The sequence below is a fragment of the Kordiimonas sp. SCSIO 12603 genome (genome assembly GCF_024398035.1).
Classification (GTDB): Bacteria; Pseudomonadota; Alphaproteobacteria; order Sphingomonadales; family Kordiimonadaceae; genus Kordiimonas.
Genome location: NZ_CP073748.1, coordinates 2524481 through 2639823 on the forward strand (window position 1 = coordinate 2524481; position 115343 = coordinate 2639823).

The following is a 115343-nucleotide window of genomic DNA, read 5'->3' on the forward strand; positions in this document are numbered from 1 at the left end:
TTGCGTACTTCATGCTGGCTCTTGCCACAGAAGGAGCAATAAAGTGTATTCTTCGAATCATTGTTACTCAAGTCGGTCACTGCTTTAAAAATCTCACTTTCATTCTGTCGTCTTGCTTTACCAAGCTTTTTTATAAAAGCATAAAAGCGTTATCAGCACGTTAATTGAAACGACCTACGCTTTTGTATCTCTTGATACGTAAACTTCATCAATCAGACCAAATTCTTTGGCTTCATGCGGTTCCATAAAGTTGTCGCGGTCCAACGCTTTCTGGATAACATCAACAGATTGCCCTGTGTGTTCCGCATAAATCTTATTAAGGCGCTCACGAATATTCAAAATTTCACGCGCCTGAATTTCGATATCAACCGCTTGACCTTGCGCACCACCAGATGGTTGGTGAATCATAATTCGTGAATTTGGCAGTGCATAACGCATACCTTCTGAGCCTGCAGCAAGAAGCAGAGATCCCATTGAACACGCCTGCCCTATGCAAATCGTAGCAATCTTCGGCTTGATATATTGCATGGTATCATAAATAGCCAAACCGCTTGTCACGTGCCCGCCAGGAGAGTTGATATAAAAAGAAATATCTTTCTCAGGGTTTTCAGCTTCTAGAAACAGGAGCTGTGCAACAATAAGGCTGGAAACATGATCATTCACAGGCCCTGTGAGGAAGATAATACGTTCCTTCAAAAGGCGTGAATAAATATCAAACGATCGTTCACCGCGGTTTGTTTGCTCAACAACCATCGGCACCAAGTGGTTTGCGAACGGTTCCATAATATCGCTCATAAAGCGCTCCAATTAATAAACTCAAAAACTCTGCTAAAAATTAGACAGGCGTTGTTTGCCTAGCTGTAGCAAACACTTCTAACTGCGGGCAAGTAATATCCACCACACAGAACAGTTAGATAATGCATCATAAGCATATTTAAACAAAAAACATAAAAAAAAGGCGCCCTAATGGACGCCTTTCCAGAATATTCAAACTAAGACTACTCTTTGTCAGCTTTCTTAGCCGCAGCTTTCTTTGCTGGTGCCTTTTTTGCTGGCGCTTTCTTAGCAGCAGCTTTTTTCGGGGCAGCTTTTTTTGCTGGAGCTTTTTTCTTAGCCGGAGTTTTTTTCGCTTTAACTGGGTTTGCTTCTTCTTCGTCGATTTCGCGAACCGCAGCTTCAAGATCTTCACGAGAAACTGTTTTATCTGTGAGATCAGCTTGCTCAATTACAAAATCAACAACCTTCTCTTCGAAGATTGGAGCGCGAAGCTGTGCACGAGCTTCTTCATTCTTCTGGTAGAATTCAAATACTTGAGATTCTTGACCAGGGAAACGACGCGCTTCCTCAATAATCTTACGGTTAACTTCTTCCTGAGTAACCTGAACTTCGTTTTTAACACCGATTTCAGATAGAAGAAGACCAAGGCGAACACGGCGCTCTGCAATTGCGCGGAACTCAGCAGCTTCTGCTTCATCTTCCGGAGCATCTTTACCCTCGAAGTCCTCAGCTTTTGCTTCGCCAGACATAACAGCATCACGTTTGATCTGCTCCCAAATCTGAGCAAACTCAAGGTCAACCATGCCAGCTGGAACAGCAAAATCATAGCTATCAGCAAGGCTATCTAGAAGCTTACGCTTAAGGTGCGCACGTGTAAGTGAGTTATTATCTGCCTCAAGCTGACCTTTAAGCGCTTCTTTAAGACCATCCAGATCTTCAAGGCCAAGGTTCTTAGCAAGTTCATCATTTACTTCAGCTTCTGCAGGACGGCGAACCTCTTTCACATTCACAGTGAATTCAGCTTCTTTGCCAGCTAGATCTTTAGAGTGGTATTCAGCAGGGAACGTTACTTTAACGATCTTTTCTTCACCCGCTTTAGAACCAACTAGTTGGTCTTCAAAACCCGGGATGAACATACCAGAGCCAAGCTCAAGCTGGTGATCTTCAGCAGCACCACCATCAAACGCTTCGCCGTCGATACGACCAAGGTAATCGATAAGAACAGCATCACCTTCTTTAGATTTTGCGGTTTTAGCAGCTTTCTTGAAAGATTTCTGCTGACCAGCAATACGTTCTAGCGCTTCATCAAGGTCTTTGTCTGCTACTTCAGCAACCCAGCGCTCAAGTGCAGGTGCTTTAAAGTCTTCCACATTAACTTCAGGAAGGATTTCAACCTTTAGAGTGTACTCAAGATCAGTACCGTCTTTGTACTCATCCATATCTACTTCAGGACGAAGAGCTGGGCGGATTTCTTTTTCTTCGAACAGCTTTGCAGATGTTTCTTGCATAGCTTCAGAAATCACCTGACCTTGCGCGCGCTCACCGTACATCTTCTTAAGAAGAGAAAGAGGTGCTTTACCAGGGCGGAAGCCGTTTAGTTTTGCAGTAGCACGGAATTCATTCAGAACTGCGTCGAGTTTTTCATTAAGCTCGTTAACAGCTACTGTTACTTTATATTCGCGCTTCAGGCCTTCGTTTAGCAGTTCTTCGATCTGCATCTCGTCCACTCTCTATATTACGTTGTCTAACGTCGTTTCACCCAGTTCAAGGCTGCTCAAATTAAGCGCCACAAACCTTATTAAATGCGTTATCTGCACTTTGATGGTGCCAATTGGTGAAACGGCGAAAAAATACAAACTGTGTTTCAATTTAATTTCTTTGCACCGAGTTCGTCGGCTCGGATAAACCGTTACAAGGAAAAATTCAACAAAAAACGCCAAAACACAGCCAAAAGATAGAAGAAGACACCTCACCACTGTCTCAAAACTTACTCAGTTAGCTGAAATTTCGCTTTTGAATAATAGTTTTTCGAATTGACAATTAGGACAATTGCCCTAACCATACCCAAAATAGGACAATCATCCTAAAACATTCAAACGAGATCTATATGACTAAAGAAACCACGAGAGAAAGAATTATCACCGTTGCGGACAATCTTTTTTATGAACAAGGATTTGACCACACCTCTTTCGCGGACATCGCCGGTGAGATCTCTATTTCTCGCGGAAACTTTTATCATCATTTCAAAACCAAAGACCAGATTCTGGAAGCGGTTATCGAATTGCGACTTAAAAACACGCTAGCGATGATCAAAGAATGGGAAGCAGCATCTCCCTGCGCGAAAGAGCGAATAAAATCTTACATCACTATCCTTGATAGAAACAAAGATAAGATAGCAAAACATGGATGCCCTGTTGGTACGTTGACTTCCGAATTAGCCAAGCTCAGCCATGATGCTCAAGGTCTAGCCAACAAAATATTCTCACTGTTTGATGAATGGCTACAAATACAATTCAGAGATATAGGCCTTCACGACGAGGCTGCATTACTATCTCAACATGTTCTTGCCCGTAGCCAAGGTATCGCAACCTTATACAACACCTTCCAGAGCGATACATTCCTCAAGAAAGAAATATCGCTTCTGCTCGAATGGCTTGAAGAAACCTGCTCAACCACCACAGCAAATCATTAAGAGAACATCATGTATATTATCACTTTAAAATTCAGCGAAAATAAGAACCTAGCCTCAGAATATATGGCATCCCATAGAGATTGGATCGAAGAAGGTTTCAAGGAATATAATTTCCTTTTAGTGGGTAGTATAAAGCCCTCCCTTGGAGGCGTAATTATCACTCATAACACAACAAAAGACACGCTAGAGACCTTCGTTCAAAAAGATCCTTTTGTAATTCAAAATGTTGTCACTGCAGAGATACTGGAAGTATCCCCAACACGCACTGCAGATTCTCTTGCGTTTCTCGCTAAATCCTAGGAACTCCATATGTCCCAGATATTTAAAAGCCGTGATAACAGAATGCGCTGCGGTTGGTGTGCCGCAACAGATGATTATATACATTATCACGACACAGAATGGGGATACCCAGTCAGTGATGATATCAGACTATTTGAAAAGTTATGCCTTGAGGGATTTCAATCCGGGCTTAGCTGGCGAACGATCTTGAGCAAACGCGATAACTTCCGCAAGGCATTCGATGGTTTTGACTTTAACAAAATAGCATTATTCACAGAAGAAGATGTGAAGCGCCTACTTACTGACCAAGGTATTGTCCGTCACCGCGGTAAAATAGAAGCTACTATCAACAACGCAAAACGCGCAAAAGAAATGGTAGATGAATTTGGCTCTATCGCAGCCTACATTTGGAGATACGAACCTGATGCAAATTCCTTAGGCATACCTCAAACGGCCTCCACATCTGAAGAATCAATTACAATATCAAAAGACTTAAAGAAGCGTGGTTGGAAATTTGTTGGCCCTACAACGGTATACGCCTTCATGCAAGCTATGGGGCTTATCAACGACCATGCAGAGGGATGTGAGTTTAGGGAAAAAGCATTCGAGATAAGGAAAAACTTCAAAAAGCCAAAGTGATTTAGCGCTTACCATCTACTTCACCATGATCTTACTGATAATTGATATATATATATTTTCTGAAGATCATGGTGCGGGTGGAGGGACTTGAACCCCCACGTCCGAAGGACACCAGAACCTAAATCTGGCGCGTCTACCAATTTCGCCACACCCGCATACCAAACGATGATCAATGCCTTCGGATGCATATAAACAGATCATCTATATAATCTGACATATTTGCTTTTACTTACTTTCTTCAGATTACCCTGAAGTGGTTGGTGCGGGTGGAGGGACTTGAACCCCCACGTCCGAAGGACACCAGAACCTAAATCTGGCGCGTCTACCAATTTCGCCACACCCGCAAACCAAACAATGACCAATGCCTTCGGATGCATATAAACAGGTCATCTATGTAAGTAACAACAAACGTTGTCGTGCCGCGCTCGGCGGCTGTGAGGGGGCTTATAAGCAGCCCTTCAAAAGAGCACAAGTATTTTTTTTAATTATTTCGTAAAAAAGCATAGCTCTTTTCTTGAAACCGCAGAAAACCTTTAAGGTAGCGCAGCTGATAAATATTTAAGAAGATCAGAAGCAATCATACCGCGCCCGGCTTTATTAGCGGCCTCACCGTGAATCCACACCCCTGCTGCAGCTGCCTCGAAAGCAGGCATACCCTGCACCACAAGGCTGGAGATAATCCCCGAGAGCACATCTCCCGTACCCCCCACAGAAAGATAAGCCGGCGCATTTGATGTAATAGCCACACGTTCATCTGGCGCAGCAATAAGCGTTGAAACCCCTTTTAGAACAACAACTGCGTTAATCCTTTTAGCCGCAGCTCTTACTGCCGCTATTCTATCTACCGTAATATCCAGATCAGGGAACAACCGTGCAAATTCGCCATCGTGAGGGGTCAACACCTTCTGACAATCATAATCTGCCAATATTTCTGCTCGCCCCTGCAAGCTGGTAAGCGCATCTGCATCCAACACCATATGGCGTTCTTTTTCTCCTGCATGTTGGATAAGCTCGATAGTCTTCTCCCCCACACCTGCACCGGGACCTAAAAGAACAGTGGTTATTCTTGCGTCAGACATAACCCCAACAAAACCAAAAACAGAATCAAACCTACGCACCATTACATCTGTAAGCACGCTAGCTTGAATGGAGTAAGTCTCAGATGGTGCAGCTAGTGTAACAAGCCCTGCCCCGGCCCTCAACGCGCTAATACTAGCTAGCCGGGAAGCCCCCAAAGTAGGTTCTCTACCTCCCAGCACTAATAAATGACCACGGTCATATTTATGGGTTGCAGGCCCCATACACGGGTAACATGCGCTCCAGAGCCCTGGTTCGTTTGCAAAATGATTCGAATCGATTGAGTCGTAAACAGCTTTCCCAATGCCGATATCAGCTACATGAACGTTATCAACACCACCACATAAAAAACGGCCCGGGGCAATCATATGACCAGGTTTTTTACTTGAAAACGTTACAGTAGCATCCGCCGAGAAGCACAATCCAAACGGAATGCCATTTTCTGCATTCAACCCGCTTGGCACATCAATAGCAAACCGAAATGCATCAACTGTATTTGCAGTTTCGACAATATCAGCGACAGCACCTTCAAGTGGCCGATCCTGCCCTGTTCCGAATAATGCATCCACAATAACAGACGCTTTACTGCAATCCACGGAAGCTATTGAAATTGTTGGGCCTTCCCAACGCTTAAGGGCTACCGCAGCATCCCCCTTGAGATTAGTTTCGGCACACGAAAGAGCTACTTTTACCGGGTAACCCCAATCATCAAGATGCCGCGCGATAACAAAACCATCCCCGCCGTTATTGCCTGGACCACACAAAATGAGTATCTCGCCACCGGCCTCAATTGGGGTGCCAATATATTCTACTAGAATGTCAGCGGCAGCTCTACCTGCAGCTTCCATCAAGGACCAACCACTGGTACCATTTTGAATAGCCCATTCGTCAGCTTCTCGCGCTTCAGCTGGCGTTAATAAGATATGATCGTGTGGTGACTGTATCACTGTATTTGTTCCCCCTTGGAATCGGAGGCAGTGTACCAAAAGAAAAAAGCCCCGAAAGGGGCTTCTTAAAAAAAACTTTCAGAGTGGGGCGAGTAACCGGATTTGAACCGGCGGCCCCCAGAATCACAATCTGGTGCTCTAACCAACTGAGCTATACCCGCCACGTCTCTGAGAGTGGGCGCTTATGTATTCCCTACTCTCTTATTCGTCAAGCAAGAAATCACACCTTTTTTTATATTTTTTCATTTTTAGCAGAAACCTTGCGTGAGCGAAAGATTACAGTTTTTTGCTCACCCTGTAATCACCTGCACATTTTTTAGGCAATTAAATGCACAAACTTTCACAGTTCATTATTAAAAAAGCAGTGAATCAAGCCACATCTTATGCATATGATAGTTGGCACATTCCCTGCTAATGCATTCACCAAATCTGTTAATGGTAAGTAAAATGAAAAAAATCGAAGCTATTATTAAGCCATTCAAATTGGACGAAGTTAAAGAAGCTCTCCACGATATTGGCATTTCAGGCATCACAGTAATTGAAGCGAAGGGATTCGGACGCCAAAAAGGCCATACCGAATTATATCGCGGTGCTGAATATGTTGTGGATTTTGTCCCGAAAGTAAAAATCGAAGTTGTTATTGAAGATGATCAGGCTGAACGCGCTGTTGAGGCTATTAAAAATGCTGCCCACACAGGCCGTATTGGCGATGGCAAAATCTTCGTTAGCCACATCGAAGAAGCCATTCGCATCCGCACCGGCGAAACTGGTAACGATGCAATATAATTAGAACGCCCAAAGCTGTAATATAATTAATGTAAGGGAATAAAGCATGTCTAAGTACAGTAATTTAAGCAACGAAGAGTTTCTCGCTCTGGTAAAAGAAACAAATGCAGAGTGGGTTGATCTACGCTTTACCGACCCTAAAGGTAAATGGCAGCACCTCACTATGGATGCAGACGTTGTTGATGAAGATATGCTTGAAGAAGGCGTGATGTTTGATGGCTCTTCTATCGCTGGCTGGAAAGCGATTAACGAATCCGACATGATCCTAAAACCAGATCTTTCAGCGGTAACGCTTGATCCCTTCACAGCAGACGTAACAATCGTTGTATTCTGTGACATCGTAGAACCAGCAACAGGTCAAGGCTATGGTCGTGATCCACGCTCTACAGCAAAACGAGCTGAAGAATACCTCAAATTCACTGGTGTTGGCGACACAGCTTACTTTGGTTCTGAGCCAGAGTTCTTCGTATTTGATGATGTGAAATTCCGCGTTGGCTATAATGGTGCATCATACGAAATTGACGATGTTGAAGGCCCGTACAACTCCGCTCGTTCATATGATGAAGGCAACTATGGCCACCGTCCACGCGCTAAAGGTGGTTATTTCCCTGTAGCTCCAGTTGATAGCTGTGTTGATCTCCGGGGTGAAATGGTGAAGGTTCTCAAAGAAATGGGCCTTCAAATGGATAAGCACCACCATGAAGTTGCAGCCTCTCAACACGAGCTTGGCATGATGTTCTCTACACTCGTAGAAACTGCTGATAACGTTCAGATTTACAAATACGGCGTTCACCAGGTTGCTCACACATACGGTAAAACAGCGACCTTCATGCCTAAGCCTGTAGCTGAAGATAACGGTTCAGGTATGCACGTTCACCAATCAATCTGGAAAGATGGTGATCCTACATTTGCTGGTAATAGCTATGCTGATCTTTCTGAAACAGCCCTTTATTATATCGGCGGTATCATTAAGCACGCTAAAGCAATCAATGCTTTCACTAACCCAAGCACGAACAGCTACAAGCGTTTGGTGCCAGGCTTTGAAGCACCTGTACTTCTGGCGTACTCTGCACGTAACCGTTCGGCTTCTTGCCGTATTCCTTACGGCTCCAGCCCGAAAGCAAAACGCGTTGAAGTTCGCTTCCCTGATGCGACAGCAAATCCATACTATGCATTTGCAGCGATGATGATGGCCGGCCTGGACGGCATCCAGAACAAAATTCACCCAGGTGAAGCAATGGATAAAGACCTTTATGCCCTTCCACCAGAAGAGCTTAAAGGCGTTCCAACAGTTGCAAGCTCGCTTGATGAAGCGCTAAACGCGCTAGACGTAGACCGTGAGTTCCTTAAGAAAGGTGACGTTTTCACCGATGATCAGATCGACGCTTACATTGATCTGAAGCGTGAGGAAGTTGATCGCCTGAATCTCACACCACATCCTGTAGAGTTTGATATGTACTACAGTGCATAAACGATAAAAATTTCGCGATTAAGGCTCTGATTTCTATCAGGGCCTTATTTTTTTACATTCCGCTAACCATTTCTGGTGTTTACTTATTGATATCAGAAAAATATAAGCTCGTTGTTTGGGGGAACGAGTAGTTAAGAGCTGTTCCTTGTTAAGGCATATAATTGATGCAACTTGAGTATAACGCAGATCAAAAAGCGCTTCAGCCAGAATTGGTCGCAGCCAATATCAATCCAGAAAGCTTTCTGGCAACAGACTATCTGAACCATTTCAATGAAATTGTTATGCTACTAGAAATGATTCCTGATATGCCAGATATTGTGGAAGAAGCAGCTGAATGGGAACCAAAGAGCTACCCTCAGCACTTCGAAGATAGCGGTTTTCAGGCCAAACAACTTGCCATAAAAGCATTCGAGATCGCCCCTGCCCCAATTCGAAAAGCATTTGACCGGAATAAAACTGAGCTGGATCAATTGCTCAGTTCTACAATTGCAGGCCTTATGTCTTTGAACGTAATAGAGCGTGGCTTAGCACCAGCAGCAGCCGAACTTATCAGAACTCGCATTCAGCAAGCCCAAGACCTGCTATTGAAGCTTAATCAGGTGATTCACGGCAAACTTGATGAAGAAATCGAGTATGACGATACTATGCCGATTGAAGAGCATGATGCTGAAGAAGTTCAGTCACAGGCTGATATTGATAAGCTGTTCGATTAATCAAACAGACAAGAACACATAAAGGCTCTATTGCAGAGCCTTTACAAAACCTTCCTTTTCTCGAAGTACGGATAGAGACACAGTCTTAGTAAGTTCTGGGTAATCCTCTCTCGTTAAACTGATAAGCGGAAACTCACTCATGTCAACATCACTGATCCGCTTCACCACCCATACAGAAACACCACCTTCTGTCTCAAGATAGCGGTCGCCAACCTCAATATCGAACACCGACTTTGCCTGAAGAGCTGTATCAAAAGCCCTGCGTATTAGGCTAACTGGATGGAAACTATTCATGAATTGCCTTTCACGTTCGTTTTCTGCCCAACACACTAGCAGGAAAAGTGTTTAAATAAGGTTTACAGGATGCTGCTGAACTTCAAATTAACAGGCAACATACACCATATATATTACATCTATATAATAAAAATACAATATATAGACCTTCTTGACGTAACTGCCTAGCTAGTTTACCTCCTAGTTTAAGCATTAATTTTAGGGTGGGTTTATGAGCGATCTGTTTGAAGTACAGCAAACAAAAACAGACTATTCTGCTAAGGACATTGAAGTCCTTGAAGGTCTAGAACCGGTAAGACAAAGACCGGGCATGTATATTGGCGGTACAGACGAACGCGCACTCCATCACCTATTTGCTGAGATCCTCGATAACTCTATGGATGAAGCCGTTGCTGGCCATGCAAGCCGTATCAATGTAACGCTTCACGAGAATGGTTCCGTATCCATTGCTGATAATGGCCGCGGTATCCCAACAGACCCGCATCCCAAATATCCAGGTAAATCTGCTCTAGAGGTGATTCTAACCACCCTTCACTCAGGCGGTAAGTTTAATTCAGACGCCTATGCAACATCTGGCGGTCTGCACGGCGTAGGTATTTCTGTTGTGAACGCGCTCTCTTCTGAAATGAGCATTGAAGTAGCGCGAGACAAGAAACTTTGGAAACAAACATATTCTCGCGGTAAAACAACCTCTGGCCTAGAAGATATGGGTTCCGTGAGCAACCGCCGCGGCACAAAGATTAACTTCCTGCCGGATACAGAGATTTTCGGTGAAAAAGCCGCCCTTAAGCCTGCACGTATTTATAAGATGACACGCTCAAAGGCGTATCTGTTCCGGGGCGTTGAAATTAAATTCAAGTGTGATGCTGCACTGCTTCAAGAAGGCGATGAAACACCACAGGAAGCAACGTTGCATTTCCCCGGTGGTTTATCTGACTTCCTATCAGAAACACTGAAGAAGCGTTCATGTGTAACTGAAGAACCTTTTGCAGGCTTCGTTAAATTCCCTGATGAAGCGGGACAGGTAGAATGGGCCGTTCAGTGGCCAGAATTTGGTGATGGTTTCTCTAGCAGCTACTGTAACACCATTCCTACCCCTCAAGGCGGTACCCACGAAAACGGTATGCGCGGCGCTTTACTTAAGGGCCTTAAAGCTTACGCTGATATCGCAGGCCAGAAAAAAGCTGCACAGCTTACCTCTGAAGATATTACAGGCTCTTCATGTGGAATGCTTTCTGTTTTCATTCGCGATCCACAATTCCAAGGTCAAACAAAAGATAAGCTTTCAACACCAGATGCGCAGCGTTTAACAGAAAACGCTATTCGTGATGCTTTCGATAACTGGCTTGCAGAGAACCCTGATAGAGCCAATAGCTTGCTTACTTGGGCGTTAGAGCGCCTTGAAGAGCGCCTCCGCCGCAAGCAGGAACGCGAGATCAAACGTAAAACAGCTGTTGGCAAGCGCAAACTTCGCCTGCCGGGTAAACTTACGGATTGTTCAAGCGAAGATCCAGACGGTACAGAAATTTACATCGTGGAGGGTGATTCCGCGGGCGGTTCGGCAAAACAGGCACGTAACCGCAAAACACAGGCTATCCTTCCCATTCGTGGTAAAATTCTGAATGTTGCGAGCGCTACACGAGATAAGATCGCAGCCAATCAGGAAGTAAGAGACCTTATCCAGGCTTTAGGTTGCGGTACACGTGAACATTATGATGGTGATGCACTTCGCTATGAAAAAGTTATCATCATGACAGATGCGGACGTGGATGGTGCGCACATTGCTACACTTTTGATGACCTTCTTCTTCCAGGAAATGCCTGGCATGGTGAAAGAAGGTCGCCTATTCCTTGCTCAACCGCCGCTTTACCGCTTAGCTAAAGGCGGAAAAGTCCTTTATGCTCGTGATGACGAACATAAAGATGAACTGATGGCTTCTGAATTCAGCGGCAAAGGCAAGGTTGAGATCAGCCGATTTAAAGGTCTGGGTGAAATGCCACCTGCTCAGCTTAAGGAAACCACCATGGAAGTGAAAAATCGTACACTGCTGCGGGTAACGCTTCCTCCAGAATATGGCGAACGTGCTGATGTAAACCGTCTCGTTGATGATTTGATGGGTAAAAAACCAGAAAAACGCTTCGAATTCATACGTGACAACGCAGCTGACATCGATCAGCTAGATATTTAAACCAAAGGCAGCTATTCAGCTGCCTTTTTCATTAGCATTTCTTTGGCAGCCGGTGAAAACCGTGAAGTTAAGTCCTCTCTTGGAATAACGTCACCCTCAGCATTTCTGATGCCTTGATAAGGTATAGATATACCACTTCTTTTATCCAGCAGCTCAAGTGGCGGTCCACTTTCATGTGGCTCCCACTTGTCACCCCACTGCATCAATGCAACGAGCACAGGCTGCAGGTCCCAGCCCTTTTCTGTAAGAATATACTCACTGTACTTCGACCCATTTCTGTCCGGGATTTTTTTCATGATTCCGGCTTCCGTAAGGTCCTTCAGGCGGGCAGACAGGATATTCTTAGCGATACCCAAACTTTCCTGAAACTCGCGAAATCGCGTTTGTCCGTAAAAAGCATTACGTACAATCATAAATGACCACCAGTGTCCCACATGATCAAGCGTTCTAGCTACAGAACACGGCATTTCTGAAAAGGATGTGCGTTTCACACATTGCTCCACTATAACTGGTTGCATCATTAAACAAGAATCATTACGATCCATTTAGTTTCATTATAAAACCACACTGATCATACTTTGATCCATTGGTTTTATCAATGTGTAGCTTCAAATGACGCTACGTTACGCTTGGGGAATTAAAATGGTAGAAAAAATTGCCTTAATTATAGGCGCCGGCGATGCAATCGGTAGCGCAATAGTGAGAAAGTTTGCTGCTAAAGGCTTAACCGTATGCGCAGCCCGTAGAAACGGCGACAAACTCACCCCACTTATTCAAGAATTAAGTGAAGCTGGTATGAAAGCTCATGCCTTCAGTTGCGATGCTCGTAAGGAAGAAGAAATTACCAACCTCTTCAAACATATTGAAGAAAACATTGGTGAACTTGATGTAGTTATCTTCAATGTAGGTGCCAATGTACCGATGAGCATTCTTGAAACTGACAGTCGGAAGTTCTTTAAGATATGGGAAATGGCATGTTTTGCTGGTTTCCTGAGCGGCAGAGAAGCTGCACGCTACATGACCAAGCGCAAACAAGGAACGATTATCTTTACTGGTGCCACCGCCAGTATGCGTGGCGCTGCCGGTTTTGCAGCATTCGCAAGCGCTAAACACGGTCTTAGAGCGCTCGCCCAAAGCATGGCACGCGAACTTGGCCCTCAGAATATACATGTAGCGCATGTAGTTATTGATGCCGCAGTCGATACAAAATGGATACAAGGCTTCTTGCCGGACTATGCCGATAAGAAAGCAAATGAAGGTATCGTCGAACCATCTGATTTAGCTAAGAATTATATCCACCTATATGAGCAACCGAAAAATGCCTGGACGTTTGAACTGGATGTTCGGCCCTATATAGAAAAATGGTAAGGGAATTTAACATGACAGAACTTGATTTTTACTTTGATTTTGGTAGCCCAACAGCCTTTCTTGCATACAAGCGCCTTCAACAATTAAAAAAACAGTATGACCTGCACATCACATATAAGCCCATGCTTTTAGGTGGCGTCTTTAAAGCCACGGGAAATAGCTCTCCAGCCTTTATCCCTGCTAAAGGCCAGTATATGATGATGCATGACCTACCCCGGTTTCAGAAACGCTATGGTGTGAACTTTAAACACAACCCTCATTTTCCAATCAATACACTACCTTTGATGCGTGCAGCACTTGCGGCAGAACAACTTGGCTGCTTTGATAGCTTTATTGAAGCAACTTTCAATGCCATGTGGATTGATGAAAAAAATATGGGAGATCTGGAGGTAATTAGCTCCGTTCTTTCAGAAGCTGGCCTTGATACGGCGGCCATTTTTGAAGCATCACAGTCATCTGATGTTAAATCAGGTCTGATCAAAGCAACAGAAGAAGCTGTTGAACGCGGAGTGTTTGGTGCCCCAACCATGTTTATTGGTGATGAAATGTTCTTCGGACAAGACCGGCTGGATTTTGTAGAAGGTCACCTTAAATAGCGTTAATCAGGAATTACCGCTCTCTCTGAGTGGTAATTCGCACACCCTTTCCTTCTAAAACCTCACTTTTACCCCATATTTCGCACGAAATTGCTTTCATTGATTGACATTCGGATGCGGAAACCTATTCTGCCGCCAAACTGGTTTTGAGAAATGGTAGATTACATGGGTTTTGATCTCTTAGGATTAAGTGAACCAACTTTGGCAGCGGTTTCAGAAGCGGGCTATGATAAGCCTACTCCTATTCAGGCGCAGGCTATTCCGCAATGCCTGATGGGCCGTGATGTTCTAGGGATCGCTCAAACAGGTACAGGTAAAACTGCATCTTTCACTCTTCCAATGATTGATATCCTGACAGAAGGCCGCGCCCGCGCCCGTATGCCACGCTCTCTTATTCTTGAGCCTACCCGGGAATTAGCTGCTCAGGTAGCTGAGAGCTTTGAGAAATACGGTAAGAACCACAAACTATCCATGGCGCTTCTGATTGGTGGTGTAAACTTTGCTGATCAAGAAAAGGCACTAGACCGCGGTGTAGATGTTCTTATCGCAACACCAGGGCGTCTGCTTGATCACTTTGAACGCGGTAAACTGCTTCTTAACGGTATTGATATTCTCGTAATTGATGAAGCAGACCGTATGCTTGATATGGGCTTCATTCCTGACGTTGAGAAAATCTGCGAACGCATTACGAAGAAGCACCAAACACTATTTTTCTCAGCCACAATGGCAAAGCCAATCCAGAAACTTACAGACCGTTTCCTTGATGACCCTAAAAAGATTGAAGTCGCTCGTGCATCTTCAACTGCCCAAACCATCGAGCAATCCGTTGTAACAGTACATTACCGAGAAAAACGTAAAGCACTTCGCAAGCTGCTTAAGGAAGAGAATATCACTAACGGTATTATCTTTTGTAACCGCAAACGTGATGTGAAAGATGTATACGATTCACTGCACCGTCACGGCTTCAGCGTAGGCCAATTACATGGTGATATGGCACAAAGTGAGCGCCTGGAAGTTCTTCAAGGCTTTAAAGACAATAAAATTCAAACACTTGTAGCTTCTGATGTTGCGGCTCGTGGCCTTGATGTTGCTGATTTGAGCCACGTATTCAATTTTGATGTACCAAACCATGCTGAAGATTACGTACACCGTATTGGTCGTACGGGCCGTGCAGGTAAAAAAGGTAAAGCCATCACCTTCTCAACAGGCGGTAAGGACGACACTCGGTACCTTAAGGCGATCGAAGACCTAACAGGAAAGAAAATTCCTGATGGCGGTAAGATTGATCTTACACCGCCAAAACCAAAGCTTGCCTCAGACGATATGCCTAAAGAACCATTTGTTGGCTTTGGCCCAGCTACTCCTGCCTTTTTCCATACTGAAATAGCTGCATCTAAATAACATTTAGCTTGCCCATAAAGCATGTTGTTCTAGTTCATCTTTTCATAACGACATGCTCAGGTGGGAGGAACAAGCAAATGTCAAATTATGAAAATATCCTGTTTGATATCAGTGATGGCCTAGCAACGATCACATTAAATCGCCCTGACCGTCTGAATGCGTTAAGCAACGGTATGAAAGCAGATATGCTTGATGCCGTCCGTAAAATCGCTCTCCCTGATAGCGGCGTACGCGCCCTTCTGATCACAGGGAATGGTCGAGGTTTCTGCGCAGGAGCAGATTTGGCAGAGGGAGGGCTCGGCGCAGGCACAGCAGACCCTGGCGCCAACTTGATGGAAACCTACCACCCTCTTCTTCTAGAGCTCTCAGAACTTAATATACCTGTTGTTTCAGCTGTAAACGGTGTAGCCGCTGGTGCAGGTATGAGTATTGCTATTTCTGCAGATATCGTACTGGCCTCAACATCCGCATACTTCCTTCAAGCCTTTGTGAATATTGGCCTCGTACCAGATGCTGGCAGCACATATATTCTTCCTCGTCTCATTGGCAACGCAAAAGCTAAAGCAATGATGATGCTTGGGGAGAAAATCTCAGCTGAAACAGCACTTGAATGGGGTATGATTTATGATGTTGTCGAAGATGAAAAGCTAACTGACACTGCTTTCACTCTCGCTAGAAAGCTGGCATCAGGCCCGACACAGGCTCTCAACGGCATTAAACAGTTAATCAAAGGCAGCATGAACAACAGCTATGCAGAACAACTTCAAGCAGAAGCAATGACACAGCGCGCAGCTGGCAGAACAACAGACTGTGTTGAAGGTGTAACAGCCTTCCTTCAAAAACGCGAAGCGAACTTTACTGGCCGTTAAATTGCCACTTTTCCTGTTGACTAAAGGTCAGCTAGGTGCGACTAGCGTTTAGAACATATAGGAAACAAACGGGCATTTTAGTGAATAATCCTCTCGCTACAGTAGGCAGTATCATCTTAGGGGCGCTAGCTGAACTTGGTCGGCTAGCCTCATTTGCAGGCAACAGCATCAGCCATATCGTGCGCCCCCCAATTTATTGGCGCCTTATTGCCCAGCAAATGTGGCTAATTGGGTATAACAGCCTGCCCGTTGTGGGCTTGACAGCCCTTTTCACAGGTGCTGCACTCGCACAGCAAATTTATGTAGGCGGTAGCAGGTTTAATGCTGAATCTGTGGTACCCGGCGTTGTAGTGATCGCGATTGTACGAGAGCTTGGCCCTGTACTTGGTGGCTTAATGGTAGCTGGCCGAGTTTCAAGTGCTATGGCAGCTGAGCTCGGCACCATGCGTGTAACCGAGCAAATTGACGCTCTTGTCACCTTATCAACCGACCCATTCAAATATCTTATTGCCCCGCGCCTTCTGGCAGCAGTTATTACACTGCCAATTCTTGTTCTTATCGCGAACATCATCGGTGTTCTCGGTGGTTACTTGATCGGTACAGAACGTTTAGACCTTAACGCCGCAACTTATATTACAGTAACGGTTGATTTCCTTGAGCAAGCAGATGTCGTTTCTTCACTGGTGAAGGCTGCAGTTTTCGGCTTCTTCATTGCACTAATGGGCAGCTATCACGGCTATAACAGCAGAGGCGGCGCCCAAGGCGTTGGTAAAGCAACCACTAATGCTGTGGTCTCTGCCTTTATCGCTATCCTTCTAGCTAACCTCATCATCACAGTAATTGTGTTCGGAGGTGCTGCATAATGTCTTCCATGATCAAACTAGAAAATGTGAAAAAGTCATTTGGGAACAAGCACATTCTGCAAGGGATAAACCTTGAGGTTCAGAAGGGCCAATCGCTTGTTATCATTGGTGGTTCAGGTACTGGTAAGTCAGTAACGCTTAAATGCGTACTGGGTCTGCTGCAGCCGGATAGCGGCTCTATTTACGTTGACGGCAAAGAGACAACCTCTGCCAGTAATAGTGAACGTAAGAAGACCCTTCATAAATTTGGCATGCTTTTTCAGGGCGCGGCTCTCTTCGATAGCATCAAGGTATGGGAAAATGTTGCTTTCGGTCTTGTCCAAGGCAAGGGTCTCAACAAAAAAGATGCTAAAGAAATCGCAATTGAGAAACTACGCCGTGTTGGCCTCTCCCCTGATGTAGGCGAACTATCACCTGCAGAACTCTCAGGGGGCATGCAAAAACGTGTTGGTCTTGCCCGTGCTATTGCTACCGAGCCAGAAATCATCTTTTTTGATGAACCGACGACTGGTCTAGATCCTATTATGGCCGACGTTATCAATGATTTGATTGTTGAATGCGTGAAAGATCTTGGTGCCACCACCATGACTATTACCCATGATATGGCCAGTGCCCGCAAGATAGCAGACCGCATTGCAATGCTTTATAAAGGCGAGATCATCTGGGAAGGCAATAAAGAACAGATCGATAATTCCGGCAATGCATATGTTCAACAATTCATAACAGGCAGTGCACATGGTCCTATTGAAATGGAGCTTTTGAAACCATAATGGCTAAAGTTCTTAAATCATACGTATGCGGCAGTTGCGGTGCAGCTTACCGAAAATGGCAAGGTAAGTGCGATGAATGCAATGAATGGAATACCATTGAAGAAGAAAAAGCTGCAGTTTCAGGCGCACCTAAAGGCCTGAGCGGCAAAAAAGGCAGTCATGTAAACCTGGTTTCCCTTGATGAACCAATTGAAGAAGCCCCTCGCCTTCTCACTGGCATTAGCGAGCTTGATCGGGCCCTCGGTGGTGGCCTTGTGCCAGGTAGTGCCATTCTTATTGGTGGTGACCCAGGCATCGGTAAATCTACCCTGCTTTTGCAGGCTATGGGGGAGCTAGCCAATAAAGGTGAGGACTGCATCTATATCTCTGGTGAGGAAGCAACTGCGCAAGTACAGATGCGCGCAAATCGCCTTGGTCTTAAAGGAGCACCTCTTAAGTTGGGCTGTGAAACCAGCCTTAGGGATATCCTTACGACACTTGATGAAGGCAAGCCTCCCAAAGTAGTGGTAATCGATTCTATCCAGACCCTTTTCGCAGACCATGTAGAATCCGCCCCTGGTACCGTAAGTCAGGTACGCGTGTGCGCTCACGAACTCATTAGTTTCGCAAAACGCCGTGGTACAGTTGTGTTAATCGTAGGCCACGTAACAAAAGATGGCCAAATTGCAGGCCCACGTGTGCTTGAACATATGGTGGATACCGTTCTCTATTTTGAAGGTGATCGTGGCCACCAGTTCCGTATCCTTCGAGCAGTAAAGAACCGTTTTGGTGGCACCGATGAAATCGGCGTCTTTGAAATGACAGGCGGCGGCCTGAATGTGGTGACAAACCCATCAGCCCTATTCCTTGCTGATCATAATAGCCGTGAACCCGGTTCTGCCGTATTCGCGGGCATTGAGGGCTCACGCCCGGTTCTTGTGGAAATTCAGGCGCTCGTTGCTCGATCAAGTGCTGCCAATCCCCGCCGAGCGGTCGTTGGTTGGGACAGTGGTCGTTTGGCAATGGTGCTCGCTGTTCTTGATGCACGAGCAGGCTTAGGCCTTGCAGGCTGCGATGTATATCTAAACGTAGCCGGAGGCCTGAAGGTTACAGAGCCTGCTGCAGACGCCGCTGTTGCTGCAGCACTTATCTCCAGCCTCTCACAAGTTGCACTTCCCGAGGAAACTGTAGTCTTTGGCGAAATCGCCTTATCAGGCGATATTCGAGCTGTTTCACAAACAGAAGCGCGCCTCAAAGAATCAGCTAAACTAGGTTTTTCTCGTGCAATGTTGCCATCCAGCAAAAAAGCTGATGCAGATGCTATTCAGCAACAAGGCATGGCCCGTGTGGGAGACTTGGTTGCACACTTTTTCCCTGAAGGTATAGAATAAGACGAACAGGAGCATATTATGGAAGTTTCAAGCTTAACTGCTTTTGATGTCGGTGTTCTCGCGATTGTTGGCCTCTCTACAATTATGGCCTTTGGGCGCGGCTTTGCCACTGTTGCACTATCTTTTGCAGCATGGGCAGGAGCTCTACTTGCTACCATTTTTGGTACCCAACTTATTCTTCCCTACGCGTCTGAATATATCCAACCTAAGGAACTAGCTGATATTATCAGCTATGTTGGCGTTTTCTTTGTTAGCTTATTCGTTCTTAAGTTTTTAGGGAGCAGTATTGGTTCTGCGATCAAAGACAGCCCTGTTGGCTTCTTAGACCGTTCCCTTGGTGCACTTTTTGGGCTTCTTAGGGGTATGGTCATTGTTTCCATTCTCTATCTAGGTTTCATAAAAATCTTCCCAAATGAGGAGCAACCAGAATGGATGGAACAAGCTCGACTTAAACCTCTTGTGGCGTGGGGCGCTGAAATGCTCGAAGGTTATGCCGCCGAAGCACTTGGCAAAGATCCTAAAAAAGTAGGCGAAGATTATTTGGAAGCTGCAAGCGATGCGGTGGAAAGCCAGTTCATTGAAGAGGCTCGTGAAAGGCTTGCCAAAGAATACAAAGACTTAGACAGGGAAAAGCTTGATGAGCTTCTCAAAGATGTTGTCGAAGAGAAGAAGAAAAAAGACGGCTCAACGTAATATTTCTGCAAAAGTGCAAAATTGCATCTAGTCATTTCAAGCATCAGCGGATATACGGTGCGGGCGGCAAAGAGCCGCGGGTGAAGGTAACTGCAGGACTAATTTCATGGCGAATCAGCTCCCCCTTTCCACCAACCCGTTTGATGATGACAAGCTGCGGGAAGAATGCGGCGTCTTCGGTATCTACGGTACACCAGACGCTACGGCGCACTGTACTCTCGGGTTACACGCACTTCAACACAGAGGGCAGGAAGCTGCCGGCATTACCGCTTTGGATGGAGAAACTTTCCATACCAAGCGCGTTCTTGGTCATGTCGCTGATAATTTTACCAGTCAGGATGTGATCGATAGCTTACCGGGTAATGCCGCCATTGGTCACGTCCGTTATTCCACCACTGGTGATACAATTTTAAGAAACTGTCAGCCGCTCTTTGCAGAATTTGCATCGGGCGGTTTTGCTATTGCACACAATGGCAACCTGACAAACGCAACGCATCTCCGTAAATCGCTGGTGCAGCGCGGCTCCATTTTCCAGAGCACATCTGATACGGAAACAATCATTCACCTGATTGCGACCAGCAAGTTCAGAACTCTGATTGACCGTTTTGTGGATGCTATTGGCCAGATCGAGGGTGCCTACGCACTTGTCAGTCTTACAAAAGAAGGCCTGATTGGTTTCCGTGATCCACTTGGCGTTCGTCCTCTTGTGCTTGGTAAACTCGATAACTCATACATCATGTGCTCAGAGACCTGCGCGCTTGATATTATTGGTGCTGAATATGTACGCGATGTTGAACCAGGCGAGCTGATCATCATCACAGATGAAGGTCTATCAAGCCATAAACCATTTCCTGAAGAGAATGCTCGCCCTTGTATTTTTGAGCATGTTTATTTCTCTCGCCCGGATAGCCTGACTGACGGTATGAGCGTTTATGAAGCTCGTAAAAACATCGGTGCTGAACTAGCACGAGAATTCCCCGTTGATGCGGATATGGTTATACCTGTGCCGGACTCTGGTGTACCTGCTGCTATTGGATATGCGCAGGAAAGCTCTATCCCATTTGAACTTGGCATTATCCGGAACCATTATGTTGGCCGGACATTTATTGAACCAAGTGACCAGATCCGTCACCTCGGTGTAAAACTAAAACTCAATGCCAACAGTAACCAAATCAAAGGCAAGAAAATTGTCCTGATCGATGATTCTATCGTGCGCGGTACAACATCGATGAAAATCGTAACCATGATGCGTGAAGCCGGCGCTGCAGAAGTGCACATGCGTATTGCTTCTCCTCCAACAGCGCATAGCTGTTTCTACGGCGTTGATACGCCAGAGCGGAAAAAGCTCCTCGCTGCTCGTATGGACGTGGATGCGATGAAAGAGCACATTAAAGCTGATTCCCTTGCATTTGTGTCCATTGACGGGCTATACCGCGCAGTGAACCACAAAGAAGGCCGGAACAGCAAATGCCCGGCTTATTGTGATGCATGTTTTACAGGTGAGTATCCAACTTTCCTTACTGATCAAAATCAAAAAGATCAAAGCGAAGATCAGCTGGATATGATTGCCTCTACAGGATCGTAAAGAATGAGTAAAACTCTAGAAGGCCGCTTGGCACTTGTGACAGGCGCATCGCGCGGTATTGGCCGAGAAGTTGCTCTTGAACTCGCAAGACAAGGTGCTGATATCATCGCGATTGCTCGTAACCGTTCTCAGGGTGCCCTTGAAGAATTAGATGATGAAATTCAGGCAATGGGCCGTAATTGCACTATCGCCCCAATGGATATCCGTGATGGTGACGCCATTGACCGCTTAGGCGCGGCTATCTATGAGCGCTGGGGAAAATTAGACATCATGGTGGCTAATGCTGCCGTGCTTGGCCCTATTTCACCGATTGGCCATATTGGCATAAAAGACTGGGCAGAGCTTGTTGAAGTAAACATCACAAGTAATTTCCGCCTCATCCGTTCTATGGATCTTCTTCTCAAGAAGTCTGATGCAGGTCGTGCAATCTTCGTAACATCCGCGGCGGCAGGAAAGCACCGAGCTTACTGGGGCGGTTATGCTGCTACTAAAGCGGCGGTTGAAGAGCTTGCGCTAACATATGCAGCGGAATGCGGTATTACATCAATCCGTGCGAATGTTATTGACCCGGGGCCAATCCGTACACACATGCGCGCACTTGCCGTTCCAGGTGAAGACCCAAACACTCTTCCCACACCTGATCAGATTGCACCACTCTTTGCGGAGCTAGCCTCTCCTGAGTGCGATAAGAATGGCGAAGTAGTTAAATTCTATGATTGGGCGGGTATCAAACGCGCTTAATTAAGAATGAGATAGAGTACAAAAGCCCGGCCAGTTAGCCGGGCTTTTTATTTGGAACTATATAGGGCTAGTAATTTTTCAGTAGCAGTCGACACTGTTGTTTTTCCGTCTTTCACTGCCGCTTCGATACTTTCCCAGTTTCCTGCAACATCTTCAGATGCATAAAAGCTATCCAACAACCTGTCCTGGATTTGGCTTTTGAGCCAATAAAGTCTCTGTTGCTCACGGCGTTGCTGCCTTTCACCAGATGCATCCATTAACTTCCGGTGCTTCTCGACCCGGGCCCATAGTTCCGGCACACCAGTACCAGTAAGGCCAGCACATGCAACAACAGGAGGGTGCCAAGTTGGACTTGCGTCTGTCATGATATGGAGCGCGGATTTATATTCCCGCATCGCTTGCTTGAGTTTCTGCTCAAAGATATCGGCTTTATTGACAGCTACCATATCCGCTAGTTCAAGGATGCCTTTTTTAATCCCCTGTAACTCGTCCCCTGCTCCCGGAAGCATAAGCACAAGGAAGAAATCTACCATATCGGCAACCATAGTTTCCGATTGACCTGTACCAACAGTCTCCACCAGCACGGTATCATACCCAGCAGCCTCAAGGATCACCATCGTTTCGCGGGTTGCTCGAGCGACACCACCCAGCACACCAGCACTTGGACTTGGCCTGATAAAAGCATTTTCATCGGCAGAAAGAAGATCCATCCGAGTTTTATCGCCAAGGATTGAACCTCCGGTTCGGGAGCTAGACGGATCTACTGCTAACACCGCTACCTTATGGCCTTCACCTGTGAGCCAACAGCCCAGATTTTCAATAAAGGTAGACTTGCCAACGCCCGGCACGCCAGAAATACCAACCCTCTGCGCTTTACCTGCGAATGGAAGAAGTTTGTGTAAAAGCTCTTGTGCTTTTTCTTGATGCTTTGCGTTGCGGCTTTCAACAAGTGTGATCGCACGACCAATCATCGCTCGATCACCTGTTCTTACCGCTTCAAAAAGCGTCTCTACTGAAAGCTGGTTAATAGAAACCACGTAGCATTTTCCTATGCTTTATTCGCTGTAACCAAGCTTATCGCTAAGCTTACCAAGAAGTTCTTCTGCAGCAGCCGTAATAACCGTACCCGGCGGGAAAATAGCCTCTGCACCAGCTTCATACAGCGCATCATAATCCTGCGGCGGGATAACCCCTCCTGCAATTACCATAATGTCTTCACGGCCAAGCTTTGCAAGCTCTGCTTTAAGTTCAGGCACAAGTGTTAAATGACCAGCAGCAAGGGATGAAGCACCGATCACGTGTACATCATTTTCAACGCCTTGACGTGCCACTTCAGCTGGTGTTTGGAACAGTGGTCCGATATCAACATCAAAACCGAGGTCCGCATATCCAGAAGCAACTACCTTCTGGCCACGATCGTGACCATCTTGCCCCATTTTTGCGATAAGAATACGTGGGCGACGGCCATCATTTTCCTCAAAAGCATCAACTAGCTCATGAACCCGCTTAACCGCTGGGTTGTTCTTACCAACTTCCGCTCTGTAAACACCTGTCACCGCTCTGATCTCCGCTTTATGACGACCATACACTTTTTCAAGCGCATCAGAAATCTCACCAACAGTGGCCTTCGCACGTGCAGCGTTAATTGCCAGCGCCATCAGGTTACCTTCACCGCTTTCCGCGGCGTTTGAAAGCGCATTCAAATGGCCTTCAACTTCTGTCTGATCACGTTCAACACGAAGTTTCGCAAGCTTTTCAAGCTGTGCCGCACGTACGGCACTGTTATCAACTTTGAGAACATCAATATCTTCGGTTTCATCAAGTTGGTATTTATTTACGCCAACCACTGTCTGGCGGCCACTATCAATACGCGCTTGGGTGCGGGCTGCAGCATCTTCAATGCGGAGTTTCGGGATACCAGCTTCAATAGCTTTCGCCATACCACCTTCAGCTTCAACTTCCTGAATGTGCGCCCATGCTTTTTCAGCCAGATCTGCCGTTAGCTTCTCGACGTAATAGCTGCCTGCCCATGGGTCAATCACACGGTTCGTACCTGTTTCCTGCTGAATAAACAGCTGAGTGTTCCGAGCAATACGCGCCGAGAAATCTGTCGGCAACGCCAGCGCTTCATCGAGAGCGTTCGTGTGCAAGCTTTGCGTATGCCCCTGAGACGCGGCGAGTGCTTCAATACATGTACGAGACACGTTATTGAACACATCCTGCGCAGTTAGCGACCAACCTGAGGTCTGGCAATGTGTACGCAAGGATAGAGATTTTGAATTCTTAGGCTCAAACTGTTTCACAAGCTTTGCCCAAAGCATACGCGCAGCACGCATTTTGGCAACTTCCATGAAATAGTTCATGCCAATCGCCCAGAAGAAACTGAGGCGCGGAGCAAATGCATCAACATCAAGGCCAGCATTCACACCAGCCCGGATATATTCCACACCGTCCGCCAGCGTATAGGCAAGCTCAAGATCAGCTGTCGCGCCAGCTTCCTGCATGTGATAACCGGAAATAGAAATACTATTAAATTTCGGCATATGCTCTGATGTATAGGCGAAAATATCAGAGATGATGCGCATGGAAGGCGACGGCGGGTAAATATAAGTGTTCCGCACCATAAACTCTTTCAGGATATCATTCTGAATAGTACCGCTCAGCTTTTCAGGGCTTACACCCTGCTCTTCTGCCGCTACTACATAGAGCGCAAGGATCGGCAGTACAGCGCCATTCATTGTCATGGATACTGACATCTGATCTAGCGGGATACCACTGAAAAGCGTGCGCATATCATAAATGCTATCAATCGCCACACCAGCCATACCAACATCGCCAGCCACACGGGGGTGATCGCTATCATAACCGCGGTGTGTCGCCAGATCGAATGCTACAGAAAGGCCTTTCTGACCGGCAGCTAGATTTCGGCGGTAAAACGCGTTTGAATCCTCAGCGGTGGAAAAGCCAGCATACTGGCGAATAGTCCAAGGACGTGTCACATACATTGTTGGATATGGACCGCGCAGGAACGGTGCAACACCGGGACGAGTATCTAGAAAGTCAAGCTCGGCAATATCATTTGCATCATACTGTGGTTTTACAGCGATACCTTCTGGTGTCGCCCAAGCTTCACCAGATACTGTTGATGCAGAAGCTTTTGGGGCAAAGCTAACGTTGGAGAAATCAGGAATACGGCTCATGAATTTTCTCCCATTATATCATAGGCATTTTGTAGTGTTGCGAGCACATTACAGCCCATGAAGATAAAGCTTTCAACACCCGCTGCTTTCAACGCGTCACCGTTTACAGGCTTACCTGCTAAGTAAACATGCTTGGCGTCTTTCAGTGCCGTAGCAACGGCTTCTCCCATTGCTTCATATTGACTATCGCTTGAACACAGAATAGCAAATTCAGCACCTGATTTTTCAAATGCTGTTTTAGCATCATCAGCAGTAGCGATATTTTCACTTTGAACAGCTTCAATACCGCCAGCCTCAAAGAAGTTTTTCGCAAATGTTGAACGTGCTGTGTAATCAGCCGGTGTGCCAAGATTTGCAACAAACACCTGAGCGCGTTTACCGCTTGATTGCAGCATTGCATCACTACGGTCACGTAACGCCTCAAAATCCTCAGCAAGACGGTGATTTGGTAACGGATCAGCTTCACATACGGCTGGTTTCAAATCAGCCATTACTTCAGCAAAAGCTTCAACTTCCTCTATAGTGTCTTCGTGAATGTGCGGGAATTCAGAAACACCTGTTACAGCGTCTTTACGCTTTGAAAGGTTTATACGGCGCTTTTCCCACGCAGTATTCAATTCCTCTTTCAAATCACCACTGGCCAGCAGTGGCGTTACACCACCTTTTGCTTCAAGGCTTTGGAAGTACGCCCACGCCTTTGCAGAAAGGTCAGACGTAATAGTTTCAAAAGCATAAGCGCCAGCAGCAGGATCAGCCACTTTGGAAAGATTACTTTCTTCCTGCAGGACAATTTGGATATTACGGGCGATCCTGCGTGCGAAGCCGCTGGACATACCGATGAGCGCATCATGTGGCATAATACAAATGGTATCAGCACCACCCACGGCCGCCGCAAAACAAGCTGTCGTACCGCGAAGCATATTCACCCAAGGATCACGCACCGTCATCATACGTGCAGAACCAGCCGCAGTGATATTCATCTTGGTATCTTTAACACCGCAAGCTTCTAGAACCTGTTGCCAAAGCAACCGCGCTGCCCTGATCTTCGATACAGTCATATAGACATCTGCATCAGCAGCCACAGTGAAGTGAATATTTTTCGCAGCATCAGACAGTTCAAGGCCTGCTGTTTCCATGGAGCGCAAGTATGAAACCGCTGTAGATAACATCAAGCCAATTTCCTGCGCCTCAGTAGCACCAGCCATATGGTACGGAGTGCTGTCTGCCATAAAGGCCGCCACATGCTGATATTCAGCATAATCTTCAGCAACCTCAACACCCGTGGCTAACGCTTCATCCATAGGCTGAAGCAAACGCCCTGTTTGTGCGAGAGTCCCAATCGGATCAATACCTAAACAGCCTTTTACTTCTTCAGCCTTGTAAGCTCGCTTTTTGAGAAGTCCCAGGAAATTCTTAGATACAGCAGAATATTCCTCACCAGGCACGAGTGAGAAGCCAACCATATTGAGGTAAACACCTTCCAAAGCGTTACCTAATTCGGTTACCGCTATTCCCGGTGTTGCCCCGGAAGCGACTTTAAGAGAAAGCGCACTGGCTCCACGCTCTAGATCATCAAGAATAGCCTGATTGGTCTTCCCTGCATCCGGGGTTGAATGCGCGGCTAATATCTGCCACTCACCTTGTCGGCTTTCAGGCCGCGAGCCCTGCACCATCGTGTCTTTGGTATAAAGTGCATGAATATTGATATCGTCATACGATTTGGAGATCATAGCACGGTCGAAATCCTTACCCTTAAGGGTCTTTTCAACAAGCGCGCGCCATGCCTCATCTGAAGCTGGATCAAACTCTGAAGCGAGTTTTAAGCCTTCTTGTGTCATGGGGCCCAGTCCTTTAGCAACTGACAGGTTATTGTCCTTATTGTTTTGCCGGGAACCTAGCCAAATATTTGCTGCGGTGCAATGTTAAACGGACATCAATAATCTGACGGTAGCCAACACAAGAAACAAACCAAAGGCTATACTCAACAGTCTTTTTGGTATGGCATGAGCAACTTTGGCCCCATATGGTGCACACACCACAGCCGCTATCGCCACTATAACAAGGGATGGAATATGGATAAAACCAACCATCCCGGACGGCAAATCTGCTACATTTAGCCCACCAAATAGATATCCCAAACCACCAGAAACACTAATAACCAACCCTATCAGCGAAGCCGTTCCAACGGCCTTCTGGATAGGAATATTATAGAGTGTAAGATACGGTACAGAGAAGCTGCCCCCACCAATTCCCATAACCGCCGAAAAGAAGCCAATGATCCCTGGATTCAAGTAACGAAATACACCAGAAGGTAAATCTTCACCCAGTTTGTATTTATCCAGTGGTAACAACATTTTGAGAGCAAGCAAAGCGGCTAGTCCTGCAAAAATATAAATAAGCTCTTCTGTTTTTAGTGTTTTCGCAAAAAAAGCACCTGCAACTGCACCAACAGCAATTGCCCACCACCAATCTTTAACAATTGGCCATTCAACTCCACCTTTTTTATGGTGAGCTCTTACACTCGAAAGGTTAGTTGCGACAATGATCGCAAGTGATGTTGCGATTGACGCATGCATACGCCACTCAATAGGCACACCAATACTATCGAAAACGATAAAGAGAGCTGGAATGGTGACAATTCCACCACCGATACCAAGCAACCCTGCTAGAAAGCCAGCAACCATCCCTGCCCCAACAAGTGGGAGCAAATGTTCTATCATTTCCATCATGAAACTACCCTTGAACGCCTAACTTCTTTTCAAAATGTGCCAACTTTGATGGAGGTATTTCCCTGCCAACTTCATCAACTAGAACCTTATCTTCCTTTAACTGAAGCCAAACGGGGACGCCACCATTCCAAAACATCTGATAGCTGGCTTTCGCAAGATCGCTATAAAATGCTTCAGGAGTTTTATTGGTATTCGCAATTACATAACTTTTTTCAAAAGGATTCCAGGATCCCTCATCTTGTGCGAACCGAAACATCACACCCAGTTTATCAGGCCTGCACGCATCTGGCATAGCATCAACCTCTAACCAGGAACACACATAATTCCTACACCCTTCTGGCCGCTTACGGTAACTATCGCACCCGCCAGAGGCGCGAATATGCTTACACCTGGTTGCAGGTGGTTTCAGATAATTAGGGAATTCGACAGCAAGGATAATGCAGCACTCAGAACATGATCCGCACGATTTGGCCACGGCGCACACCACTTCTTAAAATTTCACTCTAAACATTTAGAATTGAAGAAGTATTTGGTCAAACAAAAACCGCTATAGCCAAGCCATAGCGGTTCTTATTGGTCGGAGAGACAGGATTTGAACCTGCGGCCCCTACACCCCCAGTGTAGTGCGCTACCAGACTGCGCTACTCCCCGATTTCAGAGTTATCTTCTGGATGCCGGCGAATATAACGAGCGACATAGAAGTACGCAATATGGCAAATTAAGTTTTTACCTTATTCTCGTTCTACATGAAATTTAGCCTGATATGCTTCTCTCGCGGGCGCTTTCTGCCTCAAATAAGAATGTAGGTAACGATTAAGTGCCGCCAATAATCTATCGGCCGTATCTTGCGAAACAAGATCAAGTAAGCACTCAACAGCACACACCATCTTCAATCGGTGAACTGAATAAATGTACTCACCATAATCCATATTGAAAAGGTTGGCTTTTTGTTGAGCCATAAATAATTTCTGATCGTCCACTTTCCATTTGTCGAATGTGGTTTCCGTAAGAAAAGGTTTATTTCTACCTACAAAGCAAGCCATCTGCAAAAGCCCTGATCGCCAATATTTATTTTCTGCCGTTGCATGAACATAAACTGCCCGAGCAAAGGTAATCGCATGAGTAAAATCAAGCCAACCAATGTTGCGGGCTATAGGTTGTTCAATTGCATTTTGTAAATTTACATCAAAACTCAGCATGTTTTCTGCGGCAGCTAGCAAAAGCTGTTCCCAAAGCTCTTCATAAGGTTGATCAGATTGAACAACAGCCCCCATAACCGCATTAACTGATAATCCTGAAAATGATAATGCCTGCTTATTTTCTTGTGGCCAATTGCTATTAAGAAAGGAGGCGAATTGTCTGAATTCTGGTAATAAATCTTCTCTTGCAGCACCACATAGATGACGTACAAACTGAATAGCCAAGCCTCGCTCAACACTCCTGCCAAGTTGTTCAATTAACCGTTCAGCATGAACAACATAGATAGCTGAATGACCGAATGCTGAGTAATGCTTAAATACCTGATCTAAGAAAACCGGCTTTAGATCAGCAAATCTTAACCCTTCATCAAAAGCAGCCTCACATAAACCCACAGCCATTTCAAAATTCATATCTGCAATTGCTTTGCGGAAAGTTTCTATGCCCCATTCGATTGCGAGGCCGGCTTTGGCGGGGCGGCTCTGTAACCCGTCCCAGGAAAAATGCCCTGTGGCTTCAAGAAATGCTACCAGTCGAAGATCATCATCGTTTCCTGCCAAATCAATCCAGTCAGAAAGTCCAGCGTGTGCATGGCCAAACCCTCGTTCAATCTTATCTTCACTCCACCGGAGCGCTGAAACAGCGTAAGCTTCATATGGCTGTCCTGCTTTCGCACCGCGAGCCAGTGTCCGAGCTAGTCGGCTATAATCATGATCATTCAAAGCGTCTTCAAAGTCGGCCTCGAGTTTCCTGATCATCTCCTCTTTGGAAGGCGGTGTCATATCAAGCCAAAGCTCTCCATTGCGAACTTTAAGCGGATATGTCCGAACAGGATCCCGCCCCATAAGAGGTACACCATCTTTCAGGTTAAAAGTCCAACCATGCCAGTTACAGGAAAGAATACATCCTTCTTTCAGCGAACCTTCCTTAAGAGGGTATCCCTCATGTGGGCACCGATTATCAATGGCATAAAGCCCATCATCGGCAGCTATAATCAAAATCTGCTTACCCGCTAATTTTACGACTGCTCTATCTTCAACCAATAATTCTTCAAGGCTGCCGAGATTTTCCCAATTGTTATTTGTCACGGTTTCCCTCCTCTTCAGCCTGCGACGTGGCTATATCTGCGCGGTCACGGTCAAGCCTTTCAGCGATAAGTTTAGCCCGTGCGATAAAGAGTATTTCCTGTCCCATTTTCAGCCTCCATTAATTAAATAAAAAACTTTAATTAATAAACTGTGGGTTCAGCTTGATTTTTTCAAGTAAAAACTTTAAATAAAATTCAGGAGATGGAAATGAGTACACGCGAAACGATTCTGAAAGAGTTGAAAATCAAGGGAAAAGCGCGCGCTGACGAGCTATCAGAACCGCTGAACTTGACTGCGATGGCAGTCCGCCAACACCTATACCAACTGCAAGAAGAAGGCGCTGTTGAGTGTATTTCTGTCGCGTCTGGTAGAGGGAGGCCCGCGAAATATTGGCGGCTGACAGAGAAATCAAACGTCTATTTTCAAGATGCACACAGGGATCTATCGCTTGATCTGATCTCTGGTATTCGCGATGTACTTGGTGGTGATGCCCTGCTCCAATTGCTGGATCACCGATCAACAAAACAAGAAAAAACTTACAAGGAAGCAATGGCTGAAGCTGATGATCTATCGGAGAAATTAGTTGCCCTCGCGAAAGCGCGATCAAGTGAAGGGTATATGGCTGATGTAACCACAGAAGACGGTGATTTGCTCTTCATTGAAAATCACTGCCCTATCTGTGAAGCAGCCAAGTCCTGCAGTGGTATATGCTCTCAGGAACTTCAGTTATTTCAAAAACTTTTTGAAGATGAAGCTTTTGTCGAAAGATCAGAACATATAGTGGCAGGCGCAAGACGTTGCGCCTACAAAGTATCCAAGAAAAACTAATCCAGTTTTGCTCGCAATGCCTTTAATTGACTTAACACGGAAGAAATTCGTTTATCATCAGACGAGCTTATTGGTTTAGCTTGCTGTTCCACGGGTTGTTTCATAGATGCGGGTGACACTTGTTCTTGCTTTTCAAGAATAGCATCTACAGTCAGTGGCTCATTCTCGCCTTTAGCTAAGGCGATAGTTGCCTTAACACCCTGACTTTTAAATAATTTCTGAACGCCACGGATAGTATAACCGTCCACATGAAGCAGCTGTTTAATAGCAGTAATCAGCTCAACATCTTCCGGCCTATAGTAACGTCGGTTCCCACCTCTTTTCAAAGGTTTGATTTGAGCGAACTTGCTTTCCCAAAACCGCAACACATGCTGCGGCAGATCTAAATATTCTGCAACTTCTGAAATTGTACGAAAGGCTTCACGCCCCTTGCCGCTTTTATCACGGCCCGTGGCAGAATCTTCAGCCATTATAGAAACTCCAAAACTCTATGAGTTATCTGAGTTAATTTGGTCTTTCATTACCTGACTTGGACGGAAAACCAGTACCCGGCGTGGTTCAATAGGAACCTCTTCACCAGTTTTTGGGTTACGCCCTACACGGCCATTTTTAGAACGAACCAGAAAACTTCCAAAGGAGGAAATCTTCACATTATCGCCCTTAACCAAAGAGTCCGCAATTTCATCCAAAATGCTCTCTACCAAGTCTGCAGATTCATTACGGGAAAGACCCACTTCTTCATATACAGATTCAGCTAAATCAGCTCTAGTTAGTGTCTGGTTTGACATGGCACCCTCACCATTCAATGATTAAAGTTAAAAAAACTCTACACAAATGCTACCCAAAGGTTTGCATTCTGTCAATCTAACACTAGTAAATGCGCAAGCTTTTTAAAGGCTTATACAGGAATGCTGACCTTTCACTGCATATAATATAACTCAACTATAAACACACATTTAACAAAACCGATTTTATGGCTTTGTTTCTTCCTCTACGCCAATCTCATGTAAATCCTCACTGATTAAGCGAGTGAGATCATTTTGCGCCATATCAATCGCGGACGTTAAAGCGGATGCAAAACCTTGTGCATTCGCTCCGCCATGGCTTTTCATTACAAGACCATTCAACCCAAGGAACACACCACCATTATGATTATTGGGGTCTAAATGATCTTTAAGTGAACGTAAGCCATGTTTTGACAGTAAATAACCAAGCTTTGTAAGGAAAGATGACCGGAACGCCCGACCTAAAAGGTCAGTAACCAAACGAGCAGTACCTTCGGCGGTTTTAAGCGCCACGTTACCCGTGAAACCATCTGTCACAACAACATCAACTTCACCGTTTGCAATATCATTACCTTCAACAAATCCCGTGAAGGTCATTGGTAGATGTGTACTTTCCTTGAGTACATCTGCCGCGGCTTTAATGCTATCTTTGCCTTTCAGATCCTCAACACCAACGTTAAGCAGGGCAACAGATGGTTTGCTAAGCCCAAGCACGGTGCGAACGTAAGCGGCCCCCATAATTGCAAACTGCACAAGGTTATTTGAATCGCACTCAACATTCGCGCCCAAATCAAGCATTACACTTTCACCGCGCAAGGTAGGAAGTGGAGAAATAAGTGCGGGACGATCAATACCAGGCATAGTACGTAGCATAAACTTGGCTAATGCCATCAATGCACCAGTGTTACCAGCAGAAATACAAACATCGGCCTTTTCATCTTTCACAGCCTGAATAGCAAGCCCCATAGAAGATTTACGCCCTTTTCGAAGCGCCTGTGAAGGCTTCATATCTGAAGAAACAATCTCATGGGTATGTACAATTTCACTGGCCTTTTTCAGCTCAGGGTATTTTGAAAGGTGTGGCATGATTGCCTTTTCATCACCAAACATCAAAAACTTGGTATTCGGATATAAAGTACGCGCTTTCGCGGCACCTTCAATCACCATATCAGGGGCATGGTCACCGCCCATTGCATCAACAGCGATGGTAATAGTCTTAGCCACAAATATTCCTATCTTATGCGCAAAGTATGCACTTTTTGAGGTGAGCTACACCCCAATAACCTACAGCTCACACCGTTATATTTATACGAACAATAACGTTTTTATTTTTTTGTTCAAGATTGGTCCTTCAGCTTACCAAGGGCAGCAAAAGGGTTCGGCTTCTCCAGCTCAGCTTCATTCACTGATACGTTCGCAGACGCAGATACATTCAATTCTACGCCTTCAGCACGTGGATATTGATTCATGGAAATTGCCAGTGTCTGCGCAACAAGCTCACCTACTTCAACAATATCACCTTCGAGTGCATCATAGTCAGGCGCATCCACATCCAGATAAGCTTCATCTTCATCCATACTGTTTGCCATTTCCGGACTTACCAGAAGGAGAGAGAAATTCTCAGATACAGTTTCTGCAACTGGCTTTAAACTGATAGTACATGCTTGTTCCAACTCTGCATCGATATGCCCCTCAAGCAGAACAGCATCCATATCAGCCTTGCTTTTAACGGTAACTTCAGCACTAAAAGTAGACAAAGACACAAGATTAAAGCGTTCAACAAGAATACTCTTTTGATCACCAGTTGCTTCAATGGCATAGCTTTTCTCATTGCCATCAATTTCTGAAGCTTTAAGGGAAAGGGTCAGGTTATTTTTTTTTGTCATCGGGAGCCTTTAAACAGTCGGATCAGGGAAGTTAAAGCTACAGGTTTCAAAGCTTTCAACCACTGTATTCTTTAGCGTTTCTACAGAACGTTGGATATAACTTACCATTAAGCTTACATCTTTATCCTGATTATCTCGATATATGTTTGCCATTACCACTTGATCTAGTTGGCGTTCTTCGTCTTCATTTTCAAGAGCAGCCTTATAAGCAGCGCTACGGCCAAGCCATGCAGCACCTACCTTTTTCATCTCTTTGCCAACGCTCATATCGCCCACGCCCAGCTCACGGAAGGAGCGATCCAGATCGCTTACCATTGCTTCCTGAATAAAACGGCGGAACTCAATATAATCGTCACCTTCCTGCTCAAGCCTATGATCTACTAAAAAAAGGTGTAATAGAATCATATCAAAACGACCATCAATCGTATCTTCCACGCCATATCCTTCATAGAAAACAGCGTTTCTCGCCTGGCCAACAAGTTCACTATAAACTCGGTAAGCTTCAACTTTGATCGCTTTTTTAGCAAAAAGACGTTTAAACATGGCAATTACCTTTATCTTGCCGCATTTGATCTACAATTTTCAGGCGGCAATGAAATTAATTGTGCTCGCTCTAACATGGAGCCTTGCGCAGCGCAATGGGAACAGCTAGTAAAAACACTAATATACCTAATGGGAAAAGTGTGGGATTTTGTTGAATGACTAAAACAGCACCGAGTTCGTTTAAAAAGCATGTTACGCTAGGCTTCTGCGTAGCAGCCAGTATTGCTGTTTCAGCGTGTGGTAATGCTCGCGAAAATCGTGGTTATTTTTTCGATAATGAATTAGCTGATGCTATTGCACCAGGTGTAGATAACCGCCAGTCTGTGAATTCAACACTTGGCTCACCTACCATTCCCGCGCTTTTTGATGATAAAACTTGGTATTATGTCTCATCCCGCATGCGTGTTCGGCCAATTTTTTGGCCAGAAACAGTAGATCACCGAGTGCTGGCAATTACATTTAATGACCGCGGCGTTGTAGAAAATGTTAACAACTTCGATATGTCTGACACACGCTCAATTAACCCTGCGCCAGGTAAAACACCTACTAAGGGCCGCCACCTAAGTTTCTTCCAACAATTGTTTGGAACCGTGGGCACCTTCAGTGGGCAACAAGGTCCAAACGGTAACAATGGCAACCCTACCGGACCTAACGGTTAAAATTAGAGATATGAAATCAAAAGCCCCGAAGCATACGCTTCGAGGCTTTCTTCTTTTATGGCTATTTGATCAGTGCGCTAACATCGCCAATAATAAAAGCGCGACAATATTGGTAATCTTGATCATAGGATTTACAGCTGGCCCCGCGGTATCCTTATAAGGGTCACCAACAGTATCACCGGTTACTGCAGCCTTATGAGCTTCTGAGCCTTTACCACCATGATTACCATCTTCAATATACTTCTTGGCATTATCCCATGCACCACCACCTGCAGTCATGGAAATAGCGACAAATAAACCACCCACGATCACACCAACAAGCAAGGCACCAAGAGCCGCAAAGGCAGCAGCTTGCCCCGCAACAGCATTAATCACAAAGTAAGTAGCGATAGGTGCAATAATCGGCAATAAGCTCGGCACGACCATTTCTTTAATTGCTGTTTTTGTTAGTAGATCAACAGATTTAGCATAATCAGGTTTGGAGGTACCTTCCATAATACCCGGATTTTCCGCAAACTGTGCCCTAACCTCTTCCACAACTTCACCACCAGCGCGGCCAACTGCTGTCATACCCATAGCACCGAAGAGATATGGGAGCATGGCACCAATAAATAGGCCAACGATAACAAATGGATTCGCCAAACTGAAATCAACGGACAAGTCACCGAAATACTCTTTCAAGTCGGCTGTATAGGCACCAAAGAGTACAAGGGCTGCTAAACCTGCAGAACCAATAGCATAACCTTTGGTTACTGCCTTTGTCGTGTTACCTACCGCATCCAGTGCATCAGTACGGTCTCGCACTTCGTCATCAAGGCCAGCCATCTCTGCAATACCACCCGCATTATCTGTAACCGGGCCATATGCATCAAGAGCAACCACCATTCCTGCAAGAGCGAGCATCGCAGTTGCAGCAAAACCAAGCCCAAGAACACCAGCAAGATTATAAGCAACAATAATACCTGCACAAATAACCAGTGTAGGCAACGCAGTTGATTCAAGCGAAATTGCAAGTCCCTGAATTACGTTGGTACCATGACCTGTTTCAGAAGATTTTGCGATAGACCTTACCGGCCTGAATTCTGTGCTTGTATAATATTCTGTAAGCCAGATGATCACACCGGTCACCGCAAGTCCGACAAGGCCACAATAGAAAAGCGTTCTTCCCGTAAAGGAGGTTTCACCTGCAGTGAACACACTGTTCATATCTCCAAGTGCCCATTGCATGGCAAACCACATCACCACAGCCGATAGAAGCGCCGTTACGATAAAACCTTTATACAAAGCCCCCATAATGGAATTGTTACTTCCAAGCTTAACAAAGAAAGTACCAAAGATTGAGGTAAGAATACAGCCACCACCAATAATCAACGGAAGTTGCATGATCTCTGCGGCCCCTGTCTGCATAAACAGCGCAGCAAGCACCATGGTTGCACCAACTGTCACCACATAAGTTTCAAACAAGTCAGCTGCCATACCAGCACAATCGCCAACGTTATCGCCAACATTATCGGCAATCACGGCTGGATTTCTTGGATCATCCTCAGGGATACCTGCTTCTACCTTACCTACAAGGTCTGCACCAACATCCGCACCTTTCGTGAAAATACCTCCACCAAGACGCGCGAAAATTGAAATAAGAGACGCCCCAAAGCCCAGCGATACCAAGCTATCAATAACAAGACGATCGGTGGGATTAATTCCCATTGGGCCGACCATTACATAGTAAAAACCTGCAACGGCCAAAAGCGCCAGCCCCGCAACTAACATTCCGGTAACGGCACCGGATTTAAAGGCAATAGTCAAACCTTCCTGCAATCCAGTACGGCTTGCTTCTGTCGTACGTACATTGGCACGCACAGAGATAATCATGCCTATATAACCAGCAGCACCCGAAAGCACAGCGCCAATTACAAAACCAAGTGCTGAAAGCTGACCAAGAGTTAAGAATAAAGCTGCCGTTACAATAACACCCACAACAGCAATAGTTCGATATTGTCTATTAAGATAAGCTTGCGCGCCTTCCTGGATGGCTTGCGCAATCTCTTGCATTTTTTCATTACCCGCACTAGCTGAAAGAATAGAGCTTCGGGTTACAACGCCGTACAACACGGCCACCAGACCACACAGAATGGCAGCATACAAAACTTCCATAGGATATCCTCCCCCTATTAAACCCAACAAAGGAGCTCAGGGGCGGCGATACTCGTGAACAGTCCGCCCACGGACGGCGATACTCAAAATATCCGCCGAGCCCGTGTAAAACACATCATGCAAGGTGCATGTGTCTTGTAACCTTATGTGTGAAAAAGCTTTTTGACAAGCTTATCAATTCAGAAACAAAAAAGGCGGTTCAAAAGAACCGCCCATAAAACCTGTATTTCAAGTATACTAACGCCCCATTCGAACACTCTTGATAATGGATACATTTTCTACAATATCAGCTCCTAATATCTCATCAGCTCTGCTTTTCAAAATCATAGCTGCTTTATCAAAATCAATATCAGAAGTAGATCCTTCAACCATTAGATCCGCCCGGCTCATAGCAGAAAGAAAAGCATGTTGAAGCTGTGTTTCCGCTCGTTTAACAGCAATCTGTTTTTCCTGTCCGTAAACTTGCAAGCGTACATCAACAAAGAAATTGCCAATGAACCGGCGTGAATTATTACGCATCGAATAAATAGGTACAGTCAGTTTTTCGATATCAATTGGCAGAAGGTCACCTTTAGGCTTCATTTCTTCTACTTTTTCTTCCGCTTCTGCTGGCGCACCTTCACCACCACTACCAGACATAAAGTAGCCAGCGCCGCCGCCAATACCAACACCAAGCACCAGTCCCAAGATTAAAAGAACCTTGCCTGAGCCCCCACCTTCATCATCAACTGCATCTTCAGACATGAAAAATCCTCAATTTCCACTAAAATGATTAAACCCTTGATGGCTAACTTGCACTTTTTTACCATTAGTATCAATGATTTCCACACTTGAACCCTCTACCACTTCGCCAATTCGGGTGATTTTTACGCCATTTTCCTGTGCCAGTCGCACGAGCTTATCCGCATCGCATTCAGAAGCTGTAAAAACAATTTGGTAATCATCACCACCAGAATAAACAAGCTGAAGAAGTTCATCTCGCTCAATAGTTAGCTCATTTACCGCTGCAGAATATGGAAGTAAATCCAACTGTAATGTCACCTTAACACCAGACGCTTTTGCAATATGGCCAACATCAGCTATCAAACCGTCTGATACATCTGCGGCAGCCGAAGCTATACCACGAAGTGCTTGTCCCGTTAGATGCTGCGCCCTGGGTTTATAGTAAGATGCTAAGGAGATATCAGGAGCTTTAATATTCCCTAATATCACCTGAAGTGCAAAAGCAGCCTCTCCCAAGTTACCGGTAACATAAACATTATCACCTACCTTCGCTCCGTTCCGCCTGATCATTGTGCCGTTTGGTACATACCCAATTGCAGTGATACTGATGGTAAGAGGTCCTGAGGTGCTGGTGCTATCCCCCCCCAACAACTGAAGGCCATAAACACTTTGTGCCTCACTTAAACCAGCAACAAATTTCTCCAGCCAGGGCTCTGCATCCAGTGTTTTAGGCAAACTTAAACCAAGCATATAGAGAGCTGGCTCTGCGCCTTTAGCGGCAAGGTCAGAAACATTTACGGAAACAGCTTTAAAAGCCAAAGAAAGAGGATCATCACCATCGAAGAAATGGGTCCCAGCAACCAAGACATCCTTGGTAAGTATTTGATCGTGCCCTAAACGCATAGGCACACAAGCAGCATCATCTAAAAGAGAAAGCCCCTCCGGCGCAGCCAAAGGAGCTAAATATTTCTCAATCAGGTTAAATTCATCAGGCATATCAATATTTCCCGCCTGATTATACCTTATGCACGAGCACTTTTCGCCATTTTATCAAGAACGCCATTCACAAAGGAAATCTCGGCTCTCTCATAAAACGCGTGGGCAACATCAATATATTCATTGATGATTACCTTTGTTGGCACGTCAGGACGTGCAGTAAGCTCATAAGCACCTGCACGGAAAATTGAACGAATAAGCGGCTCAAGACGTTCAAGCGGCCAATCATCAGTAAGACAAGGCGTAATCACCTCATCCCACTCTTCTTTCCGCATCCATGCACCACGAGTGATATCAGCGAACAACTTTTCATCAGCAGCAACATACTGATCACCCTCAATCTCTTGGCCAAGGCGGTGTTCAATATATTCTGTTGAAATCACTTGTGCATTTTTCTCGTCGCCCTGATCCAATTGGAACAACGCCTGAACTGCACCAAGTCTTGCTGCACTGCGAGGGCCGCCGATTTTTGGCTTACCTGCCATCTTAAACTCCAAACTCTTTCTTAAGTTCGATCATGCGAATAGCTGCATTAGCTGCACCGCCACCTTTGTTCATTTCAGAACGTCTTGCGCGGGCTCTCGCCTGATCCCAATCTTCAATTGTCAGAATACCGTTACCAATTGCAAGATTATGATCAAGACCAAGGTCCATAAGTCCTCGGGCACTTTCACCACACACATAATCATAGTGCGTTGTCTCACCGCGGATAACAGCACCCAATGCTACATAACCATCAAACTGCTTTGCACTGCCATCAGCCGCATATTTAATCGCCGTAGGGATTTCCAGCGCCCCCGGCACATCAATACGCTCATAGGTGCCGCCCACTGCTTCAATTGCTTCGATAGCGCCTGCTGCTAATTCGTCAGCAAGTTCTTCATAGAAGCGCGCCTCAACAATAAGTAGGTGCATTTTTGACATTGAATAAATCCTTTAAACTTTACTGAAGTTTATTCTACTTCAGGAATCTGGCGCTGTTCTACGATATCTAGACCGTATCCTTCAAGCCCTACTATGTTACTTGGTGTATTTGAATAAAGCGCCATATGCTTAACACCCAAATCCCTAAGAATTTGTGCACCAATACCATAATCCTTTAAAGCACCGTCTTCCTTATCGCTTGAGCCTTCGCCGCTGATAATTTGCGACGGACGTTTTGCTGTAAGCCCAGGGAATACTACAACAACGCCTTTACCTTCTTTTTCAATAGCTTGCATCGCACGCTCAAGCTGGCCTGTACGCGGATGATCCATACCCAGAAGGTCCTCAAACGGGTTAAGGCTATGCATACGAACAGGGATTGTTTCCTCTTCGTTGATATTACCTAGCGTAAGCGCGACAGTTTCCCGGTGATTACCTGTTGATGTGTAAACAGACACACGCCAGTCTTTACCAGATTGTCTACGGAAAGCAGAATCAGTTACTCGTTCCACCAGCACATCATTCTTGAGACGGTAGGCGATAAGATCACGAATAGTGGCTACTTTCAGATCGTGCTTTTTCGCAAACTCAACAAGATCAGGCAAGCGTGCCATGGTACCGTCTTCATTCATGATCTCACAAATCACTGCGGATGGATCAAGGCCGGCAAGGCGAGAAATATCAACAGATGCCTCTGTATGACCTGCGCGCACCAATACACCACCATCTTTCGCAACAAGCGGGAATACGTGCCCCGGTGTTGCTAAATCATATTTTGTAGCATCAGCATCAATCGCCACCTCAATCGTACGCGCACGGTCAGCAGCAGAAATACCAGTCGTTACACCAGTTTTTGCTTCTATTGATGTGGTGAATGCAGTTTCATGGCGGCTCTGATTATTTGTACTCATCAAGTTAAGGCCGAGTTTTTCCACTCGGGCTCTTGTGAGAGGTAAACAAATAAGGCCGCGGCCGTATTTAGCCATAAAATTGATTTTATCAGCTGTCGCCATCTGTGCCGGGATAATCAAATCCCCTTCATTTTCCCTGTCTTCATCATCAACAAGGATATACATTTTACCATTTCTGGCATCTTCGATCACATCTTCGATTGGGGATAGAAATCTTTGCGGCACGTTCTTAGCCTTTATCTTGCAGGCGAGCTACATAGCGCGCCAAAATATCAAATTCTACATTCACTTTATCGCCAACTTGCGCTTGGCGGAAATTTGTCACTTCCTGAGTATGCGGAATAACATTGATAGACACCTTTGTACTATCCTCAAGGTCTTCAACTTCATTGACTGTAAGGGAAACACCATTGATGGTAATGCTACCTTTCTTCGCAACATTATGACCAAACGCTTCAGGTACAAGAATCTGTAACAGAATCGATTCGTCCACTGATTCGAAAGTTACAATTTCACCCACACAATCGACATGACCAGTTACTATATGACCGCCCAGTTCATCACCGACCTTAAGCGAACGTTCGAGGTTCACTTCAGTACCTTTTTCCCAAGCTCCAAGGTTTGTAACACTTGTGGTTTCTCGTGATACATCAGCAGAGAAGAAATTATCACCTTTAGTTACAACGGTAAGACAAACGCCAGAGCACGCGATAGATGCGCCAATATCGATACCCGAGGTGTCGTAAGATGTTGAAAGTTTAAGGCGTACATCACCCTCCCCTTCAACTGACTGTACTGTTCCAACGTCTGTTACAATTCCTGTAAACATAGCTCTGGGTTACTCCGGCTTTTTATAAATTGTGAGCATATCATCACCAACGGATAATACTTTCTGGGCCTTTAAATGGGGTGAAGATGACAATTGGGCAAGGCCTAATTCACCAATTCCGTTTTTACTTTCTGCACCAAGTAATTTTCCAGCCTGAAAATGATACAAAGTATCGCACATGTTGGCCTTTAAAAAGGAGGCATAAACCTGCCCGCCACCTTCCACAAGAATTCGTCGTAGACCAACATCAGAAAGCGCGCTTCCTATAGCTTGCATATCACCTGACGTCGGTAATTCTATAATTTTCGCTCCAGCCTTTGCCAAATTTCTTGCATTCGAGTTTTGCTTTCCACCCAAAACATAAAGGTCTCTTTGACTAGAAGATTGAACGAGTTTTGACGAAACAGGCGTTCGGTACTCACTATCCAAAATAATCCGTACAGGAGACCTATCTTCCAGACCGTCTATTCTGCAATCTAATGAGGGATCATCTGCAAGAACTGTATTCACACCAACAAGGATACCATCATGCTGTGCTCGCAACATGTGACCATAACGTCGGGCTTCAGAACCAGTAATCCATTTACTTTCCCCGCTCACTAATGCAATCTTGCCATCAAGGCTTGTCGCTACTTTTATTGAGAATTCTGGTCTAGCATCGGTATTCGAAAGGAAAAAGCCCCTATTAAGCTCGAGAGCCTCTTCGGAAAATAGCCCAACATCTACTTGAATACCTGCTTCATGAAGCATCTTCAGACCTGTGCCCGAAACACGTGCATCATTATCGTCAACCGCAGCGACAACGCGCACCACCTCCGCATTAATTAATGCTTCTGAACACGGTGGTGTTTTCCCGTAATGAGAACAGGGCTCCAAAGTAACGTAAACAGTGGAACCTTTTGCCTTAGTACCTGCTTGCCGAAGAGCAACTACTTCAGCATGAGGGCGGCCGCCAGGCTGCGTATTACCACGCCCTACAACAATTCCATCCCTTACTAAAATGCACCCAACCGAAGGATTGGGTGCAGTCTGTCCGAGGCCACGGCGTGCCAGCCCAAGTGCAGCACGCATCCATTTTTTATCTTCCGAAGAAAAAGAAGCCACTATTCGCCCTTCACTGCGTCCTCTTCATGATCTTCCATACCACCAAGGAATTTCTCAAAATCCTTCGCTTCGCGGAAGTTACGGTACACAGACGCATAACGTACATAAGCAACCTGATCTAGGTTTTGCAGGCCCTCCATTACAAGAGTGCCAATCTGATCAGATTCAATTTCGCTTTCCCCCATTGATTCCAGTCGGCGCACAATACCATTAATCATACGGTCTACCTGATCTGGATCTACAGGTCGTTTTCTAAGGGCAATGTCTAGAGAGCGCTCTAGCTTATCACGCTCAAAAGGAACTTTGCGGCCTGTTTTCTTAAGCACCGTTAGCTCACGCAACTGCACGCGCTCAAATGTTGTAAAACGAGCACCACAGCCAGGACAAAAACGGCGACGACGAATAGAAGATTTATCTTCCGTAGGTCGGCTATCTTTTACCTGCGTATCTTCGTGTTGACAAAACGGACAGCGCATAAATTCCCCCTTAGTAAAGATGGTAGCAGCGCGAGTGTCTCGCGCTACTTTATTATTTTTGGAGCTAGCTTAGCCCAATTCTTCATAAATTGGGAACTGCTTGCAGAGATCTGCTACCTTTTCACGCACAGATGCTTCAGCCGCTTCGTTATTCTCAGGGTTAGCCGCAAGGCCATCTAGTACCTCAGTGATCATGTCAGCGATCTGAACAAATTCTTCCACACCGAACCCGCGTGTTGTGCCTGCTGGTGTACCAAGGCGAATACCTGATGTTACAAACGGTTTTTCAGGATCAAACGGTACACCGTTTTTGTTACACGTCATCAGTGAGCGTTCAAGTGCTTCATCCGCGGCTTTACCCGTCAGGCCTTTCGGGCGCAAGTCAACGAGAACAACGTGGGTGTCTGTGCCTTCTGACACGATATCAAAACCATTTTCCTTAAGGCGTGCTGCCAGAGCTTGCGCATTTTCAACAACTTGTGCAGCATATTCCTTAAATTCCGGGCGAAGCGCTTCACCGAATGCAACTGCCTTTGCCGCGATCACATGCATAAGCGGACCACCCTGCAAACCAGGAAATACTGCTGAATTGATCTTCTTAGAAATCGCTTCATCGTTGGTAAGGATCATGCCACCACGTGGTCCGCGAAGTGTTTTATGCGTTGTTGTAGTAACGATGTGTGCGTGCTCAAGCGGGTTTGCATGTACTTTACCAGCAACAAGTCCCGCAAAATGCGCCATATCAACCATAAGGATAGCGCCAACACTATCAGCAATTTCACGGAAACGCTTAAAATCAATTTCACGCGGATATGCTGAACCACCAGCAATAATAATAACCGGCTTATGCTCTTTTGCCATTTCTTCTACTTGATCATAATCGATCAAAGCGTCTTCACGACGTACACCATATTGAACAGCGTTATACCATTTACCAGAAAGTGCAGGAGCAGCACCGTGCGTAAGGTGGCCGCCAGCATCAAGAGACATTCCCATAATGGTATCGCCCGGCTTAGTAAGCGCCAGCATCACTGCGCCATTTGCCTGCGCACCAGAATGAGGCTGCACATTTACAAATTCTGCACCAAAGATCTCTTTCGCACGTTCAATAGCAAGACTTTCAGCAACATCGACATAATGACAGCCCTGATAATAACGACGGTTTGGGTACCCCTCTGCGTATTTATTTGTGAGTACTGAGCCTTGAGCTTCAATTACTGCTCGGCTGACAATATTTTCAGATGCGATCAGTTCGATCTGATTTTGTTGGCGCTCAAGTTCACCGCTTACTGAAGCCATTAGTTCTGGATCAGAGGCAGCTAGACTTGCAGAGAAAAAACCATCCTGAGTAAATTTAGACATGGCAAATACCTTCACATAAAAACTATCTAAAAGCCTATCCCATTATTTTAGATAGTTTGTTGTCCCAAAAGTGATTATTAGTTTTTTAAGAAGAAAGTTTGTCTACTCTTCTTTGGTGACGTCCACCTTCAAAATCTGTTGCTAAAAACGCATCTACACAGTCATACGCTGTTTCAACACCAACCAACCTTGCGCCAAGAGAAATCACATTCGCATCATTGTGTTGGCGCGCGAGCTTTGCTGCCAAACCAGACTGTACAAGTGCTGCTCTCACAGCCGGGTTTCTGTTTGCAGCAATGGAAATCCCGATGCCTGATCCGCAAACAAGTATCCCTTTATTTGCTTTACCTTCAGCAATAGCATCCCCCATAGCTTTGCCAAAGTCTGGATAATCAACGGATTCGAGACTATGCGCCCCTAAATCCAAAACTTCGTAACCTTGTTCAGAAAGATATGTTTTAAGCGTTTCTTTTAGCTCAAAACCTGCGTGATCAGATGCAAAGGCAATCGTTTTGTCTGCCATCAGCTTACTCCAATTCAGGTACAAAAAACTGTACCTAGCCATTCATTTGCCGCTGAATATCATAGATATAGTCACAACCCAAGAAAAGCTTCCAAAATCTAGTATTTATTTGAATATTACTAAATTATTAAGTTTTCCTTCCTAATTACAGGGATAATTAACCATTTGTTAAGAATAAAAAGATCACATATCAACTATTAGGTGTTGTAATTAGTAATGTTCTTCTGCAATAAGCATAGCTAGGCATAAGAATAAGTCGGAGCCATAATTTAATGACTACTGAATCTGTTAATATTAATTCTTCAAACGAACTTCTTGGACTTGCTGCAGAGATAGTAACTGCCTACGTAAGCAACAACACCGTGAATTCGTCTGAACTTCCTGATGTCATTAAAACGGTCTATAGCACACTCAGCACTCTAGGACCTGATCAAGTCAACATACACAGTCCTAAACCAGCTGTGCCTCTTAAGAAATCTTTCACCAACGAATATATTGTATGTCTGGAAGATGGTAAGAAACTCAAAATGCTCAAACGCTATCTTCGTTCCCATTACGATATGTCGCCAGAGGAATATCGGGCAAAATGGGGGTTACCCGCAGACTATCCCATGGTCGCACCTGCTTATGCAGCAAAAAGGTCAGAATTCGCGAAGAAAATTGGTCTTGGCAAGAAACGTTAAGATTGAATTTAATAGTTAAATCAAAATACCGCGCTGTACAGACTCTGTCTGTGCAGCGTCTTTTTTCATAACATATCTAAGTTTATCAATAGCAATTTTTTCAAGTTGCGCTCTAGGCGCTTTAGGATCACCTGCAATACTTATCTCTCGCCCGGTGCGTGCACACACCGCAGATACTTTAAGCATGTTCCCTACTCGAACAAACTCAACAATAACATCGCCTGCCATTTGAAGTCTCTTTAAACTGCAATCGCTCGCGTAAGGCTCAAGCGCCCCCACACTTCCGTCAAAGCTTCTACAAGAGCATCCATTGAAGAATCATCATGCAGAGGACCCGGTGTGAAGCGAAGCCGCTCAGTGCCGCGAGGAACAGTTGGATAGTTAATTGGCTGAACGTAAATACCGTATTCATTTAACAGTAAGTCCGACGCCTCTTTACAAAGAACAGGATCGCCGATGAACAAAGGCACAATATGACTTACACTGTCCATAACCGGAAGATTAGCATCAGCCATACGTTTCTTTAGCTCATTCGCACGAACTTTCTGCTCGTCTCGCTCAACACTACTTCCTTTTAGGTGACGAATACTTGCGAGAGCACCAGCAGCCAGAACTGGACTTAGAGCAGTTGTAAAGATAAAGCCTGATGCATAACTGCGCACAACATCAACAAGAGCCTTGGAAGAAGCAATATAGCCGCCCATCACACCGAAAGCTTTACCTAACGTGCCTTCAATAATAGTCAAACGGTGGGCAACTTTGTCACGCTCCGAAACACCACCACCACGAGGACCATACATGCCAACCGCATGTACTTCATCTAGGTATGTCATAGCACCGTATTTATCAGCCAAATCACAGATTGCTTCAATTGGTGCAATATCGCCATCCATCGAATAAACAGATTCAAAGGCAATAAGCTTTGGTGCGTTCGGATCAGCTGCTTTCAGCAGTTCCTCAAGATGCTCAAGATCATTGTGACGGAAGATATGTTTCTTGGCACCACTATTACGAATACCTTGGATCATAGAGGCGTGATTAAGTTCATCTGAAAACACAATACAGCCAGGAAGTAACTTCGCTACTGTTGAAAGTGTTGCTTCATTTGAAATATAACCCGAAGTAAATAGAAGGGCTTGTTCTTTACCGTGTAAATCAGCAAGCTCTTCTTCAAGAAGAACGTGATAATGGTTAGTACCTGAAATATTACGTGTACCGCCCGCACCTGCACCGGTTTCATCCAGTGCAGTATGCATCGCTTCCAGAACCTTTGGGTGCTGCCCCATGCCCAGATAATCATTTGAGCACCAAACAGTTATGGATTTAGCGTTATCCCCAGCGTCATGGCGAATAGCCCGCGGGAACTGACCTCTTTCACGCGAGATATCCGCAAAGACCCGATATCGGCCTTCATCGCGGATTGCATCAATCGCATCAGCAAAGATCTTTTCATAATCCATAACGTTACCTGTCCACTAATTTCTTGCACTAATTTACAAGCGTGGCCTTCATAACGCAATGTTTAGCTTGGTGTCTATAGACGAAAATGTCGCACATAATCATCGATTTAGTCGATTTTTAGTGATAATAATTCGCACTATTAAAGGCCAAAGTGAATTTTATCAGACCAGAAGCGCTCAAGGTTACGCAAATTCTTACGTAGGCTCTTCAGTTCTTCATGATTAATCAAATCATCATGCATAAGTTCTTCAAGATGTTTCTGATAAAGTTCGTCCACCATTTTGCGGATATCATACCCTTGATCAGTTAATGAAATACGAACAGCTCTGCGGTCATAATCAGAACGTTCATGGCGTAAATACCCCATTTCAACTAACTTCTTCAGATTATAGGAAACATTTGAACCCTGATAATAACCTCTGGTTTTAAGCTCGCCAGCCGTCATTTCATTTTCGCCAATGTTGTAAATCAACAGTGCCTGCACTGGGTTCAGGTCATTTTTGCCGATAGCTTCAAGATGGTTCTTAATTACATCGAGCAAGCGACGGTGAAGTCGCTCCACAAGAGAAAGAATGTCGAGGAACAAAAAACTGGGATCATTAAAGTCGTAACCGCTCATCTTACTTCGCCTGATTTCTATATTAGGTGCTACTTTAGTCAATAATTAATCGATTTTTCATCGAATCTGTCGGAAGTACTTTCTTCCAAAAGTCCCTAACGCTTTGTTAATGATAAAATTCTACTTAATTTGTGCACAAATACACATGCGACAATTGGGTCTATAATTGCGAGTGACACCGCTAAACCATTTCGATAAGGTGCCCTAAACAATAACAGGATACCTTAATGACTGCTAGTTTTCCAAATACGCGCCTTCGCAGACCACGTGCTACAGACTGGTCACGTCGACTGATGCGCGAAACAGAAATTTCAGCGAACGACCTGATATGGCCAATGTTTATCCGCGAAGGAGAAAACCAAAGAGAGCCTGTTAGCTCTATGCCTGGCGTTGATCGCCTATCAGTAGATCAGGCTGTCAAAGAAGCAAAGGAAGCCAGAGACCTTGGTATTCCGTGCATTGCCCTCTTTCCCAGCACTCCTAAAGGTATCCGTTCTGAATACGGTGATGAAGCACTAAACTCAGATAACCTGATCAACACAGCAATGCGCGCCATCAAAGCTGAAGTTCCAGAAATCGGCTTACTTGCTGACGTTGCGCTTGATCCTTACACAAGCCACGGACAGGACGGCATATTGCAAGACGGCATTATCCTGAATGACGAAACTATTGGCGTTCTTGTGCAGCAAGCCGTTGTACAAGCTCAGGCTGGTGCGGATATCGTGGCGCCATCAGATATGATGGATGGCCGTATTGGTGCCATCAGGCAGGAACTCGACCGAGCTGGCTTTGCGCATGTGCAAATTATGGCATACAGCGCTAAATACGCATCAGCTTTCTATGGCCCCTTCCGTGATGCAGTTGGAAGTTCGGGTGTGCTGGCTGGCAATAAAAAGACCTACCAGATGGATCCTGCAAACAGGCTGGAGGCGCTACGCGAAGTGGAGCTAGATATTGCCGAAGGTGCAGATAGCGTGATGGTTAAGCCCGGCATGCCGTATCTAGATATTATTCGCGAAGTAAAAGATAATTTCGGTGTTCCAACCTACGCGTATCAGGTATCGGGTGAATACGCGATGATTATGGCTGCATGTCAAAACGGCTGGTTGGAAAAGGAACCCGCTATGCTTGAATCACTTCTGGCATTCAAGCGCGCCGGATCTGATGGTATTCTAACCTATTTTGCTAAAGACGTAGCAAAGCTACTTGCGAAATAAATTTATTGGCCAGTAGCAGTTTCTGTTGCTGGCTCTGTTTCTTCTGCTGCTTCTTCAGGTGCAGGGAACTCCACCATCATGTATTTGATGTTAATACGCGGGTCTCTAACATCCCAGCGGACACCAAATTCTGTAGGATCATAATAAACAGGTAGTGTGCGTCCGGTATCCTTATTGCTGCGGCAAAACTCTCTTATTTTTTGCTGTGTACCAGCATTCCATGCGCGGAAAGTTTGATCTTCCAAGGTAGTTTCATCAGTCCAGATATAATCTGTATATTCATTGCACTGCGCGCGAAGGCCAATCCACATTGGTTTTTCCCGCATCTCAGGAAACTCCAGCAGCAAGAAATAATGAACTGCGTTTGATTTGATGGTAGCTAGACGCCCTTCTCGCTCATTATCATGCAAATAACCACGTACCATACGTGATGCATGCTCCCATGTATGAGGAGGACGACCATGGAACTCAAAAATCTGAAAATAGCTACCAGTTGTTGGCTCAAGGTGCGCTTTACCTGTTGGCCGCGCTACAGCAATACCAGTCGCATCTTGAATAAGAAACGAGGACGCAAGCATTAATCCGGCAAACAACATAAAATTCTCCTTGAAAAGCTCACGGCAATTCTAGCGCAAAGGTTTGTAATTACAATAAATTACCGTTTTTGTCCCTTTGCTAAGGCTTTCACAATACCACGCATAGTCTGAACCTCTTGTGAAGAGAACCCTGCGTTTTGTATTAAGTTTCGGATAGTACGGCGTTGGCTATCGCGGCGCCCTTCACTTCGGAAATATCCCTTTTGCTCAAGCTCGCCTTCAATATGCTCCATCAGGCCAACAATCTCTGCTTTATCAGCCAACCCCTCTGGATGCGAAGGCTGGTGCTCTGGCGTTGCATCGCCACGTTGGAAAAACTCGTATGACACCAGAATAACCGCCTGTGCGAGATTAAGGCTGCCATAATCAGGGTTTACCGGTGCTGTAAGAATAGTATCAGCCAGTGCCACATCATCATTGGTCATACCCGAACGTTCCGGGCCGAAAAGAATAGCTGGCCGTTCACCACTGCTGATCATGCCGTGCATCTGTTTGGCAGCTTCAGCAGGTGTTACCACCGCCTTTGGCATCCCGCGCTCCCGCACCGTTGTCGCATACACATGCGTACAGTCAGCCACCGCTTCTTCAACAGTTTCAAAAACTTTTGCTTCGTCTATGACAACACCAGCGCCCGCAGCTGATGGACCTGCATCCGGGTTTGGCCAACCATCACGCGGAGCCACAAGGCGCAGGTCGGTAAGGCCAAAATTATACATAGCCCGCGCGGCCTTGCCGATATTTTCGCCAAGTTGTGGCCGCACGAGAATAATTGCAGGCTTAATTGCTTTATTTGACATCTTTACTGCGCTTTAAACTTAATTTCGCCGCCAGCAGCGATTTCAATAACTAGCCCCTGCCCCGCAGCTTCATCACGAATACGGTCAGCCTCAGCAAAATCTTTTGCGGCCCGCACTTCAGCATATTTTACTGAGTTTTCAGCAATCCAAGCATCTTGCTCTGCGCTAAGTTCTGTTTTGAACCAATCTTCGGCAGATTGCATCAAAAGCCCCATAAACTGTGCGCCAGCCAAAAGCTGATCGGCAGTTTCTTCTGATGCCAGCGCGTCAAGAGCTGCAATAGCTTTTGGTGTGTTCAGATCATCTGAAAGCGCTTCAATCACGGTCGTCGGAACAGTTTCAGCCGCCGCAGCACCAGCAGTTATACGGTACCAGCGGTCAAGCCTGCGCTTCTGTTCCTTTGCATTACTGTTTGAGAAATCAACTGGTTGCCGATAGTGCGCAGTTAAAAGCGACAAACGCATTGGCTCACCACCATGCTCCTCAAGAAGCTCACGGATTGTGTAGAAGTTGCCTAAGGATTTAGACATTTTCACACCATCCACAGTCAGGTAACCATTATGCATCCAGTATTTGACGAACTCTTTGCCGTGCGTACATTCACTTTGAGCAATCTCATTCTCATGGTGTGGGAAAATAAGATCCTGTCCACCAGCATGAAGATCAATCGTTTCGCCCAGATGCTTTTCAATCATGCATGAACATTCGAGATGCCAGCCTGGACGACCTTTCCCCCACGGGCTACCCCATCCCACTTGCTCTTCCGTTGACGGCTTCCAAAGAACAAAGTCTGCAGGGTCTTTCTTATACGGCGCTACTTCAACACGGGCGCCAGCAACGAGTTCATCACGAGAATGCCCTGAAAGGCGGCCATAGTTTTCCATGGATGTTACATCAAACATCACATGGCCTTCAGCCACATATGCATTCCCTTTAGCAATCAAATCCTGCATCATCTTAATCATCTGAGGCAGGTGTTCTGTCGCCTTTGGTTGAATATCCGGCTCAAGATTACCAAGAGATCTCATATCTTCCTGATAAATCTTGGTATAGCGGTTCGTGATGGTTTTAATACTCACGCCTTCCTGCGCGGCGCGATCCATGATCTTATCTTCAATATCAGTGATGTTGCGTGCATAGGTAACGTGTTCAGTGCCGTAAACATGACGCAGAAGCCGGTAAAAGATATCAAACACAGTGTATGGGCGCGCATTACCAATGTGGGCATGGTCATAAACCGTAGGGCCACACACATACATACGCACATTTTGGTGATCTATCGGTTCAAACTTTTCCTTACCGCGTGCAGCAGTATTATAAACATAAATGTCCGTCACGCTGCGTTACCTTCTAGACGGGCGATTACTTTTTCACGACCAATAAGCGGAAGAAGCATACCCATATCAGGACCATGGTTCTGACCTGTAAGTGCCTGACGCAGTGGCATAAAGAGGCCCCTGCCTTTCACACCAGTTTCTGTTTTAATCGCGTTTGTCCATTCTTTCCAAGTGTCAGCTGTAAGCTCACCTTCAGGTAGCAGATCACGAGTTTTCGCGATATGATCAGCATCTTCAATAACTGGCGTTACCGGGCCTGCAATAATGGCCTGCCATTCTTTGATATCAGATAGCTTGTTGATATTTGGCTTTACTGTTTCCCAGAAGGTTTCATCAACACCGTCAAGGCGACCTTCAACATCAGCAAAAGGTGTTGCATGCAAAATTTTTGCGTTCAGCATTTCAAGTTCATCGCTATCTAGCTTTGATGTTGATTTACCAAATTTCCCAAAATCAAAACCATCTATAAGCGGCTTGATATCTGCGAAGGCTTCAATCGGCTCACTTGTACCCACGCGACCAATCAGTGACACAATAGACATTGCCTCAAGCCCTGCTTCATCACGGTACTCTTCAATAGACATAGCACCGTGACGCTTCGAAAGACCTTCACCGCCCTTGCCGGTTAGAAGCGCGAAGTGAGCCATTTCTGGTGATTTACCACCAACAGCTTCAAAAATCTGTATTTGAACAGCAGAGTTTGTCACATGGTCTTCACCGCGTACAATATGTGTAATACCGTAATCCACATCATCAATCACACTCGGAAGCGTATAGAGGAAGCTACCGTCTTCACGGATAAGGATCGGGTCAGAAACCGCACCAAGATCAATTGATACATCACCACGGATAAGGTCTGTCCATTCAGCACGCCCTGGAACATTAAGCTTAAAACGCCAGTGTGGCCTTCGACCTTCTGCTTCATAAGCAGCTTTCTGCTCATCAGTAAGGTCAAGAGCAGCGCGATCGTATACTGGCGGCTTACCACGACCCATCTGAATTTTACGCTTCATATCAAGCTCATCAGATGTTTCATAACAAGGGTAAAGGCGGCCTTCAGCCTTCAGTTTCTCAACAACTTCATTGTAACGGTCAAAACGCTCACTTTGCTTAAAGGTTTCGTCCCATTTAATACCAAGCCACTGAAGATCAGCTTTAATTGCTTCTTCATTTTCAAGAGTGGAACGAGCTGTATCAGTATCATCAATACGCAGCACATAGGTTCCGCCCTGCTGGCATGAGAACAACCAGTTCACAAGAGCAGCGCGAATATTACCCAAATGGAGCTTACCAGTTGGAGATGGTGCAAAACGTACTTTAACAGTCATTCTTTTATCCTAGCCTAACGGCACACATATATTAGTTGTTGTAGCGAGCACTGCGGAACCCATTCGTAATCGGGTAACGGCGGTCTCGACCGTAATTCTTACGCGTAATTTTTACACCCGGAGGTGCCTGACGCCTTTTATACTCGGCGATGTACAGCAGGTGTTCGATCCTTGCAACCTCTGATGCATCGTGCCCGCGCGCAATAACATCTGCAACGGACATTTCTTCATCGACAAGACACCTGAGCATATCGTCCAATTCTTCATAGGGAGGAAGGCTATCTTCATCCTTCTGGTCTTCCCTTAGTTCAGCTGTAGGTGGCTTAGTGATGATGTTTTCTGGGATAACTTCTCCGCCAGGGCCTAAAGCACCAGCAGGGACATTTTCATTCCGCCAGCGCGAGAGCGCAAATACATCCAGTTTATATACATCCTTGAGGGCGTTATAGCCACCGCACATATCACCGTAGAGCGTGGCATAACCAACAGACATCTCGGATTTATTACCTGTTGTCAGCACCATCTTGCCGAACTTGTTGGATACAGACATAAGAATAAGCCCACGCAGGCGTGACTGAATATTCTCTTCTGTTGTATCCGATTCAGTTCCCGCAAACACACCACCTAGCATGTTATCGAAGGCGTCAACGCCCTCTTTAATGGCGATAGTATCGTAGATCGCACCTAGAGCCTGAGCACATTTTTCAGCGTCTCCAACACTTTCGCCTGTCGTGTATTTAGACGGCATCATAATACAGTGCACTTTATCTGCGCCTAATGCATCAACTGCAACCGCAGCCGAAAGCGCACTATCAATACCGCCAGACATACCAAGCACAACGCCAGGGAAGCGGTTTTTGTTAACATAGTCCCTCAAGCCCAACATCATCGCCTGATACATAGAAGCCATTCGGTCTGGGGTTTCAGCTTGAAATTCTGTTTCACAGGTAAACTTGCCATCTACTTTCTGCCAAACAGTATTCAACTCACCTTCGGCCCATGAAACCATCTGCACTGGTACCGTGCCGTCAGCGGCGATCACATAACTCGCGCCATCAAAAACAAGTTCATCCTGTCCGCAAATCTGGTTGCAGAACACTAGCGGCAAGCCTGTTTCATTCACACGAGCAAGCGCATGCTCTTGACGTTCCGGATGTTTATCCAGCTCAAAAGGGCTACATGTCGGTACCAGAAGGATTTCCGCCCCTCGCGCTTTTAATCCCTCAGCCACCGCTGAGAACCACATATCTTCGCAAATCATTACACCCAGCTTATGGCCTCTGAATTCCATAGGTGCAGGAATTGGACCTTCTTCAAAAACCCGCTTTTCATCAAATACACCGTAATTTGGCAGTTCATGCTTAAAACGAATTTCTTTGATCTCGCCAGCTTCAAGCAAAAAAGAAGCATTCCTTAGCGCTTCACCATCTTGCCACGGTGCACCGACAATCAAACCAGGTGCATCATCACCAGCCGTAATTTCGGCAAGACCTTCTATCGCATGCTTGGATGCGCGAGCAAAGAATGGTTTCAACACCAAATCTTCAAGCGGATAACCAGTTACTGAAAGCTCTGGTGTAAGCACTAGATCAGCACCATCCGCCACTGCATTTGCGTAAGCTTCAGCGATTTTCTCGCAATTTGCCTGAATAGCCCCAACCGTTTGGTTAAGCTGTGCAATATATATGGAAAGCGTATCTGTCATGCCTGCCTTTTACCGTGCTTCACGCGTGTGTACAAGTTAAAGAAAAGGGCGAGAACCAATCTACCTGGCCTCGCCCTCGTTAAAGAGATTTAGCTAAGAGTTAAGCAGCGTTTTCTGCTGCTAGCGCCTCTCTTTCCTCCTTAAGGGCTTCGGCTATCTGGAATGCAAGTTCAATTGATTGGCTCGCATTCAGGCGCGGATCACAATGTGTGTGATAGCGAGAAGATAGACCATCTTCTGTCACAGCGATCGCGCCGCCAGTACATTCGGTTACATCACGGCCTGTAAGCTCCAAGTGGATACCGCCAGCATATGTGCCTTCGGCACGATGGCAGGCAAACACCTGCTTCACCTCTTTAAGCACACGTTCGAACGGACGAGTTTTGTAACCTGATGATGCTTTCACTGTGTTACCATGCATTGGATCACACGACCAAACAACCTTGCGGCCCTCTTCTTTCACGCGGCGCAGCAATCGTGGCAGATATTCTTCCACCTTGTCAGCACCAAAACGGCTGATAAGTGTTAGGCGCCCAGCCTCATTATTCGGATTGAGGATATCAATCAGGCGAATAAGATCATCTGGGTCTGTCGTCGGCCCCACCTTTGAAGCAATCGGATTACCGATACCGCGCAAAAATTCAAGATGCGCGCCATCTGTCTGGCGTGTGCGGTCACCAACCCAAAGCATGTGAGCGGAGGTATCGTACCATTCACCTGATGTAGAATCGACGCGCGTTAGAGCCTGTTCATATCCCAGAAGTAATGCCTCATGAGAAGTGTAGAATTTAGTACCCTGAAGCTGACGGACATCGTTCGGGTTCACACCACACGCTTCCATAAAATTAAGCGCTTCACCAATGCGGTCCGCAAGCTCGGCATACTTAGCGCCAGCACCACTTTCCGACACGAAATCGAGATTCCAGCGGTGTACATCCATTAGGTTTGCATAACCGCCTTGTGCAAACGCTCTAAGAAGATTCAGCGTCGCAGCAGACTGACTGTAAGCACGCAGCATACGGCGTGGGTCTGGCACACGGGATTCTGCATCAAAATTAATACCATTAATGATATCACCGCGGTAGCTCGGTAGCTCTACACCATCCACAGTTTCAGTATCAGCGGAACGTGGTTTCGCAAACTGACCAGCAAGACGACCAACTTTTACAACAGGGCTACTTGCTGCATATGTAAGCACCACAGCCATCTGCAAAAGCACACGGAATGTATCGCGGATATTATTTGGGTGAAACTCACGGAAACTCTCAGCACAATCACCGCCTTGCAGCAAAAATGCACGGCCTTCAGCAACTTCGCCAAGAGAGGCTTTCAGATCACGTGCCTCACCAGCAAATACGAGCGGTGGATAGCTTGCAAGTTCGGTTTCCACTTCCTGCAATACTTTTTTATCTGGATAATCAGGCACCTGTATAATCGGGCGTGTTTTCCAGCTTTCAGGGCTCCACTCACTCATCACTTTGACCTCTATAAACTCTCAAGGGCTTGTATTATTATTTCAACATTGCATCATTTTTAGCAATTAAGTTGCAATGTTAAATCATGCATTTTCAACAATAGCAAGCGCAAAAACTCTATTACTATAATCGATGTTTGGCCTTTATAACAAATGTCTATATTAAGTGGTCATAACATTTCTAACCTTTGTATTCAGAAGAGCTTGATACTTACATATGAAAGTATTTTCCGTTCAAAAAATCCTTTTTGACCTTGATGGCACACTGGTCGATACGGCTGCTGATTTGCATGCTGCCACTAACCATGCACTCAACATTGCAGGCCGGCCAGATGTACCTCTTTCTTCCGTTCGGCATTTAGTTGGCTTTGGTTCACTTCGGCTTATCAAAGAAGGGCTAAAGCTCACTGGTGGCTCGGAAGGTATTGACAGCACAAATCTTCAAAAAGAGTTTTTAGATTTCTATACAGATAATATAGCCGTACATTCAGCACCCTACCCCTATTGTGTGCAAGCACTCACCGACCTTAAGGAAAAAGGCTTTGAATTAGCTATCTGTACGAACAAACCAGAACGAATGGCTAAATCCTTACTATCGGAATTGGATTTATTAAAATACTTTGGCGCTATTGTGGGCGGTGACAGCCTACCATACAAAAAGCCCGATGCACGCCATTTGCAAGATACAGCGGCCCTTCTAACCGGCACTGGTCCTACTCTTATGGTTGGAGATGCATCACCTGATATATTAGGCGCGAAAGCAGCACATATGCCCGTTGTTGCAGTAAACTATGGTTTTGCAGATACAGATATCAAAGCGCTCGAGCCAGATATGATTATTGAATCTCTGGCAACCTTACGGGATGTGGTTTCGCTCCAATCCGCTTAAAGGCTTTCACAACTAGATGCGGTAATAGCCTGTATAGAGGCATCCGAAGCAGATGAGAACGTAGATAGAGCATCGCTTTAGTGGATTTACGAGTTTGGTTGCCATTCAACCGATCGACAAACCAATCAAGAACAGTTTGAGACGGTACACCACCAAGTTCCTTCAAAAGATCATCTGCTCGCTCGCTATCCAGAACCTTAGCAAGAAGCCCGAATGCATAAGCACACGGCTTTTCAGCACCGATCATCTTTATGCGCTCTAATAGTGCCAAATCCTCATCGGAATCCAGATCGCTCAACAACAAATTAAGTTCAATCAAACTACGGACAGGCGTTTCGAATGTTCCATCAGCGAAAGCATGGATAGCTGAATGAATGAACAAGTCCTGCGGCGACAATACTTTTAGAAAACTACCCACCAGAGGCATAGCTGCCTCAAAAAAGGGCTTATTATTTATATTTAGTCTAGACGTTGGCGGAAGAAGGCGGTGGTGAACATCCAAAATTGTGAACCGAGCTGAATGCCTGAAAGGCGGCAATTCATGCATATGCTTGCGGTAATAATGCTGATCATACTCTTCAGCCGCACTTTCATCAAAATTCCAACCGGCAGCAAGCAGAATTTCCTCAGCCTCTTTAACATTCTGCTCAGGCACAAGAATATCGAGATCGCTTACTCGCCTACCTTTCGCAGCCTCAAGTCCCAAGGCCACATAAGCGCCACCTTTTAAAAGGATCGGCTGAATACCTGATCCCATAAAAGCACGCTCAAGGCGTTCCTTTTCACTGTGAAGCATATGATGATCATAAGCTGCACGAGTTACACCATTTTCAAGGACCGACTGCATTTTTTTGCTAACCGTATCACCCGCAACCAAAGCAAGGCGGCCAAACACATGATTAACGTCCGCAAACTCAAGCAGCAGAGCGCGCTCTGTTACATTTTCAGGAATGGGTTCAAGGCCTGCTATAACACGTGTAAAATAACGGCTCATAACCCTGCCTCCTCGGCAAAGTCACGCACCATCTGCATACATTCCTCTGTATCACCATAAGTGATATCGTAGGCTTCAGCCCCTACAACCATATCTGTAAGTGCTTTATACGCAGGCTCACCAAGGAGCTTGTAGTTGGTCGCAGATTCAATAAGCCGCATAATCGTTTCAGCTTTCGTGAGCTTTTTGGCGCGCGGGCTTACATTCTCAGCAAAATTAGGGAATAGAATTAGTTTAACAGGCGCAGGAATATTCGCTTGTTCAATATCAGAACGTCGAGCTCGCCTATAGGCAATTTCGCCTTTAGGGGTATTCATAATAGATTTCGAAACCCATTCGGCACCAACCATCTCTCTTACTACAGAGATTGAATTTCCTTTAAGTGAGACAGGCCTTGGGTAGGGATTAATTTCTGCTTTATCCAGTGAAAGCAAACCAAACTCATCTGAAAACAGACGGTAACCTTCCTGCATCAAGGCTGTTGTAAGTGTGCTTTTTCCACTGCCCGATGCACCAGAAATCAAAACGCCGCCATTTTCATTGGCAACCGCACCTGCATGAAATGTTAAAAACCTACAACACTTCAGCGCAACAGAAAGATTCATCCCCATTTCTAAGCTGAGTGGTGCCATTTTTTTAGGGAGTGGTACAGCAGGTACTTTAAATCCTGGATCAGGAATAACCTGTGGGCGCAAATACTTCCTGAACACATTCGGCGGTCTGACATTCAGCGCAATATCAGTTACTTCCTGTAATTCAAGATTAGCAGGCACATCGCGATACACATCAAATAGAAAATCGACCAATTCAGGTGATTGCGAAGCGAGCCGAGCGGAGAATGCTCCGAGAATTAGTTCAAACTGCCCCTCCTTCAGAGAAGAAAACACATCAGCTCTATTTAAGTTGGAGATAAGCGTTTCAGGCATTGCTATATTCTTTTGGCTTCAGTAATCCAACCTCATCTAATTGAATAACAGAGCTTTCAAACAATTCGGCAGGGCAATCTTCTGTATCAAGTTCAAGGTCATCGAGAACCCGATCATACAAGTCCTTCATATTTCCTGGCTTATCAACTGCATTTTTGACAATAGACGCGGTAAGAAAATTTAGAAGGTGCGTTGTTCCTGCGGATTTACAGAAAACAAAATATACATCCTCAAACTGCCGAATGACAAAATCATCAGCTTCCGCAATCCAAATTGTCTGGGAAGTATATGGACCTACTGCCATTATATAAACTCAAACTGTAGAGACAGGTTGAATTACCCCTAACCGAGGTAATTCAAAATTGATACGATACAAGAAATACCCGGCCAACTGGAATTCGGGCTAAGATCAGCTTGTCTTGCAGAAAGTGCGACATACAAGCTTGCCGCATCGGACCCCAAGTTCCAAGAACCGTTAACGTCTACATAATCCCCTGGCGTAATCAATTGGTAAGCGTCAAGCGAATATAATTCATAGCAACTGCTTGAAGAATCGCCATCACCGTCACCATCGCCATCACCTGAACAGCTACCAGGTCTGAACTGGCTTGGCGCGCTGCTAGAAGGGAAAGAAAAATCGGCGTTATCTTTAAAGTTGTTGATATCTTTACTTTTATATTTGCCTTTTTTCTTTTTAAGGTTGCCATTACCAACCCACGCAGCCCCATCATCATCAACGAGAATACGAATACTGCCAGGCAATGTAATGACACACTGAAGCTGGGAAATGAGTGGACCACCTGAAGCTCCTGCCCCAAGTGTTAAAACCATAGGCATACCAGCAGCGCCCAAACGCAAAAGCTGTCGACGCTGATCTCTGAACTTAGTTTTGCTATCTTCAGTACTACTCATAAGACCTCAACATCTCCAGAACTGAATATTACTCACCCCAAACAATTTTATTAAACAATGTTTTATGCTTTAGGTAAAGCGTGATTTCACGTTTATTTACTCATATACGCATGTAAAAATTGCAATTTTACTACATTTTCTTATCAGAGTTCGGTTTTCAAGGTGAAAGCTTCATAAAAACGCAATACATTTGTTTTTAAATCCGCGCAAATTTCCTATCTTAGCGTTATCGCTAATCAGTATAAACTTAGGCAACATCAACCATGTCCGAGTCCTTTAAAGAATATCAAAGCTTACTCACCGAACGTGCTATCATTATTGTTATCGCTATTACTTTGATATTTCTTTGGTCGGTGAACCAAATCAGCTTTATTGCTGTTGCTGTGACAACAAGCATTGCCGCAGGCCTTCTTGTTCAGCTCGAAATAAAGCGTCGTATGGAGACATTGCGGAGTAAGCGTGTTGCTGAAACTGAGAAGCGAAAGAAAGCAAAACAAGGCGCACAATCGTTAAGAGCAAACGCGCTCAATGGTGTTCCTTCTGCTATTTTGCTTATTGATTCAAATCACAAGATTATCTTTGCCAACAAAATGGCGAAAGAGCTACTTGGTGATGGGATCGTTGATAACGATGCTTTCCTTTATCTGCGGCAATCAAATTTTGTGACAGCGCTTGATAAGGTGTTAACAGGCGGAAAAAAGGCAAATGATCTTATCCGCTATACGACAAGCCAGGATCGCAGTTTTGATGTAACTGTCGCAGCTGTTACCAGTACTGAGCCTGGCAAGGAAAAACAGCGACAAGCAATGGTTTTCTTCTACGAAGTTACAAGCCTGTTACGCACAGAACAAATGCGTGTAGATTTTGTTGCAAACGCCAGCCACGAACTTCGGACTCCTCTCACATCTATTACAGGCTTTATCGAAACGCTTCTTGGGCCTGCTGCGGAAGACAAGGCTGCGCAAGACAGGTTTCTTGGAATTATGCAGCGTGAAGCGGACAGGATGATCCGCCTCATTGATGATCTTTTATCACTTTCAAAAATTGAAATGTCTCGGCATGTAAGCCCAGACAGCGATGTTGACCTTAATAACATTCTACAAACGACTGCTACAACGCTCTCTAGGAAAGCTGCAAAGCGAGGCATAGAGTTTAATTTAGATATCTCTGAGAACTTACAGAATGTCACTGCTGATGCAGACCAGATTACACAGGTAATGATGAACCTGGTTGGTAATGCTGCTAAATATGCCGATCAGGACACACGAGTTCATATCTCTGCGCTTCCGACGCCAAGCAATCGTCATATGCAAGTTACGATAAGAGACGAAGGGCCAGGCATTTCCCCTGAGCACTTAGGCCGATTGACTGAACGTTTTTACCGTGTCGATACAGCGCGTTCTCGAAAAATGGGCGGCACTGGTCTTGGGCTGGCAATCGTAAAACATATCCTTCTGCGCCATTCATCTCAGCTGGATATTAAAAGTAAGATTGGTGAGGGCACCTCTTTTAGCTTCAAGTTACCGATCGCCAAGTAACTCTCCACAGCTTACACTGTCATAAATTTGAAACAAATCTGTAATAATTACAGTCTTATTCCGTTCATTAAGGTGTAACAGAGGCGCTGTATCCGTCTTTGAAACTTAATAGTATTCAAAACCAAGATACTAAAAACCCTAATAAAACCAAGGCAATTAGGATAATGATGACGAATTTAAAATTTATGACAGTTGCTTTAATAAGCACTGTAATATTATCGTCAGAAGCCTTAGCCCAATCGCGCAATCAAATTCGTGTAGTTGGTTCAAGTACGGTTTTTCCTTTCTCAACAGCAGTTGCTGAGGAATTTGGCCGTACATCTCCTTTTAAAACACCGATTGTTGAAGCCACGGGCACTGGTGGTGGTTTTAAACTTTTTTGCAACGGCATTGGCACTAAGTATCCAGATATTACAAATGCGTCACGAGCTATAAAACCGAGTGAAACGTTCCTGTGTACGGAACGAGGTGTAACAGATGTTGCTGAGCTAAAAATAGGATATGACGGCATCGTACTCGCCCAAAAGAAGCAAACGCGCGCACTCTCAATCACAGTAAGAGAGCTATACTTGGCGCTTGCTTCGCGTATTCCTACACCCGGCTCCGATGGCGGTATAGAAGACCTTATTGAAAATCCACATATTTACTGGAGCGATATAAACCCTGACCTACCAAGACGTAAAATTTCTGTTATGGGCCCTCCTCCAACATCCGGTACCAGAGATGCTTTTAATGAACTAGCAATACAGTCAGGCTGTAAAACATTCCCTGGAATGGCAGCTCTAGAAACTACAAACCCAAGCTTGTTCCACGCCCATTGCCAAAGCATTCGGGAAGATGGCGTATATATTGAAGCAGGTGAAAACGATAATTTAATCGTTCAAAAGCTTTTAACTGACGGTGATACAATTGGTATTTTTGGGTACAGCTTTCTCGACCAAAACGCCGATATGGTTGATGCTGTTTCTATAGCAACCAATAATGGTCAATACTTAGAGCCTACCTTTGAATCTATCTCTACCGGCGAATACCCAATTTCTCGTTCGCTTTATATATATATCAAAAAGGCTCACATAGGCATTATCCCCGGCATTAAAGATTTTATTGAAGAATTCACCAGTGACAGAGCTGCAGGCGAATTAGGGTATTTGGCAGAAAGGGGCCTCGTGCCTCTGCTTGACGAGGAACGAGACGCTGCTAGCACTCAAGCGAAAAACCTTGTTTCGCTGGAGCTTCAGCCATGATCCGAAAATTCACAGCTATACAAGGAACACTTAGAGGAGTTGCCCAATGACAACTTCTGCAGTGTTCGTTATTTCAGTAATCATTGCACTTATTGCGTTCACAAACGTAAGGCAACGAGCTCTTATTTCTGTTGAGGGTGATCCATCACATCTGCATTCTTTACCTCGTCACTATGGTTATTATGCAGCGACATGCGTATTCCTGCCGGCCTTATTTGTTTTTTTAGCTTGGCTGATCTTCGGCAAAAATGTTGTGGAGGGCCTTATTATCTCGGGCCTTCCGGAAGATTTTTTCAATCAGCATCAACAGCAAGCTCAACTTTTGATGAACCGTATCCGTTTAGTAGTAGAGAATGGGCCTGCAACAGAAACCAGTAGCGAAATTATTGAAGCCGCTAATCAATTTCATACTCTTTACACCAAAGGTATCTGGGCCACATTTATACTATCTGTCGCAGTAGGCTGTGCAGGCTGGTATTACGCACTTACAAGAACAAAACCATCTTTTCGTGCTCGAAATATTTTTGAGCAATATCTTAGTATTGCTCTGATTATCAGTTCAGTTATCGCGATCATGGCAACGTTGGGCATTGTTCTCTCTCTGCTCTTCGAAAGTGTACGTTTTTTCCAGGAAGTGCCAATTACAGACTTCCTACTGGGCACCAAATGGAGCCCACAAACAGCAATCAGAGCAGACCAAGTTGCATCCTCTGGTGCCTTTGGCGCGCTACCTCTTTTTGCAGGTACCATCCTGATTACAGTTTTAGCAATGTTGGTTGCTGGGCCAATTGGCCTATTTTCGGCAATATATCTCACACAATATGCGTCAGTACGCACTCGCAAAATAGCAAAGCCTACGCTTGAGATACTGGCTGGTATTCCAACAGTCGTATACGGCTTCTTTGCCGCTCTCACGATCTCTCCCCTCTTTCGGGAAATTGGAGAGGTTTTCGGATTTGATATAGCGAGCGAAAGCGCGCTTGTAGCTGGTTTCGTTATGGGCATTATGATTATACCGTTTGTATCATCGCTTTCGGACGATGCCATAACAGCGGTTCCTAATAGCCTAAAAGAAGGCTCGATGGCACTTGGTGCGACGCCGTCTGAAACCATCACAAAAGTTATTCTGCCAGCCGCCCTCCCTGGGATTACTGGTGCTTTTCTTCTAGCGGTTAGTCGGGCGATCGGTGAAACCATGATTGTGGTTATGGCCGCTGGTATGCAGCCTAATCTAACAGCTAACCCATTTGAAGCTGTTACAACAGTTACAGTGCAAATTGTAGCTACCCTCACTGGCGACCAAGAATTCGATAGCACCAAAACTCTTTCTGCCTTTGCACTTGGCCTAACACTGTTCGTCATGACAATGCTTTTAAACGTAGTTGCTCTCAGAATTGTACGTAAATACCGCGAGGTATATGAATAACCATGTCAGATGATTTGAATATAAAGCCAACAGATTGGCAATCTCCTGAGATGGTAAGGCACACACAAATGCGGAACCGCAGGGAAAGGCGTTTTAAACTTTTTGGTTTATCTGCAGTTGTTCTCGCAGCTTCTTTCCTGTTTTTGCTCCTTGGCAAAATCACGCTCGACGCTGCACCAGGTTTCCTGCAAACCTCCATTGAAGTTGATATCACTTTTGATAAAGCGATTATTGGTGACCCAAGGCAGATGGACAGAGATGCCTTCATTGAAAATGTAAGGCGCACCAATATGTTCAGGCTGGTGCAAGCTTCTATGGATACCTATTTCCCCGAGGTAACTGATCGGCGCGATAGACGCAGGCTTCTTCGGCTCTTCAGTGCTGGTGCAAGAGATCAGTTGAGAAATATGCTACTCGCTGACCCAATGGTTGCGGGTACATCAAAACGGGTTTCACTGCTGGCCTCTGACGATATTGATCAGGTTATCAAAGGCCATATAGATATAAGTCTTCCTGAATTACAGCGAAAGGTGAAAAACAAAGAGCTCTCCTGGCTTCAAAAGCTTGAAGAGGATAATAGAGTATCACTTCACTTTCATTCGCTGTTTTTCACAAGCGGGGATTCACGAGACCCTGAGCTTGCTGGTATTTGGGGTGCTGCGGTCGGTTCAGCTCTGACACTATTTGTAACGCTTATTATTGCTTTCCCTATAGGTGTGCTTTCCGCTATTTACCTGGAAGAGTTTGCGCCGAAAAATCGATTTACTGATTTCATCGAAATCAACATTAATAACTTGGCAGCGGTTCCTTCCATCGTGTTTGGTCTACTGGGCCTGGCTGTTTTCCTAGGCACCATGGGTTTACCACGGTCAGCCCCCCTCGTTGGTGGCATGACACTAGCTCTGATGACACTACCAACAATCATTATTGCCTCGCGTGCGTCGATCAAAGCGGTACCACCTTCTATTCGCGATGCAGCAATGGGCTTAGGCGCTTCGCCTATGCAGGTAGTTTTCCATCATGTGCTACCTCTTGCCTTTCCTGGTATTCTTACTGGTACAATTATCGGCATGGCACAGGCTTTAGGGGAAACCGCGCCCCTTTTAATGATTGGCATGGTAGCCTTTATCGTAGATATTCCGGCAAGCCTCACGGACGCTGCAACCGCCCTACCCGTACAAATTTACCTTTGGGCTGATAGCCCCGAGCGCGCTTTTGTGGAAAAAACATCCGCAGCCATACTCGTATTGCTTACTTTCCTGATTGTGATGAACGCGTTGGCAATTTGGCTACGTCAGAAATTTGAGCGAGACTGGTAAGATGCAGCAAGACATGACAGAGTTTAAAAACATGACAGAACAAGCCGTTCCTAAAATGTCTGCCCGTGACATCCATGTTCGTTACGGTGACAACCATGCTGTAAAAGGTATTTCACTCGACTTACACCTTAACGAAATCACCTCGCTAATAGGTCCATCAGGGTGTGGGAAATCAACATTCTTACGCTGCTTGAACCGAATGAATGACTCTGTCGCAGGCTGCAAGGTTACAGGACAAATCCTACTCGATAATAAAAACATCTATGACCAAAACATTGATGTGGTACAGCTTCGGGCACGCGTAGGTATGGTATTCCAGAAACCTAATCCTTTCCCTAAGTCTATATACGATAACGTAGCCTATGGTCCTCGTATTCACGGACTTGCCCACAATAGGACCGATCTAGATGAAATCGTGGAAACATCGCTTGAGCGCGCAGGCTTGTGGCAAGAAGTAAAAGACCGCATGGATAGCCCGGGCACGGCTCTCTCAGGTGGCCAGCAACAGCGCCTGTGTATTGCCAGAGCCATTGCTGTAAACCCAGAAGTAATTTTGATGGATGAGCCATGTTCAGCGCTTGATCCAATTGCAACTGCTAAAGTTGAAACCCTGATGGATGAGCTAAAAAGCGAATATGCCATTGTGATTGTTACTCACAGCATGCAGCAAGCTGCTCGAATTTCACAAAAAACAGCATTCTTCCATTTAGGTGAATTGGTAGAGCAAGGCGATACCACACAAATATTTACGGCCCCACGAAACGAAAAAACCCGAGATTATATAACGGGACGTTTCGGTTAAAGGATACTGCATATGACAGACCCACACATTCTCTCCGCATATGACGAAGAGCTAAAAGAATTAAGAAGTGTTGTCAGCCGAATGGGTGGTATGGCAATTGATCAGTTGTTGGCAGCTATGCAGGCTCTTCGCGAAGTAAATACAGACGAAGCCGAAACTGTTCTAAAGAACGATCTATTGCTAGATAAACTGGAACTTCATGCAGAAAAGACAGCGATCGGTGTTTTCGCCCGTCGTGCGCCCGTTGCAGATGATCTTCGAGAAGTCGTATCCTCTATCAAGATGACAACTATGATTGAGCGCATGGGAGATTATGCAAAAAACATCTCTCGAAGAACACTTGATATTGCCGAATGTTCACCAGTGGTTATGCCGCAAACGCTTGATAACATGGCGGACGTAGCGCACCGTATGATTGAAGATATTATGGATGCATACGTGCACCGTAATGCCGACGTTGCCGTGGACGTATGGGAACGCGGCGAAACGCTAGATAATATGCACAATGCTGCATACAGGCAGATTTTGGCACGCATGATGGAAGTGCCAGACCATATCAATGCCTACACACATTATTTGATGATTGCAAAAAATCTGGAACGTATTGGCGACCAGGCCACAAGCATTGCTGAACAGATTTACTACGCAATCACTGGAGAAATTCTAGAGGACATTCGTCCGGCGGAAGAAGAACAACCTGCCGCAGAAGCAGGCTTTTAACATCTACGACAGGGTTACTAAAGGAACTGGCTGTGAAGACACGAATTTTATTAGTTGAAGATGACGAAAACATCACTGAACTGGTGCGCTATAACCTAGAGCGTGCTGGCTATATTGTTGATTGCGTAGCGGATGGTGAAGAAGGCTTGTACAAAGCCACTGAAGAAACACCAGATGTAATTCTACTGGATTGGATGCTTCCTAACCTTTCAGGTCTGGAGATTTGCCGCCAGTTGCGCCGTAATTCAACAACCGCTAACGTACCAATCATCATGCTAACGGCAAGAGCAGATGAACCTGACCGTATTCGCGGTCTGGAAACAGGTGCCGATGACTATATGGTGAAACCATTCTCGCCAAAAGAGCTGGTAGTACGCATTCAAGCTGTTCTGCGCCGTGTTCGCCCTGCCCTTGCTGGTCACGAATTACGTTTCGAAGATATTGCGCTTGATAATGTGTCCCACCGGGTTACGCGCGGTGATAATGTTATTCACCTTGGCCCTACCGAGTACCGTCTGCTTCGCCATTTTATGGAAAACCCAGGCCGTGTATTCTCTCGTGAACAGCTCCTTGATAGCGTTTGGGGCCGTGATGTGTATGTAGAGCCGAGAACGGTAGACGTACATATTCGGCGCCTTAGAAAAGCTGTAAATGAAGGTGGTGGTGAAGATTATATTCGCACCGTACGTTCAGCCGGTTATGCGCTTGACGCAAAAAAATAGGGCTAAACACTTAGCCCTAAATGTCTTAATGACCGGTCCAGAGTTAAGAGAGACCAGAGCGTCGTGTGGTGGTCTCTCACCTCTGTAATATGTTCCTCAATCATTTCTTTGACACCGTTCATATCGATAAGACCGGTATCGGCAAGAGTTTCACTTTTTTCCAAATCCCTCAATTCAGGCAATAATTCATCCCTGAGCCAATTTACCGCAGGCACCATAAAGCCTTGCTTGCTTCGGTAAAGTGTTTCATTTGGCACAAAGCCTTCTAGTGCCTTCTTAAATACGTGCTTCCCCTCACCTTCAACAATTCTAGAAGCCGGGTTAATACGCATCGCATATTCGACGAATTTATGGTCAAGGATAGGTACTCGTACTTCCAGAGAATGCGCCATACTCGCTCGGTCAACTTTTGTAAGGATATCACCGGGCAAATACGTTTTCAGGTCGATATACTGAATGGTGGAAAGCTCATCAGCTCCCTTAACCTCATCAGCGATTTTAGTAAACAGGTCATGAGGATGGTACCCGGCAAGCTTCTTCTTCATTCTGTCCGTATGAAGACGGTAGCGGTCTCGGTCAGGTGTTTTACTAACACTATGACAATAGGCCTCAGCTGACGTTCGTGCTAATGCCTCGAATGTAGATTTAGCTCGTAAAAACTGCGGGGCTCTATCCATCTTAGGATAAAGAGTGCCAAGAGGCTTAAAAATAAGCCTTCGAAGGCCAAGTGGTATACGGCCTCTAAGATTTTCTTCCAACATATGAAAACGGTGACGGCGATATCCGGCAAACAATTCATCACCACCATCCCCAGATAACGCTACCTTCACTTTTTCCCTCGCCAAACCACACACTCTGTATGTCGGTAACGCCGATAGATCAGCAAAAGGTTCATCATAAACCTGTGCCATGCGGTCAAGAAGAAAGCCATCATTAGCAGAGGCTAACCGCAGTCTATGATGGGTGCCAAAATGGTCAGCAATCGATTGGGCATATCCACTTTCATCGAAATCATCGTCATCAGAACCAATAGCGCATGTTTCAACAGCATCATCGTTATTACGGCTCATCAAACCAACAACGGCAGAACTATCTACGCCACCTGACAGAAACGCACCAAGTGGAACATCAGCAATCATTCTAAGCTTAACAGCCTCTTCCAACCGTTCAACGAGCTCACCTTCGTCGACCACTGAATTCGCGGAAGGAATAATATCGGGAGCCCAGTAACATGATAACTGCATATTTCCCGTATTGGCATTTCTAACCAAGGTATGTGCTGGCGGTAATGTATGTACACCTTCCACTAAAGATTTTGGATCAGGTACATACCCAAGCATTAAATAGTCTTCGAGAGCATCAATTCGTAATTTACGGCGAACCGCATCATGGGCAAGAAGCGCCTTAAGTTCTGACCCAAACAAAAAAGTGCCATCGCTTAGTTCGGTATAGTAAAAGGGTTTAATGCCCAACCGGTCCCGAGCCATGAATAGTTCCTGACTACGATTATCCCAGATTGCGAAGGCAAACATACCGCGTAAACGGTTCACACATTCTTTTCCCCACGCAAGATAACTCTTCAAGAGCACCTCTGTATCGGAATGCGTAGAAAACTGATAACCCTCAGCCTCAAGCTCCCTGCGGAGGCTCTGGAAGTTATATACTTCTCCATTATAAGTAAGGATCACCTGCCGGCTTTCACAAGCCATAGGTTGCTGCCCACCTTCAATATCGATAATACTAAGACGACGATGGCCTAATCCTACCTTCTGCCCGAAATAGAACCCATCCCCGTCAGGCCCTCTATGTGCAATAGTGGCCGTCATCTTGCGAAGAGTAGATTGATCCACCCCTCCAATTTCAGGAGCCATAATGCCTGTTATTCCACACATTTATTAGGGCCTTCCACAGAATATTTTAATTCACTCCAAACAAAATCACTTGGAGATAAAGTAGATAAAAATTTGCTCAATGTTTCTCTAGCATCATCTGAACTATCTACTATCTCGGTAGAAAACACAACAATGCCAACAGCAGATTTTCCGTAAAACAACCGTTCCTTTGCAGTTGCTAATTTCACATCTACGTTTGAAGAGAGGAACTTATTATCAACGAAATAGCTGGTCCAAACCAAACGCCTACGGTTGCCAAGCCGGTACACTTCCTCCAAAAAGTTATCACCAGCTACATAGAACTGCCTTATACTCTCCGGGGCAAAACTCCAATTTTTTCCACCCGACGATCCTTGATAAGCCCTTAAACGGTGCCCCTTACGCATCGAGCAATACATACCAGAGTAAGCATAAATATTATCGGCCAATATTCGGTAAGAAGCTGACGCTTCATAATCAACACCAACAAATGTTGGCTGATAGCTATTAAGCCGGGAAGGAAGTTTACGAGCCTTGCACGAAATACAATCCGGCAAATCAAATGATGAAACATCATTTGATTTCACTGCCTCCTTTGGAGCAAACATAAATAAAATGATCGGCAAGATACTAGCGGCAATCACCCAGTCACCTCTACCCGAATATGTGAAAGGCACCGAAGGGTTAGCGGTGAAATCCACCTGCTCAACATCAGAAAATTTGTACGCTAAAGAAATTAGAATAATCAGAATGAAAGACAGAAAGCCCCATCCATAAACGATATGATCCACACCTTTTGCGAATTCCTGATCTGTGGCTTCTGAAATTAATAAAATTCCTAAAACACGTAAGGCATTGGCAAAAACGGGCAATATAGCTGATACAAGGACAATAATAACCCTGCCTTTCCAGCTCTTATAGCAGAGGTTAGCAAGCAATACGCCCGTTACCAAACAGGTGAACAAAAACTTAATTCCAGCACACGCGCGAGCTACCTCATAGATGCCGCTTGATAATGTGATGAGCACGCCATCTGCTTCATATTCCACCCCTAATACATCCAGCATGAAAATTGCCATCTGTGCAGTCATATTTTGGAGAGGTGGGATCAGTTGCTCACCAAACGGTACCATCAGGAATAAAAACAAAGATGGAAACAGGATATTTCTATATATAACAGGGCCAAAGCACATAAGCGCCAGTGCCTGTATTCCAGCAATGAGGGAAATATGGCCAACAACATATATCTCTAGGACCTGAGAGCCAAGCCAGGCAAGCGATACCAACACAAATGCCAACATTCCCGGCACCCAGAAAACAGGTTCAAGCGTACTGAGCGCCTCACGCCTCATCCAAATCAACCAAACCGATACGAATGGAATAATCAATCCGTGAGAGAATGTATCTACATTCCAGATCAGATTGAAAAAATGGGCAGTTGTCTCTCCCCATGCTAATAGCATGATTGAAACGGCTCCGATAAATACCGCTATATGTTTATAAAACTGATTACCTAGCATCAGCTAATACCTTGGTAATATCTTGGTTGAGCTGCTTGCATGCGCTATCCCAGGAAAATTCTGTCTCAACGAATTGACGTGCCCGTTGACCAACCAGTTCACGCAGTGCAGGCTTTTCAAGCAGTGTCAACAGATGCATTTTGAAGTCTGCCGCTGTATCGCCCACATACACTGTTTTACCGTGTTCAGCCTCAATCCCCTCATTCGCGGCGGTTGACGCCACAACAGGTAACGCACACGCCATAGCCTCAAGTACTTTATTCTGAATACCGCGGGCCGTAAGAAGAGGAGCAACGGCAATATCAGCGCTTTGAAGCATCTCGGGCATTGAGTCCACATATCCTGTAACCTCAACCCCTTCATAACCTTCAAGTTTTCTCACAACAGGGTTTTCGGGGCCCCCAGCAACAACAAACTTTGCCGATGGTTCAGCTATTCTTACCCCTTCCCAAACTTTCTCCACGAACCAGATCACAGCCTCTACATTTGGTTTATAATCCATCGCTCCAGTGAAAATGATAATTTTCTGAGCATCTCGGTTTTGAGCTGGGGAAAATAACTCAATATCAACACCGTTCTTTAATCCACGAACAGGGGTGGTAGAACGCTTGAAATCTTTCTTAAAAACTGCAGCTTCCTGATCGCTCACCAGATATGCCATCTTACTTCGATCCGCTAAATTGCGTTCGTAATGGGCTAATAACTTTCCTTCCCGTGCATATACCCAAGACATTGGAAAGGGTGCATTTTCGGCGTATGCACCCCACTTCGCTGAATCTACATCTACAAGATCTGTTATTACTGGGATGTCAATATCATTTGGGACAATTGGTCCTGTTGCCGCTGAGAACAGAAAAATGAGATCAATCTCTTTCTTTTTAACAAGCGACCTAACATATTTTTTAAGCTTACCGTATGGGTAAGCGCCGACCGTTAAGGCATCATTAGTCAGGAATGAACGCAAACTTAGTAGTTTCTGCTTAAAGGGTTTAACGGTTTCATAACAAAGCGATGCAGTATGGCTTTCAAGGAATGAAACATGAACTTCATCATCTGGGTTATCTATAAAAAAACCTAAGTGAACAGTGTGCTCTTTGGCCAATTCTTTGAGGAAATTCCATGAACGGATTTTATCCCCCTTGTTCGGAGGGTAAGGAATTCGGTGAGCAAGAAATAGAATATTCGCCATACCCTACCCCAGATGCCTGGCAATTGGGGGGCCAAGAATATTTGCCACAGGAAGAGGCAACTTCTTCCAAACCTTTACCATCAGCTCAAACTTTTTGTTCTGAGGGTTAATTTCTTTACGTTCTTCACCTTCTTTTAAGCGGAATTGATAATTCAGCGGAATTGGTTCAAATCCCCAATTCTTTTTGAACTTATAAGGCCCGGTTCCTACCTTGCTGCGCCCGAAATCGTACACTTTAAAACCATTCTTAGCAGAACGCACCATTAACTCATAATACATGAAATCATGGGCACCGTATAAACGTGCTTTTGCATTTCCACCTGCATAATAGGGAAGAACATGGTCGTTATGATAAAAAGTCATCAAGCTGGCGATTGCCTCACCTTCAGGAGAGTAGACAATCTGAATATCTGTTTCTTTTTCAAATACTTCTAGAAACTTGTTAAACAACTTTTTCGGGAAAACAGGCGTCCCCAAATTACGAACACTTTCTGCATATAGTGCATAAAAAGTATCTAAATCTTTTTCCCAGGAGCAGCGCAAACCATGCTTCAAAGACTTTCGAACAACTGCACGCTGTTTTCTTGGGATATCCAACAGAATATCTTCAGCCGTTTCCTTCAGTTCCTTCTGAAAACTGGCGGCAACGCCTGTTTCAGTAACCCAACCTTCAAAAGATAAAGACTGGATTGTCCGATATTCAAGGCTGTGTGCACCGCTTTCACAGGTAATTTCCCAAGCTTTTTCATTAAGTAGTGATAGCGCTTTTTCACTTACAGACAACGGCCCGCCATAAACCGCAAACATGCTTGAAATTGCAGCCTTACCAAAAAGAAAACTATCACGAATACTTAGAGGAAGAATACCAACTACCTGCCCACCAGATAACGCGACCAAATACGGGCACTTTTGCCCTGCCCCCGCTTCTAGAACTGTTTTCCAGCCATAACGATGGCAAAAAGTACCATCTGGATGATCACTAACAAAGGCATCCCACGAGGCACTATCCTCATCGGTAGCCTCTCTGATAATGATATCCATACCTAGTCCTCTTGAAGCAGGTCAGCATATATGTTTTCCATGCTATCCCACTGAAACGCATTAAACAATTTTATTAATTTTAGAGGGAGTTGTGCTTGCCCCTGATAATGGCGGAACCGCGAAAGCCACGGAGCTTCAGCTACATAAGGCTGGCCCAGATCCATTTCCCAGGGGTGCATATAAAAAATGCTTGGCGAAGATGCCTGCTCAGCCCCCTTAGATAATAAATACTTCGATAGAAAATAAGGAAGCAGCCGAAAATAACCGCCGCCTGAAGCTGGCAGCCTTTTGAATGGCATATCACATACTGTAAGAGGGATTTCCAGTATTCCGTCTCTGCCTGCAGGATAAAATGGCTGCCGAGGCGCTGTGGCTAAACCGTAATGATCAGTTTTCACAGGATACAGGCTCGAAGAATATTTGAAACCAGCTTCTTTTAACTCATCGTAAACCCACCACACATTTGGGGTTAGTGAAAAACTTGGCGCCCGGTAACCTAAAACAGATTGGCCACTTGCTTGTTCTAGCAATTCTTTGGACGCGCGCACTTCATTTCTGAACTCTTCACGAGACATCGTGAAAAGGCGCTGATGTGCCATTCCGTGGCATCCTACTTCATGGCCTGCATCCGCAATTTCTTTAATTAAAGATGGGGCACGTTCAGCTACCCAACCTAAACAAAAGAAAGTGCCTATAATTTTATACTTCTTCAGGAGTTCAAGAATATTACGTGTTTGAAGTACAACGCGACTTTCAAGCGTAGGCCAGTCTTCGGTGGAGAAGGTATTTTCAAAGGCCCCAACTTGAAACCATTCCTCTACATCTACAGTAAAAGAGTGCCGTTGCGGAGACGCTGTAGAAGACAAGTCCGCCTTTTCAAACTTGTCTTCAGAAAATTCGTTAGCTGTCATCGCCTTTACTACCGCCAGCCGCTAATTGAGCCATAATACTGGTAAGCTTCTGCAGTGTTTCATCCTGCGATTTCATCATATTCTCAAGCTTATCCATGCGGTTTTCCATTTCCTCTACACTCTTACCACCAGACGCTTCAAGAGGAATGGTCGCATCATTCTGGCGATTTACCGGTGGCGGTATCTGAGACTGGACAGGGCGAGCAGATGAAACAGCCTGAACCGGCCGTTGATCCGTTGCCATATCTGAAACAACTGCCCTGATAACATCAGCATCAATTTCATGGATTTCTTCAAGGGCACCATATAGCAGCACACGAGAACACAGAGTATTCAGACGGCGAGGTACACCCTGACACTGATTATAAATTTCTTCTACGGCATCTACCGTAAAGCAAGGGTCATTATCCCAACCAACTAGGCGCAGACGGTGCTCAATATAGTAAGCAAGTTCTTCTTGCTCCATAGGCTCAAGATGGTGCGTTGCAATCACTCGCTGGCGAAGCTGTTCAAGTTCCGGAGCGGCAAAAATGCGTTCACGGAACTCAGGCTGCCCAACAAGGAAGCTTTGGATAAGCGCTTTATCGCCTTCCTGAAAATTAGAAAGCATGCGCATTTCTTCCAGCGCAGCGTTCGATAAGTTTTGAGCTTCATCAACAACGAGAAGCGCTCTACGCCCCATGGCATACTGCTCACGCAAATGGCGCTCAAGGCGGGACAACAATTGTCCTTTATCATCCGCTTGTGCATCAAGCCCAAAAGCCGCTACTACACTTCGCAATAGATCTTCCGCGCTAAGCTGCGTACTAACGATCATCGCTGCAATAAATTCATTACGGTCAAGTGTATCAAACAGGTGGCGAACCAGCGTTGTTTTACCAGTACCAATATCACCGGTTACAATGATGAAGCCTTCCCCTTGATTCAAACCATAGCTCAGATACGCCATCGCTTTTTTATGCGTGCGCGAACTAAAATAAAATCGCGGATCCGGTGTTAACTGGAAAGGGCGTCCCTGAAGATTATAAAAGCTTTCATACATAACTAATCAGAATGTCCCTCTTAAATACAACGTTAGAGCATTTTCTTCCAAATCTGCTCCTTGTTCACTCGACTGTCTTTCACTATGAGTGAAATTTATAGACGCCCGGAAATATTCCGAGATAGTTTTCGACCAATCTAGACTACCAACTATGAAGTCGTCTACCCTTGTTTGACCTTCAAAGCGACTTCTACGATAACTTAATCCTGTTTCAAGTGTAGTTTTTCTATCAATTTCGTGTATCCACCGACCCGAAACACCATATGATTTAGCTGTACCTGAATCATTGTCAAACGTACGCCATTCGGCATCAGCAGAGATAAATGCCCTGTCTCGTTTATGTCTCCAGGTCAAGGTACCTCTCAGGCTCCTACGGCGGAAATCAATATCTGAGAATGAAAACCTTGGGTCAGTTTCGTCAACAGGGATACCTTGAGGGTCAACAAGACCTAGTTCTTGATCAAACCTGAAACCTTGTAGATCATTATTCGTCAAGAGAGTATTGGCCGTGATTGTATCTGTATAAGTCCCCAAGAAATCCAAGCGTTTAGTGAAGAAATACTGAAGATTTCCACTCCATGTTCTACGGTTTCCGGTTTTACCACCAGTTAATGTAAGGTCTAATTTACGACCTGGTGTCCAACGGAAGCCAGTTTCCCAGCCAAAACCCTGCTGGTTCAGCACTTCATTTTGGAAATCATTGTTTGAATAGCTAAGATTACCAATTAACTGAAAGTGACGATTGAATTTATAGATTAATTCCGCAAAGGCATTCTGATCTTTAAAGTCATTCGATTGCTCAAGATTACGAAGTACCTGACGGTGAGATACACCAACACGCCATGAAAAATTGTTAAACCTGTTACCTGAGCCAACAGTTGCATTCAATTCATGGGATTTGGTATCTGAGAAGTTAATCGTTAGTGTTTCATCTTCAAGGTTATCTGCTGGAGAGAACTGCAAACCAAAGCGGTAATTAATGCGCCAATCAGCAAAATTCCCCAAACCACCTCGCAACAGAGCTGAGGTAGTGTAGGTTTGCAGTGCGCGCCTATTGTTTGTTCGGTTTGCAAAATTGCTAGATAAGCTTCCACGCTGATTCAGAAAGCGTTGTTCAATGCTACCTCTAGCGCCAATAAACAGATGATCTTCAATTACTTCAGCATCAAGGGAACCAAATAATTCTTGCCTAAAATCTGTTTCACCATCAGATAGGAAATAAAGGTAATCGATTGAATAATCGATGGCAGCCTGCACTCTATTACCTTCATAGCGAGAATTTAATCCCCCACCAAGATTCAATACAACATCACCCATACGGTTAGATTCCGTTAGGTTCACGTTATCAGTAAGTGTAATTCTGCCTTCAATACGAGGGTCAAGCCATCTGTGCTGAGCCTGAGCTTCTTGGCTCATGCCCAGAAACAGTCCGCCCCCTATCAGCAGATATAAAGGAAATGTTGGCTTTAAAACCGCCACAATAAATACCTTTAACGACCCCCATAGCCATAATAAGAAGCAAACTTCTTATTACTACCGCTAAATCTGGTTTGGTTTAGTAGCAAATTAATATTATCGCAAGCACTGATCATATTCAGGCTTTCTTTAATTTGTGGCTCAGTTGTTTGCTCCGCTTCGATAACAAAGACACACTGCCCCATGTAAAGCGCAAGCACTGACGCCGCAGAACTCGCAAGTACTGGCGGGCTATCGAAAATAATCAAACGATCTGGGTATCTGTTCGCCAATTCTTCAACAATCATCTGCATTCGCTCAGAAGCAAGTAACTCTGTTGTAAGGTTATGTTGCCGTCCAGCAGGCAAAAGTACGAGGTTTGGAATGTTTGTTCTAATCAAACAATCACCCAATTCAAGATCTTCGTCAGCTACAACATCCATCAAACCTCTACCCCCCGCAACGCCGAGGCGGTTTAGAACTTCAGGCTTCGAGAAATCTGCATCAATAAGAAGAACGGTTGTATCTTGCTCAGTTGCAATCGATAAAGCCAGATTGATGGTACAGAATGTCTTACCTTCACCCGGATTAGAGCTGGTAACCAAGATCACATTACTATTTTTATCTCTTTGAACGCCTTTAGAGAATGCGTTTAGAAGAATAGAACGTTTGATAATCCTGAATTCCTCTGACATCAGATTTGGTGGCATATCAGGCGTAATGTACCCGCCTTCACGCAAAGCAACCAAATCGACTTCTTCTTCACGTCTTTTTTGCTTGCGAGGTGCAGAAAGGTTAGATTGCTGAGGTTGTTCCTCTTGAAGTGCTATAACTTCAGTAGAAGACGTATCGTCAATTTTCTTTTCATCAGCAATCACTCGAGACTGTTTTACTGCATCAGGGTCATAAGCCCCAATCCCTTTAAACGCCTTAGGTTTCGCAGATTGTTCATCACCAGCCAAAGCCGGATTTAAAGAGGAAGGATCTCTTTTATCAGATGGTTCTAGTTTACTTTTAGGTACACCCAAACCAACCGCAGCAGGCGCGCCAGACAGTTCAGCTGCACGCTCTACAAGCGAAACGCCTTTTTTCTTTTTTTCTTCTTTTTTATTGGCTCGTTCAATCAGGTCCATAAATACTACTCTTTACCTTAGCCAACCGATGGCGCACCGAAGATGTCAAAAGCAACAAACACCGCAAACACCACGAATAGCAACAAGAAAGCTGCTGCAAAACCTATAAGCTCCACACTACGTTTCTTACTTTCATCTTCTGAAATAGTTTTGGATACGTTTCCTAAAACCGGTAGATCAAAATGACTACGTAATTGCTCAACAGTTACGATAACAGGGCGTAGCTGTGACAATACAATTGCTGTAGCCAAACCAGAAACTAAACCACCCACAAGTATAAAGCTTAGAAATAGTAAGCGTGGAGGTCCTACAGGGCTTTGCGGAACCACCGGCTCCTCAAGGATATTGAAGGAGAGGCTTTCATCTGCCCCTTCGATTTCCACCTGCAGATCAAGATCTTGCTTCTGGCTTAATAATTCTTCGTATTGACGGTTAATAGTGGAATAATCACGCTCTAACTGTGCAAGCTCTGCTTCTAATTCAGGAACTCGAAGTGCTTTTTCTTCCATTTCCTTAACGAGCGAAGTTTGATCAACTTCACGCTGCTCCAAACTTCTGATCTGCGTAAGATAATTAATGTTTTGTACTGTTAAGTCTTCATACAAACGGTTAGGGACTTCCGTACGGTTTGTTGATTTCTTCCCAGCCTTACCGGACGCTTTAATTTCGTTTTCAATCGTTTCCAGTTCTTTACGAGCTTCTTCTTTAACAGCATTAATTTGGCGGGTGAGGTTCACCACGTCCGGGTGGCGGTCTTTCATTCCCAAGCTTTTCAATTGGTCCAGCTTCTTGCGAAGGTCAGCCAGCCTTTCTTCATGCTCACTTTTATCAGAACCACCTCTTAGCCCTCTTGAAGCCGCTTGAGATAAAGTAGGCGGTACATTCTTTAATTGCTCAAGAATTGTCTGCTGAGCCACCCTTAGTTCTGATATCTGTCGGCGTGTATCGCGAAGACCAAGTTGAGCTTTCTCAAGCCTTTCTACGAAGTTACCTTGCCCAAGATATTCCAGGTTATCTTGCCTGAATTTTGCTCTAATCCTATCTGCTTCAGATAAGCGTTCTTCATAGTCTCTCAGACTCTGTTGCAAAAGATCACGGGCTGAATCAATGTTATCAACACTTGTTTCATCCCTGCTTTGTATAAATGCATTTAGCAGTTCATTTACAACATTACGGACGACCTCAGCACGCTGTCTATCGGTCAGGCGTTTGTCGCTATTTTCATATTGAATTCTGTATATACCACCATCCAAAGAGACAATACGAATACTCTGCATCATATCGGAGATGAGAGCATTACGATCACCATCATTGTTTACCAAACGATCAAGATAGTCTGATCGCCTGACGATACCTTCAAGATTTGGCCGCGTTACAAGTGTACGCCGAATAATATCTACACGACGTGCCACATCAATTTTAATACCCAGACGGTCAGCGATAGCAGGAAGAACCGTTTCAGAGTTTACAAACACACGTGCGTTAGCTTCATAGTTATATGGAAGCGTTGATACACCGCCCCAACCTAAAAGGCTTATGACCCACGCAGTAACCAACATATACCATCGCTTACGCCAAACACCGTAAGCAACAGCTTTAATCTGTTGATAAACGTCGTGTAACCCAAGGCCTTGAGCAGCCATATTCGTTTCTCCTGAAGCCAAAAAGCTTCGTTACGTCAACATCATACTACAAAATACTCTCAGGGATGATCAAAACATCGCCCGGCAGGATTTTTACGTTCGCTTCGATTTCACCATCTTTGATCAAATCTTCAATATGAACACTATATTCTTTTTGAAGGCCATCTTCAAATCTAACAAGTGTAGCTCTATTCCCTGCTGCAAATTCAGTCAGGCCACCAACCTGGATCATAACGTCCAAAAGTGTCATATTTGCGCGGTATGGAATAGATTGTGGGCTCGCAGCTTCACCAACCACACGCACCTGCTGAGAAAACGGTCCAACAAAATTTTGAACAACAACCGTTACAATAGGTTGTTGAATGAAAGCATCCAAAGCCTCTTCAATCGTCCGAGCCAGTTCGCTAGGTGTTTTACCTGTAGCCGGTAAGTCATCGATAAGCGGCATAGACAAACGACCATCAGGGCGTACAGTAACCGTTGTAGAAAGCTCAGGGTTACGCCAAACAAAAATATTCAAACCATCCAAAGGACCAATGAGATAATTGGGTCCCGGACCTTCGTTTGGTGGCACAAAGGGAGCTGGAGGCAGTTCCGGATGATCCGAGCAAGCAGATACAATTAAAACACCAAGAGACAAAACTGCCAATTTAATTGAACCAAAAAGTGTAGTTCGCACGTCTACGCCCTTCCCATCAAAGCTGCATAACTATTTACATCTAAGTAAATTTTATAAAATTAGACCTATCTAATACATAAATTTAATACTATCAACACTTGCACCTTAAATAAACCGCTAAGGTTTATCCGTTTCGGACTTCTCTTTCTTTACTGGCGTGAAACGTTTATCCCTTTTCTGCCCTTCAAAATCTTCTTTATCATCGTATCGAAAACACCAGAAAATAATATAGGCATTTACCAGGCAGAAGAAAAGAAAATATAATGTAGTCATATACTTACCTATTATTACCTTCTAACAAGGCCAACCACTTCAGAGAGGATGCTATTATTTCATCAATAGTATCATATTTAGGTTGCCAACCTAATTCTGCCACAAGTTTAGTATTATCAGCCACCACCTCCGGGGCTTCACCTTCCCGAGGAATACCAAAAACATGTGGCACCTGTTCACCAGAGATTTGTTCCAAAGTATTGATCACCTCTAGAACACTTAATCCTTTTCCATAGCCAAGGTTATACAGCGCACTTTTTGTTTCAGCCTTCAAATAACCGAGCAAATCCACATGGGCGGATGCCAAATCTTGTACATGGATGTAATCTCTAACCCCCGTACCATCTCTAGTTGGTAAAGCCTTGCCAAAAACTGTTAGAGGCGGAACCACACCACGCATTGCATCAATCGCACGACCAATCAAATGTACGGGCTTCTCTAGATACTGTCCATGTCGCCCCGACATATCTGCACCAGCTACATTAAAGTATCTGAGGATACCATATTGCAAACCATGAGCACGGTTCACATCTACCAATTGTCGTTCAGTAAATAATTTAGACCAACCATAAGGGTTAAGAGGATAAGTGTTAGCTTTTTCAGTTACCTTTTCCCCTTTTGGAACCTCGCCATAAACTGCGGCAGTAGATGAGAAGATAAATCGTTGGATGCCTTTACTTATAGCCGCTTCAATTAGAAGCCTGCTACCTTCTGTATTATTATGATAATACTTCAAAGGATTAGAAACAGATTCATCGACTTTAATTGAACCCGCAAAATGCATAATAGAACGGATATTATGCTGTTCTATTATCTGCTCGACCAACTCCTGATCATGAACTTTACCTTCATAAAAAACCGTCTGCTCATGAAAAGAGCAGATACGGCCTGTCGACAAATCATCTAAAACTACAACATTATAACCAGCATCAAGTAAACAAAGCACGGTCTGCCCACCAATATACCCAGCACCGCCCGTAACCAATATTGTTTCTACAGTTTCATTTTTCTGTTTCATTATGATCTCGGATAGCTTTTTCAAAAATCTGCATCTGCCCATCAGATGTAGCGTGCCAATCAAAATTTTGCGCAAAGTCTCTTACTGCCTTACGTTCTGGCAAATTATGCAATAAATCTTTTACGGCTTCAGCGATATCTATGGGCTCCTCGCTATCCACCACTCGCCCCGCCACATCGTCCGTTATAAGGTCAGGTGCGCCACCAATAGACCTTGTGACAACTGGTGTGCCGCATGCCATGGCTTCAAGTAACACATTTGCCCATCCCTCTCTATCAGATGGAAGCAACAAGATATCGCCCGAACTATATATTTCAGGCATTTGTTCCGGTGTCTTTTGTCCAACAAAAAACACTCGATCTGCAATACCGAGACTGGTAGCCCTGCTTTCCATTTCAGCTTTTAAAGGCCCGTCTCCAGCAATGACTGTCTGCAAATCAGGTATCAGCTTTGTAACTTCCAATACCAAATCAATACGTTTTCTGGGAATTAGCCAACCGGCGAATACCATCGTAGGCTTGCTACCATACTGCGAACGCAGCTCTGATCGCCGTTTTTCCTGAAATCGCGCTAGATCAACTCCATTTCTCAGAGTTGTAACTTTATTGCCATCAACACCCATTTCTATGAGATCGCGCTTAAGGTTGTTACTCACAGTGATAATATGTTGAGCAGCAGCTGTTGCCTCACATATCATAGCTGCAGGTTTATTCATTAACCCAATTTCCGTTACATCACTACCACGTGCAGTCATCACAAATGGCAGATTAAACTCTTTAGCTAACTTTGAGGCAGAAACACCGTCAGGATATAAATAATGAGCATCGATAATATCAAATTTCATACCCTTCTTTAGCAACTTGGATATTAAACGCTTTGCAGAACGGAATAAAAACCACGGAGTAAGAAGCATTCCAACTTTCGGGATGACTAAATACCGTGGGTGATAGACTGTCACCCCTTTTCTGATTTCTACGCTAGGAGCTGCAGCAGAACGGCCATAACTTCCAAAAACTTTCCCCTTAAAAGGAAACCAAGGAACTGGCGCGATCACCGTAACTTCAACATCTTTTTGCGCAAGAAGGTGCTGCATTCGGTTCTCGACAAATATGCCCAAAGTTGGCTCTGCCTCATGCGGAAAAAGCGCTGAAAAAAGAAGAATATTCAATGACTTGCCTGACAGTATAAAACTAATATTCTAAAAGCTGGATCTGACGCTTAGCTTCCTCGGCGCCACTAAAACTATCATCTAAATTGATAGCTTGCGTTAGGTACCTGCGGGCATTAGAGCGACTACCTTGTGCAAGATAAGCCATTCCCAGGTGATATTTATAGAGCGCATTGGAAGGCGCTTTACGAACTGCCTTGCTCAAAGCATCAATCGCCTTCTTTGTATCCCTATCAGCCTGTAGAAGCACCCAACCATAAACATCCAAAATATAAGGGTCATCTGGCAACACTAAATAGGCTCGCTCTGCTAATCTCGAACTCAGCTTATTTCCTCTACGGAGGTATACCATAGCTAACCGAGCGGCTATTTCTGCATCCACAAGTCCAGTGTTCAATATAATTTCATACTGATGGCCCGCGCTTTCATCGTCACCGATTTCTTCGTAATAATGCCCCAAAAGCGAGCGTACTATTCTGCTGTCAGGGTTAGCTGTTACATATGAACGCAATTCCACCACAGCCTCTTCTTGCCTACCTTGTTCTTTCAAGGCATTAGCTAAGCCGATAATTACATCGTCTGCGGGGAATTTTTGAAGAACATCGCGATACGCTTTTTCTGCAGCCACAACCTCACCTGAAGTAAACAAAAGCTTACCCACAATACCTGCTAGAACGTCCTCTGGTCTTTTGCCCTCTACAAGAACGGGGAGCATTTTTTTAGCTTCTGAGAATTGTTGTCCCTCGGCAAGACTAGCAAATATATACCAATTCACCACATCATGATCTGGTTTATTGTTCTGAGCTGTTTCTGCGCGCTCAAAGGACATTCTAGCGCCGGTATACAATCCTACCTGCAGCATCGCCCGACCATGTAACAAGTGAGCCTCGCCCGAGGTAAAGTTAAATGCAGCATGTCTAGATAAAGGCCGCTCTGCCGCTCGCGGTTGCCCTAAATCTAAAAGCAACATTCCCATACGCTTAAGCAATTCTGGTTTCTCTTCGGCCAAAACACTCGTAAATCGGGCTTGTTCAATTGCCTTAGTTGTTATGCCAGCTTCACTTAATGCTTGCGCATAGTCTGCAGACAACTGTGCGGATCGTGGATAAGCCCTAATTGCTTCACGGAAATAATCAACGGCTTCCCGAGCCTCTCCTTGCGCTAATAAAGTACGTCCCAAAACAGCTTTTGAACGGCTATCATTTGGTTGAAACTCCAAGAGACGTTTCAGATCTCGTTCTGCTTCCGCATATTGCTGCAACCGATAGTGCGCAAGCGCCCTGTTTCTATAGGCCGCAAAATATTCACTATTCCGGTCTATAGCATTGGTATAGGAGTTAACGGCGTCTGAAAACTGCCCCAACCTGTATAATAATGTACCCTGAATATTATACCCCAACGCTCTATTGGGTGCAGTTGACAAAATACGGTCCACGGTAGATTTTGCGCCGTCATAATCTTTATTTTTTAGCTGCATACTACCAAGGACGCCTAATTCCCTAAGCTCTGCTTCCCTACCTGCAACAACATTAGAAAAAGAAGCCAAAGCCTCTTCAGGGGCGCCCTCAACATAGGTAGCCAAAGCTATGCGAGCATCAAAATTACTTACTATATTACCAGATGCTTCTTCCCCGAGGTCAGCGATAATACTAAGATACTTTTTACTTAGCTCTAGATCCCCAGATGATGCTGCAGCTGTAGCAGCCATAGACCATAAAGAGACATCCTTTTTGCCGCCTTCAGTTGCTAACATTGGCTCCAGAATATCAAGCGCGGCTCTTGATTGCCCTATCTTCATATAGGCCCCAGCCAAGGCTACTCTAGTAGTCGTATTTCCTGGTCGAACTTCATAAACGCGTTTAAGATATCTTGCCGCTTCAGCGAACCGTTCTAGTTGATACGAAACCAATCCTCTAACATACATTGCAGGCAAATAGTTTTCCACTATCTGCCTGGAACGATTAAGATAAGCATCAGCGTCTTCAAACTGTTTCTTTTGTGCTGATATCACCCCAGAAAGATATATAGCCATCGGCTGCCGAGGCGAGGCAGCATAAACCGAATCCAGATATTCTTCTGCGGCAGGAATATCGCCCTTACCAATCATCAAGGAAGCCAATTCAAGGTTAGACATTAGATTGCCTGAAAACAGCTCCACAGACTCTCTAAAACGCTGCTCAGCCAATTCGAGATTTCCTTGATATTTTGCTATCAAACCTCGAGTAAATTGTACCATGGTATTTTCAGGTGCACGCTTGAAAGCCTCTTCAACAAGCTTCGATGCCCCTTCAAGGTTATCTTTACGCAATTCAAGCCTTGATAATCCAAGGTAGGGCTCAAAAGCAGCATCGCTCAACTCTCTGGCTTGTTGGTAATCTGTTTCTGCATTGCTATAGCGACGCAAAGCAAAACTAGCATCACCTGAAACGATAAAAGCGTCAGCCAAAAAAGCTTGAGGGATCGTTACCCCTCGCAAAGCTTCCAAAGCTTCATTATACTTAGATTGCAAAAGTAATGATTTGGCGTAAGGTACTGAAGTAGCGGCATAATCAGCACCAAACCTACGAGCTCGATCGACTGCAGCTTCAGCTGGAATACCGGCGCCAGAACGCAAGTACACATCAGCTAAAAGAAGATATTTTTGCACAGCTATTTCGCCTGCTGCATCAATATCATTCAATATTGTAATTGCCTGTTCATAATCTCGACTACTAATTGCCGCTCGTGCTTCAGAAAAAACATCCGATTGAGCAATCGCTAGCGATGAAGAGCTTAGCATCAAAGCTAACATCAAGCCTTTGGTTCGAGAAAATGCTGTTCTGTTCTTAGGCAAGATACTCTCCATCAATTTTCTATCTAACGCCTACAGGAAACAATACCACTCGTAGTGTTTGCAGGATAATCAGTAAATCGAGAAAAATAGAATAGTTTTTAATATAGTATAAATCATACTCCAGCTTCCGTTTACTATCCTCTATAGAAGCGCCGTAAGGATACTGGATTTGAGCCCAACCGGTAATCCCTGGTTTAAGGCAATGCCGCTCCTTATAGAACGGGATTTCTTTTTCAAGCTGATTAACAAAGAAAGGCCTTTCCGGTCTAGGCCCAACGAAACTCATATCACCCCGGAATACATTGATAAGCTGGGGTAATTCGTCAATCCGTGTACGGCGCAGGAAACCACCAATTTTAGTGACACGAGGATCGGCTTCTTTAGCCCATTCTGGCCGCCCTTCTTTTTCCGCATCTACTGTCATACTTCTAAACTTGAGCAGGTTGAAAGTTTCTCCGTTCAGACCAACTCGTTCCTGTCGGTAGAAAACAGGCCCTTTACTTGTAAGAGCAACGCCTATTGCAGCGAAAATCATTAACGGGATGGTCAAGAAAAGAACCAGTGAACTTACCGCGATATCAAGAATACGCTTCAATGCCCGCTCAAAATAGTTACCACCTTTAAAACCGTCAGAAAAGATGATCCACTCCGCTTTAACGGATTCCAGATCCACATACCCCCTAACTTGTTCGAAGAAACTCAAACGGTCTTTCACTTCAATACCTGATAATTTACAAGAAATTAAGGCATCTACAGGCAGTTCCTGCTTTCCAGAACTAGCAATAATTATTAACTCAGCATCAGAATTACGTGCGAATTCGTCGAATGCACCTATATCTTCAATATTTTTGGCGCCAGGAATTTCGACCTCTTGCCCAGGCAACGCAATCGTATCAATAATATTAAGGCCAGCTTCTTTTGCTTTTGACGCATACTCTTTAAGTTCAACACCTGCCTTGCCTGCCCCAAGAACAATCACTTGCCTGTTCAAAAAATTTGTATTGGAGAACTTTAGAAACAACGCATGAACAAGCATAACAAAAGTGAATGATAGTGAAAGCGCCAGTACTAAAATAGAACGCCAAAGCGGTAACATAGGAAGGAAATACAATAACGCTGACACAGCAACACTGACGGCAACAATAGAAACAACTAGCCGTATGGTGAAAACCCTTAAGTCTCTTACTGCATCTGATTGATATCCACCAACCCCCAACAATACTGGCACCATAATGACTGGCACTAATACCTTTGCTACTACAGCTTGCAAACCTAATTCAAAAGGAAAATCAATTACGTAAAATCGAAGCCATTCAGCAAGAAACACACATGCTGTTATTACAACGAAATCGGTAATCGCCAACGCCAATTTAATGGGTGAAACATAATGGCGGAATATTCGAACCATGAACCTCTATGTCCTAGTAGATCTACTCTCACGCCCCAAACCAAGTTAGGGTTAATAAAACGTTAGGGCAAGTATTTGTTCAGAATTACTTTTTTAGCAACAAAGAATTAATTCAGCAAATCAAGACTAGCTTTCATAACACCCTGCGCCACGGCCACAGAACAACCTGCATCTACAGGCATCGTAACGTTCAGCAACGGTTGCTTGCGAATATGTTTCAAGATCGCTCTCTGCATACAATCTTGTGCAGCAGCTATCTTCACATGATCACACGCGCCTTTTTTAAGTGTTTCCAGTAACACAACAGCGGCCAAAGACGCCCAACCTTCAGCAAGAACAGGCAAACGACGGCTTCTCGCCGCGATAATCGCTCCTACAGACGCTGCAATTTCACGTCCACCGTATTGACGTAAAACATCGAGAGGGGAAGCTTCATTATCTAATCCAGCCAGATACGATTTCGCTGTATCAATCCAAACTTCATCTTGTTCAAGCTCCATGTCTTGGAATGCCTGCCCTAAACATGAAGCAATGAGTGTATAGGAACTCGCTTCCCCACCAGGCGCAAGACTGCCCAAGCCTAACAAATGGCCACCCGCCGCGGTAGCTTCCATACCAAAAGCGACTGCGGCCATACATTCCGATTCTGTCCAATTCGAATTAATTTCGTGTGGAATTTCAGGTGCCATTTCAAGAACCCGAAGCCCTATTCCGTTACCCACACATAATTTATTAACTGGCGCGCATCCTTTTGAAGCCGCTGCTATAAACGCAGTTGCAGCTTCAGCATCATACCCTGAATATGAAGACGCCAGAACACAAATATGAGTTTCGTTTACTGACGGACTTTTTGTTCCCTGCCAGCCAGCCAGCCAGGAAGAAAACTCTTCAAGTTCAGATAGTTGAGAACCTTTCACATTTTGAAGTTCTTTAACTTTCCTCTCACCACAAGCATCAACAGCCGGCAATTGCTCAAGCAGGCTTTTCAAATCTTCAAAAGGTGTTTTTGTTTTCATGAGGAAGATCTTTTCTCTAATTCACGACAAATATTCAGGGTTAAATGGGCTTGTAACCCGCCTAAACTGTTTAGTTCAATGAATAAATAGCTAGAATTATTTTAAATACCAATGTAAATTAGAATGATTTCTCATTTAGGTGGCATGGAGTATGTTTACTAATGTTCGCAAGTAATAAATCTCTAGTGATCGCGACGTTGCTTACTGGCACAGCCGTGGCAACGGGCACTATCCTATACGGTATTCATAGCAGCGACGCACCAGAACTCGTCATTCTGGATGATACGCTTCCCCCGGTAATTGGAAATGGCTTACTGCCACCACCAGCGACCTACGCTATGACTACGCCGCCACCCAAGGAAATTCCTGGCATTCGCCGACTTAAAATTTCCCGCCCTGCTTTGGAAGGTGCCGAAAATACAAACGAAGCTGACTTTTATCTGACTGGTACACGTAGTGCTGAACTTATCAGAAAACCAGTGGAGGCTCGTATTGAGACATTCCCATCAGTAACACTTGAGGAAGCCGTTGAAGGTGCTCTTGCTGTTGATGAATGGGGTTTCCAGGTTGTGCAATCATACCTAAACCAAGCGATGGGCGATGCGGACGAGCTCAAGCGACGTATGGATGCTCTACTTGCGAAAATCGAAGAAGTAGCAGGTGACTATGACCTAACCACAATTTCTGATGCTGCAAATCTAATTATTGAAGCGGGCGGTAGAACACACTGGACAGCCTTCATGTCTCCGTTTGTTCTGGATCGTTCCTTCAAACTTCAAGATGATGCCATCGGATGGGATTTAGGTCCATCTAGCTACGAACCTTATGACAAATTTATTCGTGTAGGCTCAGAAAGTAAGATGCTCATCGGTGATAATATCAACGATGAGGGTGATACCGCGGGCCCTTCTATCTTGCGCAATGGTGTGCGTAACGTAGAGCAATTTGTAGCCTCTGGCTTGAAAAATGGCCGTTACCGCGTTGTTATTCTAACGGCTCCACGTCAAAATGGTTCAGCACCACTTTATCCGTTCGGGGTGGATGTGAAAAGGAACGGCGGTAAGATCAACATGGTTGATACACGCGCCACCGACGATATCGTACCACTGATGAAACTTTCCACCGAAGGTCCTGGTCGCTTGACAGACGCGGGTGGTGAAGCAGCCTCATATCAAAATGGTGAAGTGAAATTTAGCCTTTCTGGTTCTAGTTCAGCTCCATTAATTGCTTCTGCGGACCCATACATTACCCAAGGACGCTTAAGTAATACTTACGGCAGCGCATCTTTAAGACTTCTTGAGCCTATGGCGCAAGCGGGCCCTAACCTACTTCAGTCTGGTGGCGACAATTACCGACCTGCGACTGGTCATATGCTCGTAACCAGAGCTGAAGTTGTTGATGGCACACTACGCATCAGTTTCCGTCAATTAGGCGGTCAAGATACTTATGTAACTGCTGTAATTATCTATCCTGAAGCTGACACCAGTATTGATGAAGAATTGGCAGAACAGGTTGTTGAATTTATTCAACGCATCGCGCCAGCAGCGGGTGAAAACCTAACAGCGGAAAATATCCTAAAAACAGATTTACCTATTGTTGATGCGCGCGTTGTTTTCTCTGATGCGTCTGGTGGCCTACCAACACCAGAAGCCGATGCAGCCACTCCAGAAGCCCCTGTTACAGGTGGCGGTGAGACACCATTGACTGAAGAAGACGACGACACACCAGAGCCAGAACCAGATGGTACACCTGACATTGGTGCTCCAAATGAACCAGAACCTGAGCCAGAACCTGAGCCGGAGCCAGAACCTGAACCTGAGCCGGAGCCAGAACCTGAGCCAGAACCGGAGCCAGAACCTGAACCTGAACCGGAGCCAGAACCTGAACCTGAACCGGAGCCAGAACCTGAACCTGAACCGGAGCCAGAACCTGAACCGGAGCCAGAACCTGAACCGGAGCCAGAACCTGAACCTGAACCGGAGCCAGAACCTGAACCTGAACCGGAGCCAGAACCTGAACCGGAGCCAGAACCTGAGCCGGAGCCAGAACCTGAGCCGGAGCCAGAACCTGAGCCGGAGCCAGAACCTGAGCCGGAGCCGGAGCCAGAACCGGACCCTGCACCACTGAGACTTGTTCTTGATGCAGGCGGCGGTGATGATGAGGTTTATGACCCGGTCACACTAGGTGAGGATTTCCTACTTGACGGTTGTGGTTCGACTTTCGAAACAGAACTTGTATGTAGCCTAACAGACAGTTCAGACTTTGAGATGGTCTGGATTCTTGACGGCCAAGAAATCGGTACAGGTAGCCAGTTAACCGTACAAACTGGCCAAGGTACGTTATTCGACGAAACGGGCGACGTTGATATCACAATTCAAGTTCGCTACGACGGACGCCTACTTGAGGACGGTGAAGTACTTAATATTATCACTGGAGGCTCTGTATTCCTCCCAGGTGATATTATCTTCACGAGCCTGGACACTGCAATCATCCGTATTGTTACAGCAGTCCCTGAACCAGGTGCGTTGTTCTTACTGGCCCCTGCTCTTGCTTACGGTATACGCCGTCAACGTAAGAAGAAAAAAGAACTTACATAATTTAAAAGTCATACAAATAAAAAAGGCGCGAATAACATTCGCGCCTTTTTCTTATTCTTTATTGGTATTTTACATGCCGTATTCGTCAACGCCGCTGGAAAGCAAACGAGCCAAGCCAAGTACCTTCTTGCGGATGCGTGGGTCTGCAATTCGGTAATAAGCTTCTACAAGCTCTTGTGTTTCCTGCTTTTCAAAAGTTTCCTCAGTAAGTGCCTCTACAGATTCACTATAACCAGGAAGTTTTGTTTCAGCGCCTTCAAAGAAATATGCCACAGGTACATCAAGGGTCGTAGACATTCTAAATAGTCTGCTTGACCCGATACGGTTTGTACCACGTTCATATTTCTGAACCTGCTGGAAAGTCACACCCAATTCTTTACCAAGTTGAGTTTGCGACAAGCCAAGCATCTTACGGCGGGCGCGAACCCTTTGACCAACATGTACATCGATTGGATCAGGGTTTTTAATCATTCCACTCTCTCTCCGGTGATTGGCATTTTAATTATAAGCGCCAACCTGTATTAATGCTAGTCTTATTACAACCAGTCGTTTGATTACAGGCTACGATATAACACTTACAAACATGCCACATTGTTATTAAACAAGATTGTTCATTGCCCCCACGCCGAGGCGCAAATTACATCTTTTTGTAATAAGAAGCAATATTTTCTATTACTCCTTTCATCTAAGCAATAACTATTCTGTTATTGCCAATACTTTAGCCTTTAAGCTACTGATTTTTCACAAAGTTCTCTAACATCATCACTTAACGTCGATGTTTCCAACAGAGTATTCAGGTATTTTTTCATTAAGGCCGCATTATTTTGAGGCTGTTTTTGCCACCTTCCAAGAGGAGCAACTAATTTTGCCGCGGTTTGCGGATTTTTCTTGTCGACCTCAGCAATAACATTAGCCAAAAACTTGTATCCGGATCCATCTGCCGCATGAAAGCCTCTCTGGTTCAAGAGAGAGAAACTCATAACAAGTGAACGTAGTCGATTAGGGTTCGTATAAGAAAAATCATCATGATTCGACAACTCTTCTACCAAGGACAAGGTATCTGACCTTTTACTTTGTGCCTGAACAGCAAACCATTTATCTATAACCAACTCGTTTTCGTGCCACTGCTTATAGAAATCATCAAATATTTCCTGACGATAATCAAAGTCACCGTGCGATACCTCAATCAGCGCCGCTATTTGATCAGTCATGTTATTAGCATCATGATAATGCGTTTTTACAATCTGATCCCCTCCATCAAGCAATGACAAGTAGGAAAGCATTCGATTTCTTAATCTGCGTTTACCTTTGGCTTGTTCAGATAATTCGTAATCTGATTGCTTCAGACTCTGATAAATACCCAAAAGTTGTTTCATATTCTGTTCAGCAACTTCTCTAAGCAAAGCTTCTCGCACAATATGCAAACGCTCAACATCGAGTTCAGAAATTTTCTGGCCTACTTCCAATTCACTTGGAATAGAAACTAATTCGGCGAGTAATGCATCATCTTGTTGATCCGCAGACAAACAGCCTGAAATAGCTTCCAAGTATACCGCTCTACTTGTACTATCCACACCCTCATATGCTGCAATTAGAACATCAGTTGCTAAAGTCTGCGCTGCTTCGTAGCGCGCAAAAGCATCAGTGTCGCATTTAATCAAATGCGCCAATTCGCTTTCACTATAATCTGATTTCACTAACACTGGGGCTGAAAAGCCTCGAAGAAAACTTAGAACAGCACCCTCTGGCACATCTCTAAATACAAATTCTTGCATGGTTTCCGTTAGCTGCAACAAACAGCTGGTACCGTTCCAGTTCCCAGAGCCTTCAATAGCAGGGGTAATTTCTTTACCACTGGCATCCAACCATCCAATAACAATTGGCATATGATTAGCTTTTTTAGTGGCTTGGCCAGGTGTTGCTGGGCAGGCTTGCTCTAGTCTGAGAGAAACATCATTACCTTTTCTACGGCGCTCAAATGAAACTGTTGGAGTGCCTGCTTGAGAGTACCAAAGACGGAATTGTCTGAGATCCATCCCGCTAGCACTTTCCATAGCTTTGACAAAATCCTCACATGTAACTGCTTGTCCATCATGACGTTCAAAATAAAGATCCATACCATCACGGAAAGCTGATGCACCGATAAGGGTATGCATCATGCGAATAACTTCAGCTCCCTTATTATAAACGGTTGCCGTATAAAAGTTATTGATCTCTACATATTTCTCAGGGCGTACTGGATGCGCTAGTGGGCTTCCGTCTTCTGGAAATTGAGAAAACCTGAGAGCCTTAACATCTTCGATCCGTTTTAAAGAGCGAGACCCTAAGTCAGCAGAAAACTCCTGATCCCGAAATACTGTCAGCCCTTCCTTAAGGCTTAACTGGAACCAATCCCGGCACGTAACCCTGTTCCCAGTCCAATTATGAAAATACTCGTGCCCGATAACACCTTCAACATGCCCAAAATCAGCGTCTGTAGCTGTATACTGATCAGCAAGCACATATTTTGTATTGAAGATGTTTAGTCCCTTATTTTCCATCGCCCCCATATTAAAATCAGACACCGCAACGATGTTGTAGATATTGAGGTCATACTCAAGGCCGTATACGTCTTCATCCCACTTCATAGAGCGTTGAAGTGCCCCCATAGCATATTCGCTACGTTCCATATCCTCCGGGCGTACGTAAATGTTCAGTTCAATTTCGTTACCGCTCTTTGTAACAAAAGAGCTCTTCCGTTCTGCCAAATCGCCAGCGACTAACGCAAATAGATAACTCGGTTTTGGATGAGGATCATGCCATTCAGCAAAATGGCGCCCATTCTCAAGATCACCGTTTTCACTTCTATTACCGTTCGCTAGTAGAACTGGATACCGGGCTTTATCTGCTTCTATTCGCACATCGTAGCTCGCGAGCACATCTGGCCTGTCGAGAAAATAAGTAATATGTCTAAAGCCTTCAGCCTCACACTGAGTACAGAAGTTACCCCCGGAATAATAAAGGCCGTCAAGGCGTGTATTTTCTTTTGGCTTTAGTTTTGTTTTTACGGTGAGTTCGAATACTTCAGGTAAACCATGAATAACGAGAGAAGTATCTGTAAGGGTATATTCATTTGGAGAAAGCTGGCGCCCATCAAGCTCTATTGTTAGGAGCTCCATATATTGGCCGCCATCAAGTGTTAGCGTAGTTTCGCTTGGTATTGTTTTTCGAAACACCGATTTCGCTGTCACTATTGCGCTATCCTCAAACAGCTCAAATAACAGCGAAATTTTTTCAATTGAAAAAGTTGGTGCAGAATAATCCTTCAAAAAAATCTCTTTTTTTGAAGCAGGTGATACCAAGCTTGCGTCCAAGTTACCCTCTCTTGCGGCGATTTTTCGTATTTTCAACAGCATAGTCCAAAGGAAGCGCTGTTGTATATTTAATACGTTCCATCGCGAAGGAAGAACTCACGTCAGTAAGTTGAACTTTCTTGATCAGACTTTTATAAAATACGTCATAGGCTGCCATATCTGGCACAACTACACGCATCAAATAATCGATTTCACCGCTCATGCGGTATAGTTCAACAACCTCAGGGAAGTCACAAACCATCTCCGCAAATTCGTCTAGCCATTCAAAATTATGCTCATTTGTGCGAATAGCTACAAAAACATCAAGAGGAACATTAACTTTGTTACGGTCAACCAGAGCAACGCGGCGTGTGATATAACCTTCCTGCTCTAAAATCTGGATACGACGCCAACAAGGTGTTGTAGAAAGACCTACAGCTTCAGCAATCTCTGCTGTGCTCATAGTTGCATCTTTTTGCAACAAATTTAGTATCTTGCGATCAATTTCATCCATAAAACACCTCAACTTCGGCTTGTCAGCCGGTACTGGAAACAGATAGCTGTTTTTAATATAATAATCCTTCACAGCTTCGCAAGAAGCCATGAAGGAACTTCATTTAAGCTATTTTTCGCCTTTGATCAAAAGGTTATCGAAAGATAGTTTACCTGCACCAAGTAATGCAATTGGAAGAAGAGCTGCAAACCATGTTGCGTGATCCGCAAACATACCTGGATATACAAGTATTTGGATAAAGAGCGTCATTCCTAAAAGACCAAATGCACCTAGACGAGCACCAATACCAAACAAAATCATTAACGGCAAAAATGTCTCTGCATAAAGTGCAAGCTGTCCCATAAATTCTGGGTCAATATAATCAATACCATACTCATCTTCAAACAATGATGTAGTACTGTCATTGATAGAGAAAAACGCGCTTACATGATCACCAAAAGTTGGTTCAAACTGCTGCTGGAATTTTTCAGCAACACCAGCGTCAGGAAATAGTTCAGAAGCGGTATCTACAATATCTGAAACATAGTATGTTTCTTCTTCGTCCAAGTTTTCCTGAATAGCCGCTACAACACTGTCATCCAGTGAAGCACCTTTTAGCGCCTCGATTACCTGATCAACCTCAAGCTCTGGATCGGTATCAATTGCAGCTGCTTTTGTACGGCCAGACTGATAAAAAATCTTTGCAGCCCATGCACGTAAAAACAACAGGAAATAATCTTGTGTAGAAAAACGATTGCCAAATTCTGTTAACTTGGCAAACAAAGATCTAATTTGTTCCACTTTCTTTGACCTTTCATGGCTCGCTAGCGAGCACAACTCCTTTAAGTGTCAAAGCATCTAACCCTACCATAGAAGCATTAACAGTCACATCTTCGAGATCATTCTTAAGATTTTGAAGTAAAGCCCTCTCTTCCGTAGTCAGCGGATATAGCTTTATTTCACCACCATCAAGAACAACACATACAGTCTGTCCACCTTGTTCTAAATGAACAGCCTCCGGCATTAACTGCCCCTGCCCAACCATCCACAGGTTTAAAAGCGGATAATCACTTTCAATAATCCTGACATGAGGGTTAAGCGTTAATTTATCTGCAACAGCAGAAACAGGGCTTACATACTGTAAGCGATGTATAGCCCATTCGATACGGATGATATCTGCTATATAGACAACATCTTCCGCATGCTCATAGTTTTCAAAAAAATCAGCAAATTCAGAGCCATACTCGTCCAAAGCAGCTTCTCTGGGCGGATGTGCACGAATAAACTGTTTAATCGCTTCCCTCAGGAAAGCCTCCCCCACAAAATTTTCTGCTAGAGGGAAAACAGCCTGAAGGTTATCAGCAAGCGTTAGCAGAAAGTTATTCTGATAAACTTGCAAACGTTGCTCTGGAGCAATTGCCCCGTCATTAACAATCGCAGGAAGAATGCCGGTTGAGGCATCACCCTGCTGAATAGCCAATCTGAAATTTTTCTGCAGTTCCTCAAGCATAGCGAGCAAGCTCCTGCTCCCCAGCTTGACGTTCCAAAATAGATTTTGCTTTTTCTGCCTCTGTCATCAACACCTGAAAGCTAGGGATATTGCTATCCCATTCAACAAGTGTCGGCACAGCGCCCGCTTCTGCAGTGACGCGGCGATAAATATCCCAAACGTCATCACACACAATACTGCCGTGATCATCAATAAGCAGAGGTGTTCCTTCTACATCACGAATTGCATGACCTGCTAAATGAATTTCCTTTACTTTATCAAGAGGGAAATCATCTAGATAGCTATCCGTATTCCAGTGCATGTTAGTACCTGAAACATAAACATTATTTACATCAAGTAACAAACCACAGTCCGTTTTTTCAGCAATAGTTGCTAAAAATTCAGGCTCAGGTATTTCACTTTGTTCAAATGCTAAATAAGCAGAAGGATTTTCTACCAAAATCTGTCGACCTAAAGCCTGCTGCATAGTATCGATATTTTTTATAACAATCTGCAAACTTTCTTTATTCAAAGGAAGTGGCAACAGATCGCTAAGATAATACCCATCATGAACAGACCAAGCCAGATGCTCAGACACTAAAGCTGGATTATAACGCTCAACAAGCGCACTAAACCGTTTCAAATGATCTGCATCCAAACCTTGTGCTGATCCAAGAGACATGCCTACACCGTGAATAGAGAGGGCATAATTCTCCAGGATAGCTTCAAGGTACCGATGGTGAGCACCACCATCAGACATATAGTTTTCAGCATGCACTTCAAAGAAAGCCAAATCTGGTTGAGAATGTAGTACATCCTCAAAATGTTGGCTTTTCAAGCTCACGCCAACAGGCAAATTGCTGCTGGATAGTAAGTGAATGGGCTGTTTAACCATAATATATAACCACTACCCAGCAACTAATTCAGCTTAGGCTTTTTTTGGCTTCTTAGTGCTGCCAGCGATACGCTTACATAGGCCTTTAGTTACATAGATCCACTCTTCTGGGTGGTTATCAACTTTTGCCTGACCTGCACAGCTGTGTGTAGAAGTACCGCAATCGTTCATGCCTTTAGCAACGATGCCGTAGCACTTCTCTTTTTTAGCTTTCTTATCTGCAGCAACAGCAGAAGTAGAAGCAGCCGCCATTGCGAAAGCTACAACACCAGTAGTAGCAACAGCCGTTTTAGCAATACGATTGATTTTCATCGTTCATTTCCTTCAATAAGTTGCGTAAACCTAAGCGATATCCTGCGTCGCTTACGCCCAATATATTGCCTCTTTTTCGCGAAAATAAAAATAATATAACCTTCACGAGTTAGTGAGGCTAATGTTAACCATAAGAAAAACAGAAAACGCAAGCATTTCCGGGGCTTGTAGGCAATATTAGATTTTATCTACCGGAAAAATCACTACGATATTCACGCATAAATGTCTGAAGTTTCTCAACGCTCGCGATTTGGCTAGCAATAGCACCAAGCTCTCTACCACTAAGTTCCTGGTCATTTGTCAACAATTCGAAAGCATTGGCAAAATCACCGCTACGCATCTGATTGCCATATCGGCGGCGCATCTCAATAAGCCCTGCCCGGTCATCCATGAAAGTCATACCAATAGTGAGTCTGATCAAATTCAGACGTTGAAGACTGTTAAGTGCCTGATTCCTGCGCCAGCCGTCTCCAAGAATACGCTGTACCGTATTAATCAGTTTCGGCCATTCTTTACTACCCCAGAAAATATCAGTGCGCAGAACCTCTGCATCAGCACTACTATCATCTTCCAGCATCACTTCTGCTTCTTCATAACGCCCCTGTTCTACAAGAGCCCGTGCTTCAACATGCCTGCGGTTTGCAACAATATCATTGGGTAATCTAGGTTCCCGGGTTGCCCGCAAAATCTCGATAGCCTGCTCTGGCCTCGAATCCATAATATAGATTTTAGCTAACTGGGCAGCGATTTGCGCTCGTGCGGCACCTTCCGCACGCTGAGACACCTGATATTCAAGAAGAGTTGCGGCATTATCTAAAAGATCAACAGAAACCATTCGCGCAGCTAATCGCCGCACCATGAAGTCACCTTCAGCCCCAAGTGGTGTAAGGTCTTGAAACTGATAAAACAGACTAATGGCGGCAACCGGTGTCATTTCATCTGCACCGTTATTTACATATAGATCTTTAAACACCTGTCCCATACGGAGCAGCATTTTCAGCTCACTCGCCTCTTCCGGATAGTATGAAACCCCCGCACGAAGCGCAGAAAGGCCCGCTGTATATTGCTTTGTAGCAAAATAATATTCGGCTAGGTCATTCAAAAGCTTAATTTCAAACTTATCTCCGCGCCAAGCATAACGAAGGCGTTCTAGTTGATCGATAGCATCTGTATAATTAAGGTCTCCGTTCCGAAGCCCATACCGAATACGTGCGTACCTAGCCCTAGCTGAAATCCAACGGTTTGAAGCACCTGTTAGTTCATCATACTGGGCAAATGCTGTATCGAAATCGCCTTGCATTTCTGAAATACGGGCCGCTTGGAACAATGTTTCAAGCAACTGATCTTCGTTAAGATCAACACCATTCAAAAGCGCTAATTCTTGTTGAGCGAGCTCAATGTCTCCAGTTTCAACAGCTGCCCTTACAGCAGCGAGAGATATTTCCGCACGGTCCTCGGTATCATATGTACCCATTACGTCTTTACCGCGACGGTAATGCTCCAACGCCTTTTCGTAATGGCCCTTCTGTTCTTCAACGAGTAACAGCCAAAGCTCAGCATCCTGTTCAGCTTCTAATTCTCTTGCGGAAAGATCAGCGAGAGCAGCATCCAATCTACCTTGCTTGAAATTAGCCACACCTCGAACTGCGAGGAATTCCGTATTTTGAGACAGTAACGGGTCTTCTTCTAGCATCCGCTCAAGAATACCGAGTGCCTCAGCGGCCCGGCCATGGGCCAAATAATAACGAGCTAACTTCCAGCGAACTTCGTTGCGATCATCTAACTGACGCAGCGAAAGTTCATACAATAAACGAGTTTTATTTTTCCGGTATTCCCAAGAAGGGCCAATGCGCCAATTGGCGAAATCAATCAATCGCGCGAAGCCCGTCTGTAAATCACTACCGATCCCTGTGGCTCGAGAAAGCCTTGAAGAAGAAAGAAAATCATTTCCAGAAGAACTAATAGCAACACCATCAGTGAAACGCTCAACATTTACAAAGTCTGTCAGTGGCGTGATTACAATACCTTGCGCGGTTTCAGCGAGCTCAGCTGATGCATAACTAAAGTCCTGCGCTAATCCACTGCCCTGCCGTGCCAAAGGCATCACCACAAAATAATCGCCAATGTCTGGATCTTCTACTTCAATTTTGCGTCCTACATCAGATGCAGCAACAAAAATCTGCTGACCGTTGGCACCTTCATTACGGCGTTCTGGCGTAATTGGAAAACGGGGCTTTGCCGGTGTATCTTTCAAGTAAATAATCCACCGTCGGGCATCCTTTTCCACCACATAATTCTGATTGGTTCTAACAGACATCCTAAGAACTAGTGCATCAAGATGTTCTAGCTGCTCAACCGTATGAATTCGATCAGAAACCAATGTACCAGCATCAATCATACCTTTTGGATCAAAAGCATATGTTTGATCAAACACGATCCAAAGATACTCACCGCGTTCAAATACGGCTGCTGCAGCGTCTATCGGCCAATTGAAGGAAAGCGAAATACCATTCTCAACCTCGGCAACACCAACATCTACTGCTTCCTGATCAGGATTGGTTACTTCAGGCAAACCCAAAAGTCTGATAGGTCCCCTTTGTTCCTGCCTACTAACCGTACTAATGTCGGTCGTGCTTCCAAGATCGTCATCTTCAGGCACGGCATTGTCTGCCGGTACACCTTCACCACCATCGTTTTCTACATCTTCTTCAATAGGTTCACTATTTTCATCTGCAGCTGCTGCAGCAGGAGGTGGAGTAAAAGCGCCAGAATCAACAAAAGCCGGTAGAGAAGCAGTTTCTTCACCACCATAAACATCAACAATCAAGAAATTCCCAGACCGAAAATCTCGTGGTGACACACCGGGTAACACATCAAAATCAATAAGTGTTCTGCCCCCAATGTAGCTAACCCTTGGATTGCCAATTTGTCTAAGATTTGCCGCACCAAAAGCACTAAAATCAGGGGTAAAAACACTATCGAGTGTAATTCTTAAAACCTTGTCATTAACCGCAATTGAATATGTTGCATCTCCAGGTATATCGACTGCAATTCGGGCATGATTTGCTAACTGCCCACTTTGGAAAGTAATTGTTGGGCCACTTACCTGCGCAGTAACAGCAGGCGCAAACGAAGCGGGTACTGCAAAAATTGCAGTAGTGAGTGCTGTTGTTACACACAGCTTTTTCACCCACTTAGAAGAGGTCATATGGTCCCTTACTCGTTTCTTCAGCTCGAATGACAATATCAACTCGCTCGGAGTTTGCCAACTCTTTGCGATAACTCAGGTTTTTTCGTGTATCAGCATAGCCAAGTACAGTAATAGGCTTACGATACCCATACTCTGTCAAGGCACCTGCGACGATCCGAGCTCTAGCCATAGACAGTTCCCAATTTGATCGGAATTTCCCTGAACTAACCGGTACAGCATCAGTATGCCCTGCAACACGAATACTATTCCGAATTTGCACCAAGGTGCCAGCTAAGGCACGCAGGCTTCTCTCTGCGTCAGGCACCAGCTCAACATCTTTGCGCTTGAAGAACATTTCAGCTGGAAAAGACACCAACACCTCTTCACCACGCCGGATAACCTTCGTCCCTTCGAATCCCGGGTATCTCTCAAGCATCTGCTCCATCGATTCCCTTAGATAGGTCAAATTCAAACCCAGGGCTGGATTTCTCTGGAGTTCCTTAGCTGTTTCATTTGGCGTTACCCGACTTACATTGCGCTCAGGATTAAACTGTCTTGCCATGGAATCTATCACATTTTGCCATGTCTCCTGGCGCACGCTGCTCACAGAAAACATAAGTACAAAAAATGTTAAGAGTAGAGATAGAAGGTCGGCAAATGTTACCATCCAAGAAGCGCTTGATACTTCATCTTGTACGTTCTTTTTCATGGAGCTTCACTCCCATTTTCAAAACGTACTGGCGGAACATTCCTGAATGCTGCCAATATCTTACCTTCAGGTATCTGTATGAAGCCAGTATGAAACATACCATCAGGTACGCCCTGAAGTTTCATAAAACGAGCAATAGCACCAGCTCTTCTGACCGCGAATTCCTGACTACGGGTTAAATTTCGTGACACCAGCCCTTCGCCAGATCCAAACATAAAAGCGACATTCCGTGTTTCATTGTTTTCACGGTTCAAAACAAGCTTTGCTACTCGGTCCAGGAATGGCTCCATATCAGGACGAATTCTAAAAGAACCTTTTTCGAAAAAGCTATCAGCTGGTAATTCCACCTCATACACTAATCCTTTATTGATAGAGAATTTGCCGTTAACATCAAATTCTCCACCAAAGGAACGGCTTAATTCAATCAGAAGTGGGTCATTTTCAGGCTTTACCTCATCATTCGGCAGTGTTGTTTGTTCACCAGGCTGGCGGCTTTGATCATCGCTTTCCTTGGAAAACGCAGCATTCACACCTTTCATGACTTCCTGCGCTTTCGATGTTTTCTGCTCAGAAACAGCATTAAGCATTATGAAAAAAGCCAGCAAAATCATATACAAGGCAACAAAAAGCCCCATGGTAGTATCCGTACCAAAGAGCCTTTTCGTATGCTGATCTTCGTTAAACATCTAGGAAGCGCCGTGCACCTTAGTCAAAACTAGCAAGAAGGGCGTCAATTTCATCCTGAGTATTGCCTTCACCTTCAAGCTGAGGACCGTGAAGAAGATCTGTATCATTCACTGCCACCCCTTCAGCGTCAGTTTCAATCTCATCTTCTGGTTCGGCAATATAATCATCGCCGATGGCATCAGCGAGTGAGTTAAGGCGTGTTTCAAGCTCAACCAACGTACGATTTACCTTAGTAATTCGTTGTCCAGTGATGTCTTGGAAACTAGAAGCCTGGAATAGATTTATAGACAGTTCAGAGAGTTTTTCTGACTGCTCTCCTTCAGTATCTTCAGACATTTTCTCTAACTGTTCAGCCGCATCCATAATAGTATTTGCAGCTTCATCTGTTGCCGTCACTACAGCATCCAACTGAACGTTAGCGTCAGGAATATCTCGATTAGATAAAGACTTTGCTTGAACACCGAAGAGTTCATCTTTAGCCGCGCCTATAAAAAAGAGCAGTTCTCGAAGTTCTTCTGCCACCTGCCCTAGTTCGTTGTCGTGGTGACTACCTTTAACAAGAGATTCTACGACACTGGCAATATCAGAAACAGGTACGTTATCGCCCAAATCCTGCTTAAGTGCCGCCGTTCGTTCTTCCAAACTAATCGTATTTGCCTGATTTAACATTTCATACTCCGTGCCTGCTAGGTGCAGGTTATTGTTATTGATTTAGCGGCTGCAAATCAGAGATATCTGGCGGGGCAGCACGTGTCGCCAATTCTGTCGTTAACCTCGAAGCCTTTGCCGCGGTCATTTTCCCCATAAGTGCGGCAACTTTAGGCGCCTTCATTCGCGTAACCAGATCAACCTGAGTTTGGAGGCTAAGCTGTTCGAAACGAGGCGCAGCATCTTTCGGCTTCATTTTTTCATACACATCAACGATGGCTTTCAATTTTTCATTTTCACGCTCATCGTAAATGCGAAGCTGTTCTTTGATGCTTTTTTCAAGAAGCTCAAGCTGCGTAATTTTCTTTTCAATGCGCTGTTCGGTGGAAGACAACAATTGCTCTTGCAGTTCCAGTTGTTTTTCACGCTGTTCCAGCTCAAGACGACGTTGCCGAAGCTGTGTCAGAAGCTTTTCCTCTTCATTAGCCCTTAACCCAACAATCTTAGGCATCTGTGGCGCAGGCTGGGCCTGTTCAGCAGCTGGTTTTTGATCTTCCTGAGGTTGATTATCGTTCTGTTCAGTTTCCTGAGCGGCCTGAACTGGTGCACCTAACAATTCTACGCCCGTGTATATATCCACTGCCCGCATGGTTAGCGCCACAGCTGCACAACCGATCAGCATTGGAAATAATCTAACACGGCTTAATGAAACACCACTCATTGCCTTATCCTCATCTATCCCTTAGCGCGCCTCACGAAGCGCCGCTAAAATTTCTTCCTGCTGCTTTTTACTCGCGCTTGTTTCAGCAGGAGCTTGCTGTTTTTTTGCGGCAGAAGCGCCAGAAAGACCGCGCTCAATCCGATCTGCTAAATTGTTACCGGCCTCAGTTATCATGCCAAGCTCATCCGCAATAGCAGAGGCTTTTTTACCCTCGATTTGAAGCCTACCTTCGATCTCCGTAGCAGATGTCTTCAAATTAGCTACACTCCTCTGAGCATCCACCACTGCAGTATTCAGCTGATCAACCAGTGCACGTAATTCTGCCTGACCAGATTTAATAGTTCCTAAACGTCGGTAAACAATTGTGCATACAACGATCACAGAAACTAGAAGAACGGCTAAAATGCCATCAACAATCAGTGTTGATATCTCTGTCACACCAAAGCCCTCTATTCTATTTCCAGATTCTGCAAACGTTCAGCCTGCTGACGAACCTGCACCGCAACATGCTGCCCTGAACGGCCAATGGCACCGCTCAACATGGCAACTTCACCACATTTTAGCACAACATCATCTTTAGGTGTCTTATTAAATACGATGGTTTGGCCGACTTCCATATTCATCACTTCACGAAGCGACATGCTGGTTTCATCCATAATCGCACGAAGTTCCACATTTGCGCGCCATAACTCTGTCGCCAAGTGTGTTTCCCAGATGGTATCTCGCCCAAACTTCTCCCCCATAAAGCGCTGTAGAAGAAGCTCACGAACTGGTTCAAGCGTAGCGTATGGGAATAGAATTTCGCAGCGGCCACCACGATCTTCCATATCAACACGCAGTTTGATCAGAACCGCTGCGTTAGGCGGTCGCGCAATTGTTGCGAACCTTGGATTTGTCTCCAACCTATCGAAGGTGAAGTTAACTGGGCTAAGTGGCTCAAACGCACCACACATATCCCTAAGGATCACAGAAATCATCCGCTCAACGAGGGTTTGCTCGATCGTTGTATAAGGACGTCCTTCAATTCGCATTGCAGCGGTACCACGACGGCCACCAAGAAGCACGTCCACAATGGAATAGATCAAGCTGGAATCAATGGTCATCAGGCCATAGTTATCCCACTCTTCCGCACGAAATACCGCTAACATAGCTGGTAAAGGAATAGAGTTCAGATAATCACCAAAACGAACCGATGTAATATTATCAAGGGAAACTTCGATATTGTCTGACGTGAAGTTCCGAAGAGAAGTAGACATCATACGGACCATACGGTCAAAGATGATATCAAGCATTGGCAAGCGTTCGTAGGAAACCAGCGCACTGTTAATAAGTGCGTGGATGCCCGTCATCTCACCATCGGCACCATCACCGTCAAAGCCTAGAAGGCTATCGATTTCATCCTGATCAAGTACCCGGCCAGGTGAAGGGCCACTACCATCGTCGTCTTCGGCATCACCGTCGCCGTCACCACCAGCCATGGCCTCCCATTCGGCGGCCATTTCATCCTGATCGACTTCTTCTTCATCATCGCCGCCAGCCATAGCTGCCCACTCGGCTGCTACCGCTTCATCATCAATTGGTTCGTCATCTTCAGCCATACATAACCCTCAAGCAGCGCCAACACGCCAACTTATTACCCCTGAATCAGAAACTCTTGAAAGAGCACATCTTTAACACGCGTAGGAGCAACCGCCTGATTAATTCTCATCAATAATTCTTCTTTGAGCCTGAACACGCCAGCAGCCCCTTCAAGGTCACTTGGACGCAACTCTCTCATATAAGTGTTAAACTCATCTAAAATGCGTGGAAGCTTCACTTCAAGGTCAGCTCTGTAGCTTTCCCGGTCAATTTCCAAAGAAATTTGAGTTTTAAGAAAACTAGTGCCCTCTCCGCCTGTATTCAAATTATACAATTGAGGCGGTAATTCATAAAACAACAGGGCCAGCTCTTCCTGCGGCTTATCTTGCTCAAGCTGTTCGGCGTCACGCTTATCTGCAGCTTCTTGTGCTAGTTGTTCCAGTTCAGCATCATCAGCTGGCTCATCCGCAACGTCATCATCACTGCCCAAAAGGGACATCACAATAAATCCGACAGCAAGCAACACTACAGCCCCACCACCAAGCATGATGATTTTCTTGCCGCTAAACTTCTTCTTTTCCAAACCTTCAACTAGCTCTGCTTCACCTAAGGTTTCTTCTGCCTGATTGTCGTCTGCCATTTGAGCCTCTCATACAAAAGCAAAATACTTTTACCGTATTCTCCCAACTTTATCTTGAATTACACATAGTTAACAACCCGTGAAGGTAAAAAAACTTATTCGTGAAACTCCTTACACATTTTTTGCCCGCTAGCAGGCAATTTTTGTGGGTACTTTTTACTCCTCACGCTCAAACCTTTTTCAAAAATCATAACTAAGTAATTGATTTATAATGATTTCGTAAACTGGCATGCTTCCTGCTAGTTAATGGGCCAAACAATAAATTCTGTGACAAACAGTAAAAACTGTGACTACAGGAGAGAAAAATGGATACGGCTTTATTCGTAGGCATGGCCCATAGAGAGGCCCTCAAAAGAAGAATGGATGTTGTTGCACACAACATCGCTAACATGTCTACCACCGCCTTTAACAAGGAGCGTGTGGTATTTCGTCAGTTGTTGATTGACGCACCTGGTGCAGATGCAACAAAAGGCGGCAAGATTTCCTATGTGCAGGATCACGGCATTGTCCGTAACCTGGATATTGGCACACCTATTCCTTCAAATAATCCTCTTGATGTATTTATTAATGGTCGCGGGTACCTATCCGTTCAGGGTAGCGACGGAGAGACCGTCTATACACGCAATGGCCGGATGACGATTGATATTGACCGCAACTTAGCACTTCTTTCTGGAGAAAAAGTGCTCGATGAAAATGGCCAAACGATCGATTTTGATGAAGATGATGTGAATATTACCATTGCCGATGATGGCACCATTTCCACAAATAATGGCGAAAAAGGTAAAATCACCATTGTTCAATTCCAAAACGAACAAGCCATGAAACGTCGCGGCGCATCACTTTATGAAACTGATCAAACACCGATTGAACCTGAAAACGTTACGGATGTTATGATCAAAAGCAAAGCCTATGAAAGCTCCAACGTGAACGCCGTTGAATCCATGGTTGAGATGATTGACGTCCTTCGCGCTTATCAAAAAGCCGACAAAACCAGCAACGATTATCAAGAGATGCGTGAAGACGCCCTCAGAAGATTGGCACGCGTTCAATAACGCCAATCATAGTTGAGGAAAGGAAAGACCAATGAAAGCACTTAGTACAGCAGCAACAGGCATGTTAGCGCAGCAACTGAACATTGATGTTGTTTCAAACAATATTGCTAACCTGAACACCACTGGCTTCAAGCGCCAGCGCGCTGAATTTCAGGATCTACTCTACCAGAATATTGAACGTGTTGGTGCCAACTCTTCAAACGCAGGCACAGTTGTTCCGAGCGGTATTCAAGTAGGTGTCGGTGTTCGCACGGCAGGTGTTTACAGGATTACAGATCAGGGTGCTCTCCAAAATACTGGCAACATCTATGATATAGCCATTAACGGCAAAGGCTTTTTCCAGATCCAGCTTCCTGACAACACTGAATCTTATACACGCGCAGGGTCATTCCAGATCGACAACCAGGGCCGTTTGGTAACACCACAAGGTTACCCCGTTCAGCCAGGCATCAACATCCCTCAGGGCGCTGTTGATGTGACAATAAACGAACAAGGTGAAGTATTTGCCATTCAGGATGGACAGGTAGCCCCTACACAGATTGGACAGCTTGATCTTGCGATCTTCCCGAACGAGGTTGGCCTTGAAGCGATCGGTAACAACATGTTCCTCGAATCTCAGGCGTCAGGTGCACCAATCATCTCCAACCCGGGTGAGATCGGATACGGTACGGTTGTTCAAGGCTTCCTTGAAAACGCTAACGTGAATGCAGTGAATGAGATTACAGCAATGATCTCCGCACAGCGCGCTTACGAGCTAAATTCCAAGGTAATCCAGACAGCCGATGAGATGCTTTCTGCTGCCAATAACCTTCGTTAATAGGAGGCACTGATGCGGTTCCATAAGAATATAAGTAACTTCCTACTTAGCTCAGCACTTATCGCGGCAGCCACAACAGCCACGTGGGCAGCTGACCTTCAAGAGCGATTAGTTGTAGATGAGGGAGTTATTCGCCTTTCTGATATCTTCACAGATACAGGTATTCACGGTGATGAAATTATTATGGAGGCCCCTGCTCCGGGCAAACGCACACAGCTAAGCAATTACCAGCTCACCAAGCTTGCAGAAAAATATGAACTTGACTGGAACCGCCCAGCTTATCTGAAACGCATCTACATTGAGCGAGGAGGCATCCCTTTTAAAGGTAAAGACTTACAACAACTGGTAATGAACGAAATTCGAAACCAAGGGGTTGAAAGTGAACTTAATGTAAGAATTCATGGTCGCGTAAGAGGTATGTACCTGCCAACGGATGCCACATTTGATGATGTGTATTTCGAAGAGTTCGAGATCAACGATCAACGTACCCGTTTTACAGCAAACATGATTTTGCCAACTGGCACAAAAGAACGCTCTGAACTCAGGATTTCTGGCGCGATTGAAGAAGTGCGCCTTATCCCAATGTTGAACAGTGTCGTTGGCCCAGGTGAAATCATTACCGCCGACCACATCAGCTGGGTTCGTTACCCCGTGAAACGGATTAACAGAAATACAATCCAATCCAGTAAAGAACTTATTGGCCATACTGTTCGTCGAGCACAGCAATCCGGCAAAGCCCTGATTAAAAATGACATTCGAGTGCCAGTAACAGTGGCACGAGGTTCAACGGTTACCATGCAGATCAGAGCTGGAAAAATGCTCCTTACTGCCGAAGGCCGTGCACTGGAAGAAGGCGGCAAAGGGGATGTGATCCGCGTCATGAATGAAAAATCCCACACCAGTGTGAATGCAAAAATCATCCATGCCGGATTAGTAGAAGTTCAATCAAACAGCACAAAGCTTGTTGCATCTCGCTAGGAGAATAAAAATGCTAAAGAATACCTTAAAGAAAACCGGGTTGCTTATTGCGGTTATTTCTCTGGCAGCATGTAGCGCAGGTGAGCGAATTGCCAATATTGGTAAAGCGCCAGATTTAACGCCAATTAAAGATATAAAGGCCCCTCCAGCACAGCGTTCTATCAGCCTACCAATGCCTGATACAAGAACCACCCGACCAAATGCGAACTCGCTATGGCGGACTGGCGCCAAAGCCTTCTTTAAAGACCAACGTGCATCAAATATTGGCGATATTCTAACAGTTAACATCGCCATTGCGGACAATGCCCAGATTGGCAACACAACAACGCGTGCCCGTACAACTGAGGAAGGCGCTGGCCTAACCAATTTCCTTGGTTTTGAACAACAAATTCGTAATGTACTACACGGATCTGCACCAACCACGGGAACGGATAACCGACCAACTGTTAACCCTGCAACTCTTATAAACGCTGATTCATCAACATCTTATAACGGCACTGGCTCTGTTAACCGCAGCGAAGCGATTAACTTAACTCTTGCCGCTATCGTAACTGACGTTCTTCCAAACGGTAATTTGGTAATTCAGGCACGTCAGGAAGTACGCGTAAACTTTGAGAAACGTGAAATGCTGCTAGCTGGCATCATCCGGCCGGAAGACATTTCGTCCAGCAACCAGATTTCGCATACTCAAATTGCTGAAGCCCGTATCTCTTACGGAGGTAAAGGCCAAATTACCGATGTACAGCAACCGCGCTATGGCCAACAGCTGTACGACATAGTTTTCCCATTCTAATCAAACAAGGAGGTTCGTAAGGAACAGTTACATTTATCGAATAAAAGCCAACTTTATAGCCGGTCCATTGGATCGGCTTTTTTTCTATTCCTACATGACAAGCATAAAAAAAGGGAGCAAAAGCTCCCGTTTTTCTACTCTGTAAAAATCGCCTAATCGTCGCGATGAACTTTTTCTGCCCTTTCATGCGCCTCTTGCGCCTCAAGGGTCATAGTTGCAATCGGACGGGCATCCAGACGACGAAGACTGATTGGATCACCAGTTACTTCACAGTAACCATATTCACCCTCTTCGATCCGGCGAAGCGCAGAATCAATTTTTGATACCAGCTTCCGCTGACGATCTCTTGTGCGCAGCTCAACTGACCAATCAGTTTCAGATGAAGCACGATCAGCTATATCTGGCTCACGCAAATTATCTTGCTGTAAATTTTGCAAAGTTTCTGCAGAATCCCGAAGAAGATCGTCCTTCCACTCATTTAATTTACGACGGAAGTAAGCGAGCTGGCGCTCATTCATAAACTCTTCGTCCTGAGATGGAATATAATCTTCTGGCAATTCTATCATTGTCATTGTTTCGGACATTGTCACTCCCCAACAAACACTCAAACAAAGCCCTTGCCGTTAATTCCCCCAAAGGCTCCGACGTCTATATAATGATTTCAACGGCTCGGCACAAGACGTAATAAAATTGTCAATTTTAAGGAGAAGTTTTTAAAGAAAATTTAAGGTGCAAATAGTTGTATTTACACACCAAATTTAGCAAGTTCCACTTCAGCACGCAATTCAATCTCAGCAAGAATTTCATTGAGACGGCTATCGTCAGTGCTGTTTTTGTGATTCCTTGCCATGTCAGCAAGGCTTCTAAGATTAGGCATAGAAATCGCTCCCAGAAGAATCCCTTTTCTAACCTCATCCAGAAGATCGAGCATCTCTTCTGCACGAGCTAAACCTTTAGAACGACCATTCGTACTATCGGGCACCCCTTGCAATGCCAGGAGGGAATCTAAAGACGCAATAGGACCGGAGCCGCTAACCGACGCCGTTTGTGAAGATGTTTCAGTATCTGAAATTTCCGCACTAAAGCTAGCGCCAGATGACCTGCCTTTTGAAGCAGTCTTCTTAATGCCGCTGGATTGAATCTGTCCTGGACCTGAAATTTTCATACTCTAAATTTAATCCCTAGAAGCTATAGAGGCAACTATTGCTACAACGGCTCGGCAACAAATTCCACTTTCTTCCTCAGTTTCGCATGAAAGCCCATAATTTTCAATCAGTTAAAGCCAAATAAAAACTGGCACAAATATAGCATTAATCATTGCAAACATGGAAACAGGCAAAAATGCCGACCAAATGCGGATGAAATGCAATGAAAAAGACAATGCGATTCTTGAAAGCAGCAGCAAGCGCTATTCTTCTCACAGTTCTGGCGATCCCAGCAACTGCAGCGCCTTCTCGCATCAAGGATATTGTTTCCATTGAAGGTATCCGGGAAAACCAATTGGTTGGATATGGCTTGGTGGTAGGCCTTAACGGCACAGGTGATACACTTCGTAACTCACCTTTTACCGAACAGAGTTTAACCGCAATGCTTGAACGCCTTGGCGTTAACGCTAAAGGCACAAACATGCGAGCGGAAAATGTTGCCGCAGTTATGATTACCGCAGAATTACCTGCCTTCGCTCGTAACGGTACACGCATTGATGTGAATGTAAGTTCACTAGGTGATGCATCTGATCTTAAAGGTGGAACGCTAGTCGCAACCGCCCTACTCGCTGCTGATGGTAATGTTTATGCTATGGCACAAGGCGCAGTAGCTGTGGCCGGTTTTAACGTTCAAGGTGAAGCAGCATCTGTTGTACAAGGTGTTCCAACAAATGGCCGCATCGCTAACGGTGCTATCGTTGAGCGCGAAATTGATTTTGAAATGTCTGATCTGAAATCAGTGAAACTCTCACTGCACAATCCTGATCTTACAACCGCACGCCGTATTGCAGCAGCTATCAACAACCACCTTCAGGTTGGTATTGCCCGCCCATTAGATCCATCAACTGTACTTTTGGACCGTCCGATCGGCTTCCGTCTTACGACTGTTGATCTTCTTACAAATATTGAAAACCTGACAGTTGAGCCTGAACAACGTGCTCGTGTTCTTATTGATGAACGTACTGGTATTATTGTAATCGGTTCTGAGGTTCGCATTAATCCATTAGCGATTGCTCAGGGTAACCTGACTATCAGTATCACTGAAGAACCTCAGGTATCTCAGCCTGGCGCATTTGCAGAAGGCGGTACAACAGAAACTGTTCCGCGTACTGGTATTGAAGTAACTGAATCTGGGACAGAAAAGTTAACCCTGCTTCCACCTACAGTAACTCTTAAAGAATTAGTGGATGGCCTGAATGCTCTTGGTGTTGGTCCTCGCGATATGATTTCAATCCTGCAGGCGATTAAAGCCGCCGGTGCGATGCAAGCTGATATTGAGGTGATGTAATGCAAGTTCAAGCCTTTGATATTGGTCAGACCCAAGCTCAGATATTTGGCGCTCAATCTAAAGCAGCGACGGATAAGCTAAATGCGCTGGCGAACAGCGTTCCTGCAAACGAAAAGCAACTACGTAAAACAGCAGAAGATTTTGAAGCTGTCTTTCTTGGGCAAATGCTAAAGCCGATGTTTGAGACCATTGAGTCAGATGGCTTCTTTAGCGGAGGCCATGCAGAAGAAGTTTACCGCGGTATGATGGTTGAAGAAGTAGGTAAATCTATTTCAAAAGCTGGCGGTGTCGGTATTGCTGAATCGGTTTATCAAGAACTATTAAAACTACAGCAGGTGTAAGTATGCCTCTTGATACTATGCCAATGGAACCAAAAGCCGAAGCCGGCACTCCTATGCTCACAGGGCATGGGGCCAAACTAGTAAAAATCACCATTGCACTAACTGACCTAATCAAACAGGAAACTGAGCTACTAAAGCAGCGCCTAGCACGCGAAGCTCAAAAGCTTCACGGTCAAAAAAACCGATTAATGGCTGAGTACCGAGAAACTCTCAATCATCTTCAGGTGAATGAAAAATTACTTGGCCCTAAAAATTCGCCAGCACGCCAGTATATCCGGAAAATCACTGATAAATTCAGGGAAGTTCTTCGAGATCATGCACGAATTGTCCTCAGGCTGAAATCCGTTGCTGAAGGCATTATCAAAAGTGTTGGCGAGGAAGTTGTTAAGAAAAACAGACCTGTTGTCGGATACGGCAAAAATGCCGCATTTAAAACGCCTGCACAAATGCAGCCCACCTCCTTGCAGCTTAACCAGGTAATTTAATGGTTGTCCCCCCCATAACTGTTGAACAAGTTGTTCAACAGTTTTTGGATAACACCAATAAACCAGCGCCTAATTTACCTCAGCAACCGCAGCCCCCCCGCTCCTTTGGTGAAGAAGTCATGCGTCATATGAGTGGTGGTAGCAGTGGCTCTGTAACAGCCCAACAAAATTTTATCATCTCTCAATCCAGCAGGCCACAGTCCTTCATACCATTCACTGGAGACGGTTCTGCTATGGGCACTTCTGGTAGCTCAACTCCTGCACGTAAACCAAACAAACACAAAAAAGCGACTGCCGCTTATTCTTCTGCGCCTCAAGGGTTCACTAGTAAAAAATAATCTTGTGAAATGGGTTATTATTGCAGGTCAAACAAGCACCCACTCGGCACAAAGTGCATTTTTTTCCAGAAAACAAAATTAAAACAGAATGAATCTTTTTCCTGATTTTATAGGCATATTTTTCAAAGATTATATTTTTTTCATATATATCAACAACTTAATGTAAAATAAAAGTTGGCACACCCTTTGCTTATTAATGATCGAAAGCCGAGAACGGCATGTAGAAACGTCATGAATAAGGAGAGGTTAAATGGCCTTTTCAATTAATGTAAACGCTGGTGCACTAAGCGCCCTTCGTAATCTTTCAGACACAAATAATGAGCTGAATACAACACAGACACGTATTAACACTGGTCTGGAAGTTTCTTCCGCCAGAGACAATGCAGCGGTTTTCTCTATCGCGCAAAAGTTGCGAGGCGATCTGCGTGGCCTAAGTGCTGTAGACCAATCTTTAGACCGCGGTATTTCAGCAACCGACGTAGCGTTAGCTGCAGCCACAGCGATTTCTGACCTTCTTCTAGAACTCAAGGAAAAAGCTGTAGCCGCCTCTGACCAAGGCCTTGACACATCAAGCCGTAACGCTCTTGCAGAGGACTTTCAGGCTCTTAGGGACCAAATTACTTCTATTACAGCTAACGCTGAATTTAATGGTACAAACCTTATTGATAGTGGCTCAGATGCCATCGTCGCTATTACCAATTCTGATGCTACTCAAACTCTTTCAGTAGCGCACGAAAACCTAACACTAGGTTCTTCCAATATCGTTATCACAGCAACACAAGGCATCTCCACGCAAACGACTGCCGCTGACGCTGTAACAGATATTAACCAAGCTATTGATAACCTAAACGCTGTTCTTACTCGCCTAGGCTCAGGTGCAACTGCTCTTGAACAAAGCCGCGACTTTAATGCACGTCTTTCTGATGTAATTGAAGTTGGTATCGGTAACTTGGTTGATGCGGATCTAGCGACTGAAAGTGCTAATTTGCAGGCCCTACAGGTACGCCAGCAGCTTGGTATTCAGGCGCTATCGATCGCCAACCAGTCTCCTCAGCAGATTCTATCCCTATTCCAGGGGTAAGAAACACCTACTTCATGACGTTTTCCTTAAGCACCTCAGTCAAAAATTGGCTGAGGTGTTTTTGTTATCAACATATTTTAAGAAATATTTTGCAAATTAACGCTATTAGCTCATCAATACTTCATTCAGAGCTTCCACAACTCTCTTGATGTCAGCTTCTTCCATTTGGGGGAACAATGGCAGGCTTAAACTCTTTGAGTAATATTCTTCGCCACCCGGCAGATTTTGCACACCATATTTTTTGCGATAATATGGCTGAGATGAAACAGGGATATAATGTACTTGTGTACCAATCCCCATACCTGAAAGCTTCTTCATCATAGTTGCTCTAGATACGCCAACAGCTTCAAAATCAATTTGCACAGCATAAAGATGCCAAGCCGACAAGCAATCTCCTGACTTCCGGTTAGACTTGATCAGGTTTCCTAAAGGCTTCAAAGCATCATCATAACATAATGCTAGTTTGCGGCGCTTTCCTACAAAACTGTCTAACTTCTTCAACTGTGAAAGCCCCAAAGCACACTGCATATCAGTTGCGCGGTAATTGTAACCGAGCTGATGCATTTCATAATACCAAGGATTAGCCTGCCCCGATGTATCCATAGCCATTTCATCATGAAGAAAACTCTCTTCATTGCGGTGCATATCGTGGCTGCGCATCAACCGCATTTTTTCTGCAGCTTCAGGATCATTGGTGGTGACAACACCCCCCTCTCCCATTGCAATTGATTTTACAGGGTGCAGCGAATAACATCCGAAATCTTCAAACTGCCCATCCCCCGGTTTTCCACCGCCGATATATTCTGCCCCCAAAGCGTGACAGCAGTCTGTTATAACTTTTATGCCGAGCTTTTTAGCATAAGTGTTAATTTCAGCCATTTGTTCCGAATGCCCAGTGAGATGTACTGGCATTACAGCCTTCACGGAACCATTTGCATCTGCAATAGCATCCTTGAAATTATCAAGCGTCATTAGTCCTGTTTCAGGGTTAACATCGGCAAAAGCTACTTGGGCGCCAACCATTTCAACCACATTCGCTGTAGACAGAAATGTAATTGCAGGCACAACAACAACATCTCCAGGTCCAATTCCAGCAACGATAACGGCAAGATGCAAAGCTGTTGTACCATTTGACACAACAACAGCTTCCTTAACACCGATATGAGAGGCAAATGCCTTTTCGAATTCAGCAGCTTTTGGACCTGCAGTCAGCAGGCCATTTCTCATAACATCGACAACTGCTTCGATATCATCTTCTTCGATAGTATGCCGTCCATAAGGAAGGAAATTAGCGGCCATTCTTTTTACCCATCAGGCGAGAGTGTTTTAAGGATATTCCTTAATTCTTCAACACTTAACCACGTATCGTTTTTATCACTGGAGTATTCAAACCCTTCAGGCATTGCGGGATGCCCCTCATCAGCAAAACTATCACGATCCCAAAAGTTCCATTCAGGTTCAATAATATAGCGATCACCATAATCAACGGTATTTGGCGCATTATGTTCAGTAATCATAATTTCATGGAGTTTTTCACCAGGACGAATACCAACATGTTTCATTGGTATTCCTGGTGCCATCGCCTCAATGAGATCGGGCAACCGCATCGATGGAATTTTAGGCACGAATATTTCGCCCCCACGCATTATGTGTGCACATGACAGGGTAAAAGAAACCGCCTGTTCCAACGTTACCCAAAAACGTGTCATGCGTTCATCAGTAACCGGAA

The 115343-nt window shown here is 44.9% G+C and carries 114 protein-coding genes and 4 tRNA genes (2 of these 118 running past the window's edge); 39 read left to right on the forward strand and 79 right to left on the reverse strand.

Translation table 11 applies throughout. The annotated features are described in order from the left end of the window. The 3 genes from clpX to tig all read right to left on the reverse strand — a co-directional run. On the reverse strand, positions 1–80 hold the 5' portion of the coding sequence (gene clpX / locus KFE96_RS11685) for an ATP-dependent Clp protease ATP-binding subunit ClpX (RefSeq protein ID WP_247021847.1). It extends 1189 nt beyond the left edge of the window; only the first 80 of its 1269 coding nucleotides appear in the window; its start codon is at positions 78–80; its stop codon lies off the left edge, out of view. Positions 81–174: 94 nt separating this feature from the next. Beyond that, positions 175–795: an ATP-dependent Clp endopeptidase proteolytic subunit ClpP gene (clpP, locus tag KFE96_RS11690; protein ID WP_304665220.1), complete on the reverse strand. Its 621-nt coding sequence runs from the start codon at positions 793–795 to the stop codon at positions 175–177. Positions 796–998: 203 nt separating this feature from the next. Continuing rightward, positions 999–2495: a trigger factor gene (gene tig, locus KFE96_RS11695; protein WP_255832753.1), complete on the reverse strand. Its 1497-nt coding sequence runs from the start codon at positions 2493–2495 to the stop codon at positions 999–1001. Between the two features lie 389 nt (positions 2496–2884). Between tig and KFE96_RS11700 the strand changes: the two genes are divergently transcribed. Genes KFE96_RS11700 through KFE96_RS11710 form a run of 3 tightly spaced genes read left to right on the forward strand, consistent with a single transcriptional unit; the run spans position 2885 to position 4387 of the window. Further along, positions 2885–3469 (forward strand): TetR/AcrR family transcriptional regulator, encoded by a 585-nt coding sequence (locus tag KFE96_RS11700; RefSeq protein WP_255832754.1) that lies wholly within the window; start codon positions 2885–2887, stop codon positions 3467–3469. 9 nt (positions 3470–3478) lie between these two features. After that, complete coding sequence (locus KFE96_RS11705; protein ID WP_255832755.1) at positions 3479–3769, forward strand: YciI family protein; 291 nt, start codon at positions 3479–3481, stop codon at positions 3767–3769. 9 nt (positions 3770–3778) lie between these two features. Continuing rightward, positions 3779–4387 (forward strand): DNA-3-methyladenine glycosylase I, encoded by a 609-nt coding sequence (locus KFE96_RS11710; RefSeq protein ID WP_255832756.1) that lies wholly within the window; start codon positions 3779–3781, stop codon positions 4385–4387. A gap of 69 nt (positions 4388–4456) precedes the next feature. Here KFE96_RS11710 and KFE96_RS11715 read toward each other — a convergent pair. The 4 genes from KFE96_RS11715 to KFE96_RS11730 form a co-directional block, all read right to left on the reverse strand. Next, positions 4457–4542, reverse strand: a tRNA-Leu gene (locus KFE96_RS11715). Between the two features lie 103 nt (positions 4543–4645). Next, positions 4646–4731 (reverse strand) — tRNA-Leu (locus tag KFE96_RS11720). Positions 4732–4920: 189 nt separating this feature from the next. Beyond that, entirely contained in the window at positions 4921–6411 is a 1491-nt protein-coding gene (locus KFE96_RS11725; protein ID WP_255832757.1) for an NAD(P)H-hydrate dehydratase, read from the reverse strand. An 84-nt stretch (positions 6412–6495) separates the two neighbouring features. Beyond that, positions 6496–6572, reverse strand: a tRNA-His gene (locus KFE96_RS11730). 286 nt (positions 6573–6858) lie between these two features. Here KFE96_RS11730 and KFE96_RS11735 point away from each other — a divergent pair. The 3 genes from KFE96_RS11735 to KFE96_RS11745 all read left to right on the forward strand — a co-directional run bounded on the left by KFE96_RS11735 (position 6859) and on the right by KFE96_RS11745 (position 9381). Then, positions 6859–7197, forward strand: a complete 339-nt coding sequence (locus tag KFE96_RS11735) for a P-II family nitrogen regulator (protein ID WP_255832758.1) — start codon at positions 6859–6861, stop codon at positions 7195–7197. Between the two features lie 46 nt (positions 7198–7243). After that, positions 7244–8668 carry a type I glutamate--ammonia ligase gene (gene glnA, locus KFE96_RS11740; RefSeq protein WP_255832759.1) on the forward strand — a complete coding sequence of 475 codons (1425 nt, stop codon included), beginning with the start codon at positions 7244–7246 and terminating at the stop codon, positions 8666–8668. 164 nt (positions 8669–8832) lie between these two features. Beyond that, positions 8833–9381, forward strand: a complete 549-nt coding sequence (locus tag KFE96_RS11745) for a hypothetical protein (protein ID WP_255832760.1) — start codon at positions 8833–8835, stop codon at positions 9379–9381. A 27-nt stretch (positions 9382–9408) separates the two neighbouring features. Here the strand turns inward: KFE96_RS11745 and KFE96_RS11750 are convergent, their stop codons facing one another. Then, positions 9409–9675, reverse strand: a complete 267-nt coding sequence (locus KFE96_RS11750) for a hypothetical protein (RefSeq protein ID WP_255832761.1) — start codon at positions 9673–9675, stop codon at positions 9409–9411. A gap of 211 nt (positions 9676–9886) precedes the next feature. Here KFE96_RS11750 and parE point away from each other — a divergent pair, with 211 nt between their 5' ends. Continuing rightward, positions 9887–11863 (forward strand): DNA topoisomerase IV subunit B, encoded by a 1977-nt coding sequence (gene parE / locus KFE96_RS11755; protein WP_255832762.1) that lies wholly within the window; start codon positions 9887–9889, stop codon positions 11861–11863. A gap of 11 nt (positions 11864–11874) precedes the next feature. On the opposite strand, the gene KFE96_RS11760 is transcribed toward parE, so the two are convergent. Beyond that, on the reverse strand, positions 11875–12354 hold the full coding sequence (locus KFE96_RS11760) for a helix-turn-helix domain-containing protein (protein WP_255832763.1): 480 nt from the start codon (positions 12352–12354) through the stop codon (positions 11875–11877). 151 nt (positions 12355–12505) lie between these two features. Here KFE96_RS11760 and KFE96_RS11765 point away from each other — a divergent pair, with 151 nt between their 5' ends. The 10 genes from KFE96_RS11765 (at position 12506) to KFE96_RS11810 (ending at position 22119) form a co-directional block, all read left to right on the forward strand. Then, positions 12506–13231 carry an SDR family NAD(P)-dependent oxidoreductase gene (locus KFE96_RS11765; RefSeq protein WP_255832764.1) on the forward strand — a complete coding sequence of 242 codons (726 nt, stop codon included), beginning with the start codon at positions 12506–12508 and terminating at the stop codon, positions 13229–13231. A gap of 11 nt (positions 13232–13242) precedes the next feature. Next, positions 13243–13827 (forward strand): 2-hydroxychromene-2-carboxylate isomerase, encoded by a 585-nt coding sequence (locus KFE96_RS11770; RefSeq protein ID WP_255832765.1) that lies wholly within the window; start codon positions 13243–13245, stop codon positions 13825–13827. Between the two features lie 165 nt (positions 13828–13992). Next, entirely contained in the window at positions 13993–15228 is a 1236-nt protein-coding gene (locus tag KFE96_RS11775) for a DEAD/DEAH box helicase (protein WP_255832766.1), read from the forward strand. 77 nt (positions 15229–15305) lie between these two features. Further along, on the forward strand, positions 15306–16097 hold the full coding sequence (locus tag KFE96_RS11780) for an enoyl-CoA hydratase-related protein (RefSeq protein WP_255832767.1): 792 nt from the start codon (positions 15306–15308) through the stop codon (positions 16095–16097). Positions 16098–16177: 80 nt separating this feature from the next. Further along, the gene (locus KFE96_RS11785) at positions 16178–16960 is read left to right on the forward strand and encodes an ABC transporter permease (protein ID WP_247020153.1); all 783 of its coding nucleotides are present in this window, start codon (positions 16178–16180) and stop codon (positions 16958–16960) included. After that, a complete protein-coding gene (locus KFE96_RS11790) occupies positions 16960–17730 on the forward strand; it encodes an ABC transporter ATP-binding protein (RefSeq protein ID WP_255832768.1) in 771 nt (256 codons plus the stop codon). Before KFE96_RS11785 ends, KFE96_RS11790 begins: the two co-directional genes overlap by 1 nt. Then, a complete protein-coding gene (gene radA / locus KFE96_RS11795) occupies positions 17730–19100 on the forward strand; it encodes a DNA repair protein RadA (RefSeq protein ID WP_255832769.1) in 1371 nt (456 codons plus the stop codon). The genes KFE96_RS11790 and radA overlap by 1 nt, the downstream gene beginning before the upstream one ends. Before the next feature lie 18 nt (positions 19101–19118). After that, entirely contained in the window at positions 19119–19793 is a 675-nt protein-coding gene (locus tag KFE96_RS11800; protein WP_247020160.1) for a CvpA family protein, read from the forward strand. 106 nt (positions 19794–19899) lie between these two features. Next, positions 19900–21378 (forward strand): amidophosphoribosyltransferase, encoded by a 1479-nt coding sequence (gene purF, locus KFE96_RS11805; protein ID WP_255832770.1) that lies wholly within the window; start codon positions 19900–19902, stop codon positions 21376–21378. A 3-nt stretch (positions 21379–21381) separates the two neighbouring features. Then, entirely contained in the window at positions 21382–22119 is a 738-nt protein-coding gene (locus tag KFE96_RS11810) for an SDR family NAD(P)-dependent oxidoreductase (protein WP_255832771.1), read from the forward strand. Positions 22120–22166: 47 nt separating this feature from the next. On the opposite strand, the gene meaB is transcribed toward KFE96_RS11810, so the two are convergent. The 7 genes from meaB to KFE96_RS11845 form a co-directional block, all read right to left on the reverse strand. Beyond that, positions 22167–23156 carry a methylmalonyl Co-A mutase-associated GTPase MeaB gene (meaB, locus tag KFE96_RS11815; protein WP_247020166.1) on the reverse strand — a complete coding sequence of 330 codons (990 nt, stop codon included), beginning with the start codon at positions 23154–23156 and terminating at the stop codon, positions 22167–22169. Between the two features lie 18 nt (positions 23157–23174). Then, a complete protein-coding gene (gene scpA, locus KFE96_RS11820; RefSeq protein ID WP_255832772.1) occupies positions 23175–25319 on the reverse strand; it encodes a methylmalonyl-CoA mutase in 2145 nt (714 codons plus the stop codon). Beyond that, complete coding sequence (locus tag KFE96_RS11825) at positions 25316–27157, reverse strand: methylmalonyl-CoA mutase family protein (protein ID WP_255832773.1); 1842 nt, start codon at positions 27155–27157, stop codon at positions 25316–25318. The genes scpA and KFE96_RS11825 overlap by 4 nt, the downstream gene beginning before the upstream one ends. Before the next feature lie 84 nt (positions 27158–27241). Further along, positions 27242–28048 (reverse strand): sulfite exporter TauE/SafE family protein, encoded by an 807-nt coding sequence (locus KFE96_RS11830; RefSeq protein ID WP_255832774.1) that lies wholly within the window; start codon positions 28046–28048, stop codon positions 27242–27244. A gap of 4 nt (positions 28049–28052) precedes the next feature. Next, positions 28053–28367, reverse strand: coding sequence for a hypothetical protein (locus tag KFE96_RS11835; protein WP_255832775.1), 315 nt, complete (start codon positions 28365–28367; stop codon positions 28053–28055). A gap of 255 nt (positions 28368–28622) precedes the next feature. Next, positions 28623–28699: transfer RNA gene (locus tag KFE96_RS11840), tRNA-Pro, on the reverse strand. Between the two features lie 80 nt (positions 28700–28779). Beyond that, on the reverse strand, positions 28780–30333 hold the full coding sequence (locus KFE96_RS11845) for a Rieske (2Fe-2S) protein (RefSeq protein WP_255832776.1): 1554 nt from the start codon (positions 30331–30333) through the stop codon (positions 28780–28782). A 207-nt stretch (positions 30334–30540) separates the two neighbouring features. On the opposite strand from KFE96_RS11845, the gene KFE96_RS11850 reads away from it, so the two are divergent. Next, complete coding sequence (locus KFE96_RS11850) at positions 30541–31161, forward strand: metalloregulator ArsR/SmtB family transcription factor (protein WP_255832777.1); 621 nt, start codon at positions 30541–30543, stop codon at positions 31159–31161. Here the strand turns inward: KFE96_RS11850 and KFE96_RS11855 are convergent. The 5 genes from KFE96_RS11855 to KFE96_RS11875 all read right to left on the reverse strand — a co-directional run bounded on the left by KFE96_RS11855 (position 31158) and on the right by KFE96_RS11875 (position 34375). Further along, complete coding sequence (locus KFE96_RS11855) at positions 31158–31631, reverse strand: MerR family transcriptional regulator (RefSeq protein WP_255832778.1); 474 nt, start codon at positions 31629–31631, stop codon at positions 31158–31160. The two genes, KFE96_RS11850 and KFE96_RS11855, sit on opposite strands and share 4 nt — an antisense overlap. A gap of 18 nt (positions 31632–31649) precedes the next feature. Then, positions 31650–31949, reverse strand: coding sequence for an integration host factor subunit alpha (locus tag KFE96_RS11860; RefSeq protein WP_247020182.1), 300 nt, complete (start codon positions 31947–31949; stop codon positions 31650–31652). Between the two features lie 183 nt (positions 31950–32132). Then, positions 32133–33170 (reverse strand): phosphate acyltransferase PlsX, encoded by a 1038-nt coding sequence (gene plsX, locus KFE96_RS11865; protein WP_247020184.1) that lies wholly within the window; start codon positions 33168–33170, stop codon positions 32133–32135. A 113-nt stretch (positions 33171–33283) separates the two neighbouring features. Then, positions 33284–33832, reverse strand: a complete 549-nt coding sequence (locus KFE96_RS11870; RefSeq protein WP_255832779.1) for a DUF177 domain-containing protein — start codon at positions 33830–33832, stop codon at positions 33284–33286. Between the two features lie 9 nt (positions 33833–33841). Further along, positions 33842–34375 carry a ubiquinol-cytochrome C chaperone family protein gene (locus tag KFE96_RS11875; protein ID WP_255832780.1) on the reverse strand — a complete coding sequence of 178 codons (534 nt, stop codon included), beginning with the start codon at positions 34373–34375 and terminating at the stop codon, positions 33842–33844. 155 nt (positions 34376–34530) lie between these two features. Here KFE96_RS11875 and KFE96_RS11880 point away from each other — a divergent pair, with 155 nt between their 5' ends. After that, the gene (locus tag KFE96_RS11880) at positions 34531–35034 is read left to right on the forward strand and encodes an outer membrane protein assembly factor BamE (RefSeq protein WP_247020190.1); all 504 of its coding nucleotides are present in this window, start codon (positions 34531–34533) and stop codon (positions 35032–35034) included. 69 nt (positions 35035–35103) lie between these two features. Here KFE96_RS11880 and KFE96_RS11885 read toward each other — a convergent pair whose 3' ends face one another. The 11 genes from KFE96_RS11885 to rpiB form a co-directional block, all read right to left on the reverse strand. Continuing rightward, on the reverse strand, positions 35104–37188 hold the full coding sequence (locus KFE96_RS11885; RefSeq protein ID WP_255832781.1) for a sodium-translocating pyrophosphatase: 2085 nt from the start codon (positions 37186–37188) through the stop codon (positions 35104–35106). A 237-nt stretch (positions 37189–37425) separates the two neighbouring features. Then, positions 37426–37932 (reverse strand): hypothetical protein, encoded by a 507-nt coding sequence (locus tag KFE96_RS11890; RefSeq protein WP_255832782.1) that lies wholly within the window; start codon positions 37930–37932, stop codon positions 37426–37428. Positions 37933–37941: 9 nt separating this feature from the next. Further along, the gene (gene thiL / locus KFE96_RS11895; RefSeq protein WP_255832783.1) at positions 37942–38907 is read right to left on the reverse strand and encodes a thiamine-phosphate kinase; all 966 of its coding nucleotides are present in this window, start codon (positions 38905–38907) and stop codon (positions 37942–37944) included. A gap of 26 nt (positions 38908–38933) precedes the next feature. After that, positions 38934–39392: a transcription antitermination factor NusB gene (gene nusB / locus KFE96_RS11900; protein WP_255832784.1), complete on the reverse strand. Its 459-nt coding sequence runs from the start codon at positions 39390–39392 to the stop codon at positions 38934–38936. A 1-nt stretch (position 39393) separates the two neighbouring features. Next, positions 39394–39840 carry a 6,7-dimethyl-8-ribityllumazine synthase gene (locus KFE96_RS11905; RefSeq protein WP_370650588.1) on the reverse strand — a complete coding sequence of 149 codons (447 nt, stop codon included), beginning with the start codon at positions 39838–39840 and terminating at the stop codon, positions 39394–39396. Positions 39841–39860: 20 nt separating this feature from the next. Next, a complete protein-coding gene (ribB, locus tag KFE96_RS11910; RefSeq protein WP_255832786.1) occupies positions 39861–40967 on the reverse strand; it encodes a 3,4-dihydroxy-2-butanone-4-phosphate synthase in 1107 nt (368 codons plus the stop codon). A gap of 4 nt (positions 40968–40971) precedes the next feature. Further along, a complete protein-coding gene (locus KFE96_RS11915; protein WP_255832787.1) occupies positions 40972–41571 on the reverse strand; it encodes a riboflavin synthase in 600 nt (199 codons plus the stop codon). Between the two features lie 9 nt (positions 41572–41580). Further along, the gene (gene ribD / locus KFE96_RS11920) at positions 41581–42675 is read right to left on the reverse strand and encodes a bifunctional diaminohydroxyphosphoribosylaminopyrimidine deaminase/5-amino-6-(5-phosphoribosylamino)uracil reductase RibD (RefSeq protein WP_255832788.1); all 1095 of its coding nucleotides are present in this window, start codon (positions 42673–42675) and stop codon (positions 41581–41583) included. Next, on the reverse strand, positions 42675–43151 hold the full coding sequence (gene nrdR, locus KFE96_RS11925) for a transcriptional regulator NrdR (protein WP_247020207.1): 477 nt from the start codon (positions 43149–43151) through the stop codon (positions 42675–42677). The genes ribD and nrdR overlap by 1 nt, the downstream gene beginning before the upstream one ends. Before the next feature lie 69 nt (positions 43152–43220). Next, a complete protein-coding gene (glyA, locus tag KFE96_RS11930) occupies positions 43221–44513 on the reverse strand; it encodes a serine hydroxymethyltransferase (protein ID WP_255832789.1) in 1293 nt (430 codons plus the stop codon). 85 nt (positions 44514–44598) lie between these two features. Continuing rightward, a complete protein-coding gene (gene rpiB / locus KFE96_RS11935) occupies positions 44599–45036 on the reverse strand; it encodes a ribose 5-phosphate isomerase B (protein ID WP_255832790.1) in 438 nt (145 codons plus the stop codon). 272 nt (positions 45037–45308) lie between these two features. On the opposite strand from rpiB, the gene KFE96_RS11940 reads away from it, so the two are divergent. Further along, the gene (locus KFE96_RS11940; protein WP_247020213.1) at positions 45309–45719 is read left to right on the forward strand and encodes a MucR family transcriptional regulator; all 411 of its coding nucleotides are present in this window, start codon (positions 45309–45311) and stop codon (positions 45717–45719) included. Positions 45720–45734: 15 nt separating this feature from the next. Here KFE96_RS11940 and KFE96_RS11945 read toward each other — a convergent pair whose 3' ends face one another. From KFE96_RS11945 to KFE96_RS11955, 3 genes are all read right to left on the reverse strand, one after another. After that, entirely contained in the window at positions 45735–45947 is a 213-nt protein-coding gene (locus tag KFE96_RS11945) for a hypothetical protein (protein WP_255832791.1), read from the reverse strand. A gap of 11 nt (positions 45948–45958) precedes the next feature. Beyond that, the gene (gene hemA / locus KFE96_RS11950; RefSeq protein ID WP_255832792.1) at positions 45959–47179 is read right to left on the reverse strand and encodes a 5-aminolevulinate synthase; all 1221 of its coding nucleotides are present in this window, start codon (positions 47177–47179) and stop codon (positions 45959–45961) included. Positions 47180–47319: 140 nt separating this feature from the next. Continuing rightward, positions 47320–47799 carry a MarR family winged helix-turn-helix transcriptional regulator gene (locus tag KFE96_RS11955; protein ID WP_247020219.1) on the reverse strand — a complete coding sequence of 160 codons (480 nt, stop codon included), beginning with the start codon at positions 47797–47799 and terminating at the stop codon, positions 47320–47322. 227 nt (positions 47800–48026) lie between these two features. Here KFE96_RS11955 and hemB point away from each other — a divergent pair, with 227 nt between their 5' ends. Further along, entirely contained in the window at positions 48027–49016 is a 990-nt protein-coding gene (hemB, locus tag KFE96_RS11960; protein WP_255832793.1) for a porphobilinogen synthase, read from the forward strand. Between the two features lie 2 nt (positions 49017–49018). Here the strand turns inward: hemB and KFE96_RS11965 are convergent, their stop codons facing one another. The 6 genes from KFE96_RS11965 to KFE96_RS11990 all read right to left on the reverse strand — a co-directional run bounded on the left by KFE96_RS11965 (position 49019) and on the right by KFE96_RS11990 (position 56256). Then, positions 49019–49612 (reverse strand): C-type lectin domain-containing protein, encoded by a 594-nt coding sequence (locus KFE96_RS11965; RefSeq protein ID WP_255832794.1) that lies wholly within the window; start codon positions 49610–49612, stop codon positions 49019–49021. Positions 49613–49671: 59 nt separating this feature from the next. After that, on the reverse strand, positions 49672–50409 hold the full coding sequence (locus tag KFE96_RS11970) for an RNA methyltransferase (RefSeq protein WP_255832795.1): 738 nt from the start codon (positions 50407–50409) through the stop codon (positions 49672–49674). 2 nt (positions 50410–50411) lie between these two features. Continuing rightward, positions 50412–51746, reverse strand: coding sequence for a cysteine--tRNA ligase (cysS, locus tag KFE96_RS11975; protein ID WP_255832796.1), 1335 nt, complete (start codon positions 51744–51746; stop codon positions 50412–50414). Continuing rightward, positions 51743–53074, reverse strand: coding sequence for a glutamate--tRNA ligase (gene gltX / locus KFE96_RS11980; RefSeq protein WP_255832797.1), 1332 nt, complete (start codon positions 53072–53074; stop codon positions 51743–51745). Before gltX ends, cysS begins: the two co-directional genes overlap by 4 nt. 31 nt (positions 53075–53105) lie before the next feature. Further along, a complete protein-coding gene (locus tag KFE96_RS11985) occupies positions 53106–54779 on the reverse strand; it encodes an NAD+ synthase (RefSeq protein ID WP_255832798.1) in 1674 nt (557 codons plus the stop codon). Positions 54780–54879: 100 nt separating this feature from the next. Beyond that, complete coding sequence (locus tag KFE96_RS11990; protein ID WP_343264890.1) at positions 54880–56256, reverse strand: class II 3-deoxy-7-phosphoheptulonate synthase; 1377 nt, start codon at positions 56254–56256, stop codon at positions 54880–54882. Positions 56257–56470: 214 nt separating this feature from the next. On the opposite strand from KFE96_RS11990, the gene KFE96_RS11995 reads away from it, so the two are divergent. Beyond that, positions 56471–57142, forward strand: coding sequence for an HAD-IA family hydrolase (locus KFE96_RS11995; RefSeq protein ID WP_255832799.1), 672 nt, complete (start codon positions 56471–56473; stop codon positions 57140–57142). Here KFE96_RS11995 and KFE96_RS12000 read toward each other — a convergent pair. From KFE96_RS12000 to KFE96_RS12015, 4 genes are read right to left on the reverse strand one after another with little or no spacing between them, the layout of a single operon-like run. After that, positions 57090–58136, reverse strand: a complete 1047-nt coding sequence (locus KFE96_RS12000) for a nucleotidyltransferase family protein (protein ID WP_255832800.1) — start codon at positions 58134–58136, stop codon at positions 57090–57092. The two genes, KFE96_RS11995 and KFE96_RS12000, sit on opposite strands and share 53 nt — an antisense overlap. Continuing rightward, the gene (locus KFE96_RS12005; RefSeq protein ID WP_255832802.1) at positions 58133–59062 is read right to left on the reverse strand and encodes an HprK-related kinase A; all 930 of its coding nucleotides are present in this window, start codon (positions 59060–59062) and stop codon (positions 58133–58135) included. The genes KFE96_RS12000 and KFE96_RS12005 overlap by 4 nt, the downstream gene beginning before the upstream one ends. Beyond that, on the reverse strand, positions 59055–59366 hold the full coding sequence (locus KFE96_RS12010; protein ID WP_255832803.1) for a hypothetical protein: 312 nt from the start codon (positions 59364–59366) through the stop codon (positions 59055–59057). The genes KFE96_RS12005 and KFE96_RS12010 overlap by 8 nt, the downstream gene beginning before the upstream one ends. A gap of 38 nt (positions 59367–59404) precedes the next feature. After that, positions 59405–59974: a hypothetical protein gene (locus KFE96_RS12015; RefSeq protein ID WP_247020243.1), complete on the reverse strand. Its 570-nt coding sequence runs from the start codon at positions 59972–59974 to the stop codon at positions 59405–59407. A 437-nt stretch (positions 59975–60411) separates the two neighbouring features. Here KFE96_RS12015 and KFE96_RS12020 point away from each other — a divergent pair, with 437 nt between their 5' ends. The 7 genes from KFE96_RS12020 (at position 60412) to phoB (ending at position 67745) form a co-directional block, all read left to right on the forward strand. Continuing rightward, a complete protein-coding gene (locus KFE96_RS12020) occupies positions 60412–61512 on the forward strand; it encodes a sensor histidine kinase (protein ID WP_370650589.1) in 1101 nt (366 codons plus the stop codon). Positions 61513–61676: 164 nt separating this feature from the next. Then, the gene (locus KFE96_RS12025; RefSeq protein WP_255832805.1) at positions 61677–62756 is read left to right on the forward strand and encodes a substrate-binding domain-containing protein; all 1080 of its coding nucleotides are present in this window, start codon (positions 61677–61679) and stop codon (positions 62754–62756) included. A gap of 46 nt (positions 62757–62802) precedes the next feature. Continuing rightward, positions 62803–64182, forward strand: coding sequence for a phosphate ABC transporter permease subunit PstC (pstC, locus tag KFE96_RS12030; protein ID WP_255832806.1), 1380 nt, complete (start codon positions 62803–62805; stop codon positions 64180–64182). 2 nt (positions 64183–64184) lie between these two features. Beyond that, a complete protein-coding gene (pstA, locus tag KFE96_RS12035; protein WP_255832807.1) occupies positions 64185–65501 on the forward strand; it encodes a phosphate ABC transporter permease PstA in 1317 nt (438 codons plus the stop codon). Between the two features lie 13 nt (positions 65502–65514). Next, positions 65515–66303, forward strand: coding sequence for a phosphate ABC transporter ATP-binding protein PstB (gene pstB, locus KFE96_RS12040; protein WP_247020253.1), 789 nt, complete (start codon positions 65515–65517; stop codon positions 66301–66303). 12 nt (positions 66304–66315) lie between these two features. Beyond that, positions 66316–67023 (forward strand): phosphate signaling complex protein PhoU, encoded by a 708-nt coding sequence (phoU, locus tag KFE96_RS12045; protein ID WP_255832808.1) that lies wholly within the window; start codon positions 66316–66318, stop codon positions 67021–67023. A gap of 32 nt (positions 67024–67055) precedes the next feature. Continuing rightward, positions 67056–67745, forward strand: coding sequence for a phosphate regulon transcriptional regulator PhoB (gene phoB / locus KFE96_RS12050; protein ID WP_247020258.1), 690 nt, complete (start codon positions 67056–67058; stop codon positions 67743–67745). 2 nt (positions 67746–67747) lie between these two features. Here phoB and KFE96_RS12055 read toward each other — a convergent pair whose 3' ends face one another. The 15 genes from KFE96_RS12055 to KFE96_RS12125 form a co-directional block, all read right to left on the reverse strand. Next, the gene (locus KFE96_RS12055) at positions 67748–69637 is read right to left on the reverse strand and encodes an XrtA/PEP-CTERM system amidotransferase (RefSeq protein WP_255832809.1); all 1890 of its coding nucleotides are present in this window, start codon (positions 69635–69637) and stop codon (positions 67748–67750) included. Further along, the gene (xrtA, locus tag KFE96_RS12060) at positions 69625–71136 is read right to left on the reverse strand and encodes an exosortase A (RefSeq protein ID WP_370650517.1); all 1512 of its coding nucleotides are present in this window, start codon (positions 71134–71136) and stop codon (positions 69625–69627) included. Before xrtA ends, KFE96_RS12055 begins: the two co-directional genes overlap by 13 nt. Next, entirely contained in the window at positions 71126–72325 is a 1200-nt protein-coding gene (locus KFE96_RS12065) for a TIGR03087 family PEP-CTERM/XrtA system glycosyltransferase (protein WP_255832811.1), read from the reverse strand. Before KFE96_RS12065 ends, xrtA begins: the two co-directional genes overlap by 11 nt. A 3-nt stretch (positions 72326–72328) precedes the next feature. Continuing rightward, positions 72329–73366, reverse strand: coding sequence for a FemAB family XrtA/PEP-CTERM system-associated protein (locus tag KFE96_RS12070; RefSeq protein ID WP_255832812.1), 1038 nt, complete (start codon positions 73364–73366; stop codon positions 72329–72331). A gap of 2 nt (positions 73367–73368) precedes the next feature. Then, positions 73369–74277, reverse strand: coding sequence for an XrtA system polysaccharide deacetylase (locus KFE96_RS12075; RefSeq protein WP_255832813.1), 909 nt, complete (start codon positions 74275–74277; stop codon positions 73369–73371). After that, positions 74267–75319 carry an XrtA/PEP-CTERM system-associated ATPase gene (locus tag KFE96_RS12080; RefSeq protein WP_255832814.1) on the reverse strand — a complete coding sequence of 351 codons (1053 nt, stop codon included), beginning with the start codon at positions 75317–75319 and terminating at the stop codon, positions 74267–74269. Before KFE96_RS12080 ends, KFE96_RS12075 begins: the two co-directional genes overlap by 11 nt. Before the next feature lie 6 nt (positions 75320–75325). Next, positions 75326–76735: a TIGR03016 family PEP-CTERM system-associated outer membrane protein gene (locus KFE96_RS12085; RefSeq protein WP_255832815.1), complete on the reverse strand. Its 1410-nt coding sequence runs from the start codon at positions 76733–76735 to the stop codon at positions 75326–75328. A gap of 74 nt (positions 76736–76809) precedes the next feature. Next, on the reverse strand, positions 76810–77907 hold the full coding sequence (locus KFE96_RS12090) for an XrtA-associated tyrosine autokinase (protein ID WP_255832816.1): 1098 nt from the start codon (positions 77905–77907) through the stop codon (positions 76810–76812). Between the two features lie 17 nt (positions 77908–77924). Beyond that, entirely contained in the window at positions 77925–79550 is a 1626-nt protein-coding gene (locus tag KFE96_RS12095) for an XrtA system polysaccharide chain length determinant (protein WP_255832817.1), read from the reverse strand. A gap of 46 nt (positions 79551–79596) precedes the next feature. After that, positions 79597–80229, reverse strand: coding sequence for an XrtA/PEP-CTERM system exopolysaccharide export protein (locus tag KFE96_RS12100; RefSeq protein ID WP_255832818.1), 633 nt, complete (start codon positions 80227–80229; stop codon positions 79597–79599). A gap of 277 nt (positions 80230–80506) precedes the next feature. Continuing rightward, positions 80507–81520 (reverse strand): UDP-glucose 4-epimerase GalE, encoded by a 1014-nt coding sequence (gene galE / locus KFE96_RS12105; protein ID WP_255832820.1) that lies wholly within the window; start codon positions 81518–81520, stop codon positions 80507–80509. Next, on the reverse strand, positions 81504–82613 hold the full coding sequence (locus tag KFE96_RS12110) for a glycosyltransferase (protein ID WP_255832821.1): 1110 nt from the start codon (positions 82611–82613) through the stop codon (positions 81504–81506). Before KFE96_RS12110 ends, galE begins: the two co-directional genes overlap by 17 nt. Positions 82614–82710: 97 nt before the next feature. Further along, on the reverse strand, positions 82711–85521 hold the full coding sequence (gene prsT, locus KFE96_RS12115; protein WP_255832822.1) for an XrtA/PEP-CTERM system TPR-repeat protein PrsT: 2811 nt from the start codon (positions 85519–85521) through the stop codon (positions 82711–82713). A 19-nt stretch (positions 85522–85540) separates the two neighbouring features. Then, the gene (locus tag KFE96_RS12120) at positions 85541–86929 is read right to left on the reverse strand and encodes a TIGR03013 family XrtA/PEP-CTERM system glycosyltransferase (RefSeq protein ID WP_255832823.1); all 1389 of its coding nucleotides are present in this window, start codon (positions 86927–86929) and stop codon (positions 85541–85543) included. 107 nt (positions 86930–87036) lie between these two features. Next, positions 87037–87945: a nicotinate-nucleotide--dimethylbenzimidazole phosphoribosyltransferase gene (locus KFE96_RS12125; protein ID WP_255832824.1), complete on the reverse strand. Its 909-nt coding sequence runs from the start codon at positions 87943–87945 to the stop codon at positions 87037–87039. 161 nt (positions 87946–88106) lie between these two features. Here KFE96_RS12125 and KFE96_RS12130 point away from each other — a divergent pair, with 161 nt between their 5' ends. Then, positions 88107–90542, forward strand: a complete 2436-nt coding sequence (locus KFE96_RS12130; protein WP_255832825.1) for a hypothetical protein — start codon at positions 88107–88109, stop codon at positions 90540–90542. A gap of 69 nt (positions 90543–90611) precedes the next feature. Here KFE96_RS12130 and KFE96_RS12135 read toward each other — a convergent pair whose 3' ends face one another. From KFE96_RS12135 to KFE96_RS12205, 15 genes are all read right to left on the reverse strand, one after another. Next, positions 90612–91013: a helix-turn-helix domain-containing protein gene (locus KFE96_RS12135; protein WP_247020291.1), complete on the reverse strand. Its 402-nt coding sequence runs from the start codon at positions 91011–91013 to the stop codon at positions 90612–90614. Between the two features lie 254 nt (positions 91014–91267). Continuing rightward, positions 91268–93937 carry an aminopeptidase N gene (pepN, locus tag KFE96_RS12140; RefSeq protein WP_255832826.1) on the reverse strand — a complete coding sequence of 890 codons (2670 nt, stop codon included), beginning with the start codon at positions 93935–93937 and terminating at the stop codon, positions 91268–91270. Next, positions 93897–94388, reverse strand: coding sequence for an Lrp/AsnC family transcriptional regulator (locus KFE96_RS12145; RefSeq protein ID WP_247020295.1), 492 nt, complete (start codon positions 94386–94388; stop codon positions 93897–93899). The genes pepN and KFE96_RS12145 overlap by 41 nt, the downstream gene beginning before the upstream one ends. Positions 94389–94496: 108 nt before the next feature. Continuing rightward, positions 94497–95168, reverse strand: a complete 672-nt coding sequence (locus KFE96_RS12150; protein ID WP_255832827.1) for a DoxX family protein — start codon at positions 95166–95168, stop codon at positions 94497–94499. A gap of 13 nt (positions 95169–95181) precedes the next feature. Beyond that, on the reverse strand, positions 95182–95877 hold the full coding sequence (locus KFE96_RS12155) for a DNA-binding domain-containing protein (RefSeq protein WP_255832828.1): 696 nt from the start codon (positions 95875–95877) through the stop codon (positions 95182–95184). Then, positions 95870–96751 carry a DUF692 domain-containing protein gene (locus tag KFE96_RS12160; protein WP_255832829.1) on the reverse strand — a complete coding sequence of 294 codons (882 nt, stop codon included), beginning with the start codon at positions 96749–96751 and terminating at the stop codon, positions 95870–95872. Before KFE96_RS12160 ends, KFE96_RS12155 begins: the two co-directional genes overlap by 8 nt. A gap of 33 nt (positions 96752–96784) precedes the next feature. Next, on the reverse strand, positions 96785–97063 hold the full coding sequence (locus tag KFE96_RS12165; RefSeq protein ID WP_247020303.1) for a DUF2282 domain-containing protein: 279 nt from the start codon (positions 97061–97063) through the stop codon (positions 96785–96787). A gap of 184 nt (positions 97064–97247) precedes the next feature. Continuing rightward, entirely contained in the window at positions 97248–100271 is a 3024-nt protein-coding gene (locus KFE96_RS12170; RefSeq protein WP_255832830.1) for a lipopolysaccharide assembly protein LapB, read from the reverse strand. After that, positions 100258–100962, reverse strand: coding sequence for a flagellar motor protein MotB (locus tag KFE96_RS12175; RefSeq protein WP_255832832.1), 705 nt, complete (start codon positions 100960–100962; stop codon positions 100258–100260). The genes KFE96_RS12170 and KFE96_RS12175 overlap by 14 nt, the downstream gene beginning before the upstream one ends. Further along, positions 100959–101648, reverse strand: coding sequence for a hypothetical protein (locus KFE96_RS12180; RefSeq protein ID WP_255832833.1), 690 nt, complete (start codon positions 101646–101648; stop codon positions 100959–100961). The genes KFE96_RS12175 and KFE96_RS12180 overlap by 4 nt, the downstream gene beginning before the upstream one ends. A gap of 19 nt (positions 101649–101667) precedes the next feature. Beyond that, complete coding sequence (locus KFE96_RS12185) at positions 101668–102318, reverse strand: protein phosphatase CheZ (protein WP_255832834.1); 651 nt, start codon at positions 102316–102318, stop codon at positions 101668–101670. Between the two features lie 34 nt (positions 102319–102352). Next, entirely contained in the window at positions 102353–103018 is a 666-nt protein-coding gene (locus KFE96_RS12190) for a hypothetical protein (RefSeq protein WP_255832835.1), read from the reverse strand. A gap of 21 nt (positions 103019–103039) precedes the next feature. After that, positions 103040–103456, reverse strand: coding sequence for a DUF6468 domain-containing protein (locus KFE96_RS12195; protein WP_255832836.1), 417 nt, complete (start codon positions 103454–103456; stop codon positions 103040–103042). 11 nt (positions 103457–103467) lie between these two features. Next, entirely contained in the window at positions 103468–104616 is a 1149-nt protein-coding gene (gene fliM, locus KFE96_RS12200) for a flagellar motor switch protein FliM (RefSeq protein ID WP_255832837.1), read from the reverse strand. Between the two features lie 35 nt (positions 104617–104651). Then, positions 104652–105236: a flagellar basal body-associated FliL family protein gene (locus KFE96_RS12205; protein WP_255832838.1), complete on the reverse strand. Its 585-nt coding sequence runs from the start codon at positions 105234–105236 to the stop codon at positions 104652–104654. 305 nt (positions 105237–105541) lie between these two features. On the opposite strand from KFE96_RS12205, the gene KFE96_RS12210 reads away from it, so the two are divergent. From KFE96_RS12210 to flgH, 4 genes are read left to right on the forward strand one after another with little or no spacing between them, the layout of a single operon-like run. Next, complete coding sequence (locus tag KFE96_RS12210) at positions 105542–106288, forward strand: flagellar hook basal-body protein (protein ID WP_255832839.1); 747 nt, start codon at positions 105542–105544, stop codon at positions 106286–106288. Positions 106289–106319: 31 nt separating this feature from the next. Continuing rightward, positions 106320–107105 carry a flagellar basal-body rod protein FlgG gene (gene flgG, locus KFE96_RS12215; protein WP_255832840.1) on the forward strand — a complete coding sequence of 262 codons (786 nt, stop codon included), beginning with the start codon at positions 106320–106322 and terminating at the stop codon, positions 107103–107105. A gap of 12 nt (positions 107106–107117) precedes the next feature. Next, the gene (flgA, locus tag KFE96_RS12220) at positions 107118–108083 is read left to right on the forward strand and encodes a flagellar basal body P-ring formation chaperone FlgA (RefSeq protein WP_255832841.1); all 966 of its coding nucleotides are present in this window, start codon (positions 107118–107120) and stop codon (positions 108081–108083) included. A 10-nt stretch (positions 108084–108093) separates the two neighbouring features. Continuing rightward, positions 108094–108876 carry a flagellar basal body L-ring protein FlgH gene (flgH, locus tag KFE96_RS12225; RefSeq protein WP_255832842.1) on the forward strand — a complete coding sequence of 261 codons (783 nt, stop codon included), beginning with the start codon at positions 108094–108096 and terminating at the stop codon, positions 108874–108876. Between the two features lie 152 nt (positions 108877–109028). Here flgH and dksA read toward each other — a convergent pair whose 3' ends face one another. Together dksA and KFE96_RS12235 are read right to left on the reverse strand one after the other, a co-directional pair. Then, positions 109029–109460 (reverse strand): RNA polymerase-binding protein DksA, encoded by a 432-nt coding sequence (dksA, locus tag KFE96_RS12230; RefSeq protein WP_255832843.1) that lies wholly within the window; start codon positions 109458–109460, stop codon positions 109029–109031. A gap of 161 nt (positions 109461–109621) precedes the next feature. Beyond that, positions 109622–110041: a flagellar assembly protein FliX gene (locus tag KFE96_RS12235; RefSeq protein ID WP_247020332.1), complete on the reverse strand. Its 420-nt coding sequence runs from the start codon at positions 110039–110041 to the stop codon at positions 109622–109624. Between the two features lie 203 nt (positions 110042–110244). On the opposite strand from KFE96_RS12235, the gene KFE96_RS12240 reads away from it, so the two are divergent. The 5 genes from KFE96_RS12240 to KFE96_RS12260 all read left to right on the forward strand — a co-directional run bounded on the left by KFE96_RS12240 (position 110245) and on the right by KFE96_RS12260 (position 113614). Beyond that, the gene (locus KFE96_RS12240; protein WP_247020334.1) at positions 110245–111369 is read left to right on the forward strand and encodes a flagellar basal body P-ring protein FlgI; all 1125 of its coding nucleotides are present in this window, start codon (positions 110245–110247) and stop codon (positions 111367–111369) included. Beyond that, complete coding sequence (locus KFE96_RS12245; RefSeq protein WP_255832844.1) at positions 111369–111710, forward strand: rod-binding protein; 342 nt, start codon at positions 111369–111371, stop codon at positions 111708–111710. Before KFE96_RS12240 ends, KFE96_RS12245 begins: the two co-directional genes overlap by 1 nt. A 2-nt stretch (positions 111711–111712) precedes the next feature. Continuing rightward, positions 111713–112195 (forward strand): hypothetical protein, encoded by a 483-nt coding sequence (locus KFE96_RS12250; protein WP_255832845.1) that lies wholly within the window; start codon positions 111713–111715, stop codon positions 112193–112195. A 119-nt stretch (positions 112196–112314) separates the two neighbouring features. Then, positions 112315–112533, forward strand: coding sequence for a hypothetical protein (locus KFE96_RS12255; protein WP_255832846.1), 219 nt, complete (start codon positions 112315–112317; stop codon positions 112531–112533). 250 nt (positions 112534–112783) lie between these two features. After that, on the forward strand, positions 112784–113614 hold the full coding sequence (locus KFE96_RS12260; RefSeq protein ID WP_255832847.1) for a flagellin: 831 nt from the start codon (positions 112784–112786) through the stop codon (positions 113612–113614). Positions 113615–113719: 105 nt separating this feature from the next. Here the strand turns inward: KFE96_RS12260 and pseC are convergent, their stop codons facing one another. Together pseC and pseB are read right to left on the reverse strand one after the other, a co-directional pair. Beyond that, positions 113720–114913, reverse strand: a complete 1194-nt coding sequence (gene pseC / locus KFE96_RS12265; protein ID WP_255832849.1) for a UDP-4-amino-4,6-dideoxy-N-acetyl-beta-L-altrosamine transaminase — start codon at positions 114911–114913, stop codon at positions 113720–113722. Between the two features lie 5 nt (positions 114914–114918). Continuing rightward, positions 114919–115343 carry the end of a UDP-N-acetylglucosamine 4,6-dehydratase (inverting) gene (gene pseB / locus KFE96_RS12270; RefSeq protein WP_255832850.1) on the reverse strand. 610 nt of this gene lie beyond the right edge of the window, so only the last 425 of its 1035 coding nucleotides appear in the window; the start codon falls outside the window, past its right edge — the gene reads right to left on this strand; the stop codon is at positions 114919–114921.

What these genes read in the sequence shown, in the direction of transcription:
- KFE96_RS11870 (WP_255832779.1), bottom strand. Translation starts at nt 33,832, where the DNA reads ATGACAAAAAAAAATAACCTGACCCTTTCCCTTAAAGCTTCAGAAATT.
- KFE96_RS12185 (WP_255832834.1), bottom strand. Translation starts at nt 102,318, where the DNA reads ATGTTAAATCAGGCAAATACGATTAGTTTGGAAGAACGAACGGCGGCA.
- KFE96_RS12070 (WP_255832812.1), bottom strand. Translation starts at nt 73,366, where the DNA reads ATGGATATCATTATCAGAGAGGCTACCGATGAGGATAGTGCCTCGTGG.
- KFE96_RS12055 (WP_255832809.1), bottom strand. Translation starts at nt 69,637, where the DNA reads ATGTGTGGAATAACAGGCATTATGGCTCCTGAAATTGGAGGGGTGGAT.
- KFE96_RS12110 (WP_255832821.1), bottom strand. Translation starts at nt 82,613, where the DNA reads ATGCAGCACCTTCTTGCGCAAAAAGATGTTGAAGTTACGGTGATCGCG.
- KFE96_RS12145 (WP_247020295.1), bottom strand. Translation starts at nt 94,388, where the DNA reads ATGGATGAAATTGATCGCAAGATACTAAATTTGTTGCAAAAAGATGCA.
- KFE96_RS12020 (WP_370650589.1), top strand. Translation starts at nt 60,412, where the DNA reads ATGGAGACATTGCGGAGTAAGCGTGTTGCTGAAACTGAGAAGCGAAAG.
- KFE96_RS12010 (WP_255832803.1), bottom strand. Translation starts at nt 59,366, where the DNA reads ATGGCAGTAGGTCCATATACTTCCCAGACAATTTGGATTGCGGAAGCT.
- KFE96_RS12165 (WP_247020303.1), bottom strand. Translation starts at nt 97,063, where the DNA reads ATGAAAATCAATCGTATTGCTAAAACGGCTGTTGCTACTACTGGTGTT.
- KFE96_RS12120 (WP_255832823.1), bottom strand. Translation starts at nt 86,929, where the DNA reads ATGGTTCGAATATTCCGCCATTATGTTTCACCCATTAAATTGGCGTTG.
- KFE96_RS12250 (WP_255832845.1), top strand. Translation starts at nt 111,713, where the DNA reads ATGCCTCTTGATACTATGCCAATGGAACCAAAAGCCGAAGCCGGCACT.
- KFE96_RS11850 (WP_255832777.1), top strand. Translation starts at nt 30,541, where the DNA reads ATGAGTACACGCGAAACGATTCTGAAAGAGTTGAAAATCAAGGGAAAA.
- KFE96_RS12180 (WP_255832833.1), bottom strand. Translation starts at nt 101,648, where the DNA reads ATGTTTAACGAAGATCAGCATACGAAAAGGCTCTTTGGTACGGATACT.
- KFE96_RS11945 (WP_255832791.1), bottom strand. Translation starts at nt 45,947, where the DNA reads ATGGCAGGCGATGTTATTGTTGAGTTTGTTCGAGTAGGGAACATGCTT.
- KFE96_RS11995 (WP_255832799.1), top strand. Translation starts at nt 56,471, where the DNA reads ATGAAAGTATTTTCCGTTCAAAAAATCCTTTTTGACCTTGATGGCACA.
- KFE96_RS12065 (WP_255832811.1), bottom strand. Translation starts at nt 72,325, where the DNA reads ATGGCGAATATTCTATTTCTTGCTCACCGAATTCCTTACCCTCCGAAC.
- KFE96_RS11770 (WP_255832765.1), top strand. Translation starts at nt 13,243, where the DNA reads ATGACAGAACTTGATTTTTACTTTGATTTTGGTAGCCCAACAGCCTTT.
- KFE96_RS12240 (WP_247020334.1), top strand. Translation starts at nt 110,245, where the DNA reads ATGAAAAAGACAATGCGATTCTTGAAAGCAGCAGCAAGCGCTATTCTT.
- hemA (WP_255832792.1), bottom strand. Translation starts at nt 47,179, where the DNA reads ATGGATTATGAAAAGATCTTTGCTGATGCGATTGATGCAATCCGCGAT.
- KFE96_RS11810 (WP_255832771.1), top strand. Translation starts at nt 21,382, where the DNA reads ATGAGTAAAACTCTAGAAGGCCGCTTGGCACTTGTGACAGGCGCATCG.
- KFE96_RS12170 (WP_255832830.1), bottom strand. Translation starts at nt 100,271, where the DNA reads ATGACCTCTTCTAAGTGGGTGAAAAAGCTGTGTGTAACAACAGCACTC.
- KFE96_RS12080 (WP_255832814.1), bottom strand. Translation starts at nt 75,319, where the DNA reads ATGTATGAAAGCTTTTATAATCTTCAGGGACGCCCTTTCCAGTTAACA.
- purF (WP_255832770.1), top strand. Translation starts at nt 19,900, where the DNA reads ATGGCGAATCAGCTCCCCCTTTCCACCAACCCGTTTGATGATGACAAG.
- KFE96_RS11940 (WP_247020213.1), top strand. Translation starts at nt 45,309, where the DNA reads ATGACTACTGAATCTGTTAATATTAATTCTTCAAACGAACTTCTTGGA.
- KFE96_RS12160 (WP_255832829.1), bottom strand. Translation starts at nt 96,751, where the DNA reads ATGGTTAAACAGCCCATTCACTTACTATCCAGCAGCAATTTGCCTGTT.
- xrtA (WP_370650517.1), bottom strand. Translation starts at nt 71,136, where the DNA reads ATGCTAGGTAATCAGTTTTATAAACATATAGCGGTATTTATCGGAGCC.
- KFE96_RS12025 (WP_255832805.1), top strand. Translation starts at nt 61,677, where the DNA reads ATGATGACGAATTTAAAATTTATGACAGTTGCTTTAATAAGCACTGTA.
- KFE96_RS11885 (WP_255832781.1), bottom strand. Translation starts at nt 37,188, where the DNA reads ATGGAAGTTTTGTATGCTGCCATTCTGTGTGGTCTGGTGGCCGTGTTG.
- pstC (WP_255832806.1), top strand. Translation starts at nt 62,803, where the DNA reads ATGACAACTTCTGCAGTGTTCGTTATTTCAGTAATCATTGCACTTATT.
- glnA (WP_255832759.1), top strand. Translation starts at nt 7,244, where the DNA reads ATGTCTAAGTACAGTAATTTAAGCAACGAAGAGTTTCTCGCTCTGGTA.
- pepN (WP_255832826.1), bottom strand. Translation starts at nt 93,937, where the DNA reads ATGCTGTTGAAAATACGAAAAATCGCCGCAAGAGAGGGTAACTTGGAC.
- KFE96_RS11985 (WP_255832798.1), bottom strand. Translation starts at nt 54,779, where the DNA reads ATGACAGATACGCTTTCCATATATATTGCACAGCTTAACCAAACGGTT.
- KFE96_RS12130 (WP_255832825.1), top strand. Translation starts at nt 88,107, where the DNA reads ATGTTCGCAAGTAATAAATCTCTAGTGATCGCGACGTTGCTTACTGGC.
- pstB (WP_247020253.1), top strand. Translation starts at nt 65,515, where the DNA reads ATGACAGAGTTTAAAAACATGACAGAACAAGCCGTTCCTAAAATGTCT.
- KFE96_RS12210 (WP_255832839.1), top strand. Translation starts at nt 105,542, where the DNA reads ATGGATACGGCTTTATTCGTAGGCATGGCCCATAGAGAGGCCCTCAAA.
- pseC (WP_255832849.1), bottom strand. Translation starts at nt 114,913, where the DNA reads ATGGCCGCTAATTTCCTTCCTTATGGACGGCATACTATCGAAGAAGAT.
- glyA (WP_255832789.1), bottom strand. Translation starts at nt 44,513, where the DNA reads ATGTCTAAATTTACTCAGGATGGTTTTTTCTCTGCAAGTCTAGCTGCC.
- KFE96_RS12155 (WP_255832828.1), bottom strand. Translation starts at nt 95,877, where the DNA reads ATGCTTGAGGAACTGCAGAAAAATTTCAGATTGGCTATTCAGCAGGGT.
- KFE96_RS11745 (WP_255832760.1), top strand. Translation starts at nt 8,833, where the DNA reads ATGCAACTTGAGTATAACGCAGATCAAAAAGCGCTTCAGCCAGAATTG.
- clpP (WP_304665220.1), bottom strand. Translation starts at nt 795, where the DNA reads ATGAGCGATATTATGGAACCGTTCGCAAACCACTTGGTGCCGATGGTT.
- KFE96_RS11855 (WP_255832778.1), bottom strand. Translation starts at nt 31,631, where the DNA reads ATGGCTGAAGATTCTGCCACGGGCCGTGATAAAAGCGGCAAGGGGCGT.
- KFE96_RS12235 (WP_247020332.1), bottom strand. Translation starts at nt 110,041, where the DNA reads ATGAAAATTTCAGGTCCAGGACAGATTCAATCCAGCGGCATTAAGAAG.
- hemB (WP_255832793.1), top strand. Translation starts at nt 48,027, where the DNA reads ATGACTGCTAGTTTTCCAAATACGCGCCTTCGCAGACCACGTGCTACA.
- KFE96_RS11860 (WP_247020182.1), bottom strand. Translation starts at nt 31,949, where the DNA reads ATGTCAAACCAGACACTAACTAGAGCTGATTTAGCTGAATCTGTATAT.
- KFE96_RS12090 (WP_255832816.1), bottom strand. Translation starts at nt 77,907, where the DNA reads ATGGACCTGATTGAACGAGCCAATAAAAAAGAAGAAAAAAAGAAAAAA.
- KFE96_RS12075 (WP_255832813.1), bottom strand. Translation starts at nt 74,277, where the DNA reads ATGACAGCTAACGAATTTTCTGAAGACAAGTTTGAAAAGGCGGACTTG.
- KFE96_RS11780 (WP_255832767.1), top strand. Translation starts at nt 15,306, where the DNA reads ATGTCAAATTATGAAAATATCCTGTTTGATATCAGTGATGGCCTAGCA.
- KFE96_RS12000 (WP_255832800.1), bottom strand. Translation starts at nt 58,136, where the DNA reads ATGAGCCGTTATTTTACACGTGTTATAGCAGGCCTTGAACCCATTCCT.
- nrdR (WP_247020207.1), bottom strand. Translation starts at nt 43,151, where the DNA reads ATGCGCTGTCCGTTTTGTCAACACGAAGATACGCAGGTAAAAGATAGC.
- KFE96_RS11965 (WP_255832794.1), bottom strand. Translation starts at nt 49,612, where the DNA reads ATGTTGTTTGCCGGATTAATGCTTGCGTCCTCGTTTCTTATTCAAGAT.
- dksA (WP_255832843.1), bottom strand. Translation starts at nt 109,460, where the DNA reads ATGTCCGAAACAATGACAATGATAGAATTGCCAGAAGATTATATTCCA.
- KFE96_RS11750 (WP_255832761.1), bottom strand. Translation starts at nt 9,675, where the DNA reads ATGAATAGTTTCCATCCAGTTAGCCTAATACGCAGGGCTTTTGATACA.
- KFE96_RS11775 (WP_255832766.1), top strand. Translation starts at nt 13,993, where the DNA reads ATGGGTTTTGATCTCTTAGGATTAAGTGAACCAACTTTGGCAGCGGTT.
- KFE96_RS12260 (WP_255832847.1), top strand. Translation starts at nt 112,784, where the DNA reads ATGGCCTTTTCAATTAATGTAAACGCTGGTGCACTAAGCGCCCTTCGT.
- tig (WP_255832753.1), bottom strand. Translation starts at nt 2,495, where the DNA reads ATGCAGATCGAAGAACTGCTAAACGAAGGCCTGAAGCGCGAATATAAA.
- KFE96_RS12015 (WP_247020243.1), bottom strand. Translation starts at nt 59,974, where the DNA reads ATGAGTAGTACTGAAGATAGCAAAACTAAGTTCAGAGATCAGCGTCGA.
- KFE96_RS12085 (WP_255832815.1), bottom strand. Translation starts at nt 76,735, where the DNA reads ATGAGCCAAGAAGCTCAGGCTCAGCACAGATGGCTTGACCCTCGTATT.
- KFE96_RS11915 (WP_255832787.1), bottom strand. Translation starts at nt 41,571, where the DNA reads ATGTTTACAGGAATTGTAACAGACGTTGGAACAGTACAGTCAGTTGAA.
- KFE96_RS12255 (WP_255832846.1), top strand. Translation starts at nt 112,315, where the DNA reads ATGCGTCATATGAGTGGTGGTAGCAGTGGCTCTGTAACAGCCCAACAA.
- KFE96_RS12125 (WP_255832824.1), bottom strand. Translation starts at nt 87,945, where the DNA reads ATGAAAACAAAAACACCTTTTGAAGATTTGAAAAGCCTGCTTGAGCAA.
- parE (WP_255832762.1), top strand. Translation starts at nt 9,887, where the DNA reads ATGAGCGATCTGTTTGAAGTACAGCAAACAAAAACAGACTATTCTGCT.
- flgH (WP_255832842.1), top strand. Translation starts at nt 108,094, where the DNA reads ATGCTAAAGAATACCTTAAAGAAAACCGGGTTGCTTATTGCGGTTATT.
- KFE96_RS12175 (WP_255832832.1), bottom strand. Translation starts at nt 100,962, where the DNA reads ATGAAAAAGAACGTACAAGATGAAGTATCAAGCGCTTCTTGGATGGTA.
- flgG (WP_255832840.1), top strand. Translation starts at nt 106,320, where the DNA reads ATGAAAGCACTTAGTACAGCAGCAACAGGCATGTTAGCGCAGCAACTG.
- flgA (WP_255832841.1), top strand. Translation starts at nt 107,118, where the DNA reads ATGCGGTTCCATAAGAATATAAGTAACTTCCTACTTAGCTCAGCACTT.
- gltX (WP_255832797.1), bottom strand. Translation starts at nt 53,074, where the DNA reads ATGACTGTTAAAGTACGTTTTGCACCATCTCCAACTGGTAAGCTCCAT.
- KFE96_RS11890 (WP_255832782.1), bottom strand. Translation starts at nt 37,932, where the DNA reads ATGTCTGAAGATGCAGTTGATGATGAAGGTGGGGGCTCAGGCAAGGTT.
- KFE96_RS11705 (WP_255832755.1), top strand. Translation starts at nt 3,479, where the DNA reads ATGTATATTATCACTTTAAAATTCAGCGAAAATAAGAACCTAGCCTCA.
- pstA (WP_255832807.1), top strand. Translation starts at nt 64,185, where the DNA reads ATGTCAGATGATTTGAATATAAAGCCAACAGATTGGCAATCTCCTGAG.
- galE (WP_255832820.1), bottom strand. Translation starts at nt 81,520, where the DNA reads ATGAAACAGAAAAATGAAACTGTAGAAACAATATTGGTTACGGGCGGT.
- KFE96_RS12245 (WP_255832844.1), top strand. Translation starts at nt 111,369, where the DNA reads ATGCAAGTTCAAGCCTTTGATATTGGTCAGACCCAAGCTCAGATATTT.
- rpiB (WP_255832790.1), bottom strand. Translation starts at nt 45,036, where the DNA reads ATGGCAGACAAAACGATTGCCTTTGCATCTGATCACGCAGGTTTTGAG.
- radA (WP_255832769.1), top strand. Translation starts at nt 17,730, where the DNA reads ATGGCTAAAGTTCTTAAATCATACGTATGCGGCAGTTGCGGTGCAGCT.
- KFE96_RS11955 (WP_247020219.1), bottom strand. Translation starts at nt 47,799, where the DNA reads ATGAGCGGTTACGACTTTAATGATCCCAGTTTTTTGTTCCTCGACATT.
- KFE96_RS12135 (WP_247020291.1), bottom strand. Translation starts at nt 91,013, where the DNA reads ATGATTAAAAACCCTGATCCAATCGATGTACATGTTGGTCAAAGGGTT.
- KFE96_RS11825 (WP_255832773.1), bottom strand. Translation starts at nt 27,157, where the DNA reads ATGACACAAGAAGGCTTAAAACTCGCTTCAGAGTTTGATCCAGCTTCA.
- KFE96_RS12095 (WP_255832817.1), bottom strand. Translation starts at nt 79,550, where the DNA reads ATGGCTGCTCAAGGCCTTGGGTTACACGACGTTTATCAACAGATTAAA.
- KFE96_RS11970 (WP_255832795.1), bottom strand. Translation starts at nt 50,409, where the DNA reads ATGTCAAATAAAGCAATTAAGCCTGCAATTATTCTCGTGCGGCCACAA.
- KFE96_RS12005 (WP_255832802.1), bottom strand. Translation starts at nt 59,062, where the DNA reads ATGCCTGAAACGCTTATCTCCAACTTAAATAGAGCTGATGTGTTTTCT.
- phoU (WP_255832808.1), top strand. Translation starts at nt 66,316, where the DNA reads ATGACAGACCCACACATTCTCTCCGCATATGACGAAGAGCTAAAAGAA.
- KFE96_RS11800 (WP_247020160.1), top strand. Translation starts at nt 19,119, where the DNA reads ATGGAAGTTTCAAGCTTAACTGCTTTTGATGTCGGTGTTCTCGCGATT.
- KFE96_RS11700 (WP_255832754.1), top strand. Translation starts at nt 2,885, where the DNA reads ATGACTAAAGAAACCACGAGAGAAAGAATTATCACCGTTGCGGACAAT.
- scpA (WP_255832772.1), bottom strand. Translation starts at nt 25,319, where the DNA reads ATGAGCCGTATTCCTGATTTCTCCAACGTTAGCTTTGCCCCAAAAGCT.
- KFE96_RS11790 (WP_255832768.1), top strand. Translation starts at nt 16,960, where the DNA reads ATGTCTTCCATGATCAAACTAGAAAATGTGAAAAAGTCATTTGGGAAC.
- KFE96_RS11830 (WP_255832774.1), bottom strand. Translation starts at nt 28,048, where the DNA reads ATGATGGAAATGATAGAACATTTGCTCCCACTTGTTGGGGCAGGGATG.
- KFE96_RS11875 (WP_255832780.1), bottom strand. Translation starts at nt 34,375, where the DNA reads ATGTTTAAACGTCTTTTTGCTAAAAAAGCGATCAAAGTTGAAGCTTAC.
- thiL (WP_255832783.1), bottom strand. Translation starts at nt 38,907, where the DNA reads ATGCCTGATGAATTTAACCTGATTGAGAAATATTTAGCTCCTTTGGCT.
- nusB (WP_255832784.1), bottom strand. Translation starts at nt 39,392, where the DNA reads ATGGCAGGTAAGCCAAAAATCGGCGGCCCTCGCAGTGCAGCAAGACTT.
- KFE96_RS11880 (WP_247020190.1), top strand. Translation starts at nt 34,531, where the DNA reads ATGACTAAAACAGCACCGAGTTCGTTTAAAAAGCATGTTACGCTAGGC.
- KFE96_RS12205 (WP_255832838.1), bottom strand. Translation starts at nt 105,236, where the DNA reads ATGGCAGACGACAATCAGGCAGAAGAAACCTTAGGTGAAGCAGAGCTA.
- KFE96_RS11735 (WP_255832758.1), top strand. Translation starts at nt 6,859, where the DNA reads ATGAAAAAAATCGAAGCTATTATTAAGCCATTCAAATTGGACGAAGTT.
- KFE96_RS11765 (WP_255832764.1), top strand. Translation starts at nt 12,506, where the DNA reads ATGGTAGAAAAAATTGCCTTAATTATAGGCGCCGGCGATGCAATCGGT.
- KFE96_RS12190 (WP_255832835.1), bottom strand. Translation starts at nt 103,018, where the DNA reads ATGAGTGGTGTTTCATTAAGCCGTGTTAGATTATTTCCAATGCTGATC.
- fliM (WP_255832837.1), bottom strand. Translation starts at nt 104,616, where the DNA reads ATGGCTGAAGATGACGAACCAATTGATGATGAAGCGGTAGCAGCCGAG.
- KFE96_RS11710 (WP_255832756.1), top strand. Translation starts at nt 3,779, where the DNA reads ATGTCCCAGATATTTAAAAGCCGTGATAACAGAATGCGCTGCGGTTGG.